This is a genomic window from Mycobacterium sp. NPDC003323 (assembly GCF_053589535.1).
On sequence record NZ_JBSFSB010000015.1, the window covers coordinates 1 to 111,912 of the forward strand.

The window sequence follows — 111,912 nt, forward strand, 5'->3', positions numbered from 1 at the left end:
CGATCACAAACAAAAGACACCAAAAACTGGCATCAAAAAAACAACCATCCCACGTGGCAGGAAGACGGGGAGTCCCCCACCAAGATGGCCAAAAAACAACAAACAAAAACCACCAAACACACTATTGAGTTCTCAAACAACAGACCAGATTGTGTAGAAGCTACCCGTTTCGGGGCAACCCTGCCAGCTTAAACTATCTCGTCCGGCGAGTCAAGCTTCTCTATCTCGCGTCTCCGCGGCGACTTCAAAAGATTAGAACTACGTGCCGTACGAAGTCAAATCCGCAGGTCAGCGGCTTGAAGTCGCAGCTCGGCCGACTCCGGCTAGCTTACCCGCTCGATGCCGGCACCGAGGCTGGCCAGGTTCTCGACGAACATCGGGTAGCCCCGGTCGATGTGGTAGACGTCGTGCACCTCGGTCTCGCCGTCGGCCACCAGGCCCGCGAGCACCAGGCCGGCGCCGGCCCGGATGTCCGACGCCCAGACCGGTGCACTCGACAGCTGCGGAATTCCGCGGACCACCGCATGGTGACCGTCGGTACGCGCGTCGGCACCCAGGCGGATCATCTCCTCGACGAACCGGAACCGTGCCTCGAAGACGTTCTCGGTGATCATCGACGTGCCGTCCGCGATACAGGCCAACCCGATCGCCATCGGTTGCAGGTCCGTCGGAAATCCGGGGAAGGGCAGCGTCGCGACGTTCACCGCTTTCGGACGTTCGTACTGGACCACCCGGAAACCGTTGTCGCTCTGCGTGACGGTCGCCCCGGCGTCGTGCAGCTTGTGCAAAACCAATTGCAGATGCGCTGGATCCACCCCGGTCACCGAGATGTCCCCGCGTGTCATCGCCGCGGCTATCCCCCAGGTCGCGGCGACGATGCGGTCACCGATCACCCGGTGCTCGGTGGGATACAGCCGATCCACCCCGGTGATCGTCAACGTCGACGAGCCCGCGCCCGAGACCTGGGCGCCCATCTCGTTGAGCATGGTGCAGATATCGGCGATATCGGGTTCGCGCGCCGCGTTGTGGATGGTGGTGACGCCCTCGGCGAGCACCGCGGCCATCAGGATGTTCTCGGTGGCCCCCACCGAGGGGAACTCCAACTGGATCTCGGCCCCGCGCAGATGATCGGCCTCGGCAACCACACATCCGTGCTCGATATTGCAGCGAGCGCCGAGCTGCCGTAGGCCCGCCTGGTGCATGTCCAACGGTCGCGAACCGATGGCGTCACCACCGGGTAGCGCGACCCGGGCACGCTTCCCGCGCCCGACCAGTGGTCCCAGGACGCAGACGGAGGCGCGGAACTGACGGACGGCCGCGAAGTCGGCGTCGTACTTGACCTCATCGGGCGAGGTGATCCGCACGGTGGAACCGTCCAGCTCGACCGTCGCTCCCAGTCCCCGCAGAACTTCCGCCATCAGGGGCACGTCGAGGATGTCGGGGCAGTTGGTGATCGTGCTCGTGCCCTCGGCCAGTAGTGCCGCCGCCATCAACTTGAGGACGCTGTTCTTGGCTCCCCCGACGGCGACTTCGCCCGATAACCGGCTTCCGCCCGTCACCACGAAACGATCGCTCACGCGGTCAGTCTAAGCAGTGACCGTCGCAGTTTCAGAACGGTGCGACCCCCGGGGTGCGCCCGCTGCGGACCCGATGACAGGTAGGTTTGGACCATGGCCGTGCACCTGACCCGCATATATACCCGGACCGGCGACGACGGCACGACCGGTCTGAGTGATTTCAGCCGCGTCTCCAAGAACGATGCCCGACTCGAGGCCTACGCCGACTGCGATGAGGCCAATGCCGCGATCGGTGTGGCGTTGTCGATGGGCGGGCCCGACGAACGCATCCGTCGGGTCTTGCTGCAGGTCCAGAACGATCTGTTCGACGCCGGGGCCGACCTGTCCACTCCGGTGGTGGACAACCCCGAGTATCCGCCCCTGCGGGTCCTGCAGAGCTATATCGACCGGCTCGAGGGTTGGTGCGACGAGTTCAACGAGGGTCTCCCGAAACTCGACTCGTTCATCCTGCCCGGCGGTACCCCGTTGTCGGCGCTGCTGCACGTGGCCCGGACGGTGACGCGGCGCGCCGAGCGCTCGGCCTGGCGTGCGGTCGACCAGCACGGGGAATCGGTCAACGTCCTGCCGGCCAAATACCTGAACCGGCTGTCGGATCTGTTGTTCATCCTGTCGCGGGTGGCCAACCCCGACGGTGATGTGAAGTGGCAACCGGGCGGCGAGCGCAGCTAAACCGAGCGCCGCCGGGCTCGATCCGACGGGCGCGACTCCAGCCACGAGGTGAACGCGGTCAGCGCTCCGCGATCCAGCGCCACCTCGAATCCCCGGTCGGCATCTCGCAGTTCGAGGATGGAGATCTCATCGGTCATGATGTCGAACTCGTCCCCGCGCGGGGAGCGGCGTGACAGCACTTCGAGGCCGCGCCGGCTGATCCGACGGTCTGGCCACCAGCGTGCGCTCGAGAGTCGGTAGAACTCGGCTTCGCTTTCGCCGTAGCGCAGCACGCCGTGGCGCCAGCCCTGACCACCCGCCGCCGGATAGTCACGCAGGATCGCCGCAGTGCCGCCCACCTGGCGCAACTTCCACAGCCGATAGCCCAGGGCGGCGACGGCAAGCAGCAAAACGCCGACGAGCGCGACCATGAACAACATGGACGCGCTCATCGGCGTTGCCTACTAGTCGATCTGCCCGACAGCCCGCAGCCGCGCACGGCCCCAGGCTGCGGTGGCCTCGTCGTCGGACTCGGAGTCCCGCTTGGCGGCGTCGGTGTCGATCTCCGACTCGAACTGAGCGTTCTCCACCAGCAGGCTGACCCCGCCCTCGGTCACCGACAGGAACCCGCCGTCGACCGCGATGCGCAGATCATCCTCACCCTCGCGCTCGACGCGCACCATGGCGTCGTCGACCAACTGGGCCACCAACGGAATGTGTCGCGGCAGGATGCCGATCTCACCCGCAGTGGTGCGGGTGAAGACGAACGTGGCCTTACCGGACCACAGCTTGCGCTCGACGGCGACGATCTCGACGTCCAGTTCAGCCATGCCACACCACCTTTCGCACTCGTACCGGCATCACAGCTTGGCGCCGAGCGATTCTGCCTTCTTCGCCAGGTCGTCCAGGCCACCGATGAGGAAGAACGCCTGCTCGGGCAGGTGGTCGAACTCTCCCTTGGCCAGCTTGTCGAAGGCCTCGATGGTCTCCTTGAGCGGCACGGTCGAACCGGGCTGGCCGGTGAACTGCTCGGCGGCCATCATGTTCTGGCTCAGGAAGCGCTCGATCTTGCGGGCGCGGTACACCAGCACCTTGTCCTCTTCGGACAGCTCGTCGATACCGAGGATGGCGATGATGTCCTGAAGATCCTTGTAGCGCTGCAGGATTCGGATGACTTCCTGGGCGACGCGGTAGTGCTCGTCGCCGACGACGCTGGGGTGCAGGATGGTCGAGGACGATGCCAGCGGATCCACCGCGGGGAAGATGCCCTTGGAGAACACCGCACGCGAGAGCTCGGTGGTGGCGTCCAAGTGGGCGAACGTGGTGGCCGGCGCCGGGTCGGTGTAGTCGTCGGCGGGCACGTACACGGCCTGCATCGAGGTGATCGAGCGACCACGGGTCGAGGTGATGCGCTCCTGCAGCTCACCCATCTCGTCGGCCAGCGTCGGCTGGTAACCCACGGCCGAAGGCATACGACCGAGCAGGGTCGAGACCTCGGAACCGGCCTGGGTGAATCGGAAGATGTTGTCGATGAACAGCAGCACGTCCTGGCCCTGCTCATCGCGGAAGAATTCCGCCATGGTCAGTGCCGACAGGGCGACACGCATACGGGTGCCGGGCGGCTCGTCCATCTGGCCGAACACCAGGGCGGTGTCCTTGAGCACGTTGGCGTCCGCGAGCTCGACCCACAGGTCGTTACCCTCACGGGTGCGCTCCCCCACGCCGGCGAACACCGAGGTGCCACCGAAGTTGCGGGCAATGCGGTTGATCATCTCCTGGATCAGAACGGTCTTGCCGACGCCGGCACCACCGAAAAGGGCGATCTTGCCACCACGCACGTACGGGGTGAGCAGGTCGACGACCTTCAGACCGGTCTCCAGCATCTCGGTGCGGGGCTCCAGGTCGGCGAAGGCCGGCGGCTTGCGGTGGATGGACCAGTGCTCGAAGTCCTTGCCGTAGCCGGGCTCGTCGAGGCAGTCACCGAGGGCGTTGAACACGTGGCCCTTGACGCCGTCACCGACGGGCACCGAGATGGAGGCGCCGGTGTCGGTGACGTCCTGGCCGCGGACCAGGCCGTCGGTGGGCTGCATGGAGATGCAGCGCACCAGGTTGTCGCCGAGGTGCTGGGCGACCTCCAGGGTCAGCGTCTTGGCCAGTGCGCCGAAGGTGATGTCGGCGTGCAGCGCGTTGAGCAGCTCGGGCACGGAGCCACGCGGGAACTCGACGTCGACCACGGGGCCCGTGATACGAACAACGCGACCCGTCGTGGTCTTGGTCTCTACGGTAGTCATATCTCTTCTTCGCTTTCGCTTTTACGTAGGCCTATTTGGCGTCGGCCAGCGCGTTGGCGCCGCCGACGATCTCGCTGATTTCCTGGGTGATCTGCGCCTGACGCTCGCGGTTGGCCGCCAGCGTGAGGGCCTTGATCAGATCGTCGGCGTTGTCGGTGGCCGACTTCATGGCGCGCCGGCGCGAAGCCGACTCCGAGGCGGCCGCCTCCAGCAGTGCGGCGTACACGCGGGTCGCGATGTAGCGCGGCAGCAGTGCGTCGAACAACGTCTCGGCGTTGGGCTCGAAGGAGAACAGCGTGCGCGGTCCGTCCTCGGGCTCGTCGTCACCCACGTATTCGACGACCATCGGGGCGACCCGCAGTGCCACCGCGGTCTGCGACAGCATCGAGCGGAATTCCGTCGACACGATGTGGATCTCGTCGACACCCAGGATGCCGTCGGCTCCGCCGTCGTCGCCGTCGTCGTCGGCTCCGGACATGAAGGACGTCACCAGCGTCTCGGCGATCTCCTTGGCGTTCTCGTACTCCGGCCGTTCGGAGAAGCCGGTCCACGATTCGACGACCTCGCGCCCGCGGAAGCTGTAGTAGCCCAAGGCCTTCCGGCCGACCACGTAGAGCACCGGGTCCTTGCCCTCGTCACGCAGCAGCGAGAACAGCTCCTCGGCGCGGCGCAGCACGTTGGCGTTGTACCCACCGCACAGACCGCGATCCGAGGACACCACCAGCACGGCGGCCCGCTTCGGGTTGTCCCGCGGGACGAGCAGCGGGTGATCCAGCGCGCTGGCGCCCGCCAGCTCGGTGAGCATGTTGGTGATCTCGGTGCTGTACGGCCGGGCCGCGTCGACCCGCGCCTGCGCCTTGGCGATCCGCGACGTGGCGATCAGCTCCTGGGCCTTGGTGATCTTCTTGATCGACCCGGCGGAGCGGATACGTCCGCGTAGCTCGCGCAGTGTGGCTGCCATTGGTTACCTAGGCCTTCTTGGGTGCAGGCTTACGGACCTTGACCGATTCCTTCTCCAGGTCCTCGGGATCCAGAGCTTCGGAGTCGGCCTCGTTGACGACGACGGAGCTGCCGTCGCTCGCCGAGAAGCCCTTCTTGAAGTCGTTGATGACGGTGACCAACTTCTCGGAGGCGTCGTCCGAGAGCTTCTTGCTCTCCCGGATGCCGTCGAGGATGTCGGAGTGGCTGGCCTTGACGTGCTCCAGCAGCTCGTCGACGAAGCGCTGGACGTCTTCGGCCGGAACCGAATCCAGGTGGCCCTGGGTTCCGAGGAAGATCGCCACCACCTGGTCTTCGACGGCCAGCGGGCTGTACTGGGGCTGCTTGAGCAGCTCGACCAGCCGCACACCGCGGTCCAGCTGCGCCTTCGAAGCCGCATCCAGGTCGGAGGCGAAGGCCGCGAAGGCCTCCAGCTCGCGGTACTGCGACAGGTCCAGACGCAGCGAGCCGGCGACCTCTTTCATGGCCTTGATCTGCGCGGCGCCACCGACACGGGACACCGACACACCGACGTTCACGGCCGGGCGCACACCCTGGTTGAACAGGTCGGACTCCAGGAAGCACTGGCCGTCGGTGATCGAGATGACGTTGGTCGGGATGAACGCCGAGATGTCGTTGGCCTTGGTCTCGATGATCGGCAGACCGGTCATCGAACCGCCACCGAGCTCGTCGGACAGCTTCGCGCAACGCTCCAGCAGACGCGAGTGCAGGTAGAAGACGTCACCGGGGAACGCCTCGCGGCCCGGCGGGCGACGCAGCAGCAGCGAGATCGCGCGGTAGGCGTCGGCCTGCTTGGTCAGGTCGTCGAACACGATCAGGACGTGCTTGCCGTCATACATCCAGTGCTGGCCGATGGCCGAACCGGTGTAGGGGGCCAGCCACTTGAAGCCGGCGGGATCCGACGCCGGGGCCGCGACGATGGTGGTGTACTCCATCGCGCCGCCCTCTTCGAGAGCGCGCTTCACGGACGCGATCGTGGTGCCCTTCTGGCCGATCGCGACGTACACGCAGCGCACCTGCTGCTGCGGGTCACCGGTCTCCCAGGCCTGACGCTGGTTCAGAATGGTGTCGACGCAGACCGCGGTCTTGCCGGTCTTGCGGTCGCCGATGATCAGCTGGCGCTGGCCGCGGCCGATCGGGGTCATGGCGTCGATGGCCTTGATACCGGTCTGCAGCGGCTCGCCGACGCCCTGACGCTGCACGACCGAGGGTGCCTGCAGTTCCAGTTCGCGACGGGTGTCCGAGGCGATGTCGCCCTGGCCGTCGATGGGCTGACCCAGCGGGTTGACCACGCGACCGAGGAAGGCATCGCCGACCGGCACCGAGAGGACCTCGCCGGTGCGCTTGACCTGCTGGCCCTCTTCGATCTTGTTGAACTCGCCCAGGATCACGGCGCCGACGCTGTGCTCGTCGAGGTTGAGCGCCACGCCCAGCACGCCGCCCTCGAATTCGAGCAGCTCCTGGGTCATGACCGAGGGCAGGCCCTCGACGTGGGCGATACCGTCACCGGCATCGACGACGGTGCCGATCTCTTCCCGCTCGGTCTCGGCGGAAAACGAGGATACGTAGTCCTCGATGGCACCTTCGATATCAGAAGCGGAGATTGTCAACTCTGCCATGGTTTTTCGTCTTCCTACCTTTGATCTGGGTGATAAGTCTTCTGGGTCAGTCCGGCAGCTGGGTCTGCGCGGCAGCCAAGCGGGACGCGATGGAACCGTCGATCACCTCGTCACCGACGGTGATCGACAGACCACCGAGCAGCGCCGGGTCGACATGCAGTTGCACGGACACCGGGTGCCCGTAGATGCGGGTCAGCACGGCGGTCAGCCGGTCGCGCTGGGCATCGGTCAGCTCGGCCGCGGCGCTGACGTGCGCGACGATCTCGCCGCGACGGGCGACCGCGAGCTCGGCGAGGTCGATGACCGCCACGTCGGCGCGCTCCCCGCGCAGCAGAGTGACCGTCTGGGCCAGCAGCGCGGCCGCGGTGCCGTTGTCCGCATCGCCGACCACCTTCTCCAGCAGGCCGATTCGGCCGGCGGAGTCGGTGGTGTAGTCGCTGAGCAGATTGGTCAGGCGCGGCTCGCTGTCCAGGACGCGGCCGAACCGGAACAGCTGATCCTCGACCTCGTCGACCTCGCCGGCGACATTGGCACGCTGCAGCAGCGCCAGCCGCGCGGCGTGCTCGATACCGTCGACCAGGTTCGCCTCGGTGGACCAGCGCTGCCCGACGGCAGTGCGCACCAGCTTCAGAGCCGGCTCGCCGATCTTGCCGGTCAGCAGCTTGTCGGCGAGCGCCACCTTGGCCGACGAGTTGTCGGTCGGCTCGGCGAGATGCTTGGCCAGTGCGGTCTCGGTGAGCAACAGCTTGGCCACCGCCGTCAGATCATCGGCCAGCTTCGTCAGGCCGTCGGCGTCCAAACCGCCTGCCGCCGAGTCGAACTCGGAGACCAGGGTGGCCAGCGCCTCCCGGCTTGCGGCCCGCAGACCCGCAGTCGCGCCGGTCTCGACGACGACCTCGGAGGGGGCCATCTGATCGAGATCGTCGAGGAAGCGGTCGACGGTCGCCGACCGGGCGGCCGGATCGGCCACGTGGGCGCGCACCAGTTCCTCGGCCTTGGTCACGGCCTCGGCACCGAGCCCGAGCCGCAGCTGGCGAACCAACTGCTGGCGGAGCAGGTGGACCTGCTGGCCGCCCTGGGCCTTGATGCGCTCGGCATCGACTCCGGCCTGCTCGGCCAGCTGCGCCTTGATCCGTTCCGAGTCCTGACGCGCCTCGTCGGTGACGTGGCTGGACTCGGCCTTCGCGTCGGCGAGTGCCTTGGCGTGCATGGCATCGGCATCAGCGAGCTTCTTTGCCGCCTCGGCACTTTCGGCCAGGGCGACGCGGATGGCCTCCTGCTGCTTGACCATCAACCCCTTGATCAGGGGCACCACCCATTTGACGAGGATGAACACGATGACGGCAAAGCCGATCAGCTGTCCGATGAATGTCGACATCTACCTATTTCCGTCCCGAATTCACGTCGACGCCGAGGATGCGGCTCGCCAGGGTGGCCGACAGGCCGTCCACCGACGAGGCCAACTCGGCTTGAGCCGCCGTTCCCTGCTGGGACAGCTTCTCGTTGGCCTGGCGTACCGTCTCGGCGACCTCACCGCTGGCCTCGGCCCGCTTGGCGTCGACGACCTGACGGCCCTCGTTGCGCGCCTCGTCCCGAAGCGCGGACGCCTCGGCACGAGCACCGGCCATGGCCTCGTCGTAGTCGGCCTGTGCGGCGGCCACCTGCTCGGCCGACTTGCGGTTGTCAGCGGCGGTCTTGGCCAGCATGGCCTCGCGCTCGGCAAGCACCTTGCTGACCGGCGGCACCACCCACTTCCAGATCACGCCGAGCGTGATCAGGAAGATGAGCAGCACTGCGAAGAAGGTGCCGTTGGGGATCAGGAAGTTACTGGTCCCCCCGCCCTCTTCGGCCGCGAGAATGGTCGTGGTCACTTCACCCATGTGGCGGGTTCTTAACCCTCGATGAGGCCGGGCGTGGCGAAGACGAACAGCGCCATGAAGGCCAGGTTGATGAAGTATGCGGCCTCGACCAGACCGACGGTGATGAAGAACGGCGTGAACAGCCGGCCCTGGGCCTCGGGCTGACGCGCGATGCCCGAGATCAGGGCGTTACCGGCGATACCGTCACCGATACCGGCGCCGATGGCACCGCCACCCATGATCAGACCGCCACCGATCAGCGCGCCAGCAGTGATGATGGCGTTGGGATCGAGTTCCATTACTTTCTTCCTCCTTGTAACTGGCGGCGGTGCCACCAGGACTGCTTCATACGGGTCGTGCAGGTTCTATGTCGTGCAGGTTCTAGTGCGCGTGCTCTTTGGAATCGTGATCGTCGTGAACTTCCATGGCCTGGCTGAAGTACAGGATGGTCAGCAGGCTGAAGATGAAGGCCTGGATCAGGCCGACGAACAGGTCGAACGTCTTCCAGATGGCGTTGGGCGCCCACTGGATGTACCAGGGGAACATGGCGATCAGGCCGACCAGGATGCCGCCGGCAAAGATGTTGCCGAAAAGTCGGAGTGCCAGCGAGATCGGCTTGGCGATCTCTTCGACGATGTTGATCGGCGCCAGGAAGGCGACGTGGCCCTTGACGACGGCCACCGGGTGACCGACGACGCCGCGGCGCCAGATGCCGGCCGCGTGGTAGCAGATGAAGACGAACAGGGCCAGTGCCAACACGAAGTTGATGTCCGAGGCGGGTGGCTTGTACAGCTCGGCGGCCGCACCGTCGGAACCGCCGTACTGCCACGGGAACACAGCCAGCCAGTTCGAGATCAGGATGAAGGCGAACAGCGCGACGGCCAGCGGCAGCACGAACGGCGCGATCTTCATGCCGATCGAGCCCTCGATCTGCTGGCGCATCTGGATGGTCAGGGCCTCCCAGAACAGCTGCACGCCACCGGGGACACCGGTCGAGGTGACCTTCGACTTCAGGTAGAACGCCAGCCCGATGATGATCAACGCCGTGATGGCGGTGGCCATGATGGTGTCGCCGTTGAAGGTCATGCCGAACAGTTCGAACACCATCACGTGGTGTCCGACGTGGATGGCGGTGCCACCCTCTTCGGCGGCGAGAATGGTCTCAGTCATGCCCGTCAGCTCAGCCCTTCGAATCCGATGCAGAGACGTCTTCGACGTCCAAACCGTTGGCGCGGATCTTCCGCAATACCGGGACGCTGGTGCTCATCACCAGCAACGCCTGGAAGATCGCCAGCCCGAACAGCACGGCGATACCGCCGTGTTCCTTGAAGAAGATTGCGACCGCCAGGGCGACTGCGGTGATGACCAACAGTCTCGTGGCGGAGTTTAGGGCCATCTTCTTCTTGAGTGGGTGGTCCTCCATCGTGATCGACTCGACCGCGCGGCGTACCAGCAGCGCGTTGAGCAAACCGAGGCCGAGGCCCACACCGAAGAAGACACCGAAGAAGATGTTGCCGACGAAACCCGAAGCGGTGATTGCCAGTGCGGTGAGCGCAACGATGACCACCAGGAGACGCACCGGCCGAAAAGCGACTGAGGGGAACACCAAGGGCGCATCGTGCGCTGGTGTCGTCACGTGGTTCACCTCAATCCCGCGGCGTCGAGGGTCGGTATCACTGAAAACTGCAAAGTTCCTGTGCGTGCCCGCCGAGAATATCGGAGGGCAGCGGGCGCGTTGAACTCACCCAAGGGGTAGCTCCCTTTGTCGGTCGTGTATCGGCGCCGATCGGTTGGTGGGACCGATGGGCCGGGCCGGCAACCCGCGAGGTTTTTCGGGTTATGACGCGAACGGTACCACAAGGTAGGAGGCACAAAAACAGGCCTACTACTTTTCGTCGTACAACCCGCTTCACGGACCTTCGACGGGCTCGGAACGCCCGCGCAGCAGCGGGATCAGCGTGACCACTCCGGCCACCACGATTGCGGCCAACATCACTGCGCCGGTGTGCCGCGGATCGAAGAAGATGGTGCTCGCCGCGCCCAGTGCGACGATGCCGACCCACATGTAGATCAACAGGACCACCCGCCGATGTGAATGGCCGATCTGCAGCAGCCGGTGGTGCAGATGCATCTTGTCGGGACTGAACGGACTCTTGCCGGCGCGGGTGCGGCGCACGATCGCGAGCAACATGTCCAGCGCCGGCACGAACATCACCGCGACCACCAACAGGAACGGGGACAGCAACGCGAAGACATCGCGCGCCCCGTAGGCGTTCTGCGAGATCGGGCCGGCCGCCGTCGTCGACGCCGCCGCGAGCATCAGACCGATGAGCATGGACCCGGAGTCGCCCATGAAGATCTTGGCGCGGTGGAAGTTGTGCGGCAGGAAGCCCAGACACGCGCCGGCCAGCACCACCGAGATCATCGCCGGCGGGTAGAACAACACGTCGCCGCCATGGTCGCGCAGCAGCCCCACCGAGAAGATGCAGATGGCCAGCGCGGTGATCAGTCCCAGTCCGGCGGCCAGCCCGTCGAGCCCGTCCACGAAGTTCATCGCGTTGACGATCGAGACGGTCAGCGCCAGCGTCAGCAGGATCGAGGTGACCTGGTCGAGCACGATGGTGCCGACCCCGCCGATCGGGATGTAGAGCACGCTCCAGGCCACCCCCATGGTCACCAGCACGCTGGCGGCGGTGATCTGGCCGGCGAATTTGGTCAGCGCATCCAGGCCCCAGCGGTCGTCGATCAGGCCGACCAGCATGATGAGCCCGCCGGCGACCACGACGGCGGGCATGCCGGTGGAGTAGACGAAACCGCGGTTGAGCGCAGGCAGCTGGGAGGCCAGCAGTACCGCGGCGACCACGCCGATGTACATCGCCAGCCCGCCCATCCGAGGGGTGGGCTGCACGTGCACGTCGCGCTGCCGCGGATAGGCGACCGCACCGACGCGGGTGGCCAGCACGCGGGCCCAGCCGGTTGCGAAGTACGTGATGATCGCGGCGGTCAACCCGACCAGCGCCAGCTCACGCAGCGGCACGCCGGCGCCGCGATCCGACAGGGCGAGCAGCCCGTCAGCCAGCTGAACCATCGGCGTCCTCGGGCGTGAGGTCGGCGGCGTCGACGCCGAGCACCCGGGCGATGTCGGCGATCGCGACCGGTCCCTCACGCAACACCCGGGGCGTGGCCTTGGAGACGTCGACGATGGTCGATGCGGCACCCTGCGGGGACGGCCCGGCGTCCAGATAGACCTCGACCCGGTCGCTGAGTTGGGCCTGCGCATCCGCGGCGGTGGTTGCCGCCGGGAAACCCGAGACGTTGGCGCTGGAAACCGCCATCGGCCCGACCTCGCGGAGCAGGTCGATGGCCACCGGATGCAGCGGCATGCGCAGCATCACCGTGCCGTTGGCGTCACCGAGATCCCATTGCAGCGACGGGGCGTGCCGCACGACCAGGCTGAGCGCACCGGGCCAGAACGCCTGGATCAGCTCGCGGGCCGCGGGCGGCACGGCGTACACCAGACCGTCGATCGTGTGCCAGGAACCGACGAGCACGCCGACGGGCATATCGCGACCGCGGTTCTTGGCCGCCAGCAGCGCGCCGACCGCCGCGTTGTCGAACGCGTCGGCACCGATCCCGTAGACCGTGTCGGTGGGCAGCACCACCAGTCGGCCACCCTTGACCGCACTGACCGCCGACGCCAATCCGGCGGCCCGCTGGTCGGGATCCGAGCAATCGAACAGAGCCATGTGTTCAGCTTCTCACCGCGGTGACGAATCGGGGACGGCCGGTCAGGTCCCGGCGCGCCGCGACGCCGGTGAACGAGCCCTGCCCGGCGAACAGCGCCGCGGTGGCATCCGATGTGGTGTCGTCGTGCTCCACGCCCACCTGCGCACCGGGTCGCAGCCACCGGGCGGCCAGCTCGACGATCGGCCCGATGACGGCCATCCCGTCCGGTCCGCCGAACAACGCCAGGTGCGGATCGTGTTCGGCGACTTCGGGTTCCAGCTCGGCCCCGTCGGGGATGTAGGGCGGATTGGCCACGATCAGGTCGACCGCGCCGTCGAGTTCGGGCAGCAGTGCGGGCGCGGTGACATCAGCATGCACCACCTCGACCGCTCCCCCGACGTTGGCACGCGCGTAGCGCAGCGCATCCTCGGACCGCTCCACGGCGAGGACGCGGGTATCGGGGCGGTGGGTCTTGAGCGCCGCCGCCAAGGCACCCGAGCCGGTACACAGATCGACGATGACGCCGCCGGCGGGGACCGGGACGGACTGGGCCCATTCCAGCAGCGCCTCGGTCTCCGGCCGCGGGATGAACACACCCGGGCCCACGGTCAGGGTGACCGGACCGAAGGCCGCGGTGCCGAGCAGATGCTGCAGCGGGATCCGACGGGCCCGGCGAGCGATCAGATCCCGGTAGCGGCCAGAAAAGTCGGGTCCGGGCTCGGCGAGTGCGAGCCGGACGCGGTCCACCCCCAGCACGTGGGCCGCCAGGTATTCGGCATCGGCGCGCGCGGAGTCGACACCGGCGTCGGCCAGCGCGGCGGCACCGTCGGAGATCGCCTGGCGCAGCGTGGGACTCACCCCTGCTGCTGGAGACGCGCCTGCTTGTCGGCGGCGGCCAGCGCGTCGAGCAACGCATCCATGTCGCCGTCGAGCACCTGGTCGAGGTTGTGCGACTTGAAGTTGATGCGGTGATCGGCGATGCGGTTCTCGGGGAAGTTGTAGGTGCGGATCCGCTCGCTGCGGTCGACGGTGCGGATCTGGCTGGCCCGGTCCGCCGACGCATCGGCGGAGGCCTGCTCCTCGGCCAGCGCCTGCAACCGCGCGGCGAGCACGACCATGGCGCGCGCCTTGTTCTGCAGCTGGCTGCGCTCGTTCTGGCAGGTGACGACGATGCCGGTGGGCAGGTGGGTGATGCGCACCGCCGAGTCGGTGGTGTTGACGCCCTGACCACCCTTGCCGGAGCTGCGGTAGACGTCGATGCGCAGATCGGATTCGTCGATCTGCACTTCTTCGACGTCTTCGGGCTCGGGGTAGACCAGCACTCCCGCGGCCGAGGTGTGCACGCGTCCCTGCGATTCGGTGACCGGCACGCGCTGCACCCGGTGCACGCCGCCCTCGAACTTCATGCGCGACCAGACGCCGTCGGCCGAGTCGCCCTTGCCGGCGATGGTGATGGTGGCGTCCTTGTAGCCGCCCAGGTCCGACCAGGTCTCGTCGAGAACGGTGACCGTCCAGCCGTGCCGTTCGGCGTAGCGGATGTACATGCGGGCCAGGTCGGCGGCGAACAGCGCCGACTCCTCGCCGCCCTCGCCGGATTTCACCTCCAGCACCACGTCATCGGCATCGTGCGGGTCACGCGGGGCCAGCAGATCGGTCAGTTTGGCGTCGAGCTCGGCGACGGTCGCCTCCAGGCCGGGCACCTCGGCGGCGAAGGCTTCGTCCTCGGCAGCCAGCTCACGGGCGGCCTCCAGATCGCCGCGGGCCGCCTCCAGCTTGCGGTAGGTCGTCACGATCGGCGAGACCTGCGCGAAGCGCCGGCCGACCTTGCGGGCGGCGCCGGCATCGGCGTGCAGCGCCGGGTCGGCGAGTTGGCGTTCGAGGTCGGTGTGCTCGGCGAGCAACGCCTCGATCATGGGCGCGGTGTCAGTCACCGGCGAACCTCCCTCCAAACGCAGATCGGCGCCCGGCCTGACACATGGACAGGAACGGGCGCCGATCGGACAACTAGTTGTCGGCAGCAGCCTTCGTGTTGCGCTTGCCGTAGCGCTTCTCGAAGCGGGCGACGCGGCCGCCGCTGTCGAGGATCTTCTGCTTGCCGGTGTAGAACGGGTGGCACTGCGAGCAGACCTCGACCACGATGTGGCCGCTGTCCTTGGTGCTGCGAGTGGTGAAGCTGTTACCGCAGCCGCAGACCACGGTGGTCTCTGCGTAATTGGGGTGGATACCCGATTTCATGGTTTTCCTCTTCAATCGTTGGCCGCCGGGTCGCCCGAGCCCAGACCTGGGAAGTCATCGAGCGTGAACCGGAACCGAGGGTCGACGGTCCATTATGCCAGGTCAACCGCCAAGTGCGAAAACGCGTGATGACGGGTGACTATTCCCCCGTCATCGACCGATGCCGGCCAGCGCCGCGGCGTCCCCGGACAACCCGGCCGCACCGGCCCGCCGACCTGCCAACACCAGCATGATGTCGCTCAGCGGGCCCTCGACAACGCGCCCCTGGCCCACCGCGAACGGCGCGTCGGTGGCGGTGAACGCGATACCGGCGAAGCGTTTGCGGGGATGGAACGGAAAGGTCATCGACCAGAGCCGTTCGGCCGCGACGACGGCGGCCTCGGTCGGCATGGGCCGCACGATGCCGAGCGGTCTGGCGATGTCCTGCCCGTGCACCAGCACGTCCATCAGCGGGTCGGCCACGACCGTGCCCGGCGGGCGTCGGCGCTGACCGACCATGGCCCGCAGCGCGGCGACGATCTCGTCGGCGGGCCGCGTGTCCTCCACGGCGATCCGCACCATCATCGCGTTGAACCGGAAGCCGGATCGCAGCGCCTCCCAGCCCATGCGCGCCCAGTGCGCACCGCCGTGGGTCAGATGCGCGGCGACGTCACGGACCGCCCAGTGTTCGCACAGCGACGGCGTGGCCCACTGCTGCGGGGTCAGCGTGTCCAGGAAGTCGGCCAGGTCGGCGCGCTGCTGGTCGATATGGCGCCAGATGTCCTCGTCCCGCACGACACTCCCCCAGTAATTTAGTCAGCCTTCCTGACGAAATATAGTCAGGACTCCGTACTAAAGTCAATGCCGTGGAGGAACCGAGCACCGCCGCGCTGATGTTCATCGCGCACCGCGCCGCCGAGTCCCGGCTGCACGAGGTGCTACACGCCGCGGGCTATGACGACCTGACCATGGCGCAGATGAAGATCGCGCAGCGGCTGAGCGCCGACGGCATCCGCCTGACCGACCTCGCCGAGCAGGCGCGGGTCACCAAGCAGACCGCCGGTGCGTTGGTCGATCAGCTCGAACGCGCCGGATACGTCGAGCGGATACCGGACCCCGCCGATGCCCGCGCCCGCCTGGTGACGCTCAGCGCGCGCGGCCGCCGTCTGTGCCGACTGGCCGCCACCGAACTGGCCCGGGTGGAATCACAGTGGCGGGAACATCTGGGCGACACGGAGTTCGGGCGACTGCGTCAGCTGCTGCTGCAGCTGCGTAAGATCACCGATCCGTACCGATGACCGCGTAGCACGAGCCGGTGCGTTCCCAGACACACCGACCCCGCGGTTGCGCGCCGAGCGCGATGAGCTCGCGTTTGAGGATCTTGTTGGTCGCCGTGCTGGGCAGATCGTCGGCGATCCACACATAGCGGGGCCGCGCCTTGGGCGACAGGTCGGCTTGGGCGGCCAGGAACTCCTCGAATCCCGCCGGGGTGAGTTCGGCGTCGTCCTGCAGCACCACCGCGGCCATCACCTGATCACCGACGTGCTCGTCGGGCACCGGGTAGACCGCCACCCGATTGATGACCGGAAGCCGCATGAGGATTCGTTCGATGGGCGCGGTGGTCAGGTTCTCGCCGTCGACGCGCATCCAGTCCGCGGTGCGGCCGGCCAGATAGATCCAGCCGTCGGCATCGCGGTAGGCCAGATCGCCGGACCAGTAGATGCCGCCTCGCAGCCGCTCGCCGGTGGCGGCGGGATCGTTGTAGTAGCCGCGGAACAGTCCGCTACCGCCTGCGTTCACCAGCTCACCGGTGGCGGCCTCGGCGTTGACCAGCTTGCCGTCGGCGTCGAACCGCGCGACGTCGCATTCCTGGCCGGTGTCCGGGTTGTAGATCGCCACGCCCGGGAAGCCCTGGCCGATCGAGCCGGGTGGGGTGTCCTCGGGCCGGGTGATGATGACGGCCGTCTCGGTGGAGCCGAAGCCGTCCCATACCGTGCAGCCGAAGCGGCGTCCGAACGCCTCGATATCGCGGTCGGCGGCCTCGTTGCCGAACGCGATGCGCAGCGGGTTGTCGGCGTCGTCGTGCTGCTCGGCGGTGGCCAGGATGTAGGCCAGCGGTTTGCCGACGTAGTTCATGTAGGTGGCGCCGTAGCGGCGGACATCGGGCAAGAACGACGAGGCGGAGAAGGCCGCGGGCGCCATCGCGGCACCGGCGCCCACCGCGACGCTCCACCCGGCATAGACGGCGTTGGAGTGGAACAGCGGCATGGCCAGATAGCAGGTGTCGGACGGCCCGAGTTCGTAGCGCTGCACCAGCGCGCTGCCGGCGAACAGCACCGTCGAGTGCGGCACCTCGACCGCCTTGGGTTCACCGCTGGTGCCCGAGGTGAAGATCATCATGAAGGTGTCATCGGGGGCGACCTCGCGGTGCGGCGTCAGCGCCGGCGCCTCGGCGAGGCGTTGCGCCCAGTGCGCGTCGGTCACATCGAAGACCGTCACGCCCGGCAGGTCGACGCCGTCGAGCAGGCTCCGGTGTTCGGCATCGGTGAGCAGGATCTGCGTGTCGACCTTGGCGATGTCGCGCGCGAGGGCCGGGCCGCGCCGCGTGGTGTTGACCCCGCACAGCACGTAGCCACCGAGCCCGGCGGCGGCCAGGGCGGTGAGCATGCGCGGTGTGTTGCCCAGCAGGACCGCGACGTGCAGCGGCCGGTCCGGGTCGGCGGCGGCGATGACGGCGGCCGCCTGACGCGTCGCGTGGTCGATGTGTTGGCGCCAGGTCGTGGTGGTGTCGCCGTACTTGACGGCGACGGTATCGCCGTCGGCTCTGGTGCGCAGCAGTTGCTGCAGTGTCTCGGCCATCCGCTGGGCACCTCCGTGGGGTGAACAGAATTTCAGAACTGTCTACCATCGTCGGCCTGCCCCGCGATACTGGTGGAGTCCTTGGCAGAATGCTGCACAACGTGTGCTGATCCCGCTGCCGATTTCGAGGAGTCCGCCCTTGCCGACCGCCACGGCCACCGTCCGCGACCGCTTGATCGATGCGGCGGAGGTATGCCTGCGGGCCAAGGGCATCCGGGCCACCACTGTGTCCGAGGTCGCCGAGACCGCCGGGGTGTCACGCGGTTGGCTGTATCGGCACTTCCCGGACAAGGTCACCCTGCTGGGTGCGGCGATCGTCCGCCTCAACGAGGTCTACTGGTCCGAGGCGCACGCGGTGCTCGCCCAGGTGCAGGGCCTGGATCAGCAGATCGTGGCCGGTATCCGGCACGGACGTACCGCCTACGACGATCCCGGCGCGCTGCTGATGAAGCTGCGGGTCGAAGAACCCGAGGAGTTCGCGGCGTGCGCCGGCGCCGGGGTCCAGGGCCTGGTGCCCGATCTGGCGAGTTTCTGGTCGCGGTATCTGGTGGCGGCGCGCGACCGCGGCGAGATCCATGCGGGAGTCTTCATCGACGAGGCGTCGGAATGGGTTGCCCGAGTGGTGATCTCGTTGGCCACCGTGCCCGGTGACACGCTCGACCCGACCGACCCGGCACAGCTGCTCACGCATGTCCGCCGGTACGTGTTGCCGGCCCTGAAGGCCGATCCGGCGGTCTAGCCTCCCGCGAGCAGACGCGAATGGCCCCACTTTCTCGACAAAGTGGGGCCATTCGCGTCTGCTCGCGCAGGGGTCAGTCGTTGTCCATGCCACCCGGGGTGGTCTTGGAGACCTGGACCAAGAACTCGTAATTGGTCTTGGTCTTGCGCAGCTGACTCATCAGCAGGTCGATCGCCTGATGGCTGTCCAGCCCGGACAGCACGCGACGCAGCTTGTGCACGATCGCGAACTCGTCGGCGCCGAGCAGCAGCTCGTCCTTGCGGGTGCCCGACGGGTTGACGTCGACGGCCGGGAACACGCGCCGCTCGGCGATCTTGCGATCGAGCTTCAGCTCGGCGTTACCGGTGCCCTTGAACTCCTCGAAGATGACGGTGTCACCGGTGGAGCCGGTCTCGACCATCGCGGTGGCGATGATGGTCAGCGAACCGCCGTGCTCGATGTTGCGGGCGGCGCCCAGGAACCGCTTCGGCGGGTACAGCGCGGTCGAGTCCACACCACCGGACAGGATGCGGCCCGACGCCGGCGAGGCGTTGTTGTAGGCGCGACCCAGTCGGGTGATCGAGTCGAGCAGGACGACGACGTCCTTGCCCTGCTCCACCAGGCGCTTGGCCCGCTCGATGGCCAGCTCGGCGGCCTGGGTGTGATCTGACGGCGGCCGGTCGAAGGTCGAGGCGATGACCTCACCCTTCACCGAGCGCTGCATGTCGGTGACCTCTTCGGGGCGCTCGTCGACGAGCACCACCATGAGGTGGCATTCCGGGTTGTTGCGGGTGATCGCGTTGGCGATGTCCTGCATGATCGTCGTCTTACCGGCCTTGGGCGGCGACACGATGAGCGCGCGCTGCCCCTTGCCGATCGGCATGATCAAGTCGATCACCCGGGTGGTCAGCCGCTCGGGGGTGGTCTCCAGGCGCAGCCGCTGGTTCGGGTACAGCGGGGTCAGCTTGCCGAAATCCGGCCGGTTCTTGGCCGCCTCGACCGGGCCACCGTTGACGGTGTCCAGGCGCACCAGCGGGTTGAACTTCTGCCGCGGGTTGTTGCCACCACCGCCTTCACCCTCGCGGGCGACGCGCACGGCGCCGGTGACGGCGTCACCGCGGCGCAGGCCGTTCTTGCGGACCATGTTCATCGACACGTAGACGTCGTTCGGCCCGGCCAGATAACCGGAGGTCCGGACGAAGGCGTAGTTGTCCAGCACGTCGAGGATGCCGGCCACCGGCTGCACGACATCGTCTTCGCGCAATTCGGTGTCGCGGTCGCCACCGCCGCCCTGGTTACCGTCACCGCCGCCGGAGCGCTCGCCGCGCCGCCTGCGGTCCCGGAAACGACGTCCGCGCCGGCCGCCGCGGCCCTCGTCATCGTCGTTGTTGGAATTGTTGTTCGCGTTACCACCACCGCCGCCGCTGTTGTTGGCGTTGCGGTTCTGGTTGCCGCCCTGCTGGTCGGCGTTGTCATTGCGGTTGTCGGAGCGGTTGCCGTGGCGGCCGCCGTCCTCGCCACCGGACTGGGTGTTCTCGGACTTGGCATTGTCGGCCTTGTCGGCGCCGGACCTGCCGCTGTCGGCGGCGTCGGCCTTGGCGTCGTCGCTCTTGGCGGTCTTGGCCTTGTCCGCGTCACCGTTGCCGCCCTGCTGGGCGTCGGGCGCACCGGACTGGCGAGCCGCGCCGCGACGCTCCCGACGCGGCGGATTCTGCTGCGGCGCGTCCTCGGCAGCCTGGTTCGACTGCTCGACGGGCGCGTCCAAGGTGGGCTGCTGCACCTTCTCGGTCTTCGCCGCGGGCGCGGACTTGGCCGCTGCGGCGCCGCCTCCCTCACCGCGGTGCTCCTTGATGGCGGCGATCAGATCGCTCTTGCGCATGCCGGAGGTGCCCTTGACACCTACTTCGGCGGCCAGTGCGCGCAGATCCGGAAGCAGCATCGACGTCAGCGAGCCGGAACGGCCACCGCGGGTGACGCCGGCGCTCGGCGCGGCATTGGCTGAATTCACAGCGTCCGTGGGCGCGGCCGTCTGGCCGCTGTCGGTTGCTGTGACGAGGTCCGTATCAGTCACGGATTTCCTTTCTTTCCCTCGCATGTGGCTTTCGCGCGAGGGGGTCCCCGAAGGTCATCTGCGCTCAGCCAAGCGGCCGGGCGCGTGGTTTCCCGCGACGCCACCGTCACCTGCGCAACGGTGATCGCCAGGGTCAGCCGCCGTGCGGCAGACCATCAGTCCACGAGTGAAACACGAGAAGATTGGGTAGTCGTCCTAGCGTCGGCGCAGGTAGACACGCTGCGATTACGGGACGGAAGCGAGAATAACCCGCATCACGCCCGGTTGCAAGAAGCGCCACGATTTGTGTGTTGATCCCGCCTCTTGTCCCGGTGCGTTACCGACCCGGCGACCCGGTGCTCCAGCGGACGCCTTCGCCGGCCCGCATCTCGGTCACGGTGAACCCGTTGGCGGCGCCGTAGGCCAACGCCTCCTCGGGTAGGTCACGACCGTCGGTCAATGCGATCACCGCAGGTCCGGCACCCGAGAGCACCGCTGCTATTCCACAACGCCGCAATACCGCCAGGTATTCCGCCGAACTGGGCATGGCCGGCGCCCGCTGCGCCTGGTGCAGCCGGTCCCCCGTCGCCTCCAGCAGCAGATCCGGCCGCTCGGTGAGCGCCACCACCAGCATCGCGGCGCGCGCCAAATTGAACCGCGCGTCGAGGTGGCTGACCTGCTCGGGCAGCAACCCACGAGTCGCCGCCGTCGAGGAACGCGTCTCGGGAACGGCCGGGAACAACCGGATGTCGCGGTGCAGTTGCAGGTGCGCGGCGTCGTACCGGGCCGGTTCGCTGCCGTCGACGGTCCAGGACACCACCGCGCCCCCGAGCACAGCAGCCGCCGCATTGTCAGGGTGCCCCTCGAACTCTGAGGACAGCTGCACCAGTTCGTCACGGGACAGCTCGGCCGAATCAACCTGGGCGGCAAACCCGTTGGCCACCGCGAGCCCGCCCACGACGGCCGCCGCCGAGGAACCCAGTCCGCGGGAGTGCGGAATAACGTTGCGGCAGTGCACCTTCAGGCCATCCGCGTGCAGACCTGCGGCGGTCAGACCCGTGCGGATCGCCCGCACCACCAGATGATCGGCATCAAGCGGAACCTGCCCTGCACCCTGGCCCTCGACAGTGACGGCCAACCCGGAATCCGCTGTCTCGACCTCGATTTCGTCGTACAGGCTCAACGCGAGGCCCAGACTGTCGAAACCCGGGCCCAGGTTGGCGCTGGACGCCGCGACGACGGCACCGGCCCGGAGTCCGGGCGGCAGGGTGTGGGTCACGTCGGATCGCCGCCCGTCAGCCCAGATCCAGCGCCGCGACCACGGCAGCAGGATCGACCGGGATCGGCGTGACGTCGGGCATGGTCTTCAGCGCGGTGTCGGGATCCTTGAGGCCGTTACCGGTGACGGTGCACACCACCGTCGATCCCGGCTTGACCCAACCGTCTTCTATCGACTTGAGCAGACCGGCGATGCTGGCCGCCGACGCGGGCTCGACGAACACGCCCTCGGCCGCGGCGACCAGGCGGTAGGCGGCCAGGATCTCCTCGTCGGTGGCGGCCAGGAAACGGCCGTCGGACTGCTGCTGCGCCTCGACCGCCGTGTTCCACGACGCCGGCGATCCGATGCGAATGGCGGTCGCGATGGTCTCCGGGTTGCTGACCGGCTGGCCGCTCACCAGCGGGGCCGCGCCGGCGGCCTGGGTGCCGAGCATGCGGGGCAGCCGATCCGAGATCCCGTCGCGGTGGTACTCGCGGTACCCGCGCCAGTAGGCGGTGATGTTGCCGGCATTGCCGACCGGCAGTGAATGCACATCCGGCGCGGTGCCCAACGCGTCGACGATCTCGAACGCCGCGGTCTTCTGGCCTTCGATGCGGACCGGGTTCACGGAGTTGACCAGCCCGATGGTCGGGTAATCGGCGGTCAGCTTGCGAGCCAGCTCGAGGCAGTCATCGAAGTTCCCCTCGACCTGAATGATCTTGGCGCCGTGCATGACTGCCTGGGCCAGCTTGCCCATGGCGATCTTGCCCTGCGGGATCAACACCGCGCACGTCATCCCGGCGACGGCCGCGTAGGCGGCCGCCGATGCCGAGGTGTTACCGGTGGAGGCGCACAGCACCGCCTGCTGACCGCGAGCCAGCGCGTCGGTGACCGCCATCGTCATACCGCGGTCCTTGAACGACCCGGTGGGATTGAGTCCCTCGACCTTGAGATGCACCGTGCAGCCGGTCTGTTCGGACAGCCGCTTGGCGTGGATCAGCGGGGTTCCGCCCTCCAGCAGGGTGATCGGGGTCCAGTGGTCCTCGATCGGGAGTCGATCGCGGTAGGCGGCGATCAGACCCGGCCACGGGGTGTGGACTGGAGCCTTGCTCACGATGTTGCACCTTCCATGCGAAGCACGCTGTTGATGGTCTGTACGGCGTCGAGCCCGGCCAGCGCCTCGACGGTCTCGGACAGCGCGGCGTCGGTGGCCTGGTGGGTGACCACGACGATCCGGGCGCCGCACGGCTCGCCCTCGTGATCAGTCATGCCCTCCTGGCGAACCTCGGCGATGCTGACCTCGTGCCGGCTGAATTCAGCTGCGACAGCGGACAATACGCCCGGCTGGTCCTTGACGTTCATGTTGACGTAGTACCGGGTCGGGATGGCACCGATGGAGGCGATGGGCAGCTTGGCGTACTTGGACTCACGCGGCCCGCGACCGCCCTGCACCCGGTTGCGCGCGGCCATCACGACATCGCCCATCACGGCCGAGGCGGTCGGCGCGCCACCGGCGCCCTGACCGTAGAACATCAACCGGCCGGCGGCCTCGGCCTCGACGACGACGGCGTTGAATGCACCGTTGACCGTGGCCAGCGGGTGGTCCATGGGAACCAGCGCCGGGTAGACCCGGGCCGAGACGCGTTGCTTGCCCTTGCCACTGGTGAGCCGTTCGCAGATGGCCAACAGCTTGATGTTGCAGCCCAGCGCCTTGGCCGACGCGAAATCCTCGGCGCTGACCTTGGTGATGCCCTCGCGGTAGACGTCGTCGGCGGTCACCCGGGTGTGGAAGGCGATGGAGGCCAGGATGGCGGCCTTGGCGGCGGCGTCATAGCCCTCGACGTCGGCGGTCGGGTCGGCCTCGGCGTAGCCCAGGGCGCTGGCATCGGCCAGGGCGCTCTCGTAGGACGCGCCGGTGTCGTTCATGGCCGACAGGATGTAGTTGGTGGTCCCGTTGACGATTCCGGCCACCCGCAGCACCGAGTCGCCGGCCAGCGACTGGGTCAGCGGGCGGATCACCGGGATCGCGCCGGCGACGGCGGCTTCGAAATACAGGTCCACGCGCGCCTTTTCGGCGGCCTGGGCCAGCTCGCCGGTCGACTGCGCCATCAGCGCCTTGTTGGCGGTGACGACCGACTTGCCCTTCTCCAGAGCGGCCATGATGGCCTTGCGCGCCGGTTCCACCGGACCCATCAACTCCACCACGATGTCGACGTCATCGCGGGCGACCAGCTTGTCGATATCGTCGGTCAGCAGGTCCACCGGTACGCCGCGGTCCTTGGCGACGCGGCGGACGCCGACACCGCGCAGTTGCAGCGGAGCACCGATGCGCGCCTCGAGGTCGGCCGCGCTCTCCTCGATGATGCGCACCACCTCGGTGCCGACATTGCCGAGTCCCAGAACGGCGATGCCGATCGGCTTCTCACTCATTGACCTACCTCCAAGCTCAGAAGATCCTCGACGGTTTCCCGGCGCAGGATCAGCCGTGCGCTTCCGTCCTTGACCGCGACCACCGCGGGGCGCCGCAACAGGTTGTACCGACTGCCCATCGAATAGCAGTACGCACCGGTGGCGGCGACGGCCAGTAGGTCGCCCGGGACCAGGTCCTCGGACACCCAGGTGTCACGGACGATGATGTCGCCACTCTCGCAGTGCTTTCCGACGATGCGGGCCAGCACGGCAGCGGCATCGCTGAGCCGCGACACCAGCCGGGCATCGTATTCGGCGTTGTAGAGGGCGGGCCGGATGTTGTCGCTCATGCCGCCGTCGACGCTGACATAGCGCCGGTGTGCGGTCGGGCTGACGGCGACGTCCTTGACCGTGCCGACCTCGTAGAGGGTGATGGTGCCCGGTCCGGCGATGGCGCGGCCGGGTTCGACCACCAGCGTCGGGGTGGGCAGGCCGACCGCGGCCGACTCGTTGGCCACGATTTTCTTGAGCTTGTCGGCCAGTTCCTGCATCGGCGGCGGGTTGTCGTGCGGAAGGTATGAGATCCCCAGGCCGCCGCCGAGATCGAGGATGTTCATCTGGGCGGTCTTCTCGACACCGAATTCGGCGACCACATCGCGCAGCAGACCGAGCAGGCGACGCGCGGCGATCTCGAATCCGGACACGTCGAAGATCTGCGAGCCGACGTGGCAGTGCAGGCCGACCAGGCGCAGGTGCTCGGTGGCGAAGACCCGACGCACCGCCTCCATCGCGGCACCGCTGGCCAGCGACAGCCCGAACTTCTGATCCTCGTGGGCAGTGGAGATGAACTCGTGGGTGTGGGCCTCCACCCCGGGCGTGACCCGCACCAGGACGTCCTGCACGACGCCGGCCGCACCGGCGATGGCCTCCAGGCGTTCGATCTCGATCTCGGAGTCGACGACGATATGGCCCACGCCGGCGTCGACCGCGGCGGTGAGCTCGTCGACGGATTTGTTGTTGCCGTGCACCGTGATTCGCTCGGCGGGGAAGTCGGCGTGCAGCGCCACGGCCAGTTCGCCACCGGTGGCCACGTCCAGCGACAGGCCCTCCTGATGCACCCAGCGGGCGATCTCGCTGCACAGGAACGCCTTCGACGCGTAGTGCACGTGCTCCCCGCCGCCGAAGGCCGCGGCGATCTCGCGGCAGCGCGAGCGGAAATCGTCCTCGTCGATGACGAACAGCGGGGTACCGAACTGCGCGGCCAGGTCGGCGACCGACACCCCGGCCACCGACACCATGCCGTCGTCGCCACGAGTCAGGTTCTGCGGCCACACATTCGGAGCCAACAACATGATCTCGTCGGCACTCTCGGGCTTGAGCGGCACACCGGTGCCGGGCTGCGCGCTCACATCCGCTCCGGGGCGCTGACGCCCAGTATCTGCAGACCGTTGGCGATGGTCTGGCGGGTGGCCTCACACAGTGCCAGCCGGGCCGCGTGCAGGTCGCCGGCGGCCTCGTCGCCCTGCGGCAACACCCGACAGGAGTCGTAGAACCGGTGGTAGTCACCGGCCAGGTCCTCCAAATAGCGGCACACCCGATGCGGTTCACGCAGCGAGGCAGCGGTTTTCAGGATCCGGCCGAACTCACCGAGGTTGCGCATCAGGGTGGCTTCGCGGTCGTGGGTCAGCAGATCCAGATGCGCGGTGTCGGCGGCCAGCCCCAGTTCGGCGGCGTTGCGGGCCAGCGCGGAGAGCCGAGCGTGCGCGTACTGCACGTAATACACCGGGTTCTCGTTGGACGCACTGGCCCACAGTCCCAGGTCGATATCGATCGGGCTGTTCACCGAGGACCGGATCAGCACGTACCGGGCGGCGTCCACGCCGATGGCGTCGACCAGGTCGTCGAGGGTGATGACGGTGCCGGCCCGCTTGCTCATCCGCACCGGCTGCCCGTCGCGGACCAGGTTGACCATCTGCCCGATGAGCACCTCGACGGTGTTCGGGTCGTCACCCAGCGCCGCGGCGGCCGCCTTGAGGCGGGCGATGTAGCCGTGGTGGTCGGCGCCGAGCATGTAGATGCACAGGTTGAAGCCGCGCTCGCGCTTGTCCAGGTAATAGGCCAGGTCACCGGCGATATAGGCCGGGTTGCCGTCGCTCTTGATGACCACCCGGTCCTTGTCATCACCGAACTCGGTGGTGCGCAACCAGGTTGCGCCGTCCTTTTCGTAGATGGCGCCGTTGTCGCGCAGCTTCTGGATGGCCTGCCCGACGCGGCCGGAGGTGTGCATCGAGTCTTCGTGGGTGTAGACGTCGAAGTCGGTGCCGAACTCGTGCAGAGACTTCTTGATGTGGTCGAACATCAGGTCCACGCCGATGGAGCGGAAGGTCTCCTGCTGTTGGTCGGCGGGCTGGCTCATCGCCTCGGGTGCCTTGGCGAGCACCGCGGCGGCGATGTCGTTGATGTACGTGCCGGCGTAGCCGTCCTCGGGGGCGGGCTCGCCCTTCGCGGCGGCGAGCAGAGACCGGGCGAACCGGTCGATCTGCGCACCGTGGTCGTTGAAGTAGTACTCGCGGGTGACCGCGGCGCCCTGGGTGCTCAGCAGCCGGCCCAACGCGTCACCGACGGCGGCCCAGCGGGTGCCGCCGATGTGGATGGGCCCGGTCGGGTTGGCCGAGACGAACTCGAGGTTGATGACCTGATCGGCCAGCTCGGTGGAGTTGCCGTAGCCGGTGCCGGCGGCCAGCACGTTGGTGACGACGACACCCTGCGCCGAGGCCTCGATGCGCAGGTTGACGAAACCGGGGCCGGCGATCTCGGCGGCGGCGATGCCCTCGGCGTCGGCCAGCGCGGCGGCCAGCCAGCCGGCCAGCTCGCGTGGGTTGACCCCGACCTTTTTGCCGAGTTGCAGCGCGATGTTGGTGGCGTAATCGCCGTGCTCGGGATTGCGCGGCCGCTCGACGGTGATGGTTTCGGGCAGCGCGCTGGTGTCGAGGCTGTGCTCGGCCAGGACCGCGGCGGCGGTGGCCTTGAGCAGGGCAGCCAGATCGGCAGGTGTCACGGGGGTCCATCCTATGGTCTGCCATGGTCGCAGCCCGAATCCATTCCGGTTCTCGGGTCCGGCCGTCGATGGGTTAGTCTGTCTGAGCCCAACGGCGCGAGTACCACGCGCCCCCGTAGCTCAGGGGATAGAGCGTCTGCCTCCGGAGCAGAAGGCCGCAGGTTCGAATCCTGCCGGGGGCACCCATCTCGCCGCAGGTCAGCGGACAATCCGTCGCCGATATCGGCCTGGGTACCGCGGCTACTGCAGCACCACCCGGTAACTCTGCGGCCAATCCTTTCCGCTGATCAGATATTCCGCGCCGCCGATGTGCGCGATACCGCTGACCACCTGTCTGCTGCTGTCGCGCTGACCGGAGTTCCACAGCCCCGATACGTCGGCGACCAGGTTGACGACCCCGGTGTTCGGGTCGATCCGCAGGAAGGTGTCATTCGGCCATCCCGCGGCCCACACCTGTCCGCCGACGCATTCGAGTTCATTCAGCCCGTTCACCGGTTGGCCGTCGCGGGTGACGCGGACGCTGCCGGTCTCGGTGAACGACGGATCGAAGAACCGCAGCCGGTCGGTGCCGTCGCTGACGATGAAGCGTCCCCCGTCGTGGCACAGACCCCACGCCTCACCCGGCAGCGGAATCTCACTGCGCACGGTCAGCGTCGCCTTGTCCCATTCGAGCACGACACCGTCGCGGTAGGTCAGCTGCCAGATGGTGTCCCCCACCACCGCGATGCCCTCGGACCAATAGTCAGCAGGCAACGGGGCGGCCCGCAGCACCACTCCGGTCACCGGATCGACCTGGCGCAGTTGGGATTTGCCCACCTCACCGGTCGCCTCGTACAGCGCCGGGCCATCGAACTCCAGCCCCTCGCTGTAGGCACCCGGATCGTGCGGCACGGACGACAGGACGGTCGGCACGATGACGGGCACCGGTTCGGCGCGGGCCGTCGGGGCGGTCATCACCGAACCCCCGATCAATGCGGACATCAGCACCGACGGGACAGCATTTCGCCTCATGGATCCGTTCTACCGGACGCAGGATCAGCTGTTATCGCGGATCGATGTTGCCGGATGGCTGTTCTCGCCATCGGCGGCGCCGCAGTGCCTTCACAACTATGCTCACTGCACATATCACGCAAGGATCGAGGTCGCTGTGCGCGGATGTCGACGGACCATCGGGCTGATCGCCACCGTGCTGCTGTTGGGGGCGGTGCCGACACCCTCGGCGGCCGCCGAACCGGATCTCACCGCCCGTCTGGACCGGGTGATCGCGGACAAGGTCGCCGAGATGGACGTGCCCGGCGCGCTGGTGTCCGTGGTGGTCCCCGGCAGCATCGACTATGAACGCGCCATCGGCGTCGCGGACACCGTCACCGGTGAGCCACTGACTCTGGACCATCACACCCGGATCGGCAGCGTCACCAAGACGTTCACCGGTACCGCGGTCCTGCAGCTGGTCGATCAGGGCCGTATCAGGTTGACCGATCCGATCAGCCGGTACGTCGACGGAGTGCCCAACGGGGACCGGATCACGCTGAACATGTTGGGCCGCATGCGCAGTGGGCTCTTCGATTACAGCGAGGACGAGCAGTGGGTCGACGAGTTCTTCGCCCAGGCTCCCACCGGGCCCGACGCGTTCGCCTACACACCCCGGCGGTTGCTCGCGGTCGCGTTCGCCCACCCGCCCAATTTCGCGCCGGACACCGACTATCAGTACAGCAACACCAACACCGTGTTGCTGGCGTTGGTGGTGGAGACCGTCACCGGCCTCCCATTCGGTGAATACCTGCAGCGGTTCATCTTTGCGCCGACCGGTTTATGGCGGACGTCCTATCCGGTCGACGGCGCACTGCCCGCACCGTTCGCGCACGGCTACATCTCCCCGCCCGGTGGCGGCGTTCAGGATGCGACGTTCTGGAATCCGTCCTGGGCCGACGCGGCGGGCAAGATCGTCTCGACGACCGCCGATCTACGGACGTGGGCCAAGTCGATGGGCACCGGCGCCCTGCTGCAGCCCGGCACCCAGGCCCGGCGTCTGGCCGACCCCACCATGGCCGCACCCGGCGCGGCGTACGGCTTTGCGATCTTCGACTCCCACGGCTGGATCGGCCATAACGGTGACATCCCCGGCTACACGACCGTGCTGGTCTACCTGCCCGCGCGCGATGCCACCCTGGCCGTCTCGGTGAACTCCGATGTGCCGGAAAACCATGCCGCGGGCCAGATCGCCACGGCGGTCACCGAGATCGTCACGCCGCAGAATCGCTACGATCTCGCAGGTACCTGACAGGATCGGGTGCCAAACTGAGGGCCGGTCACCGGTTCGCTGTGAACTGGTTGGGAAAGGCCCTCTCTCCCCGGCATCGGTTGCGGATCCGCCGTAGCGTCACCGCCATCAGACCCACCGGCTGCCTGATGAAGGGACATCGAAGATGAACGGCACCAACAGGATCACGGCTCTCGGCCTCGGATCGATGGCCGCCGTCGCGGCCTTCATGAGTTTGGGTAGCGGGCTGGCGAGCGCCGACGTCACCGAGGTCGCGCCGTCACCTCAGGTGACCAGCCGCCAGGCCATCCTGGTCGACGACAATGCGCTGCGCTCGGCCGACTACGGCGAGGCCCGCGGAGCGGGCGAGACACGTCTGGCCGACGCCGGCGAGATCGTCGCGCAGGGCGAGGTGCGCGACACCACCAAGGCCATCCCCGGCTCGAAGGCCGCACCGTTCAACCTCGAAGCCAACGGGTCGTTCGTGTTCGATCCGCCGATCTCGGACTGGTGATCGGGCGCCGGGCGGCCCCCGGAAGTCCACTTTGCGACACCTGCGGTTAATCATTGGGCAATTCGTCGCGAACTAACTCACAAATGTCCGACCCCTGAGGCAAGATTGACGTCGGCACCGGACCTGGTGCAGACAAGTGCTTCCCGGGGGTTGTGTCGCGTGAGTTCGATCATTTCTGGCCTTAGCTGTCACCATGTCAGCAACACGACGGACCGTTCCGTCGCAACCACGGCCGGGGGTGTCACCACCTACGCCAGATACGTCGGCCGGGTGGGGGCGCTGGCGCTGGCGCTGGGTGTGTTCGGCGCGATGGCCACCAATGGTGGCGTCGCGTGGGCCGATACCACGGGCACGTCGACGTCGAGTTCGTCGAGCAGCGATTCGTCCGGTGACGGCAGCTCCGGGTCGACCGCCGGATCCGGCACGCCGGGCACCGGCGCCGGGACGAGCACCCCGGGAGCCGTCGACGACGCCCCCGACTCGGACCAGGACGCCGACGACAGTGACGACGATGACGGCGACGGGGACGGGGACGGGGACGGCGGCGAGGATCCGGACACCGCACCCGCGGACGACACCGCCGACGATCTCGCCGGCGAGGACACCGAGACCGGCACGGAGACCGAACCCGGCGAGGACACCGAGACCGGCAGCGGGACCGGCCCGGACGGCACCGAAACCGAGACCGGCGATGGCACCGAGCCGACCGACCCCGCCGACACGGGCGAGCCGGTGATTCCCGCATCCGACACGACCGGGCGCAGCCAGGACACCTCCGAGATCACACCGGAGTCCGACACGCAGGAACAGGCACGCACCGAGCTGATGACGGCCGCCGCGATCACCCCGATGCACGCACCGTCGGCCGCCGCAGCACCGAACTCGTTGGCCGACTGGGGCAAAGCGATCGGCACGGCGCTGAACCTGCCGACCCCGCAACAGGTCATCCGGCCGATCCAGCGGGCCGTCGTCACCTGTACCTGCAACATCATCAACGGCGCGCTGGGCTTCCTGAACGGACTGGTTACCCCGGCCGCCACCACCGAGGCACCGGCCAACCCCATGCAGAACACCATCCTCTGGACGGTGCTGGGGTGGGCGCGCCGCCAGGTGGACTACGCCGTGGCGGCGTTCAACCGCTCCCTGCTCGGGCAGTGGGTGAACCAGGTGACCACCAACGCGACCCAGTGGGTCGCCGATATCGGCAATTCGCCGTGGGGCCGCAACATCTCGGCCCAGATCGGCGCCTTCCTGGCCGAATGTCAGGAACGGGTCGGCCTGCCCGAGGAGTTCGACCGCACCACGCTGATCTCCGGTCTGCAGGAGCCCACCGATTTCGAACTCATCACCCATGAGGGCGAAAACGGTGAGCAGCACATCCATCAGATCCTGATCACCGAGAAGGGCGGTGCGATCAAGCTCTACGACACGCACACCCAGTCGCTCACCACGCTGGCGAACCTGTCGGTGGTGACCGCCAACGGCGAGCGCGGTCTGATCGGTATCGAGGTGGACCCGAACTTCTTCGACAGCACCGCCGTCGGCTATCAGAAGATCTATGTGGCCTACACCAACGCCGAGAACTACGATCAGCTCTCCAGCTTCACCCTCAACGGGGCCACCCTGAGCGATGAGCAGATGCTGGTCGAATCGACGTTGCTGGCCAACGACTTCCACCACGGTGGCGAGCTCGAATTCGACCCGACCGGGCAGTACCTGTACTGGGCAGTGGGTAACAACACCCGGCCGAGTGAGAACTCGCAGGACCTGACCAATATCCACGGCAAGATCCTGCGCATCAACCGCGACGGTTCCGGGGTGGTCGACAACCCGTTCTACGTCGAAGGCGGTGACGAGAACACCAACCGCATCTATGCGCTGGGCCTACGCAACCCGTTCCGCTTCGGGGTCGATCCCGAGACCGGCGCGGTCCTGTCCGGTGATGTCGGTGAGGCCGATTGGGAAGAGCTCAACCTGATCAAGCCCGGCGCCAACTACGGCTGGCCGCTGACCGAGGGCGCCGAGGGCGGTGGCTTCGCCGACCCGATCTACGCCTACCCGCACGCGCAGGGCGCCGGTAACGGGTCCATCACCGCGGTCATGGTCTACGACGACGGATCGCCGGTGGCCGGTCAGAAGAAGGTCTGGGTCGCCGACTACTCGCTGGGCTGGATCCGTGAGCTCACCTTCGACGACGAGTACACCAGCCTCATCAGTGAACGCACCATCGACACCGGCGCGGGTTCGGTGGTGAAGCTGACCCAGGGTCCCGGCGGCGAGATCTACCAACTGAACATCTATCCCGGCTCGCTGCAGATCATCACCCCCTCGGGCGGCAACCGCTCGCCGGTGGCCGTGATCGACGCATCGGAGACCTCGGGTGCCGGCGACAGCCTGACCGTCGAGTTCGACGCCGGAAACTCCACCGACCCCGACGGTGACACGCTCACCTACTCGTGGAACTTCGGCAACGGCCAGACCTCCACATCGGCGGCCGAGACGGTGACCTTCACCAACACCGGCGAATACACCGCCTACACCGTCACACTGACCGTCACCGATGAGGGCGGCAAGCAGACCGTCACCTCGCAGCGCATCGTGGTCGGCAGCACGCCTCCGGTTGCCGATTTCGACGTCCCGGCCGGACAGGACTACATGTACAACGCCGGCGACACCGTGTCGTTCACCGCGACCGGTAGCGATCCGCAGGATGGCCCGCTCGCCGACAGCGCGTACTCCTGGAAGGTGGTCTTCCACCACGCCGATCACACCCACCCGTTCATCAACGAGGTGACCGGGCCGGAGCTGGCGTTCGACATTCCGCGCGATTTCCATCAGCTGTCCAACACCTGGTACAACGTCGTCCTCACGGTGACCGACAGCAGTGGCCTACAAACGGTGGTGCAGAAGGAGATTCACCCCAACCTGGTGACCCTCACCTTCGACTCGAACATTCCGGGCGGCCGATACACCCTGGACGGCATTCCGCACACCGGCCCCTACACCGAGCAGGCGGTCGTCGGCGTCGAGCGCACCCTGGGTGCGATCTCACCGCAGACCATCGATGGCCAGCAGTACGTGTTCGGCAGCTGGGAGCACGGCGGCACCGCCACCCAGATCATCACCGCACCGGGTACGGCCACCAGCTACACGATCAATTACGTTCCGGCACCGGCTGTTCTACCGGTCTAGGGACTCGACTCGACACGGCTGTGCACGCTGGGTGATTCTCAGCGTGCACAGCCGTTGTCGAGCACAGCCACAGGAATCGCGGTCTTTCTGGGGTTCTCCGGTCGGCTTCGTGCGAGGTCGTTGAAAATGGCGTTCTCGACGCGCGGCCCGGCGCCGGCCTCCGTACCGTCGCCACCATGCAATTGACCAAACACCTGTCCCGCACCGCGTTGGGCCTGCTGACCGCCGGTGCACTGATCAGTATCAGCAGTGCGGTGGCCGACGCCGATATCGCCGAACTGTCGCCGACCCCCGAAGTCACCATCGACACCCCGGCACACAAGGGCGACAACGCCGTCCGCGCCGCCCCCTACGGTGAGGTGCAGGCGCAGGGTGCCGTGCGCGACTGCAAGAAGGAGGTGGTGTGCGCGCAGGGCACGGTCAGCGACTCCGTCGAGGCGATCGTGGGGTCCAAGGCGGCGCCGTTCAACCTCGAATCCGACGGTGAATTCACCTTCGATCCGCCCATCGGGGACTGGACTCCCCTGGCACCCTGAGACGGGTGGGCCGGGGTCACAGTTCGGCGATGACCTCGGCGACGCGGTGCACCTGCTCGATGTCATCGGATGTCGGGATCAGATGCACCTCGTCGGTACCGATCTCGGCGAACCGGCGCAGCGTCTGCAGTAGTTCGTCCTGGCTGCCCGACCACCCCGTGGTCGGCGCGATGGCATCGACGAACTCGGCCGGGATCCAGTTCATATAGCGCAGCAGGTGCCGGTGCACCTGCGCGCGGGCGGGCTCGGGCTCCCCGATCGCGAACCAGAAAGACGTCGCCAGATGGGGTTTGGGTTTTCCCGCCTCGGCCCACGCCGCGCGGGCCACGTCATAGAGCGCGTTCTGCTTGTCGACGTCGAGATCCAGGGTGGTGCCGGCCAGCCCGGCGGCCCATGGGGCCGCGCTGCGCACCGTCTTGGGCCCGATCGTGCCGACCATGAGTTCGGGGCCGCCCGGCTGTACCGGCGGCGGGCCGACGGGCAGGACCGAGTCGGTGACCTTCTCCCCCGCCCACACCCGTTTCATCACCGCGACCCGTTCGGCCATGCCCCGCATCGTCTGGGTCGCCGGGTCCGCGCCGGCGGCGTGATAGTCCTCGTGCCGGCCACCGACGCCCAAGCCCACCGTCAGTCGTCCGCCGCTGATCAGATCACCGGTGGCCAGTGCCTTGGCCAGCGCCACCGGATTGTGAAGTTGCGGCACCACCACCGTGGTCACCAGCCGCACCCGATCGGTCCAGGCGGCGAGCGCACCGAGCAGGGTCATCGAATCCGGGTTGTCGAACGCGACGCGCTCACCCCAGCACAGCGACGAGAACGGCCCCTCGTCGATGACCTCTGCCCAGGTCCTCAAGGTTTTCGCATCCAGGTCCGGCTCCATGACCGGCATCGTCATTCCGACTCGCACGTCGGCGATTCTGGCATGCGCTGCCCACGCCCGGCAGCCGAAACCGGGGGTTAACCCCCACCAGGCTCGCGGGGAAACGCGGTGTCCTGTGCCCGGCGAAGTCCATAGGTTGGTGGCATGGTCGCAATCACGTCCGATCCACCGGTCCCCGCCGCGCCCGAACAGCCGGCGCGCCGCCGCATCGATCACCTCGGCATCGTGCCCACGGCATCGATGATCACCGGCGGCGTCCTGGCCGTGGTGTGGTTCTGGATTCCACTGTCCATCATCATCATCGGGGTGTCGTCGATCTTCTCGATCGTCGGCTTCCTGCTCGCCGGAGTGGTGTTCGTCTATCTGATGCGCGGCGTCGAGTGGGTGGAGCGGGTGCGCAGCGAGGCCGTGTTCGGGATGCAGATCCCGGTACCGCCGCGGCCGCGGTCCCACTACACCGGCTTCCAGGGCTGGGCCCACCAGCTGTGGCTGGACATCAGCGGCACCCGGTTCTGGAAAGCGACCGCGCAGCACTTCCTGCGGATGATCTACGACGGGTTGGTGACGGGGCTGGCCATCGCGCTGGTGGTCTTCGCGTTCCTCGGCCCGGCCGCCGCCTCGGCGATCCAGCGCAGTGACGATGAAGCCGGGCTGCGCTTCATCTCCCCCGCCCTGACCTGGGTGCTGGCGCTGCTGGGTCTGGCGGTCGCCATCGCCATCCTGGTGTTCGCTCCGGCGCTGGACGCCAGGATCGACCGCTGGCTGCTCGCCGCGTCCCCGACCGCAGCGCTCAAGCACGAGGTCAACGCGTTGTCGCAGGCGCGGGAGGGCGCTCTGACCTCTGCACAGACCGAACGGCACCGGATCGAACGCGATCTGCACGACAGCGTGCAACCGCGGCTGGTGTCGCTGGCCATGACGATCGGGTTGGCACAGACCAAACTCGACAACGATCTGCCCGCTGCGGGCAAGCTGATCTCCGAGGCACACACCGAGGCGATGAGCGCCCTGGCCGAGTTGCGCAACGTGGTCCGCGGTATCGCCCCGACCATCCTGTCCGACCGCGGCCTGGATGCCGCGTTGTCCTCCGTGGTGCAGCGTTCCGAGAATTCCGGTGTGCCGACGACATTGGACATATATCTGCCGGGCCGGTTACCCGCCGAGGTGGAGGCGTGTGCCTACTTCGTGGTCGCCGAGGCGTTGACCAATATCGCCAAGCATGCCGGCGCCGGCCAGGCGGTGGTGACCGTCCGCGTCGACGAGGCATCGAATGCCTTGTACGTCACGGTGTTCGACGACGGTCGCGGCGGCGCCTATATCGGCACGGACGAGGACGCCACGGGTCTGCGCGGCCTCGCCGAACGGGTTCGAGCCGCGCGCGGCACGTTCGATGTGTCCAGCCCGGCGACCGGCCCCACCATCGTGACGGCGGTGCTGCCATGCGCATCGTGATCGCCGAGGACTCCGCGCTGTTGCGGGCCGGGATCGAGCGCATCCTGGCCGATGCCGGTCATGAGATCGTCGCGGGCGTTCCCGACGCCACCGAATTGCTGCGCATCGTCAACGAGCATCGACCCGAACTGGCCATCCTGGACGTGCGGATGCCACCGACGTTCACCGACGAGGGGATCCGGGCCGCCGCGCTGCTGCGCTCCCAGAACCCGGACTCGCCGGTGCTGGTGCTGTCGCACTATGTCGAGGAGCGCTACGCGGCCGATCTCATCGCCTCGGACACCAAGGGATTCGGTTACCTGCTCAAGGATCGGGTGGCCGATGTGCCCGCCTTCCTGGACGCGGTGCAGGTCGTCGGCTCGGGCGGCACGGTGCTCGACCCGGAGGTGGTGTCCCAGATCCTGGTGCGCTCGCGGCGCCGCGCCGCGCTGGACGCGTTGACCACCCGCGAACGCGACGTGCTGCAACTCATGGCCGAGGGCAAGACGAATTCGGCAATCGCCGCGGCCTTGCACATCTCGGTCGGATCGGCGGAAAAGCACATCGCGTCGATCTTCACCAAGCTGAACCTGGCCCCCGATGACAGCGAGAACCGGCGGGTGCTCGCCGTGCTGCGCTTCCTGGAATCCTGATCCGCTCCCCGACCCGAGAGGGACCCTCGTGACCACCACCTTGACCGACCCCCTTCCGCCCGCCGGCCCGCCGCGGCTCTCCCCGGGCGGGCGCACCGCGCTGCGCGCCGCGCTGGTGATCGCGGCCGTCGCCATCCTCGTGATCACCCTGGCGCTGCTGACCGCGGCCGTGGTGGGCCTGAGCGCCTTCCGGCTGGTCGCCGATCGACAGCCGTTACCGGCCAACATGCGCGTGTTGACGGTGGACACCGCCGCGTCGCCGATGGCGGTGCGAATCGTGGCCGACCGCAACGCCACCGAGCCACGTGTCGATGTGCGGATGGTGACCAGCGACCGCCGCGAGCGCGAGGAGTTGACGGTCACCAACGACGCCAACGGCACGCTGTTGCGGGTCGAGGGCCAGTCGGGTTTCCTGGCCTTCGGCGACCCGGGCGAGGTCACCGTCACCGTGCCACCGGAACTGGGCAGGCAGTTGTCGGTGACGGTGCGGCAGGACACCGGCGTGCTGATCGCCGAGGCGGATCTCGATCAACTCACCGCGTCCAGTAGCGACGGCGCGGTGGTACTGCGGGGAACCGTGCGCCGCGTGGAGGTACACGGCCGCGACAGCGATATCCATACCCGACAACCCATCTCGGTCGGTGAGTCGTTCGTCGCCGAGACCCGGGACGGTGACGTGCAGGTGCGCTTCACCGATGCGCCGCCGCGCATCGAGGCCACCACGCGCGACGGTGACGTATCCATCGCGTTGCCCACTCCCGGGCCCTATCTGGTGCACGCGCAGTCCGGAGACGGCACGGTCCGGGTGCGGGTGCCCGAGACCACCGACGCGGCCGAGGCGGCCGCCGAGGTCACCGCGAACACGCGCAACGGCGAGGTCTCGGTGGAGACGAACCGATCCATCGGCCGCTGATGCAGTGGTGCGGATCAGCCGTGACCGCGCTGTGCTTCCTGGCTGAGGTAGGCCCCGGCCAGTTCGGCCACATGGTCGGGCAGCTCGCCCGCCGCGACATCGGCCAGGCTGGTTTCCTCCAGCACCGACCGCATGCTGGCCCGCAGCGCCCGCCACACATCGGTCAGCGCCGCTGTCGGGCCGGAATACGGCAGGTCGCCCAGGCCGATATCGCGAACGCTGGCCAGCGGTCCGTCGATGCACCGCAACACGTCGGCGATGCTGATCTCGGCCGCCGGACGCGCCAGTTCGTAGCCGCCGTCGCGTCCGCGATGGCTGCGCACCAGTCGGTCGGTGCGCAGGTCGGACAAGATATCGACCAGGAACTGGGCGGGAATGCCCTGCGCCTTGGCCAGGTCATCGGTTTTCACCAGGCCACCGGCCTGCGCGGTGGCGAGCTGGATCATGGCGCGGACGCCGTACTCCGCCTTCGCCGACATCCGCATAGCGCGAATTCTGCCATTGTCCGTGTTCGTTACGGCGCCGCGCCGACCGCGTCGGCCCAGATCTGCTCGGCGTCGACGTCGTAGCGCTGATCACGCACGGCCTGCTGCACGAGCAGGCGGCCCGTCGAGGTGAGGTGCGCGCGCATCGCGTTCACGGCATCGGAGGCCCGGTGACCGATGATGGCGTCGACGACCGGCCGATGCTCGGCGTCGATATCGCCAAGTCCCCGTTCGGTGGTGGCGCCGAGCAGCCGCGTCGATTCCCGCAATGATCCGACGATGACGCGCGCACGGGCATTTCCGGCCGCGCCGAGGATGTCATCGTGCAGCAGTAGATCCTGCTGCGCGAACTCCCGGGCGTCACCGGTCGCCGCGGCGGCCTGCAGCACCCTCATCCGATCCCGCAGGGCGGCGGCCAACTCGGCATCGCAGATGCGTGCCGCCCGTCGCACCGCGGGAAGCTCCAGCGCCAGGCGTATCGCGAAGATGTCGGCGATCTCCCGCGGATCGGGCAAGCGGATGCGGAACCCCTGGCGGGCCTCGAACCGGATGAGGCCGATCTCCTCCAGGCGCAGCAGCGCGTCGCGCACCGGGGTCCGCGAAATGCCCAGGGCCGCGGCGAGTTGATAGACCGAGTACTTCACTCCGGGTTGCATCACCCCGGCATCCAGCGCCGCACGCACGGCCTCCATGACCTGTTCGGCCCGCCTGCCGTCGGCGGCCGGCAGCGGCGTCAGCCGCAGCTGACCGTCCTGTACCGCACTCTCGGCCATGGGGCGCACTCTAACAATTCCGGCCACTGCGTAGCATGCTAGAGTTCGTAGCATGCTACGTGCGGAGACGTTGCGGGCCGTGCTGCGGTCCGCGGGCATCGGCGACGTCCGGGTGGACACCACCTCACGGGCCGCATACTCCTCGGATGCCTCGCTCTACCGCGTCACGCCGCAGGCGGTGGTGTTCCCGGCCCACGCCGACGAGGTCGCCGCGGTGCTGTCGGTATGCCGTGGTGAGGGCATCCCCCTCACAGCTCGTGGCGGCGGCACCTCGATCGCCGGGAACGCGGTCGGCCCCGGTGTCGTGCTGGACTTCAGCCGGTACATGAACAAGGTCCTCTCGGTCGACCCCGAAACCCGCACCGCCGTGGTCCAACCCGGCACCGTGCAGGCCGTTCTGCAAAAGGCCGCCCTGCCGCACCGGCTGCGGTTCGGCCCGGATCCGTCCAGTCACACCCGCTGCACCATCGGCGGGATGATCGGCAACAACGCCTGCGGGTCACGCGCGTTGGGCTACGGCCGCACCTCGGACAACATTGCGGCGTTGCGGGCGCTGACCGCGTCCGGGGACGATTTGAGCCTCGGCCGCGATGGCGCGCCGTCGCGACTGCTGGACGACTTGGCGGCGGTGACCCGGGCCGGGCTCGGAACCATCCGCACCCAGTTCGGCCGCTTCGGGCGCCAGGTATCTGGCTACGCGCTGGAAAACCTGCTGCCCGAGAACAACTTCGACGTGACCCGACTGATGGCCGGCAGCGAGGGCACGCTGGCGGTGCTGACCGAGGCGACGGTGCGACTGGTCAACGAGCCACCGCACCGCATGCTGGTGGTGCTGGGGTACCCGGACATCGTGGCCGCCGGTGACGCCACGCCTGCGATTCTGGAGCACAGGCCGACCGCCTGCGAGGGAATAGACTCGCGCATCGTCGACGTCGTGCGGGAACGCAAGGGCAGCAATGCCGTTCCACCGCTGCCCGACGGTGCCGCGTGGGTGTTCGTCGAGGTCATCGCGGATTCGCCGGCCGAGGTCAGGCACCGCGCGGCCCGGGTCGGGTCGACCTGCGCGGCAATGGATTACCTGATCGTCGAGGATCCGGTGCGCGCCGCGTCGCTGTGGCGTATCCGGGAGGACGGTGCCGGCCTGTCCGCGCGCAGCGTGCGGGACCGGCCCGCGCACGCCGGCTGGGAGGACGCCGCCGTCCCACCGGAGCGGCTGGGCGACTATCTGCGCGACTTCGACGCCCTGATGGCCGATTTCGACGTGACCGGGATGCCGTACGGGCATTTCGGGGACGGTTGTATGCACGTGCGCATCGACCTTCCGCTGGACCGCCCCGGCGGCACCGCCGTGTTCCGTGAGTTCCTCTTCGCCGCAGCCCAATTGGTCGCCGGATACGGCGGGTCACTGTCCGGCGAGCACGGTGACGGGCGGGCCCGCTCGGAGCTGCTGCCTTTGATGTACTCCCCCGAGGCGCTCGCGCTGCAGGCGGCGGTGAAGCGCACCTTCGACCCGGACAATCTGCTCAATCCCGGCGTGCTGGTGGACCCGGCGCCGTTGGACGCCGACCTGCGGATCCCCGCCGCCCCGGTGCTGCGGCGCAACCTCGCGCTGGCCTACCGGCATGACGGCGGGGACTTCACCCAGGCCGTGCACCGGTGCACGGGAGTCGGCCGGTGCCGCGCCGACAACACCACCGCCGGAGGCGTGATGTGCCCGTCGTACCTGGCGACCCGTGAGGAGAAGGATTCCACCCGCGGCCGAGCCCGGGTGCTGCAGGAGATGATCAACGGCACCGAGGTGCGCGGCGGGTGGCGCGCACCGGAGGTGCACGAGGCACTGGATCTGTGCCTGTCCTGCAAGGGGTGCGCCTCCGACTGCCCGACCGGTGTGGACATGGCGTCCTACAAGGCCGAGGTGCTGCACCAGAGCTTCAAGGGACGGCTGCGGCCGGCCTCGCACTATTCGCTGGGCTGGTTGCCGCGCTGGGCCAGGATGGCCCGGGTCGCCCCCGGTGTCGTCAACGCTGCCACCCGACTGGCCGGATCGGCGGGCCTGGCGGCCGCGGGTGTCGACCGACGCCGGCACGTTCCGGCGTTCGCGCGCCAGACATTCCGATCCTGGTTCGCGCGCAACGTCCCCGCCGACGGCCCCGGCGATGAGGTCGTGCTGTTCGTGGACTCGTTCACCGATCACTTCACACCAGAAATCGGGATGGCGACCGTGGCCGTCCTGCAGGACGCCGGCTTCGCACCGCGGTTGACCCGCAAGCCGCAGTGTTGCGGTCTGACCTGGATCTCGACCGGACAGCTCGACGCGGCGCGGCGCATCCTCGGCCGCACGGTGGCGGCACTGCAACCGTTCGCCGAACGGGGCGTGCCCATCGTGGGCATGGAGCCGTCGTGCACGGCCGTGTTGCGTTCGGACGCCGCCGAACTCATCGGACCCACCGCTGCGACGGTCAGCACGGTGACGCAGACGCTGGCCGAACTGCTCACCGCACGCGATTGGACGCCACCGCAGCTGCGAGGTCAGAAGGTGGTGGCCCAGCCCCACTGCCATCACCACTCGGTGATGGGGTGGAGTCCCGATGCCGCGCTGCTGGCCGCTGCCGGTGCCGAGGTGACGAGGCTCGGCGGATGTTGCGGGCTGGCAGGCAATTTCGGTGTCGAGAAGGGGCACTACGAGGTGTCGGTCGCCGTCGCCGAACAACAGCTGCTGCCTGCGGTGCGCGCCGCGGATTCGGCGACGGCGGTGCTGGCCGACGGATACTCCTGCCGTACCCAGCTCGACGACCTGTCCGACCGGCACGGAATTCATCTGGCACAGTTGTTGGCGGCCCGATTGCCGAACGCGATGTCACGCTGACATTGCGTCAGCTTCCCAGCGGCGGCGCGGTGTTCTTCAGCGGTCCGGTCATCGACTGCACCGAGGTGGGCTGTGCGATCCCGGGATCGCAGTCCGGTGCGCGCCGCGGTTGGCCGTAGGTGGTGCTCAGCGGTATCACCCCGGCCCAGACTCCGGCGGCGATGTCCTCCTCCAGATCCTCGGGCCAGTCGTCGCTGACCTTCACCGACCAGTTGTCGGCGCTGATGGGTAGCCGCAGCGCCAGGCTCGCCGCGAGCTCGCGCCGGGTACTGGCGCGCAACTCGGCGACCCTGCCCGGGATGAAGGCATCCGTCAGCGCCTCCAGGTAGCGGATCTTGTCGGCCTCGGCCACCTGCTCGAAGCTGCCGTACAGCGATGCGCTGCGGTAGTGGAAGGAAGATTCGAAGCCGCTGCGCGCCACCACGACCCCGTCCAGCGTCGTCACCGAGACGGCGGCCGGTACCCCGTCGGCCAACGCCCGCAGCCACGGCGATCCGGTGGATCCGTGGATCACCAGATCATCGCCGAGTCGGGCGAACCCGATCGGGAAGGCGACCGGGTGGCCGTCGCGGATCAGGGCCACCGTCGCCAACGGGGTGCTGTCGAGCAGCGCGTCGAGATCGTCCCGGGCGGTGCGCTGTTTCTCGCGCAGTCGGGTGACCTGGGTGGAGGGTCGTTCAGTGTTCACGATGACAGCTTGGCCGATCCGGCCTCACTTCGCCCGCGAATATTCAACGCGTCGGCGACCATCCGATAGGCGCGAAAGGCAGCATCGTCGTACACCTGCAGCAGAACCTCGGGCATGGCCGGGTGCGGCGCCGAGTTCTCGCCGATCAGATGGATCTGAACATGATCGGCACCGGCATCGAGGTGGGCACGGATACCCGCGGCCACCGCCGCGGGTGTGCCGTGCACGGCGAGCGCGTCGATCAGCCGATCGCTTCCCTCACCCGCGAGATCATCCTCGTCGAACCCCAACCGGCGCAGGTTGTTCCGATAGTTGACCAATCCGAGATAGGGGTGCCTGATTCGCGGCCGGGCCAGCGCACGGGCACGTTGGGCGTCGGGTTCGAACACCACCTTCTGCTCGGGTGCCAACAGTTTGCCCGGCCCGAGCGCCGCCCGCGCCCGTCGGGTGTGCTCGGGGTTGACCAGGTAGGGCACCGCCGCGCGGGTACGCCGGCGCGCCACCTCGAGCATCTTGGGTCCGAGCGCGGCGAGCGCCCGGTGTTCCACCGGTAGCCCGTGGACGTCGAGTTCGTCCAGGAAGGCGTGCAGCGCGGCCATCGGCGTGGCGTAACCGGATGTCTGCTCGGGATGCCCGACACCCAGGCCGATCAGCAACCGGCCGGGGAACCGCTGCTCGATGCGCCGATAGGAGTCGGCAAGGCTCGCCGCGTCGCCACGGTAGATGTTGTAGATGCTGGTGCCGACGACCAGGGCGTTGGTTGCCGTCAACAAATCGTCGATACCGGCGAGATCGGGCTCGGGCCCGCCCAGCCACAGCGCCGTGAAACCGAGGCTCTCGATCTCGCTCGCCATCGCCGGTGTCGTGGCGTATGCCGGTTGCCATACCCCGAACGTTCCGAGTTCCATTGCGCACCTCCACCTCGCCGAGTGTTACGACGCCATGGTGCGCAGAATTTTTTGGACCAGCAAGTCCATTCAGCGGGCTGCGGTCAACTCGCTGTCGGACCACCGCGCGGCGGAGGCATGACCGAGCAGCAGCTTGCCGTAGAACACCGGCGCAAACCAGGGAGCGGCGCTCGACGGCCCCAACGCCCGGTCGAGCACCACACCACCAGCGGTGGTGACCACACCCAGCAGCCGGCGCCGGCGCGGTAGGCAACGGATGAGCACGGTCGCCGCCATCAGGTAGCCGTAGTGTGCGCCCGCCCAGACCGCCCCGCCGTCGCGGTCGTTGCGGTCCAGCCATGCGATGGCCGCCGGGTGCAGATGCGCGGCGGCGAATTTCACGTGGTCGCGGTTCGTCTGCCCCGGCCGCTCATACCAGCGGGCGCATGCCCGGGTGTTGTTGGCCCACAACCCGCCCCACAGGTCTCCGGCCAGTCCATCGACGACCAGCTCTTCGGCGGTGCTCAGGTCGTGGCGGGAGACTAGGTGCGCGGCGAGCGCACCGAGGGCGGCCAGTGTGAGGGTGATGGTGTTGTCGGTGCGGGTCGCCTCACGCCCGACGAAGTCATACCACTGTCTGCGTATCCGGCCCACGCGTGCCATTGTGCCGACATCGGTGGCTGCGCTGCCACACTGTCGGTATGGCCGACACCCCGCCACCACGCACCGGAGCCGGCGAAGTCGACACGCTGCGCGGCTTCCTCGACTATCTGCGGACATCGATCGCGTCGAAGGTCGAGGGTGCACCCGAACCGCAGGTCCGCATCGCTCAAGTTCCCTCGGGTACCAACCTGCTCGGCCTGCTCAACCATGTCACCTGGGTGGAGCGCTGGATCTTTCTCGGGGACAAGGTTTCCGATTGGGGTGCGACGTTTCGCGCCGCCGAACACGACACCGTCGCCGAGGTTGTCGCGCGCTATCGGGAAGCGGTCACCGCGGCCAACGCGGTCCTGGACCGATGCACCGACCTCGCCGATCCGGTGCCCGGTAGGGATTCCCCCAGCGTCCGGTGGGCGCTGACCCACATGATCGAGGAGACCGGCCGCCATGCCGGGCACGCCGACATCCTGCGCGAACTGATCGATGGCAGCACGGGGCGTTGACGACAGATCCGCGCCCACCGATGGCCACCGCCCGGTAACCCAGGTGCCGTAGCATCACGGTGTTTGCATTCACAAGCGCGGGAAGTAACGCCCTCTCAGCCCCGGGTCACCGTCAGCACCGCGTCGGCCAGCTCCGGGCGACACACGATCAGATCCGGCAGCAGCACATCGTCCTGGTTGTAGATCAGTGGTGATCCGTCGATGCGCGACGTGAACAACCCTGCGGCACGGGCCACCGCAACCGGTGCGGCCGAATCCCATTCGTACTGCCCGCCGGCGTGCACGTAGACATCGGAGATCCCCTGCACCACGGAGGCGACCTTGGCGCCGGCCGAGCCCATCTCCACCAGCGTGCCGCCGAGCGCATCGCGCACCGCCAGCGCCACCGCAGGCGGCCGGGTGCGCGACACCACGACGCGCGGGGCCGTCGGCGCAGCGGGCGGAGCGGCGACCGTCGGGGTCGCCAGCGTGACCCCCTGCGCCGGAAGCGCGACGGCACCGGCCACCAGTTCGTCGCATTCCCACAGTGCGACGTGCACAGCCCAGTCCTGGCGCCCGAGCTCGGAGAACTCCCGGGTCCCGTCGAGCGGGTCGACGATCCACACGCGCTGCGCGTTCAACCGAGCCTTGTCATCGGCGCCCTCTTCGGAGAGCACGGCGTCCGCCGGCCGTTCGGCTGCCAACGCGGCCATCAGGAAATCGTGAGACCGCTTGTCGCCTGCGGCCTTTCGGTCCGAGGCATCGGCGTCAGCGAACTCGGTGCGCACGCCGAGCAGCAGTTCGCCGGCCTCGGTGGCCAGCCGGGCCGCCAGCTCGTGATCGCTCATGAACGCGTGCTCAGCAGGTCGACCACCTGTTGGGCCAGCTCCTCGGGCGACTGATCCGGGGTCAACCGCAGATCCGGATTCTTCGGGCGCTGATACGGGCTGTCGATCCCGGTGAAGTGGGTGATCTCACCGCGCCGGGCCTTGGCGTACAGTCCCTTGGGATCACGACGTTCGCAGTCCTCCAACGGGGTGTCGCAGAACACCTCGAAGAAATCGAATCCCTGCTCGGCGTGCACCTTCCGAGCCAAAGCGCGGTGGGCCTCCAGCGGGCTGATCGCCGGCACCAGCACGATCTGCCCGGAATCGGCCAGCAGCGTCGCGATATGCGCGAGCCGGCGCAGGTTCTCGGCGCGGTCGTCCATCGAGAAGCCGAGGTCGGCGTTCAGCCCGTGCCGCAGATTATCGCCGTCCAGGACATAGGCCGGCCGGCCCGCCGCCAGCAGCTTCTGCTCGACGAGCATTGCCACCGAAGACTTTCCGGATCCGGACAGGCCCGTGAACCAGACCGTGGATCCCTTCGACAGCCGGTCGGCGGCGGTGACCAGGTTCTGGTGGCGCACCGCATTCGGGCTGGCGGCCCGGTTGGCCGCCGGTTCGGTATCGCGCACCATGCCCGCGGCGACGGTGCCGTTGGTGTCCGGATCGATCAGGATGAACGACCCGGTCGCCGGGTTGCGCGAGTACTCGTCGAGCAGCAGCGGCACCTGGGTACGCAGCGTGACGCGGCCGAGTTCGTTGAGTTTCAACGCCGTTGCGCTCTTGTCGCGGTGCAGCGTGTTGACATCGAGTCGGTAATCCAGGGACGACACCCGGGCCCGGGTGGTGCGGGTGGTGTGCTTGATGACGTAGTCGCGGCCGGGTTCCAGCGCCGACCCGTCGGCCATCCAGCACACGGTGGCGTCGAAATCCTGGGTGGCGTGCGGCTGGTTGTTGGTCCGGGCCAGCATGTCACCGCGGGAGATGTCGATATCGTCGGCCAGGCTGATCGACACCGCCATCGGCGGGAACGCCTCCTCGACGGGACCCGTGGGTCCGTCGATCGAGGTGATGGTGCTGGTCTTACCGGTCGGCAGGACCACGATCTCGTCACCGGGGCGAAGCACACCACTGGCCACGGTGCCCGCGTAGCTGCGGTGATCGGCATGCTCACGGGTCTGCGGCCGGATCACATACTGCACCGGGAAGCGGACGTCGACCAGGTTGCGGTCGCCGGCGATGTAGACCTCTTCGAGGTGGTTCAGCAGCGACGGGCCCTCGTACCAGGGGCTGGCATCGGACTTGCTCACCACGTTGTCACCGTTGAGAGCCGACAGCGGGATGCTGGTCACGTCATGCACGTCGAGGCGGGCCGCGAATTCGTGGAAGTCCTCGCGAATCTGGTTGAAGCGGGCCTCATCCCAGTCCACGAGATCCATCTTGTTGACCGCCAGCACGATGTGCTGAACGCCCAGCAACGAGGCCAGGAAGGCGTGCCGACGGGACTGCTCGAGCAGACCGTGACGGGCGTCGACGAGCACGATGGCCAGCTGCGCGGTCGAGGTGCCGGTGACCATGTTGCGGGTGTACTGCACGTGCCCCGGTGTGTCGGCGATGATGAATTTGCGCTTGGCCGTGGCGAAGTAGCGGTAGGCCACATCGATGGTGATGCCCTGCTCACGCTCGGCGCGCAGGCCGTCGGTCACCAGGGCCAGGTCGGTGTAGTCGTTACCGCGCTCCTTGGAGGTGCGCTCGACCGCGGCCAGCTGGTCCTCCATGACGGCCTTGGAGTCGTACAGCAGGCGACCGATCAGGGTGGACTTGCCGTCGTCGACCGAACCGGCGGTGGCGATTCTCAGCAGCGTTGCCATGTCAGAAGTAGCCTTCCCGCTTGCGGTCTTCCATGCCGGCCTCGGAGATCCGGTCATCGGCGCGGGTTGCGCCACGTTCGGTCAGCCGCGATACCGCGGTCTCGGCGATCACCTCGGCGACGGTGGCCGCCTCCGACTCGACACAACCGGTGCAGGTGACATCGCCGACGGTGCGGAACCGCACGGTCTTCTCGATGATCGGCTCGTCAGCGCGCGGCTTCAGGAACTCGTGCACCGCCAGCAGCATGCCGTCGCGCTCGAACACCTGGCGCTGGTGCGCGTAGTAGATCGACGGCAGCTGGATCTCCTCGGCGCCGATATAGGACCAGATGTCGAACTCGGTCCAGTTGGACAGCGGGAAGGCGCGGATGTGCTCACCCTTGCGATGCCGGCCGTTGTAGAGGTTCCACAGCTCGGGTCGCTGCGCCTTGGGGTCCCACTGGCCGAACTCGTCGCGGAACGAGAACACCCGCTCCTTGGCGCGGGCCTTCTCCTCGTCGCGGCGAGCGCCACCGAAGGCGGCGTCGAACTTGTTCTCCCGCAGGCCGCGCAACAGCGTGACCGTCTGCAGCGGATTACGGGACGGCCCGTTGTCCACGACGCGCCCGGCGTCGATATCGTCCTGCACGCTCGCGACCACCAACCGCAGCCCATGCCGGGCGACCAGCTCATCCCGGGTGGCGATCACCTCTTCGAAGTTGTGGCCGGTGTCGACGTGCATGACCGGGAACGGCAGCCGGCCCGGCGCGAAGGCCTTGATCGCCAGGTGCAGCATGACGATGGAGTCCTTGCCGCCGGAGAACAACAGCACCGGCTTCTCGAACTCGGCCGCGACCTCGCGGATGATGTGGATGGCCTCGGCCTCCAGCGAGCGCAAGTGGCTCAGCTCGTAGCGGGCGGCCGCGGGGTCGAGATCAGCAGTGGCGGTCATGCCATCTCCATAAAGTTGGTAGATATGACCAGAATTGCAATCATGGTTGGGTATTAAACGCCGTGCGGCGCGGACTGTCAACGCCGAACCGCCGCCGATTTGCGCACCGTTTGTCACGGTCAGCGGGACAAACGGTGCGCAGATCACCGACGGCCGGTCACGTGTGCGCCGGCCGAGCGGGGCAGCCGCACCGACTCGATGAGCGTGATCGCCAGCAGTGCCCCGAGCATCAGGAACGTCACCGGGTAGGACGCGAGCATGCTGACCAGCAGCGCGGCCACCGCGATGCCCAGGCCGGCCGCGAGTTCCTGCACCGAGGCGTTCAGGGTGTTGGCGTGGGTCAGGTCGTCGCCGTCCACATCGGAGAAGGCCAGGCTGTTGTAGGCGGTGAACCCGATCGAGCGCAGCGCGCCGCTGACATACAGCACAGCGGCGATGACGGCCGTCGGCATCCCTGGCTGCACCAGCGCCAGCACGGCGAAACAGACCACCGACGCCACGCCGTTGACGATCAGCACCGTGCGGATTCCGAACCGCCGCATCAGCGGTGTGGTGGCCGGTTTGATGGTCAGGTTGCCGATGAACAACGCCGACACCATCAGGCCCGCCTGAAAAGGCGTCCACCCGAATTCGAGCACGAACAGCAGCGGCAACAGGAACGGCACCGCGGTGATGACCATCCGGTACAGCGATCCGGCGGTGACCGTGATGCGCAGCGTGCGCACCCGCAACACGGGCAGCTCGACCAGGGGCGCCGGTGCGCGCAGCAGATGCCGCACCGCCGATGTCAGCAGCACCACCGCACCCACACCGCACGCGCCGACAAGCCACCAGTCTGTGCCGCTGACGCGGATGCTCTCCAACGCGATCAGTGCCGCGGCGATACCGCTACCGAGCAGCACGAGGCCCAGCCAATCCAGCTTGCGCGCCGACGGTGTGGGACCGCCTCGCACCAGTCTGAGCGCCAGCGCGAATCCGAGGATCCCGAGCGGGATGTTGACGATGAAGATCCACCGCCAACTGCCGACGGTCGCGATGGCGCCCCCGAGCACCGGGGCCAGCACCGGCGCGGCCAGTGCCGGCCAGGTGAGCAGGGCGATGGCCCGCACGAGGTCGGATTTCGCGCTGTTGCGCAGCACCGCCAGCCGCCCGACCGGGACCATCATCGCGCCGCCGATGCCCTGCACGATCCGCATCGCCACCAGCATCGGCAACGAGGCGCTCAGTGCACACCCGACGGAGGCGAGCGTGAACACGACGATGGCCGCGAGGAACACCCGCCGGATGCCGAACCGGTCGGCCAGCCAGCCGGTGGCCGGAATCAGCACCGCCACCGTCACCAGGTAGGCCGAGATGGCGATGTTGACGTCGACGGCGTCGACACCCAACGACGCGGCGATCAGCGGGATGGCCGGCGCGATGATGGTGGCGTCGAGGATCTCCATGAAGAACGCGCCGGCCACCAGCAGGGCCATGCCACGCGGGAACGGCGTCGGGTTCGCGGGCGCTGACACCGCCAGAAATCTAGCTGATGAATGGCGGCGTGCCAGGTTTGAGCGCCGGACCCCCTTCTGCGCGAACAGACGCAAACTCACCCTTTTGCGGCCGAAAATGGGCAGGTTTGCGTCTGCTCGCCGAGGAAGGCGCCCCCGACGGATCAGGGTTGCAGGTCGTACACCTTCGCCCCACCCACGTCGGTCGCCGTGAAGTGCTGCTGTACCCACTCGGTGATCTGGGTGCCCTCGCCGTCCCGCTCGCGTCCGGGCGGCCCGAAGCGCTCGCCGGCGATGAAGTAACGCACCTGCCCGTCGGCCACGTACTGCTGGAACTGCTCCAGGGTCGGTGCGTTGTCCCCTCCGGTGAACCCGCCGATCGCCATGATCGACGCCCCGGTCCGCAGCTCCAGCTCACCGGCCAGCATCGAGCCGACCGTCGCTGCCGCCCAACGGTTGTCGAGTCCGGTGACCAGCTGAGCCAGCGCTGCGTCATCGACGCGGCCGCCCGGTCCCCCCGGCGGCCCGAAACGGTGCTGCTGGGCCGGACCCGACGTGGCCATCGGGCCTCCGCTACCGCCGTCGGCGACGGTCGCCACCGCCCATGCGGCGCTACCGCCCGCCCCGGCCAGCAGTGCGGCAGCGATCACCACCACGGTGAGGGACCGGCCCAATCTGTGCACGCCGCCGGCGAGGACCACCGCGACCGCGACGGACGCGATGAGCACCGTCCAGCGCACCGTGGGCCACCAGTCCGCCTGCCGCGACAACAGCGCGAACGCCCATCCGCCCGTACCCGCAAGCCCGAGCGCCAAAGCCAGGCGTGCGGCGAGATGTGCCCGCCGCTGCCACAGCTGGGTGACCGAGATCCCGACCAGCGCAGCGATCGCCGGGGCCAACGCCACGGTGTAGTAAGGGTGGATGGTGCCGTCCATGAAGCTGAACACCGCACCGGTGGCCAGCAGCCAACCGCCCCACAGCACCGCCGCGGCGCGCACCGGGTCGGTCCGCACCGCGCGCCGGGTCAGCCACAGCACGGACACCAGCCCGAGCAGGGCCAGGGGCAGCAGCCAAGATGCCTCGGCACCCATCGAGGCGCCGAAGAGCCGGCCGAAGCCCGGGTCGCCGCCGAAGAACAGGTTCGGCGCGCCACCGGGTCCGCCCGGCCCGCCGCCGCCACCGGGTTGGCCCTGACCGACGATGCGGTCGATACCGTTGTAGCCGAATGCCAACTGCAGCAGGCTGTTATCGGTCGATCCGCCGATATAGGGCCGGGAGTGCGCCGGCCAGATGCTGACCAGCGCGATGTACCAGCCCGCCGAGAAAACCATGGCGGCCAGTCCGACGAGCAGCGATCCGACACGCTTCCAGAAGGAGGTCGGCGCGGCGATCAGGAAGACCAGGCCGAGCGCGGGCACCACCAGGAACGCCTGCAGCATCTTGGTCAGGAAGGCGAACCCGATCGCGGCACCGGCCAGGGCCATCCAACGCGTGCTGCCGTGTTCGATGGCCCGCAGCGTGCAGTACGCGGCCAGAACCAACAGCAGCACCAGCAGCGCGTCGGGGTTGTTGTAGCGGAACATCGCCACCGCCACCGGGGTGATCGCCAGCGCGGCCCCGGCGATCAGGCCGGCCGCGGGTCCGCCGGAACGGCGCACGGCGGCATAGAGCACCGCGACGGCCGCCACGCCCATCAGCGCCTGCGGCAGCAGCATGGTGAACTCGCTGAACCCGAAGAGCCTGCCGGACAGAGCCATCGCCCACAGGGCGGCCGGCGGCTTGTCCACGGTGATGGCGTTACCGGCGTCCAACGAGCCGAACAGCCAGGCCTTCGGATCCTGGGTGCCGGCCTGCGCCGCGGCGGCGTAATAACTGTTGCCCCAGCCGTTGGAGCCCAGACCCCACAGGTAGAGCAGCGCGGTGCCGGCCAGCAGGGCCAGCAGTCCCGGGCGCTCCCATCGCGCCCGCGGGATCTCCGGTCCGGTGGCGGTGTTCGGCTTCTCAGCGATCATTGTCATGGCAGTCCTCAACTCGTGGATTCTCAGCGGCGGGGGTGAAAGACCCAGCCGCGCAACAGGACGAAGCGGGCAGCGGTGGCCACCAGGTTGGCGATCACCAGCACGGCGGTCTCCACCGCCTGGCCGGGATGTTCGGCGATGGCGTGCAGTCCGGCCAGCGAACCGCTGGTGATGGCCAGCGCGATACCGAAGACGGTCAGGCCCTCCACATGATGCCGGGCAAGTTCATTCGATCCGCGGACCCCGAAGGTGAAGCGTCGGTTGGCCGCGGTATTGCCGATCGCGGTGATCAGCAGCGCCGACAGATTGGCCAGTTGCGCGCCCAGCAGTGAGTGCAATGCCAGGAACAGCACCAGATAGGCGGCAGTGGAGAGCACTCCGACCCCGGCGAACCGCACCACCTGCCGCAGCAGCGAACCCGGTGCGGCGGCACGCTGCGAACCGAGTTGTGCGGCAATGGAATGGATCGGTATGGTGCCGCCGGCGAAACCGCGCAGCAGCCGGCCGATACCGAGCAGATCGGCCTTCGCGGTGGCCACGATGTCGACACGACTGTCGGGATCGTCGACCCAGTCCACCGGCACCTCGTGAATGCGTAATCCGCTGCGCTCGGCGAGCACCAGCAGCTCGGTGTCGAAGAACCAGCCGGTGTCGGTCACATACGGCAGCAATTCGCGGGCGACATCGGCGCGGATGGCCTTGAACCCGCACTGGGCGTCCGAGAACCGGGCGTGCAGTGTCGATTTGAGGATCAGGTTGTAGCAGCGTGAGATGAACTCGCGCTTGGCCCCGCGCACCACCCGCGAGCTGCGGGCGAGTCGCGTGCCGATGGCCAGGTCGGAATGCCCGGAGATCAGCGGAGCGATCAGCGGCGCCAAAGCCGCCAGATCGGTCGACAGGTCGACATCCATGTAGGCCAGCACCGGCGCGTCCGACAGCGACCACACGTGGTGCAGCGCCCTGCCGCGGCCCTTCTCGTCGAGCCGGACGACCCGGACACCGGGAAGATCGGCGGCCAGGTCGGCCGCGATGCGCGGGGTGCCGTCGGTACTGGCGTTGTCGGCGATGGTGATCCGCACCGCGAAGGTGAAGCTCTCCTGCAGATGACGGTGCAACCGGCGCACCGAGTTCTTCAGCGCGGCCTGCTCGTTGTACACCGGAACCACGATGTCGACCACGGGGGTGTCGGCGGCGCGGGCTTCCAGGACGGCGTTGGGACGCGCAGCGAAGGCGGTGTCTGTCATGCCTCCATCGTCGAAGCGCAGCGTGTGCTGTCCGTGGGTCCGACCTGTGCGCACGCTATGACTCCGTCAGGTCGTAGATCACGGTGGCCCCGACGGTGATCGGCGGGTAGTTGGCCTGCACCCATGCGGCGATGTCGGCGGCGTCGTGGCTGCCGGCGTGGTCACCGCGACCACCCATGATGTGCGCGTCGATGAAGTAGTGGATCCGCCCCTCGGCCACAAGGCGGGTGAACTCCTCCAGGGTCGGCGCGGGATCGGTGCCGTTGAAACCACCCACCGCCATCACCGGGACATCGGCGGCCAGCTGATATCCGGCTGCGTTGTTGGAGCCCACCACGGCTGCCGGCCAGGTGTAGTCGGCCGAATCGTCGACCAGCAGCGCGATCAGATCGGCGGTCGGCTCCGGGGCGTCGAGCAACCCACCCCCGAACGACGGTGGACCGCCGCGGCCGGGACCGCCGTCGCGGGGGCCGCCCGGTGGCGGACCCGGGAATGCGCCGCCGAACGGCGGACCGGAATGGGCGGGACCCACCGACGGGATCGCCCCGGTATGCGGTGTGGCCGCGGTGGCCACCGAGTAGGCGACGGGCCCGGCGAACGCGCACACCAGGGCCAGCACGGCGGCCACCCGGGCGAGGGTTTGCGCCACCAGCAGCACCGCCGCCAGCGCGCCGGCCACCACGATCACCCAGCGCAGCCACGGCAACCAGTCCGGCCGTCTCGCCAGCAGGACGAAGGCCAGGCCGGCCGTCGCCGACACGATGATGGCCAGCACCAGCGCGCACCACTGCGCGGTGCGGTGGCGCCACAGCAGGTCCGCCCCGATCGCCGCACACGCCGCGACCGCCGGTGCCAGCGCGACGGTGTAGTACGAGTGCACGATGCCGTTGGCGAAACTGAACACCGCGGCCGTCACGACCAGCCAGCCGCCCCACAGGATCAGCGCCGTCCGCGCCGGGTCGGCGCGGTCGGCGCGGCCGCGGATCACGAAACCGGCGGCCGCCCCGATCAGCGCCGCGGGCAGCAGCCAGGCGATCTCGGCGCCCATACCGGTCCCGAACAACCGGTCCCAGCCGGCGTCGAAGTTGAGATTGCCCAACCCGCCGGCCTGCGCCCCGGTCAGCCTGCTCACCCCGTTGTATCCGAGGGCGAGCTCGACGATGCTGTTGTGTTGGGAGCCACCGATATACGGCCGGTCGGTGGCGGGCCACACTTCGACCAGCACCAGGTACCAGCCGCCGGACACCACCAGCGCGGCCAGCCCACCGGCCAACCGCAGCAGCCGAGCCCGCAGCGGGGTCGCCGCTCCAAGCAGGTAGGCCGCGGCAAAGGCCGGTAGCACGAGGAACGCCTGCAGCATCTTGGCCAGGAAGGCGAACCCGCCCAACACGCCGGCCGCCGCCAACCACCATCGGCCGGCGTCGGGTTCGCAAGCCCGCTGCACGCAGTAGGCCGCAGCGATCAGCAACAGCACCAGCAGGGCGTCGGGGTTGTTGAACCGGAACATCAGGGTGGCCACCGGGGTGAGCGCCAGGGTGGTACCGGCCAGCAGGGCTGCGGCCGGGCCGGTCACCCGACGGACCGATGCATACAACAGCGCCACCGCGGCGACACCCATCACCGCCTGCGGCACCAGCACCGACCACGAAGAGAACCCGAACGCCCGCGCCGACAGGCCCATCACCCACAGCGCAGCGGGCGTCTTGTCGACGGTGATGGCGTTCGCCGCGTCGCTGGAACCGAACAACAGCGCCGTCCAGTCCTGGCTGCCGGCCTGCACGGCCGCGGAGTAGAAGCTGTTGGCCCACCCGCTGGCCGACAAGTTCCACAGGTACAGCACACCGGTGCCCACCAGCAGGGCGGCGAGGGCGAGGCGTTCACGGACGGTCCGGGCAGCAGTCACCTCCGCCATGCTGACCGGCAGCGCTACGCGGCCCATTTGACCGCGCTGTGCGTCAGCTGTGCATCGGGAGGGTGATCACGAAGCGGGTGTCGCCTGGCGCACTGTGCAACTCGATGCGCCCGCGATGCGCTTTGACCACCGCGGCCACGATCGCCAGTCCGAGACCGGTGCTGCCACCGCGCCGGGACCGCGACGAGTCGCCACGGGCGAAGCGTTCGAAGACCTCGGGCTGCAGCGCAGCCGGGATCCCCGGACCGTCATCGGTCACCGTGAGCACCACCTGCCCGTCACCGGCGAGCGTGACCGACGTGGTGACGGTGGTCCCGGACGGGGTGTGCACCCGCGCGTTGGTCAGCAGGTTCGTCAGAACCTGGTGCAACCGCGCCCGGTCGCCCATTATCGGCACCGGTTCGTCGGGCAGCTCCAACGTCCATTCGTGATCGGGCCCGGCGGCATGAGCATCGCTGACGGCGTCCAGCACCACCTGCGCCAGGTCCACCGGCGCGCGCTCCAGCGGCCGGCCCTCGTCCAGCCGGGCGAGCAGCAGCATGTCCTCGACCAGCATTGTCAGCCGCACGGTCTCGGACTCGACGCGGCTCATCGCGTGCGCGACGTCCTCGGGCAGCTGCGCGCGTTTTCGTTGGGCCAGCTCGGTATATCCGCGGATCGCCGCGAGCGGGGTACGCAGCTCGTGACTGGCGTCGGAGACGAACTGACGCACCCGGGTCTCGCTGTTGTGTCGGGCGGTCAGTGCCCCCGAGATGCGGTCCAGCATCCGGTTCAGCGCCGAACCGAGTTGTCCGACCTCGGTGTGCGCGCCGACCGGGTCGACCGGCACGATCGGCGTGGGCAAGCGGACCTCGCCACGGTCGAGTTCCAGGTCGGCGACGTCGCGAGCGGCCGCGGAAACCCTTGCCAGCGGCGCCAATTGACGACGGATGATCCAGCTTCCGACGATGGTCGCGGCGATCAGTGCCACCGCCGAGACCACACAGAACATCAGCAGCACCCACAGCAGGGTGTCGTCGACGACGGCGGTGGGCAGGCCCACCACGATGGTTTGCGGACCCGGGCGCAGCGGCATCGCCACAACCCGGTAGGAGCCCAGGCCGTCGAGGCGCAGCGTGACGGGTCGACGATCCGCGGGGATCTGGGTCAGCTGCGCCGTTGCGGCGGTGCTGATTTCGGCGGTGGCGCCTTCGGAGGTGATGAGGCCGGCATCGACCCGCCCGGCGGGGCCGACGACCGCGCCGACCGTCTGGATGGCCTGGCCGGGTGCATTGAGAAAGCCCGGCCCCGGACCGGTTTCCGGATTGAACCGGAAACGCACCGGCGGGCCAGGGACCGCCGGCGCGGGAACCATCGGCGGTCCGGGCTCAAGACGTCCGTGCCGTGGCCCGGGCAGCAGCATCGGCGGCGGGAGCGCCATGATGCCCGCCGAACGCTGGGCGGCCTCCTCGACCTGGCTGTCCAGCTGGTTCATCAGAAACCGTTGCAGCGCAAGTTCGCTGGCCACCCCGATGGTGACACACACGATGGCCAGCAGGGTGACGACACTGATCAGCAGACGCGTGCCCAGCGACCAGGCACGCGGGGTGAAGACGCGATTCATCGGGGCGGGCGCAGGACGTACCCTGCACCGCGCAAGGTGTGGATCATCGGTTCGCGCCCGCTGTCGATCTTTTTGCGCAGGTAGGACACGTACAGCTCCACGATGTTGGACCGGCCGCCGAAGTCGTAACTCCACACCCGGTCCAAGATCTGGGCCTTGCTCAGCACCCGTTTGGCATTGCGCATCATGAAGCGCAGCAGCTCGAACTCAGTGGCGGTCAACGAGATCGGATCACCGGCGCGGGTGACTTCGTGGCTGTCCTCATCCAGTACCAGGTCCCCCACCACGATCTGGGCGTCGCTGGTGTCGTTGGCCACGCCGGTCCGGCGCAGCAGCGCGCGCAGCCGAAGCACGACTTCCTCGATGCTGAACGGCTTGGTGACATAGTCGTCACCGCCGGCGGTCAAGCCCGCGATCCGATCCTCGACCGAATCCTTGGCGGTCAGCAGCAGCAGCGGCAAGCCCGGTTGGAGCTCACGCAGCCGCCGCAACACGTCCAGACCGCTCATGTCGGGCAGCATGACGTCGAGCACCACGACGTCCGGTGGGTTGTCGCGCGCGAGTTCGATGGCTCCGGTGCCGTCGCCCGCGGTGGCGATGTCCCACCCCTCGTATCGCAGGGCCATCGACACCAGTTCGGCGAGCACCGGCTCGTCATCGACAACCAACACCCGGATCGGTTTCCCGTCGGCTCTGCGCATCACTGCGCGCACCGGAACGTCGTGGGCCGATCCGCCGGCTGAGGTGGACATGCCTTCCATTATTCGCGCCCCGGTGGGCGCAGCATGTGCTGTTCCTGTGAGCCGGCTATGAGTGTGGCTACTCGCCGGACTCCTCGGTCTCGGCCTCGGTCGTCGTCGTGGTCACGGGCGCGGGCGCATCGTATTGCTCGGACGGCAGAGTCGGCTCCGGCAATGCGGGATCCGCGATCGCAGTGCTGTTGGCAACAGTCAGACCGGCCATTCCCATCACGGCACCGATCCCCGCGCTGGCAAAGATCAGCTTCAGTTTGTTCGATGTCATGGCCCGTTGATTACCCGCAGCGTCGAGTGCAAAACCTCGGCCGGGCCGCACAACCAACCTGACGGGACACGTCCCCAGCAGCGAAGGACCAGGTGGATCGGTCGTCCGGCACGCCCGGGACCTGCACAAACACGGCTCACCTGGGTTGATCTCCTACCCTGTTCCGCATGCAGCCCCGCGGCGGACCCATCGCATGACCCGCTTCCTGACGCGACGGCTGCTCAACTATGTCGTCCTGCTGGCGCTGGCATCCTTTCTCACGTTCACGCTCACCTCGCTGACGTTCTCACCGCTGGACAGCCTGCTGGAGCGCAACCCTCGTCCGCCGCAGGCCGTCATCGACGCCAAGGCCGCCGAACTCAACCTCGACGAGCCGATCCCCATCCGCTACGCCGACTGGGTCTCCGGGGCGGTGCGCGGGGACTTCGGCACCACGGTCACCGGTCAGCCCGTCAGCGACGAACTGTGGCGGCGCATCGGGGTGAGCCTGCGACTGGTGTTGATCGGATCGGTGATCGGCACCGTGATCGGTGTCGTGGTGGGCGCCTGGGGCGCCATCCGGCAATACCGGTTCTCCGACCGCGCCATCACGCTGGCCTCGCTGCTGATCCTCAGCGCCCCCACGTTCGTCGTCGCCAACCTGCTGATCCTCGGCGCACTGAAGGTGAACTCGATCCTCGGTGTGCAATTGTTCGAGTACACGGGCGAAACGTCGCCGGATGCGGTGGGCGGGTTCTGGAACCAGCTCGTCGACCGGATGCAGCATCTGGTGCTACCGACCTTCACCCTCGCGCTCGCCGCGATCGCCGGTTTCAGCCGCTATCAGCGCAACGCCATGCTCGATGTGCTGGGGCAGGATTTCATCCGCACCGCGCGCGCCAAGGGTCTGACCCGGCGGCAGGCGCTGTTCAAACACGGGCTGCGCACCGCGCTGATCCCGATGGCCACCCTGTTCGCCTACAGCGTCGGTGGACTGTTCACCGGCGCGGTGTTCGTCGAGAAGATCTTCGGCTGGCACGGTATGGGCGAGTGGGTGGTCCAGGGCATCAACACCCAGGACACCAACATCGTGGTGGCCATCACGGTCTTCACCGGGGTGACGATCCTGCTCGCCGGCCTGCTGTCGGACATCATCTACGCCGCCCTGGACCCCCGGGTGCGTGTCTCGTGACCGACACCGAGTACCGATTCGTCTCCCGGCGCACGCTGGTGCTGCGCCGGTTCCTGCGCAACCGGCCGGCGGTGATCGCGCTGGTGGTGCTGGCGCTGCTGTTCATCAGCTGCTGGGCGCTGCCCCCGCTGCTGCCGTACTCACACACCGACCTGGACTACTACGCGCTGCAGCAGCCACCGACCACCGCACATTGGTTCGGCACCAACGCCATCGGTCAGGACCTACTCGCACAGACCCTGCGCGGGATGCAGAAATCGCTGCTGATCGGGGTCGCCGTCGCATTCATCTCCACCATCATCGCCGCGACCGTCGGCGCCATCGCCGGGTACTTCGGCGGCTGGCGCGACCGAACGCTGATGTGGATCGTCGACCTGCTGCTGGTGGTTCCCAGCTTCCTGCTAATCGCGATCGTCACACCCCGCATCAGAGAGTCCGGCGGCAGCGTGCTGTGGTTGATCGTGCTGCTGTCGGCGTTCAGTTGGATGATCAGCTCACGCATCGTGCGTGGCATGACGATGAGCCTGCGGGAACGGGAATTCGTTTCCGCGGCAAGCTATATGGGTGTGTCGAACCGGCGCATCATCGTCCGGCACATCGTGCCGAACGTGGCGTCCATCCTGATCATCGACACCGCGTTGAATGTCGGGCTGGCCATCCTGGCCGAAACCGGGTTGAGCTTCCTGGGATTCGGCGTGCAACCGCCGGATGTGTCGCTGGGCACGCTGATCGCCGACGGCACCCGCTCGGTGACGACGTTCCCGTGGGTGTTCCTGTTCCCCGCCGGCATCCTGGTGCTGATCGTGTTGTGTGCCAACCTGGTCGGCGACGGTCTGCGTGACGCGCTCGACCCTGCGGCGCGCCCCGCCCGTCGGAAGGCACGCTCATGACGCTGCTGCAGGTTCGCGATCTGCGCGTCGACTTCCCCGGCGAGACCGAAACCGTCGCGGCGGTACGGGGTCTGGATTACCACGTCGACGCCGGTGAGGTCGTTGCGCTGGTCGGCGAATCCGGTGCCGGCAAATCCGCGGGTGCCATGGCCGTGATCGGGCTGCTCCCCGAATTCGCCGAGGTGTCCGGTTCGGTGCGCCTCGGCGGTGACGAGTTGATCGGACTGCCCGATGCCCAGATGTCGCGCATCCGGGGGGCGCGGATCGGCACCGTCTTCCAGGACCCGATGTCGGCGCTGACGCCGGTGTACACCGTGGGCGACCAGATTGCCGAAGCCATCCGGATCCACCACCGCGATGTCGGCGCCCGGCAGGCACGCAGCCGCGCGGTCGAACTGCTCGAGCTCGTCGGCATCAACCAACCCGAGCGACGCGCCCGGGCCTTCCCGCACGAACTGTCCGGCGGCGAACGGCAACGCGTGGTCATCGCGATCGCCATCGCCAACGATCCCGACCTGTTGATCTGTGATGAGCCCACCACAGCGCTGGACGTCACGGTGCAGGCCCAGATCCTCGACGTGTTGCGCACCGCACGCGATGCCACCGGCGCCGGAGTGCTGATCATCACCCACGATCTGGGGGTGGTCGCCGAATTCGCCGACCGTGCGCTGGTGATGTACGCCGGCCGGGCGGTGGAGACCGCACCGGTAGCCGAGCTGTACCGCAATCGTCGGATGCCCTACACCGCAGGGCTTCTCGGGTCGGTACCGCGGTTGGACGCGCCGCGCGGTGAACGCCTGGTCCCGATCCCGGGTGCTCCCCCGTCGTTGTCCGCGTTGCCGCCCGGATGCCCGTTCACCCCGCGCTGCCCGCTGGCCATCGACGCCTGCAGCACCGCCGAACCCGAACTCGTCGGCGTCGGCCCGGCCCATCAGGTGGCCTGTATCAGGCATGAGCAGGTGGCCGGGCGCAGCGCCGCGGACATCTACGCGGTGTCGACCGCCCCAGTGTCCGAACCGGTCGCCGACGACGGCGAGATCGTCGTGTCGGTCCGCGATCTGAGCAAGACCTACACGCTGACCAAGGGGGTCGTGTTCCGGCGCCGCATCGGTTCGGTCCAAGCGGTCGACGGTATCGGTTTCGACCTGCACCAGGGCCGGACACTGGGCATCGTCGGCGAATCCGGCTCCGGCAAGTCCACCACACTGCACCAGATCCTCGACCTCACCGCACCGGAGTCGGGCCGCATCGAAGTCCTGGGTACCGATGTCGCCACCCTGGACCGGGCGGGCAGACGCGCCCTGCGCGGCGACCTGCAGGTGGTCTTCCAGGATCCGGTGGCCTCCCTGGATCCGCGCCTTCCGGTGTTCGACGTCTTGGCAGAACCCCTGCGCGCCAACGGGTTCAGCCGTGCCGACAACGAGGCGCGGGTGGCCGAGCTGCTGGGCCTGGTCGGCCTGCGCCGCGAGGACGGCGGCCGCTACCCCGCGGAATTCTCCGGCGGTCAGAAGCAACGCATCGGCATCGCCCGGGCGCTGGCCCTGCAGCCGAAGATCCTGGCGCTGGACGAGCCGGTGTCCGCGCTGGACGTCTCGATCCAGGCCGGCATCATCAACCTGTTGTTGGACCTGCAGGAGCGCCTCGGGCTGGCCTATCTGTTCGTCTCACACGATCTGTCGGTGGTGCGCCACCTTGCCCACCGGGTGGCCGTGATGCACCAGGGCAGCATCGTCGAGCAGGGCGACAGCGAGCAGGTGTTCGAGCATCCGCAACACGAGTACACGCGTCGTCTGCTCTCGGCGGTCCCCCGCCCCGCGCCCCGACCCGGTTAGAGTCAGATCGCATGAGTGCGATTTCGCGTCTGCTCGCCGTCGCGTCGGTGACGGTGCTGGCCCTGACCGGTTGTTCGTCCCCGGATACCTCGGTGCCCTCGGCCGGTGGCAACGCCGAGATCGGCGCCACCGCCGACATCAATCCGCAGGACCCGTCGACCCTGCAGCAGGGCGGCAACCTGCGCCTGGCGCTGACCGGCTTCCCGCCCAACTTCAACTATCTGCACGTCGACGGCAACCTCGGCGAACTCGGCCGGATGCTGCGGGCGACCCTGCCGCGCGCCTTCGTCATCGAACCCGACGGTGAGATGTCGGTCAACAACGACTACTTCACCGATGTCGAGCTCACCAGCACCGACCCGCAGGTGGTGACCTACACCATCAATCCCGCGGCGGTCTGGTCGGACGGCTCCCCGATCACCTGGGAGGACATGGCCGCCCAGATCAACGCGACCAGCGGCAAGGACAAGCGCTTCCTGTTCGCCTCCCCCAACGGCAGCGAGCGCGTCGCCTCGGTCACCAGGGGCGTCGACGACCGGCAGGCCGTCATCACCTTCGACCGGCACTTCGCCGACTGGCGGGGCATGTTCGCGGGCAACGCCATGCTCGCCCCCAAGGCGGTGACCTCCGACCCGGAGGCGTTCAACCGGGGATTCCTCAACGGTCCGTCGGTGTCGGCCGGGCCGTTCATGATCAGCACCGTCGACCGCGCGGCGCAGCGGATCGTGCTGACCCGCAACCCGAAATGGTGGGGTACGCCACCGCTGCTGGATTCGATCACCTACACCGTGCTCGACGATGCCGCCGTCATCCCGGCCTTGCAGAACAACGCGCTCGACGCGGCGGGTCTGGCCTCGCTGGATGATCTGGAGAATGCCCGGCGCACTCCGGGTGTCAGCATCCGTCGCGCGCCGGCGCCCAACTGGTATCACCTCACCATCAACGGCAACGAGGGCGCCATCCTGTCCGATCCGGGTCTGCGCTCGGCCATCGCCAAGGGGCTGGACCGCCAAGCCATCGCCGCCGTCACCCAGCGCGGACTGGCTGACAACCCGGCCGCGCTGAACAACCACATCTACCTGGCCGGCCAGGAGGGCTACCAGGACAACAGCATCGGCTTCGACCCCGAGGCCGCCAAGGCCGATCTCGATGCGCTGGGCTGGACGCTCAACGGTCAGTTCCGCGAGAAGGACGGTCGGCAACTCAAAATCCGCAACATCTTCTACGACGGGCAGAGCACCCGGGCCGTCGCCCAGATCGCGCAGAATCAGCTGGCGCAGATCGGCGTCAACCTCGAATTGGTCCCCGCCGCCGGTGGCGCCCTGTTCCCCGATTTCGTGACGATCGGTAACTTCGACATGGCCCAGTTCGCCTGGGGTGGCGATGCTTTCCCGTTGGCCAGCCTGACCCAGATCTATGCCGCCCAGGGTGAGAGCAACTACGGCAAGATCGGCAGCGCCGAGATCGACGCCAAGATCGAGGAGGTCCTGGCCGAACTCGACCCGGCCAAGGCCCGCGAGCTGGCCAACGAGCTGGACAAGATGATCTGGGCCGAAGGCCACAGCCTGCCGCTGTTCCAGGCGCCGGGCAACGTCGCCATCCGCAGCAATCTGGCGAACTACGGTCCGACCGGCATCGGCGATATCAACTATTCGACGATCGGCTTCATGAAGTAGCCAGCCGCGGCACCCCGTCGGGCACGACGGCCTCGGCCTTGGCGGCCAGTTCGACGCTGCGCACCAGCAGCCGCACCGTCAGGTTGGCCGGTAATTGGTCCAGTTCGGCTGCGTGGGAAGCCAGTTGCGCGATCCGCCCGTCACTGACGGCCCGGCAGACCTGCAGCGCGGCGTGCTCGCGGGTGTCCAGGATGCTGTGACCGGCGGTCGGGAAGTCGACCAGGGTGGCCTGCGGGATCAGCTCGGCGATCCGCCGGGCCACCGTCGGCGGGGTGGTCAGATCACGACCGCCGGACAGCACCGCGGTCGGCCAGCCGAATCGCGGCGTCTGCACCGCCAGGTCATAGGGTTCGGCGACGAATTCGACGTCGCCGAGCGCGATCTCACGCAGCGCGACCGCCGGGTCCAGGGGTCCACCGTCGGGTATCGCGCCGTAGTTCAGCTCGCGATAGGCGATCCGCTCGACCAGGTCGGGCTCGTGGTGGAAGGCAGTCTCGCGTTCCAGCAGCAGCCGGGTCCCCAGCCCGACGGCGGCCCACAGCCAGTCATGGCCCGCCAGTAGCAGATCGAGCTGTCGGCGCAGCACCTCGGGGCCGGCCAGTTCGTAGAGCCCGACCGCGCGCAGCACGGCCGTCGGACCGAAGGTCCCGCGCGCCACCAGTTCGCGCACCTTGGCGGCCAGGTCGACGGTGCCCGGCTCGCCGTCCCACAGCACCCGCCGGATGTGCGTGCGCGAATCGGCGATGTCATCGGCCGACAGAATTGGTGAGTCCAGCACCATGCTGCGGACCCGACCGGGATGTCGGACCCCGACCCCGGCCGCCAGGTAGGTGCCGTACGAGGTGCCGTAGATGTGGGCGGACTCGACACCGGCGTCGTCGAGCACCGCGGCGATATCGTCGACCACCGCGTCGACGGTCATGGCCTCGGGTGGCAGGTCGTGTCCGTGGTCGTCCTGTCGAGACAGGCCGACACCGCGGTGTTCGACCATGATGACGTCCAGGCCGGCTGACGCGGCGTGCCGGCGGAAGGCGCGGTACAGCGCCACCGACGCCGCGCCGGGACCACCGGGGATGACCACAATGGGATGGCTGGATTTGCGGCCCGACCGCACGTAGTGGACGTCGAACTGGGCGGCGTCGTCGGTGCCGATCGGGCGCCGCACCGGGCGCACACCGGGAAGCGCGGCCAGCCGGTCGTGGGCGCGGCGACGCCTGGTCGTGGTCATCACCGTCCATTCTGCCGCGCCGGTCACCGTCCTGTGTGGCCGTGTTCTCAGGATCGTGGTGATCGCAAGCAGTGTGGGTGCCCGGTGCGCTCGGTTGTACTGATCGCCATGACGACGATCGAGAACACCCATCGCATCCTGCCCGAGTCCCCCGAATGGAAGGACCTGCTGAGCAACATCGGGGCCGGTGCGCGGGACCGGGATCGCAACGACGAGAATCCGTTCGATCAGGTTGCGGCGCTGAAGCAAGCCGGGTTCGGCACCCTTCGGCTGCCCGCCGAACGTGGGGGCGCAGGCCTGACTGTGCCACAGCTCTTTTCGGCCGTCATCGACGTGGCCCAGGCCGACCCGATCGTGGCCCACATCTTCCGTGCGCACTTCTGGTTCGTCGAGGAGCGGCTGCGATCCGGACCGGACAGCTGGCTGGATCGGGTGGCCGCAGGCAAGATCTTCGGCAACGCGTTCAGCGAGAAGGGCAGCAATGCCGTCGGCAGCCTGGTGTTCAACACTCGGCTGCTGCCCGCCACCGACGGCGGGTTCCGCCTCGACGGTGAGAAGTACTACAGCACCGGAACCCTGTTCGCCGATTATCTGACGGCCACCGCCACCACCGATCACGATTCGGTGGCCACCGTTGTCGTACCGACCGACCGCGCCGGGGTTGCGATCATCGATGACTGGGACGGCTTCGGTCAGCGTCGCACCGGCACGGGTACCACCACGTTCACCGGTGTGGCGGTGTCGGCGGACGAGGTGCTCGCCGACACGCCGTACGACGCCGCGCCGGCACCGACCGTGCAGTATGCGTCGCTGCAGCTCTACATCCACGCCGTGGTCGCCGGTGTGCTGGCCGACGTCGTCGAGGACGGGGTGGCGCTGCTGCGCTCCCGGCAACGCAGCTTCAGCCACGCATTGGCCGACAACCCCGCCGATGATCCGCTGCTGCAACGGCAACTCGGTGAGCTGGCCGCCACCGCGTATATCGCGCGGACCGCGGTTCTGGATGCCGCCGAGGCGATCGGCGCGGCAACCGATTCCGAGGTCGACGGAGTGCCGGATGCCGACCTGGCCGCCGAGGCCCAGCTCAAGGTCGCGAAGGTCAAGGTGCATCTGGACGATATCGCGCCGACCGCCGCCACCCGGCTCCTGGAACTCGGCGGGGCCAGTGCCGCCAGCCGCCAGCGCAACCTGGACCGGCATTGGCGCAACATCCGCACCATCACCTTGCACAACCCCGTCGGCCTGAAGGCCCGGGTGATCGGGCAGCACCTGCTGCACGGCACCCCGATCCCCGCCAACGCCTACTTCTGACATCTGTGCGATTTGTGCCCGAGAAAGGTCCATGACATGCCCAAGCAACTGCACCTCGGCGGATTCCAGATCGCCTCCCAGGTCACCCACTCGCACGCGGCCTGGCGCCACCCCGGGAGCGATACCGGATTCACCACCCCGGAGTACTACCACCGCATCGGCCGCATCCTGGAACGCGGCAAGTTCGATTTCGTGTTCTTCGCCGACCTGCTCGCCGCGCCGGCCCAGTACGGCCGCGATATCACCGAACCTCTGCGCCGTGGCACCCAGGCCACCGCCACCCTGGATCCCTCGATCGTGGCCGCCAGCATCGGCGCGGTGACCTCGAAGCTGGGTGTGGCGATCACCAAGTCCGCGACCTTCTTTCACCCCTATGAGCTGGCGCGCATCTTCGCCAGCCTCGACCACATCACCCGGGGGCGGGTGGCGTGGAACATCGTCACCTCGCTGACGGCCAGTGAGGCGCAGAACTTCGGCCAGGACACCCATCTGGATCACGAGTTCCGATACGAGCGAGCCGACGAATTCCTACGCACCACACTGGAACTGTGGTCGTCATGGGACGCCGATGCGGTGGTGCTGGACAAGGACAGCGGAGTGTTCGCCGATCCGGACAAGATCCGCCGGGTCGAGCACGACGGGAAGTTCTTCCGCACCCGGGGTCCGCTCAACGTGCCGCGCTCTCCGCAGGGCCGGCCGGTCCTGATCCAGGCCGGGTCGTCGAATACCGGCCGCGATTTCGCCGCACGGTGGGCCGAGGCCATCTTCGAGATCGACCCGACACCCGAGGGGCGGCGCGCCTACTATGACGACATCAAGTCGCGGGCAGACAATTTCGGCCGCAATCCGGACGGGGTGCTGATCTTCCCGGCGTTCATCCCGTTCATCGGCGAGACCGAGTCGATCGCCCGTGAGAAGCAGGCCTTCCACAATGAGCTCGCCGACCCGATCTCCGGGTTGATCACGCTCAGCGTGCACACCGATCACGACTTCTCCCGATACGACCTCGACGCGCCGGTGCAAGAGGTACAGGTGACCGGCACACAGGGCCTGTTCGACACCGCGCGGCGGGTGGCCAACCGGGACAACCTGACGCTGCGCGATATCGGTAAGTGGTACGCCCAGGGTGTGCTGCTGCCGCAGTTCGTCGGCACGGCCGCGCAGGTCGCCGATCAAATCGAGGAGTCGTTCCGCGGCGGCGAGGCGGACGGATTCATGGTCTCGGCGGCCCAAAGCCCAGGGACCTTCAACGATTTCGTGGACTACGTGGTGCCGGAGCTGCAGCGGCGAGGGTTGTTCCGCACCGAGTACAGCGGCAACACGCTGCGTGATCACCTCGGCCTCAGCGCGCTACCCGCCCCGGCGATCGCCGAGGCCGTCGCCTAGCGCACAAGGCCTAGGCGGTCAGCTCGATCAATTGGGCGCCACCGATCCCGGCGTAGCGGTCCGGACTGCACGTCAACACGATCACCTGACCGTCACCGCCGACGGAGTCGAACACCTCGGCCATCCGGGTCAGCCGGTCGGGATCGGTGAACCCCAGCGCATCGTCGATGACGACGGGCACCGTGTCCTCCTTGGCCACCAGGGAGGCACACGCCAGTCGCGCGACGATGCCGATCTGCTCCTTGGCACCGCCGGAGAGCGACTCGTAGCCGACGGTGGTGCCGTCGAGGGTGCGACTTCGGATGGTGAGGTCGGTGTCGATGTCGACCTCGAAATCCACGCCGAACACGATGCGGCCCAACCGTTCGATCTCACTGCGGAACGGTTCGACATACCGCAGGCGCGCCGATTCGCGATGGCGCAACATGACCGTGCGCAGCATGGCGGCCGCCCGGGCGCGGCGGCCGACCCGCAGATACTCGCCGTGGGCGTGCTCGCGTTCGGCTTCGGCGTCATCCAGTGCGCCCCGGCGCCCCTCGCTGCCGTACAGCTTGAGGGCGGCGGACACCTCGGTCAGTGCCATCGCGGCGGCATCCCGTTCGGCGTGCAGTCGCTGCACCGCGGTGGTGGCGGCCGCGAGTTCGGCCTGCACCGCGTCGGGATGGGCGGCGGCCAATTCGGCGTCGAGACGAGTCAATTCGGCCGATGCCCGGGCGAGGCGTTCGGCGTCGGCTTCGACCTGCAGGCTCAGCTGGTCATCGGCGGCCACCAGCCGGGCCGCGGCCAGCCGGTGCGTCGCGGCATCGTGTTCGGACTGCGCGGCCTCCAGCTTCTCGCGCAGCACCCCGGCCGCGACCGCGGCGTCGTTGCACTTGGCGGTGGCCGCGGCGGCCACCTTGCGCAGCGTATCGGCCTGTTCGGTGGCCGCGGTGTGGGCGGCGACGGCCTGCGCCAGCGCGGTCCGCGCCGCGCCGGTGTCCCCGGTGACCACGGCCTGATCGGCGGTCAGCTCGACGTGGCGGGCGCGCAGCTGCGCCGCGGTTTCGGCGCCGGTGATCGCGGCGACGGTCGCCCGGAGGGTGTCGCGCGCGGTGCACAGTTCCCGACGGCGGGTGTCGAGTGCGTGCGCAGCCTCCACATCGGCCACCGCGGCCTGTGCGAGCACCTGGGCCAGGTCGTGTTGGGCGGCTTCGAGTTCGGCATGGGTCTGCAGCGCGTCGACACCCGGCACCACCCGAGCGCGCAGCACACCGGGCACCTCGACCGCGGTGGGTTCGGCGACGGAGATCGCCCAGTCCTGGCCGGCGCTCAGGTCGGTGGTGGTGTCGGCGGACCGCAGCTGGATATCGGCGAGCGCGACGAGTTCCATTCTGGCCGAGGCCAGTTCGGCACGGCCGGCGGCACGCTCGACCGATCTGGACGCCGCGTCGATCTGCTTGAGCAGCGCGTCGGTCATCGGGTTGGCGGCCAGCTCACGTTCGATGTCGGCGAGTTCGGCGGACGCGGCATCGAGCTTGGCGATATGCGCCGTCAGCCGCGCGGCCTCGTCGCGCGCGACCAGTGCGGCGACCTCCGCGCGCGCGGACTCGACGGCCGCGGCTGCGGCCGTCGCGGTCACCAGAGCCTGCTCGGCATCGGACTCGGCGGCTTCGACCACCTTGCGGGCAAGCCCGTGCGCCCGCGCGGATTCGGCGGCGATCGTCACGAGTTCGGCGACAGCCGTTGACCTTTCGTCGGCCGCGATGCGCAGTCTGCGCCGCTCGGTGACCGCGGCGAGCGCGGCGGTGTGCGTGGCGGCAGCGGCCTCGGCGACCACCTTCGCGGTGTCGCGTGCACGGGCCAGCTCATCGACCACGGCCGCGGCCTCTTCGGCGGTTGTGCAGCGCGCCTCGGCGGCCTGTACCTGTTCGGCCAGCATGGACAGCTGACCGGTCAACGCGGCATGCCGCGCGATGGCCTGCTCGACCTGCTGCAGCGCTGCGGTGCGCTCGGTGACCGACTCATCGGCCGCCCGCAGTCGGGCGCCGGCGGCCGCCCAGATACCGGTGGGGCGGCCGGTTGCGGTGAAATAGCTGAGGTATTCGCGCTCGATCTTGTCGATGAGCAGCGGGTCGGTATCACCGCAGTCCGGGGCACCGTCCGAGGAGCCGGCCGCGACATCGAGGGCCCGCGACAGGGCATCGCAGCCGGACAGGTCGACCGGGGCGGTGGCCGAGGACTGCAGCACACGCTGCGCCTGCCACAGCGCGGTGTCGACGGTCTCGTCGAGGATGGCCAGCACCCGGTCGTGGGCCTCGTCGCCGGTGAGCTGGCGCCGGGCCGGCGCGAGTTCGGTCAACGCGGTTTCGGCCCGCTTGTGGAAGCGCTTGCGGTAGATGAACCGATAGGGGCCCGTGGAGATTTCGGCGAGTACCTCCGCGCCGACATCGGCGTGGGTCGGCTTGACCGCCTTGACCTCCTTCTTCGAGGAACGGTCCTTGACGGTCAGCAGCAGGTCGAGCGCCTCGATCATCGAGGACTTGCCGATCTCGTTGGCGCCGCTGATGACCACGACACCCCGCTCGGGGAACTCGATTTCGCGGTGGGCCACGCCGCGATAGTTGGTGAGGACCAACCGGTGCAGTTTCATGCCACACTCCCCTCCGGATGAGCGGCGGTCAGCCGCAACAGCAGTGCGAGTGCGGACCGGGCGTCATCGGCGTCGTCGCCCTCGGCACGTGCGGCGTCGACCAGTTCCTGCACGGCGTTGGTGGCAAAACCGCCGATCGGCAGGTCGTCGAACTCTCCGTCGGCCGGTAGCACCGCGATGTCGCAGTGCCGATCCCAGGTGCGCAGCGAGGCGAACAGCCGGGCGTAGCGGTCCAGGCAGGCATCGAGTTTCGCCTTGTCCCCGACGGTCAACGATCCGGTGAGCACCATCCGCACGACGGTGCGCTCCTTGTCGGACAGCTGGTCGAGGTTGATGTCCAGACCGGCGATATCGCGGTCGTCGTCGACTTCGTGGCGCAGCGTCACGAACCGCCACTTGCCCACCCGACGGGCGGTGACCTGCACCGGGTGCGCCGGATCGGCCTCATCGACATCGACGACCAGCACGTGCCCGGGGTCGGTCTCGATATCGTCGTAGTTGGTGACCTCGGGTGAGCCCGAGTACCAGACCCGGCCGGTGGCACCGACCTGTGTGCGGGAGTGCTTGTCCCCCAACGCCACATAGTGCACCGCACCGGCGCGCAGCGCCTCCTCCACACCGGCCAGCCGGATCAACGACGGTTTCGACGGATCGGGGTCCAGCACGTCCACACCGCCATGGGCGACGACCACCCGCACCGTCCCGTCGGCCGGGACTCCGGCGATCACCGCGCCCGCCAGATCGGTGGTGGGCGCCTTGGAACGCCAAGGCGCGGCGAGGATCTGCACCCCGGGACGCACCTCGAAGGCACCGTCGCGGTCGAGCACCGTGACATTGTCGGGACGCTCGGCCAGGAACAGCGCGCTGGTGTACACCGATCCGGCGTCGAGCTGATCGTGATTGCCGGGCAGCAGATAGACCGGCACCTCGATGGCCCGCATCGCCTCCAGCGCCAGGCTCACCTCACGCGGGGACAACTGGTTGTCCTCGAAGACGTCACCGGCGACCACCACGAACTCGGCACCGACCTCGGCCGCCAGCGCGCCGAGCCCGGCAACGGCCTCCCGGCGGGCGGCCGCATAGCGCGATTGTGCTTCTCCGCCACCGGCACTGAGGAAGTGCCGCGTCATCCCGAGCTGCCAGTCCGCGGTGTGCAGGAAGCGCATCGGTGCACTCCTTTCCGAGGTCGTCGATCACTGCTTGAGCGAGTCTAGGTCGGGTGTCCGACAAGTCCCGGGACCTGCGTCGGCATGGCCTAACCTCAAGTGGATGAGAACCCTGTTGCTGCTGCGCCACGCCAAGTCGGACTATCCGTCCGGGGTCTCAGACCACGACCGTCCGCTCGCGCCGCGCGGTATCCGGGAGGCCGCGCTGGCCGGCGACTGGTTGCGCGCGCACGCACCGGGGATCGACGCGGTGCTGTGCTCGACGGCGACCCGTACCCGGCTGACTCTGGAGCGCACCGGGATCGACGCGCCGGTACGTTTCGTCGACCGGATCTACGACGCCACCCCGGGCATCGTGCTGTCGGAGATCAACGGAGTCTCCGATGATGTGCAGACGCTGCTGGTGATCGGTCACGAGCCGGTGATGTCGGGACTGACGCTCGGGCTGGCCGGTCCCGACAGCGATGCCGATGCGGTGGCCGAGGTCGAGTCGAAGTTTCCGACCTCGGCGATGGCGCTGTTACGGGTGCCCGGCTCGTGGCGGGATCTGCAGCTGCGCGGCGCGCAGCTGGCCGATTTCCACGTGCCGCGCTGAACCGGCCGCTACGAGTTGGTGGCCAGGGTCAGTTCCATCAACTTGATCGCCATCCCGCAGGCATCGATCCCGGGTGCCTGCGGATTCACCCACCAGCCCACGACACCGCTGGCATCGCTGGCGACACCGCAGGCGTTGTTGTCGTTGGGGTTGCGCATGACGATCGACTGGACGCCGGCGATCCGGCGCTCCTCGACGGGGAACTGCAGCTCCTCGGCGACCTGTCGCTCGTAGTCCAGGCTGCCCAGCTCGAACCAGAACCGGGTGATGTCCACCAACCCGTTCGGGTTGGCGGCCTGCCAGCGGCACACCGCGCCGACGAACGTGCTCTGGATGTCCAACGGGTCGGCGCCGACCGTCTCGGCGAGGATGTCGTCGGTCAGGACATCACATTCCTTGAGCAGGTTCGGGTAGGTGCGTTCGGAGTCGTTGTTGCGCGGCCCGGCGCCGGAGGACTTGATGGCGGTGCCGTCGACCGCGCGCGAGCAGCCCTGCACGCCGAGCACCATCATCAGCGCCGCCAACAGGGCGAACGCGACGGTCAGGGTTCGTTTCATACGATTCATCGCTCCGCATTCACGATCGACTGGCGGGTCAGCTCCTTGGCGACCTCACAGGCGTCCGGGAACGGCTTCTGGGTGTAACTGACCGACCATTCGATGAAGTCGTCACCGAAGCCGATGCCGACCTCGCAGAGATTCTGACCGAGCACCAGATCCTCGCCGATACCGATGAAGCCGTCGTGGCCCTCGATGCTGATGTCCTCGACGCTGGCCCGGGACAGCTCCATGGTCTTACGTTCGCGTCCCATCGGGCTTCCGCGGAAATGGGTGAACGAGAAGTGCGGGCCGACGATGCCACCGCCGGCGAGCCACTGGCAGCCCACCGAGGTGCGGGCCGTGTTGACCAGACCGCGCACCTGTGTCAGCTGCGCGACGGTTTCATCGCTCACGCCGCCGCATTCGGGGAAGACGGGCCCGTGCTGGGCCTCGGGCGCGGACTGGGTGCTCGGCGGCACCGAGGGTGAGCCGGGGCTCTCGGATTCGGAACATGCGACGAGGACGGGCAGCACCGCAGTGGCGGCAACCAGCATCTTCGCCGCGCAGCTGAGTCGGCCTCGAGATGCACGGGGGCCGCATCGGTTGGTCACGACATGCACTGTAGCGGCCACCCGGGCCTACCCCGTTGACATACGGACTGACCTGCCGTTACGTGTCTCGCCGGTCACCGGCCGCGATGCCGCAGTGTGCAACAGTAGCCAGATGCTGCTGGCCCTGGTTCGTCGCCACGTGCAGCCCTACCGCGGGCTGCTCGCCGTCGTCGCGGCGCTGCAGGTGGTCAGCACGTTGGCGTCGCTGTATCTGCCGACGGTCAACGCCGCCATCATCGATGAGGGCGTCGCCGAGGGTGACACCGCGCGGATCGTCCACCTCGGTCTGGTGATGCTGGGCGTGACGGCGTTGCAGGTGGCCTGCGCGGTGGGCGCGGTGTTCTTCGGGTCCCGCGCCGCGATCGGGTTCGGCCGCGATCTGCGCGCCAAGATCTTCGGCCATGTCCTGGGCTTCTCGGCGGCCGAGACCGCCCGGTTCGGCGCGCCCACACTGCTGACCCGCACCACCAATGACGTCCAGCAGATCCAGCTGCTGGTGCAGATGACGGCCACCATGCTGATCACCGCGCCGATCATGGGGGTCGGGGGTATCGCCATGGCGATCCATCAGGACGCCGGGCTGTCCTGGCTGCTGCTGATCAGTGTGCCGGTGCTGGCGCTGGCGAACTGGTGGGTGGTGTCCAAGCTGCTGCCGATCTTTCGCACCATGCAGGGATTGATCGACAACATCAACCGGGTGATGCGCGAGCAGCTCGCCGGGATCCGGGTGGTGCGCGCGTTCGCCCGCGAGCCGCTGGAACGACACCGGTTCGCCGAGGCCAACGGGGCGCTGGCCGACACCGCCCTGACCGCCGGGCGGTGGCAGGCGTTGATGCTGCCGGCCACGACGCTGGTGATCAACGTCTCCAGCGTCGCGCTCATCTGGTTCGGCGGGCAGCGCATCGACGCCGGGCAGATGCAGGTGGGTTCGCTGATCGCGTTCCTGGCCTATTTCATGCAGATCCTGATGGCGGTGCTGATGGCGACCCTGCTGCTGGTGCTGCTGCCGCGGGCCGCGGCGTGCGCGGAACGGATCACCGAGGTGCTGGCCACCGAGCCCCAGATCACCAGCCCCGCCGAGCCGGTGGCCGCACCGGTGGTGCGCGGCCGGGTCGAGCTCCACGCCGCCACATTCAGCTATCCGGGCGCGGATCGTCCGGTGGTGCACGGTGTTTCGCTGACCGCCCGGCCGGGCACCGTCACCGCGATCGTGGGCAGCACCGGATCGGGTAAGTCGACGTTGTTGGCGCTGATCAGCCGGCTCTACGACGTCACGGGCGGGGCGGTGCGCCTGGACGGTGTCGACGTCCGTGACTACGACACCGAAGACCTCTGGGCGGCAATCGGTCTGGTCCCGCAGCGGGGCTATCTGTTCTCCGGCACGGTCGCGGACAACCTGCGCTACGGCAAGGCCGATGCCGACGAGGCCGAGATGTGGGCGGCGTTGCGGGTGGCCGCCGCCGACGATTTCGTGCGCGCGCATCCGGATGGTCTGCAGATGCGGGTGGCCCAGGCCGGGATCAATTTCTCCGGCGGGCAGCGGCAGCGGCTGGCCATCGCCCGTGCCGTCATCCGCCGACCGGCGGTGTACCTGTTCGATGACGCCTTCTCGGCGTTGGACACCCGCACCGACGCGCGGGTGCGAGAGGCGCTGCGCGCGGTGGCCGCCGAGGCCACGGTCGTCATCGTCTCGCAGCGCATCGCCACGGTGGCCCAGGCAGATCAGGTGATCGTCGTGGACGACGGCCTGGTCGTGGGCGCGGGCACCCACGAGTCGCTGCTGCGGAACTGCCCCACGTATGCCGAGTTCGTGGACTCCCAGACGGTGGGTATCTCGTGAGCCGGCCGATGCGCGGTATGGAACCCCCGACAGTACGGTCGCGCGATTTCACCGGTTCGGCCCTGCGGCTGCTGAAAAGGCTGATCCCGCAACGCGGCCTGACGGTCGTGGTGATCAGCCTGGCGATGGGCGGTATCGCGATCGGCGTCATCGGTCCGCGCATCCTCGGTCATGCCACCGATCTGTTGTTCAACGGTGTGATCGGCCGGGAACTGCCCGCCGGCCTGACCAGGGAGCAGGCGATCGTGTCCGCCCGGGCGCGCGGTGACGACAGCCTGGCCGATCTGGTGTCCGGCATGGACGTGGTGCCCGGTCAAGGGGTGGACTTCGGCGCCGTCGCTCGGACGCTGCTGTTGGCGTTGGGACTGTATCTTGTTGCCGCCCTGTTGGTGTGGTTGCAGGCCCGGATCCTGAACGTGGTGATCCAGCGGACCATGATGGCGATGCGCAGCGAGATCCAGCAGAAGGTGCACCGCCTGCCGCTGTCGTATGTGGACGGCCGCCAGCGCGGCGAATTGCTCAGCCGGGTCACCAACGATGTCGACAATGTGCAATCCACGCTCGGGATGGCGATCAGCCAATTGCTCACCTCGGTGATCACCGTCGTGGCGGTGCTGGTGATGATGCTGACGATCTCGCCGCTGCTGGCCCTCATCACCGTGCTGACGGTTCCGCTGTCGCTGCTGGCGACGCGGGCCATCACCCGCCGTTCGGCAACGTTGTTCGCCGAGCAGTGGGCCAACACCGGTCGGCTCAACGCCCACATCGAGGAGACCTACAGCGGTTTCACGGTGGTGAAGACCTACGGGCACCGCGCCGCCGCCGCCGAACAGTTCGACCGGCTCAACGCCGACGTGCACCGCACCAGTTTGGGAGCGCAGTTCCTGTCCGGGCTGGTCGGGCCGGCGACCACCTTCATCGGCAACCTCAGTTATGTGGCGGTCGCGGTGGTCGGCGGGATCCAGGTCGCCACCGGCCAGATCACGCTGGGCAGTATCCAGGCCTTCATCCAGTACGTGCGGCAGTTCAACCAGCCGCTGACCCAGGTGGCGGCCATGTACAACGCCCTGCAGTCCGGTATCGCCAGCGCAGAACGCATCTTCGAGTTGCTCGACGCGCCCGAGGAGTCGGCGGACCCACCGCCCGTTGCGCGCCCGGCCGGGCCCGGCCGAGTGCAGTTCGAGGGGGTGTCCTTCGGGTACCGGCCCGATACCCGCGTCATCGACGATCTGTCCCTCACGGCCGCGCCGGGGTCGACGGTCGCGATCGTCGGGCCCACCGGGGCGGGCAAGACCACGCTGGTGAATCTGCTGATGCGGTTCTACGAGGTCGACTCCGGGCGCATCACCATCGACGGCGTCGACATCGCCGCGATACCGCGCGCCGAACTGCGGTCGCGCATCGGCATGGTGTTGCAGGACACCTGGCTGTTCGGCGGCACCATCTACGACAACATCGCCTATGGGCGGCCCGATGCGTCCGAAAATGAGGTACACGCGGCGGCACGCGCGGCCTACGTCGACCGGTTCGTGCAGACGCTGCCGCTGGGCTATCAGACCCGCGTCGGTGACGATGGCGGGGCCATCAGCGCCGGCGAGAAGCAGCTGATCACCATCGCCCGCGCGGTTCTGGCCCGCCCGCAATTGCTGATCCTCGACGAGGCCACCAGTTCGGTGGATACCCGCACCGAACTGCTGATCCAGCAGGCGATGGCCGAATTACGCAGAGATCGAACGAGTTTCATCATCGCCCACCGGCTGTCCACCATCCGCGACGCCGATCAGATCCTGGTGCTGGAAGCCGGACGCATCGTAGAGCGCGGCACCCATGCCGAACTGTTGGCGCGGCACGGCGAGTACTGGTCGATGGCCCGCTCCTGACGGTTCTGCATCCGGATCAAGCGGTCTGCTCAATCGGATTCCGCGGACAGCACCGGAACCCGCTGGGCAGTATGGGGTTATGGCCGAGACCGTGCACACGTTCTGCCGGTACTGCCTGGCCTCCTGCGGTGTCGAGGTCACCGTCGAGGACAACCGTGTCCGCAAGATCGCGGCCGACAAGCAGAACCCGCACAGCTGGCACGACTTCTGCGCCAAGGGCCGGACCGCGGCCGAGGTCGTCGAGCATCCGCGGCGGATCCTGACCCCGATGCGCCGGGTGGGTGAGCGCTACGTACCGGCCTCCTGGGAGGAGGCGATCACCGATATCGCCGGGCGGATGAACCGATTGATCGATGCCGACGGTCCCGACGCGATCGGCGCCTACTACGGCAATCCGGCCGGGTACTCGGCGTCCAATCTCGTGTTCATGAACGGCTGGCTGGACGCGATCGGCACGCGCAATCGGTATGCCGTCGGATCGGTGGACCAGAACGCCGTCCACGTGGTGGCCGAGGCCATGTACGGCTCGGCGCTCATGGTGCCGGTCTCCGATGTCGACAACTGTGACTTCTTCCTGCTGGTGGGCGCGAATCCCGCGGTGAGTGCCTGGAACTGGCTCGAATCGGTGCCCGGCGGCTGGCGTCGGGCATTGGAGCGGCAACGCGGCGGCGCGCGCATCGTGGTGGTCGATCCGGTGCGCACCGAATCGGCCGACAAGGCCGACGTTCACGTTCCGGTGCGCCCGGGCCAGGACTGGGCCTTGCTGCTCGCGATGGCCAAGGTGATCCTCGACGAGGGCTTGGAACACCGCGCCGATTGCACGGGTCTGGCGGCGGGGATGACGGAGCTGTACAACCTCGTGGCCGCCGCCGACATCGACGACCTGGCCGGCCGCTGCGAGGTGTCACCGCAGCAAATCGAGTCGCTGGCCCGGGAATTCGCCGGATCGGCCGGTGCCATGGTGATCACCCGCACCGGGGTCTCGCTGCAGCAGGCCGGCACCGTCGCCGAATGGTTGGGACATGTGCTCAACGTGATCACCGGACGGATGGATCGACCGGGCGGACGGCGCTTCGAACGCGGCTATGTCGACACGCTGCGGTTGGCGGGTCTGGCCGAGACCCCACCGCATCGCAGCCGCGTCGCCGGACGTGATCTGGTCGCCGGTGCGCATGCGCTGGCCGAGTTACCGGATGAGATCACCACACCCGGGCCGGGCCGGATCCGCGCGCTGCTGGTCAATTCGGGCAATCCCGTGATATCCGGTCCCGACGGCGCGAGATTGGATGCGGCACTGGCCGATCTGGATCTGCTGGTGGTCATCGACTTCGTGCAGCGCGAAAGCCACCGGCACGCGCACTGGTTGCTGCCGGCGGTGCACTGGCTGGAGCGCGATGATCTGCTGGCGCTGACCAGCGGTATGCGCGATGAACCCTTCGTCCAGTACGGTCGGCGCGCCGTCGATCCACCCGAGCAGACCCGCGAGGAGTGGCAGATCTTCGTCGATCTGGCGTCGGCGATGAAGCGGCCACTGTTCGGTATCCGCGGGCTCAATGGGTTCATCGGCCTCAGCCGGCGTCTGGCCGATCGGACGGGCCGGCCCGAATTGTCGTTCAGTCCGCGTTGGCTGAATCGGCTGATGATCCTGTCGGCACGAAAGGTCAACGGCCGCAAGTTGCGTTGGCGGGATGTGCGCGACAGTCGGCACGGTCTGGTGTTGGGCCCGCCGGAATTCGGGCATTTCCGGGATGCGCTGCGGACACCGGACAAGCGGGTCCGGGTGGCGCCGCCGCAGTTCGTCGCGCGCACCCGCGAACTCCTGGCCGCACCGGCGCCCGCGCCGGCGGCCGATTACCCGCTGCTGCTGGGTAATCGACGTAACCGGCATGCCATGAACTCCTGGCTCAACGAGTTGCCCGGGCTGCATCCCGCAGGCAAGCGCAATGTGCTGTTCGTGCATCCCGAGGACGCGGCACGGCTGGGGATCGCCGACGGTGACCGGGTGCGGGTGTCCTCCCCTGTCGGGTCGGTGGAGGTGGACGCCGCTTTGTCGGACCGGCCGCGCCGCGGCCTGGTGATACTCGAACACGGATGGGGATCGAGGGTTTTCGATCCGCACGGCGGTGCCGGACCGACAGCCTATGGGGTGAACCGCAATCTCCTGGTCGACGGCTCGGCGCTCGATCCGCTGTCCCAGACCTCGGCGCTGGGCGGTGCCCATGTCCGCGTCGAGCCGGCTCCCCGGGCGACGTCGGTTGTCGGTGAACGGGTTTCGCGCAAGGATCGGTAGTAGCGGCGCCTCAGAGGCCGGGTCCCTGGGTGCGCAGGTCGTCGACGGCGGTCATGGCCTCGCGCAGCCTGCTCAGCCACTCGTCGGCGTGTTCGCCGACCAGTTTCACCGACCATGCCAACGCATCCGAGCGGGATCGTGCGACGCCGGCGTCGACCAGCGTGTCGAGCACCTGCCGCTCGGGCTGGCGCAGCCTGGTCATCACCGGCACCGCGATATGGGTGAACAGGGTGCGTTCACCGCCGGCCTGCACGCCCCAGGACACCTTGCGGCCGAACCGCTCCTGCGCCTCCTCCGCGATCCGGATGCGCTCACCCCGGGTTTCCTCGCGGAACTTGGCCACCCGACCGGAACGGCGCGAACTGGTCTCCCCCTCAGTGTCGGGCAGCGTCCCGATCACCGTGATCTCCTCGCGGTCCACCACGACCCGCGGGTCGCCGGCGAACCACCCGTCGGGCATCCGCCCGGCGAACCATTCGGCGGCCTCATCGGCGGGCCGCGCGCAGTGCTGCTGTCCCATGATTACATGATTACACCGTTACAGGTTGGGTGGGGGCGGCTTTCGCCGACGGCGTAGACACCGCCGACGCGGACTCAGATGTGCGGGCTCAGAGCTTGGCGCGCAGCACCAGGCCGCCGCCGAGGACCAGGGCCACCAACAACAGCGCCCCCCAGCCCGCACCGGCCAACCACCAGACCGCGATCAGCCCGATGATCGCCGGCGATGCCAGGAACAGCACCATGCCCGGATGTTGTCTGAGCACCGCCAACGCGCTCCTGGCGCGCACTCGATCGATCTCGTCACCTGCCATACACCCAAGGATGCCAGCCTGAAGTGATTTGATACTGCTCGAACAGACCGAACGTGAGGAGTGCACGGTGAGTGGTCAGTGGTTGCGCGATCCCGAGGGACGCTATGAGTACCGCTGGTATGACGGACAGCACTGGACCGACCAGGTTTCTCATCAAGGTCAGGTGTTCGCCTCTCCACTCGGTCCGCCGCCGGGCGCCGCAGCGGGCCGGCAGCCCGAGGCACAGGCCGCCGGCGAGCCGCAGGACGGTCACGGCCAACCGCAGGGTGACGGTTTCGCCGGGATCAGCGGTGATCTGATCGACGGGCGCTTCAGCGAGAAGGAGTCCAAGGCGATCGCCCTGCAGAACGAGCGGTTGCTGCGGGTCCGCCTGGGCGAGCCGTTCATGGCGCGCCAGGGCTCGATGGTGGCCTACCAGGGCAACGTGGACTTCGCGTTCGAGGGCGGCGGCGCCGGCAAGTTCCTGAAGAAGGCGCTGACCGGCGAGGGGCTGCCGTTGATGCGCGTGCAGGGCCAGGGCGATGTGTTCCTGGCCGAACAGGCCAATTACGTGCATCTGCTGCAACTGACCAACTCCGGCTTGTCCATCAGCGGCAAGAACGTGCTGGCCTTCTCGGCGAGCCTGGACTGGAACATCGAGCGGGTCAAGGGCGGAAGCATCGCCACCGGCGGCCTGTTCAACACCACCCTGCGCGGCAGCGGCTGGGTCGCGCTGACCACCGACGGCCCGCCGGTGGTGCTCAACGCCGCCGAGGCCCCGACCTTCGCCGACACCAATGCGGTGGTGGCGTGGTCGGCGAATCTGCAGACCCAGCTCAAGACCAGCTTCAAGGCGGGCGCCCTGATCGGACGCGGGTCCGGCGAGGCGCTGCAGGTCGCCTTCCACGGCCAGGGGTTCGTGATCGTGCAGCCCTCGGAGGGCATCACGATCCCCGTGCAGTAACTACAGGGAGTCCAGGATCGACGTCATCTCGTCGATCTCCTTCTGCTGGCTGTCGATGATGGCGCGGGCCATCTCGACTGCCGGCGGGTACTGACCGCCGTCGATCTCGCCCTGGGCCATGGTGATCGCGCCCTCGTGATGCCCGATCATCTGCTGCAGGAACAGCCTGGTCGCTTCGGGGCCCGGTGCCGCACGCAGTTTCTCGATATCGGCGGGGGCGACCATGCCGTCCATCGAGCCGTGGTCCATATCCGGCATCGGCGGATTGCCCCATTCGGTCAGCCAGCTCTGCATCTGTTCGATCTCGGGCGCCTGCGCCGCGCGGATCTGCTCGGCCAGCGGGATGACGCGGGGGTCGACACCGTCCTTGCCGAGCAGGATGTCGACCATCTCCACCGCCTGACTGTGGTGCGGGATCATGTGCTGCGCGAACATCACATCCTCGGCGTTGTGCGCCTGAGTGCCCTGCTCGGCCGGTCCGGGGCTGTCGCCGCTGCCGGTGTGGCTGGTGCCGTGGCCCGAGTGGTCCTGCGCCGCGGGTTCGGCCTGCTCCGGCTCGCTCGAACAGCCCGCCAGCAGCAGCACCGCGGCCGCACCCGTCGCGATCGCCATCGCCGATTTCCTCATTGTGTTCCTCCTCGCATCGCGTGAACGTTTACCCATACCCCCTACCGGTATATCATGGCGGTATGAACATCGTCCTCCAAGTACAAGGTATGAGTTGCGGGCACTGCGTGAAGGCGATCACCGCCGCGGTGAGCCCGCTGGCCGGCGTGACCTCCGTGGATGTCGACCTGGCCGCGGGGCGGGTCACGGTCGTCGGCGACGCCGACGTCGCGGCCGTCACGGCCGCCATCGAAGAGGCCGGTTACGACGCGAGTCCCGTCGTCACGGTTTGAAGCACGCCACCAGCATGTTTGGAAGGCAGACCCTGAGTCCGCGCAGCCGAGCGATCGTGAGGATCGCAGCGAGGCACAAGCGAGGACCGGAGCGATTGGGAGGCAAGCCATGAATCCGCGCAGCCGAGCGATCGTGAGGATCGCAGCGAGGCACGAGCGAGGACCGGAGCGATTGGGAGGCAAGCCATGAAGCCGCGCAGCCGAGCGATCGTGAGGATCGCAGCGAGGCACGAGCGAGGACCGGAGCGATTGGGAGGCAGGCCATGAATCCGCGCACCACCACCAGCACCCTCACCCTCGACGTCGGCGGCATGACGTGTGCGTCGTGCGCTGCCCGCATCGAGAAGCGGCTCAACCGCATCGACGGCGTCGAGGCGAGCGTCAACTTCGCCACCGAACAGGCGCGGGTCGCGTTCCCCGACACCGTCACCCCCGAGGAGTTGGTGGCCGCGGTCGAGGCGACCGGTTACACGGCCGCACTGCCCACCTCCGAGCAGGACCAGACCGAAGAGGCCGACGAGCCCGACGAGTCGGCGCCGTGGCGGCAGCGGTTGCTCATCTCGGCGGCACTGTCGATCCCGGTGGTCGCGCTGTCGATGATCCCGGTGCTGCAGTTCGACAACTGGCAATGGCTGACGCTGACGTTGGCCTCGCCGGTGGTGGTGTGGGGTGCGTGGCCGTTCCACCGTGCGGCGTGGACCAACCTGCGCCACGGCGCGGCGACCATGGACACGTTGATCTCGGTGGGCGTGATCGCGGCCTACGCGTGGTCGCTGTGGGCACTGTTCTTCACCCATGCCGGCATGCCCGGCATGAAGATGCCGTTCGAATTCATCTCGCGCAGCGGTGACCCGCACCTCTATCTGGAGGTGGCCGCGGCCGTCACCACCTTCCTGCTCGCCGGACGCTATTTCGAGGCGCGCGCCAAACGGCAGTCCGGGGCGGCGCTGCGCGCCCTGCTGCACATGGGCGCCAAGGATGTTGCGGTGCTGCGCTTCGGGGCGGGCGAAGCGACGGGGCAAGGCACAGTCAGCGAAATCCGCGTCCCCATCGCACAACTGGCCGTCGGCGACACCTTCGTGGTGCGCCCGGGCGAGAAGGTGGCGACCGATGGTGTGGTCACCGCGGGAGCTTCGGCCGTCGACGCGTCGATGCTCACCGGAGAATCGGTACCGGTCGAGGTCGCCGAGGGCGACACCGTGGTGGGCGCAACGGTGAACATCAGCGGGCGCCTGGAGGTCCGTGCCACGCACGTCGGTGCGGACACCCAGTTGGCGCAGATGGCCCGGCTGGTCAGCGACGCGCAGAGCGGTAAGGCCGACGTGCAGCGGCTGGCCGATCGGGTGTCGGCGGTGTTCGTGCCGATCGTGCTGGTGCTCTCGCTGCTGACGCTGGCGGGTTGGTTGGTGTTCGGCGCCTCGGCATCGGCGGCGTTCACCGCCGCGGTCGCCGTGCTGATCATCGCCTGCCCATGCGCACTGGGCCTGGCCACGCCGACCGCGCTGCTGGTGGGCACGGGTCGTGGTGCGCAACTGGGCATCCTGATCAAGGGCCCCCAGGTGCTGGAGTCCACCCGTCGCGTCGACACCGTCGTGCTGGACAAAACCGGGACGGTGACGACCGGCAAGATGTCGGTGGTCGACGTCCACGTCGCCGAGGGTGAAACGGTGGACGACATCATTCGCCTCGCCGGTGCGCTGGAGCACGGCTCCGAACACCCGATCGCCCGCGCCATCGCCGGATACGCTGCCCAGCGCGGCCCGCTGCCCGCCGTCGACGGGTTCGCGAACCACGGCGGACTCGGCGTCACCGGCGTCGTCGAGGAACGCGCCCTGGCCGCCGGACGGGCCAACTGGCTACGTCAGGATTGGTCGCTGGACATACCGCAGGCTCTGGTGCAGATCGCCGATGACGCCGCCGGACAGGGACACACCCCCATCTGGTTCGCCGCCGACGGCCGCGTCGCCGCCGTCATCGTCGTCGCCGACACCATCAAGGAGTCCGCCGCCGAGGCGATCACCGGCTTCCGCGAGCTCGGGCTGACACCGGTACTGCTGACCGGGGACAACCGGCGCGCCGCCGAATCGGTTGCCGCACAACTGGGCATCGACCGGGTGGTCGCCGAGGTGCTGCCGGCGGGCAAGGTCGACGAGATCAAGGCGCTGCAGGCCGACGGCAAGGTGGTCGCCATGGTCGGCGACGGCGTCAACGACGCGCCCGCGCTGGCTCAGGCCGACCTGGGACTGGCGATGGGCACGGGCACCGATGTCGCCATCGAGGCCTCCGATCTGACGCTGGTGCGCGGTGACCTGCGCGCCGCCGTCGACGCCATCCGGCTGTCCCGCGCCACGCTGGGCACGATCAAGGGAAATCTGTTCTGGGCCTTCGCCTACAACGTCGCCGCTTTGCCGTTGGCCGCCGCCGGGTTGCTCAACCCGCTGATCGCGGGAGCCGCGATGGCGTTCAGTTCGGTGTTCGTGGTGACCAACAGCCTGCGACTGCGCCGGTTCTCGGCCGGCTGACGCGAGGGGTGGTCAGGCCGACACGTAGCGGGCTCGGAACACCTTCACGTCGTCCTTGATGCCCTTGAGCCGTTTGGCGCCAGCGAAGGACCATTCGATACCGGCGTCATCGCCGATGGCCTCGCGCACCGCCTCGGTCACCAGGACGGCGCCGGGCCGGGCCGCCCCGGTGACCCGACTGGCCAGATTGACCGGGCTGCCGAACCAGTCACCACTGCGGTTGACCGCCATCCCGGACGCCAGACCCACACGCAGGCGCGGGAATTCGTCGTCGGCACTGGCGGCCTCCAGTAGCGCCAGCATGGCCGTCAGCAGCGCCGGCGGTTCCGGGCTCACCAGCATCACGGCGTCCCCGATCGACTTGATGAATCGCACCGGCGGCGCGACCACGTCATGGGTGGCCTCGACCAGACGGTTCGCCAGCCCCTCCAGCTCCTCGGGCGGCACCGCCTCGCCCAGTTTGGTGAATCCGACCAGATCCGCGAAGGCGATGGTCACCTCCCGCGCACCCGGCAGCGGTCGGCCCTCGGCCCGCTCCCCCGCGGTCACCGCGTCGGTCTCCATGGTGCGGCGCAACTCCAACCGCAGCATGTCCTCGATCAGCGGCCCGAGCAGCGGGTTGACCTGGCGCAGTAGCGCTTCGGAGGCGACGGCGACATCGAGCTCGCTGACACCGGGCGCCATCACCGCCGACATCGAGGTGAACCGCATCGCCTCGGCGGTCTTGGACAATCCGTCCGCCAGCGCCCGGACGACCAACACAATGTTGTCCTCGTCGATACCCATGTCGACGAACTGCCGTGCATACCTGGCGATCTCACCGTCCACCCGCAGATGTGCCGGCTCGTCCGGGTTGTCCACTCGCGGCAGGCCGAGCGCGCGCTGGATGCGCTGCAGCAGTTCCAGGTCGATCCCGGTGCTCTCGCTGATCTCACGCGCCGACACGAAGTCGCCGTCGTCGCCGAGGATCCGCCGCGACGCGAGCAGCACCGGCGCATCGGCATCCCGGATCTGCTCGACGGTCACACCCTGGTCCAGCAACCACGGGATCAGTTCGGCCCGGTCGGCGCGGGCCTTACCCGTCAGCCCGTCGAGCAGGCCCGAGGCCTCGATGTCGAAGTCGCTCCCCACCGGGCCAACCTATACCGGCGGCCAGGCATCATCGGACCGGTGAGCGAATCACTGCACGGACTGCCGCCGATCGTCGGCGCCCGGCCCACCGTGCTGGTGCTGGGCAACATGCCCAGCGTCCTGTCGCTCGCGCACGGTGAGTACTACGGCAATCCCCGCAACGCCTTCTGGCGGATCTGCGCGGACATCCACGGATTCGACCCCGAGGCCGCCTATCCGCTGCGGGTGGCCGCCCTGACCGGACACGGAGTCGCGGTGTGGGACGTGCTGCGATCCTGCCGCCGCATCGGCAGCCTCGACTCGGCGGTGCAGCGCGACAGCATGGTGGCCAACGACATCGGCGCCTTCGTGGCCGACCATCCCACCATCGGCCTGCTGGTGTTCAACGGCGGCGCGGCGCTGCGCAACTATCGCCGCCTGATCCCCGAGCCACCGGACCTGCCCGTCGCGCAACTGCCCTCGACCAGCCCGGCACACACCATGGCCTATGCCGAGAAGCTGGACCGTTGGCGCGCGGCGCACCGGCTACGGTGACTCCATGTCCTGCGTGTTCTGCGCCATCGTCGCCGGTGCGGCTCCGGCCGTCCGCATCCAGGAGGATGACGCGTTGCTGGCGATCCTCGACATCCGGCCGTTCACCCGTGGTCACACCCTGGTGATCCCCAAGAAGCACAGCGTCGACCTGACCGACACCCCGGCCGACACCGTCGCAGCGATGGCCGCCCTCGGGCAGCGCATCGCGCGGGCGGCGCGCACCTCGGGACTGCACGCCGACGGCAACAACATCGCCATCAACGACGGCAAGGCGGCCTTTCAGAGCGTGTTCCACATCCACCTGCACGTGGTGCCGCGGCGCGACGGCGACAAGCTGTCCTTCGCCAAGGGAATGCTGGTGCGCCGCGACCCCGACCGCGAGGAATCCGGCCGGCTGCTGCGGGCGGCACTGGCACAACTGGACGCCGCCGAGCAGGATTGAGGCCATGAGCATGCCCCCATGGGAGCGATACATCGGACTGCCGCTGCTGATGCTGCACGACAAGCTCTACAAGGCGACCGACGGCAGGATCGGGCACACCATCCCGTTCGGCCCGCCGGCGCTGCTGCTGCACACCGTCGGCGCCAAGACCGGACTGGCGCGCGCCAATTCGCTGACCTACGCCCGCGACGGCGACGATTACCTGGTGGTGGCGTCCAAGGGCGGTGAGCCCAAGGCACCGGGCTGGTATCACAACCTGAAGGCCAACCCGCAGGTAGAGATCAACGTCGGACCCAAGCGCATCCCGGTGACCGCGCGCGCGGTGTTCCCCGGCGAGCCGGACTTCGACCGGTTGTGGCGCATCGTCAACGACATGCGCGGGAACAAGGATCGCTATATCGGCTACCAGAAGCGGACGTCGCGGCCGATCCCGGTGATCGTGCTGAGCCCTTAGAGCAGCGCCTTCAGAGCAGCGTCTTCGCCAACAGCTCGAGGGTCCGCTCGCGGGCCGGGGCGGCGTCGGGGTCGGTACCGCGGAACGCCGACGCGACGGGGTTGACCATCACCTCGTCGACGTCGAATTCGGCCGCCAGATCCCGGATCTGATCGGCGGCCTCGGCCGCGTCACCGACCACGGTGCGGGCCAGCGAGGAGTCGACGATCAGCTGCTCCTGCGCCGAGAGCTGGGCGGCTTCGGCATCTTCGACCAAATCCAGCGGGCCCAGCGGCCGGCCGGTGCGCAGCCGGGCCATCATCTGCAGGTTGGGCAGCAGCAGCCGGCGCGCCTCCTCGGAGCTGTCGGCCACCGAGGCGTTGACGGTCAGGAAGGTCCGCGGCTCGGAAAGTTCTGCGCTGGGCCGGAACTCGGCGCGGTAGGTCGCCAGCGCCTCGGCGGTGCCGTGGCCGGAGAAGTGATTGGCGAACACGTAGGGCAGGCCCTTGGCGGCGGCCAGGTGCGCGGAGTACATCGAGGATCCCAGCAGCCACAGCGTGCACTCCCCGACCGCGGCCGGGGTGGCCTTGAGGGTGTAGTCCTGCTGGGCCAGCATGCCGCGCGACAGCCCGACGCGGGCTCCGCCGGTGCTCATCAGGGCGGCCACGTGGTCGAGATATTCGGGGAAGCGTTCGATGTCCTCATCGTTGTGCGCGCGGGCACCGCGCAACGCCATCGAGGTCACCGGGTCCGAGCCCGGTGCCCGTCCGATGCCGAGGTCGACCCGACCGGGCGCCATCGCCTCCAGCAGCGCGAACTGTTCGGCGACGGCCAGCGGCGCGTGGTTGGGCAGCATCACCCCACCCGAACCCAGCCGCACCCGGGCGGTCCGGGTGGCCAGATAGGCCAGCAGCACCGGCGGGCTGGTCGCCGCGACGGCGGGCATGTTGTGGTGCTCGGCCACCCAGTACCGGGTGAACCCCGTCCGGTCGGCGACCTGGGCGACCTCGACGGTCGCCGCCACCGCGTCCGCGGTGCTCTGATCGGTACGGACAGGAACCAGGTCCAGGACAGAAAGGCGCATCAACAGGTCAACGCCGCGCGCGGCCGGTTTCGTTCCCGCCGACCCCGGCGATGTGCGCCGCACCGGTGAAGACGTCGTCGAGCATCGCCGGGGTGAGCCGACCGGTGAACATGTTCTGCTGGCTGGGGTGATAGCAGCCCAGCAGCACCGCGCCCGAGTTCAGCCGCACCTGCGCGCCGTGCCCGAAGAACGGCTTGGGCTGCCCGGTCAGATCATCGGCCAGCATGCCGAGCGCCACCTGCCAGGCGAACCCGCCCAGCGCCACCACGACCCGCACATGGCGCGCGATCAGCCGCCATTCGGCCCGCAACCACGGTGCGCAGGTCTCCCGCTCGGCCGGCGTCGGCTTGTTCGCCGGCGGCGCGCACCGCACCGGCGAGACGATCCGCACCTCGCGGGTGCTCAGTCCGTCGGCGGCGTCGACGCTGACCGCCGAGCTGACCAGCCCGGCCCGGTACAGCGCGGCGAACAGCTGATCACCGGACCGGTCACCGGTGAAGATGCGGCCGGTGCGGTTGGCGCCGTGCGCGGCCGGCGCCAACCCGACGATCACCACGCGCGGGCGGCGGGCGCCCCAGCCCGGAACCGGCCGGCCCCAATACGGTTGCGCGGCGAACGCGCGCCGCTTGGTCGCCGCGACCTCCTCGCGCCAGTCGACCAGCCGCGGGCATGCCCGGCACACGCTCACCGCGGCGTCCAGCTCGCGCACCGACTCCGCACCGGCGGCCAACTCCGTGACATCGTCGGCGTCGTGGGCCACCGGGGTCACCGCACGTGCCGGATCACCGGGCCAGCCGGTGCCGGGCGGCACCGGCGAACCGAACAGCCGGCCGGTGCGGGGATGGGGTTGGCGCTCTGCCGCGGGCACCAATCCATCCTGCACCGGCCGTCAAAAATCGATCGCTGCGCCGCCGAGCCCGCTGCTAGATTCGCCGCGATAGCCATGAACACCTCAAGCCGCGGGCCGGCGTACCTGATCCTCTTCGCGGCCCTGATGGCCGGTGCCGGCAACGGCATCTCCATGGTGGCGTTCCCCTGGCTGGTGCTGCAGCGCAACGGGTCGGCTTGGGAGGCCTCGCTGGTCGCAATGGCCGGCACGCTGCCGTTGCTGGCCTCGACCGTGATCGCCGGCGCCGCCGTGGACTACCTCGGCCGCCGCCGGGTGTCGATGATCTCCGATCTGCTGTCGGGATTGTCGGTGGCCGCCGTCCCGGTGATCGCGTTGCTGTTCGGCGTCGACGCCGTCAACGTGGCCGTGCTCGCCACGCTCGCTGCGCTCGGGGCGGCGTTCGACCCGGCGGGGATGACGGCGCGCGAGACGATGCTGCCCGAAGCCGCCGCGCGGGCCCGCTGGACGCTGGATCACGCCAACAGCGTGTACGAGGCGGTGTTCAACCTTGCCTACATCGTGGGTCCGGGTATCGGCGGCATGCTCATCGCGACGATCGGCGGAGTCGAGACGATGTGGGTGACCGCGGCCGCGTTCGGCTGTTCGATCCTCGCCATCTCGGTGCTGCGCCTGGAAGGCGCGGGCGCGCCGGACCGGTCCGAGCTGCCCGACCGGGTTTGGGCCGGCGTCGTGGAGGGCCTGTCCTTCGTCTGGAACCTGAAGGTGCTGCGCACCCTGGCGCTGATCGACCTTACGGTGACCGGGCTGTACATGCCGATGGAAGCGGTGCTGTTCCCCAAGTACTTCACCGACCGCAACGAGCCGGCGCAGCTCGGCTGGGTGTTGATGGCGTTGTCGATCGGCGGGTTGGTCGGCGCGCTGAGCTATGCGGTGCTGTCGAAGTACATGAAGCGACGCACCACCATGTTGATCGCGGTCATCACGCTGGGTGTTGCGATGACGATCATCGCGTTCCTGCCGCCGCTACCGCTGATCCTCGGACTGTCGGCCGTCGTCGGTTTCGTCTACGGCCCGATCCAGCCCATCTACAACTACGTCATGCAGACCAACGCCCCACCGCATCTGCGCGGCCGGGTGGTCGGGGTGATGGGGTCACTGGCGTATGCGGCCGGCCCGCTGGGATTGCTGCTGGCGGGTCCGCTTGCCGACTCGGCGGGACTGCACACCACATTCCTGGCGCTGTCGGTGCCGATGCTGCTGATGGGTCTGGTGGCCGTCGGGCTGCCCTCGTTGCGCGCCCTGGACCGCGAACCCCACTCCGGTCGGTAGTCGGCCATCCGGCCGAAACCTGGCGTTTGGCCTGCATATCGATGTTCGGGCTCCTACGCTTTGCGCGTGCGGTTGAGGTGGCCACTGGTCGGGCGGGCGGCGGAGATACCGAGGATCCGCAACGCCGTGACGGCACCGGATCTGCGCGGTGCCGTGGTGTCCGGCCCGGCGGGTATCGGCAAGAGCAGGGCGGTGCGCGAAGCCCTGCACGGTGGCCGCCCGCACTGGGTCGTCGGCACCACCGCGGCCCGGCAGCTGCCGCTGGGTGCGTTCGCGGCGTGGGCGTCCGATCCCGACGGTGACCGCCTGCAGCTGGTGCGCGGTGTCATCGACGCCGTCACCGCCACCCCGACCGGGGCACCGGCGCTGATCGTGGTCGACGATGCCCACTTGCTCGACGATCTGTCCGCATTCGTGCTGCACCAGATCGCCCAGCGCGGATCCGGCCGGGTGGTGCTGACGGTCCGCGACGGTGAGCCGGTGCCCGACTCCGTGCGGGAGATCTGGAAGGATCATCCCTTCGATCGTCTCCAGTTGCGGGCACTCGACCAGCGGGAGAACACCGAGCTGCTCGGTGCCGCGCTGGGTGGTCCGATCGATTCCGCTGCCGCACAGCGATTTTGGGACCTCACCCGCGGAAACGCGTTGTACCTGCGCAATATCGTCGAACAGGAACTCGCCGACGGCCGCCTGGAACTGCGCGACGGCCGGTGGCAGTGGCTCGGACAACCGGTGTTGCCGACCGGACTGGTCGAACTGATCGAGTCCCGCTTCCGCGATCTCACCCCCGCCGTCGGCGAGGTGATCGACGCGCTGGCGGTCGCCGAACCGCTGGAACTGTCGATCCTGCAGAGCATCACGTCGAGCGACGCGGTCGAGGAAGCCAACGTGCGTGAGCTGGTGGTGTTGCAGGACACCGCCGATGGCGTGCAGGCGAGGGTGGCGCACCCGCTCTACGGCGAACTGCGCCGGGCCCGCACCCCGGTGGCGACGCTGCGCCGGTTGCGTGGCCTGATCGCCACCGAACTGGCGGCGGGCAGTCGAGCCGATGATCTGCGAGTGGCGGTGCGTCGCGCCACCTTGAGCGTGGACTCCGACCTGCCTGCGGATCCGGCTCTGTTGCTGACCGCCACCCGCGGCGCGATCCGGCTGGCCGACCTGACATTGGCCGAACGGTTGGCGCGGGTGGCCGAGCAGAACGGCGCCGGACCGGAGGCCGCTTATCTACGGGCCCATGCGCTGTCCTGGCTGTTCTGCGGGCAGGAGGCCGAGGATGTGCTGGCCGAGGTCGACACCACCGGCCTTCCCGATACCGAGCGGGCGCGGTTCGCGCACCTGCGCGCCTCCAACCTGTTGTGGGCACTGCAGCGGCCGGCCGAGGCCAAGGCGCACGTCGATGCGGTGGCGGCGACGCTGAACGCCGAGGGACGAGCCTGGCTGAACGCCTTCCTGACGACGTACTGGTTCGCCATGGACGACCCCGCCGAGGCCGAGACCATCGCCCGATCGCTGGACCTGGCGGCCCTTCCGGATGTCGTCGGGGCCGAGACCGCGTGGGCACTGGCCACCGTCGCCGCCGAGGCCGGGCGCACCGACACGGCGCTGGATTTCGTCGAATCCGGCCTGCGGACGTCCACGCACTCGTTCGACACCCCGCACATTCGTTTCAACCTCGCCGATTCGGAGGTCACCGCACTGGCCCTGGCGGGTCGTATCGCCGACGCCGCGCAGGTCGCCGAGCGCGTGCAACTTGAGGCCGTCGACCTGCCGGGCGTCGCGCACTCGCTGGGCCCCGCGATCGCCGCACGCGCGGCACTGGCCGGCGGCCGACTCGACACCGCCGGTTCGCTTTTCGAACAGATCTCGGCCGTGATGGCCGGTCATGCCACCGGCTGGGGCTACCGGTACAGCGTCGCGTGGGCCACCACCATGGCCATGCGCGGCGCGGGTGACGAGGCCGCGGCGATCCTGGACCGGCTGGACGCACTGCAGCGGCCGTTCCGGTCCCTGGACCATGAGCGCAGCGTGAGCCGGGCCTGGGTGTCGGCCGCCCAGGGCGCGGTCAACGAGGCCATCGGGATCCTGAATAACACCGCCGCGACAGCCGCACGGAAGGGACAGTTCGGCGTCGAGGTGCTGTGCCGCCAGATCGCCACCCAGTTCGGCGACCGCACGCACGCCGACCGGCTGGTGGAACTCACCCGACTGGTCGACGGACCGCGCGCGGGTCTGGCGGTGCGCTTCGCGGAGGCACTGCGAGCCGGCGATGCCGTTCGATTGAGCTCGCTGGCGGACGAATTCGAGAAGATGGGCGACACCGTGGCGGCCGCTGACGCCGCCGCGCACGCCGCCATCATCCACCGCACCGCGAACCGGCGCGGTTCCTTCCTGAGCTGCGCGGGCCGCGCCGAGGCGTTGGCATCCGAATCCGGGGTCCGCACACCGGCGCTGGACCAGGTCAAGGAGCCGATCGTGCTGACCGCGCGGGAACGCGAGGTCGTGTCCGTGCTGGCCGGCACCATGCCGCTGCCCAGCAACCGCGACATCGCCGATCGACTGACGCTGTCCGTGCGCACCGTGGAGGGCCACATCCTGCGGGCGATGGCCAAGACCGGCACCACGACGCGCACGGAGTTGGCAGAACTGTTCAGCCGGCGCCGACCCTAGACTTGCCGTCGTGAGTGCTGTGCTGGACGACCTGATCTGCGCGTTGCCCGAGGGCACCGTCGTGACCGATCCCGATATCGTGGCCTCCTACCGTCAGGACCGCGCCGCCGATCCGGATGCCGGTACCGCGATGGCGGTGCTGCGGCCACGATGCACCGAGGAGGTGCAGACCATCGTGCGGTGGGCCGCCGGCCACGGTGTCGCGGTCATCCCGCGCGGCGCCGGCACCGGGCTGTCCGGTGGCGCGACCGCCCAGGACGGCAGCGTGGTGTTGTCCACCGAGCGCATGCGCGATATCACCGTCGACACCGCCACCCGTACCGCCGTCGCCCAGCCGGGACTGCTCAACGCCGAGGTCAAGAAGGTCGTCGCCGAGCACGGCCTGTGGTACCCGCCGGACCCGTCCTCGTTCGAAATCTGCACCATCGGCGGCAACATCGCCACCAACGCCGGCGGGCTGTGCTGCGTCAAATACGGCGTCACCACCGACTACGTGCTGGGTCTGCAGGTGGTGCTGGCCGACGGTACCGCGGTGCGCTTGGGCGGTCCCCGCCTGAAAGACGTTGCCGGGCTGAGTCTGACGAAGCTGTTCGTGGGCAGTGAGGGCACCCTCGGCATCATCACCGAGGTGACGTTGCGGCTGCTGCCGCCACAGCACACGCCGTGCACCGTGGTGGCCACCTTCGCCTCGGTGGAAGCGGCCGCCGATGCCGTGGTCACCATCACCGGCAAGATCCGACCGTCCATGCTGGAGTTCATGGATGCCGCGGCGATCAACGCCGTGGAGGACAAACTCAAGATGGGCCTGGACCGCGATGCCGCCGCCATGATGGTGGCCGCCTCCGACGATCGCGGTCCGGCCGGCGCCGACGATGCCGAGTTCATGGCCAGGGTGTTCACCGAAGCCGGTGCGACGGAGGTGTTCTCGACATCGGATCCGGCCGAGGGTGAGGCCTTCGTGGTGGCCCGCCGCTATGCCATCCCGGCGGTGGAGGCCAAGGGCTCGCTGCTGCTGGAAGACGTCGGGGTCCCCCTGCCCGCGCTGTCACATCTGGTGGCCGGTATCGAGAAGATCGCCGCGCACCACGACCTGTTGATCTCGGTGATCGCGCACGCCGGGGACGGCAACACCCACCCGCTGATCGTCTTCGACCCCGCCGATGCCGACATGGCTCGCCGCGCCGAGGTGGCGTTCGGGGAGATCATGGATCTGGCGGTGTCGCTGGGTGGCACCATCACCGGCGAGCACGGCGTCGGGAGGCTCAAGAAGCCCTGGCTGGCAGGCTATCTCGGTCCGGAAGCGATGGAGTTGAACCGCCGGATCAAGAACGCACTCGACCCGGCGGGGATACTGAACCCGGGGGCCGGTCTCTAGGCCGGTGTGTAACCGACGGCGGCCTTGACCTCGAGATACTCGTGGAAGCCGAAATCGCCCCACTCGCGACCGTTCCCGCTGGACTTGTACCCACCGAACGGCGCGTTGATGTCGAAGGCGTGGTTGATCGCCACCGACCCCGCGCGGATCCCGCGGGCCACCGCGCGCGCGGCCTCGATATCGGCGGCCCAGACGTACCCGGCCAGCCCGTAATCGGTGTCGTTGGCGATCTGCACCGCCTGATCGAGATCGTCGTAGCCGATGATGCACAGCACGGGACCGAAGATCTCCTCGCGGGCGATCTCCATGTCATTGGACACCCGGGCGAAGACGGTGGGTTTGACGTAGTAGCCCGTGTCCAGCCCGTCGGGACGCCCGATGCCGCCGACCACGAGTTCGGCACCCGCGTCGATGCCCTTCTGGATGAGTCCCTGGATCTTGTCGAACTGCACCTTGGAGGCGACCGGGCCGATCGCGTTCTCGTCGTCGAGATCACCGACGGTGACCGAGGCGCCGACCTCGCGGGCGATCGCGATGGCCTCGTCCATCCGTGAGTTCGGCACCAGCATCCGGGACGGCGCATTGCAGCTCTGCCCGCTGTTGAGCATCATCGCCGAGACGCCGGCCCCCACCCCGGTGGCGAAGGACTCGTCGTCGAGCACGATATTGGGGCTCTTGCCGCCGAGTTCCTGGCTGACCCGCTTCACGCCGGGCGCCGCGTTGCGGGCGACCTCGATGCCGGCGCGGGTCGAACCGGTGAAGGACACCATGTCGATACCGGGATGACTGGAGATCGCCGCGCCGACACCCGGGCCGTCGCCGTAGACCAGGTTGTACACACCGGCGGGAACCCCTGCGGCTTGGACGATTTCGGTGAAGATCTGCGCCGAGTAGGGCGCCACCTCCGACGGTTTGAGCACCATGGTGCACCCCGCGGCCAGCGCCGGGTACACCTTGGCCGCGATCTGGTTGAGCGGCCAGTTCCACGGTGTGATGAGTCCGCAGACACCGATGGGCTCCTTGATCACCCGGGTGGATCCGCGGTCGATCTCGAACTCGAAGTTCGTCAGCGCCTCGATGGCCGCGGCCAGATGACCCAGACCCAGGTTCACCTGCAGACCGCCGGCCAGCCCGGGCGGGGCGCCCATCTCCTCGCCGACGGCATCGGCGAGGTCGGGCATGCGCTTCTGGTACTCGGCGAGGATGGCGCCGAGCACGGCCAGGCGCTCCTGTTTGCCGGTCTGCGACCAGGTGTCGAAGGCCCGGCGCGCCGCCGCCACCGCCTTGTCGACGTCGGCGGCCGACCCGAGGGCGATCCGGCCCGACATCTGCTCGGTGCGCGGGTTGTCGACGTCGAGGGTCGCCGGCGTGACCGGGTCGACCCACTGGCCGTCGATGAAGAACTGAAGGTATTCACGCATGGGACGAACCTTCCCTGTCGCCGCAATGACCGGTTGGCGACATTATGGCGACCCGGATGTCGCATACAAGTCGCAATCGGGCAGTCTGCGCGCCGGCAAGCGCGCATGTCAGGACGATGTAGCCCAGCCTGCCTGATGCGGAGGTCGCGTTCCGCTCGCGTCCGGCCGCCCGCGAGAGACCGTGTCCGCACGCTGACACGCCGCGGCCGCGGGCACTTCGGGGACGCTCGCGCTCACTGCGAGCGCCGTCAGGCCGGGTTGGCGGCGATCTGCCAGTCCGCCGCGGAGCTCTGCTGCTGCCAGAACTGGGCGAAACGCCCGCCGGCCGCCAGCAGTTCGTCGATGGTGCCGTCCTCGACGATGCGCCCACCGTCGACGAACAGCACCCGGTCGGCCCGTCGGATACTGGCCAGCCGGTGTGCGACGATCACGCGGGTGCGGGGCCGGACGTCGGCGGTCAACGCGTCGACCACGGCCGCCTCGTTCTCGGTGTCCAGCGCACTGGTGGCCTCGTCGACCAGCAGCACGGGGGCGGGTTTGACCAGCGCCCTGGCGATGCTGACGCGTTGACGTTCACCACCGGACAGCGCCGAGCCGGCCTCCCCGACCGAGGTCTGCGCACCATCGGGCAATCTGGCGGCCAGCTCATCGACACGCGCCAGTCGGATTGCCGCGGCAAGGGTTTGGCTGTCCGCGCCGGGATCACCGACCAGGATGTTGTCGCGCAGCGACCCGTCGAACAGGTACGGATGTTGGAAGACCATGCTGACCGCCGCGCGCCGGGCCGCGGGGTCCAGGCCGGCCACGTCGACACCGTCGACGAACACCTGCCCGGCCACCGGTTGGTGCAGACCCGCGATGAGGGCCAGGATCGTGCTCTTACCCGACCCCGACGGGCCGACAATGGCCGTCGTGGTGCCGGGTTCCAGCGCGAAGCTGATGTCGTGCAGCACCGGCTCGCCGCCGTAATCGAAGCGCACACCGGCGAATTCGATACGCGGCGCGGCGTCGCCGGGCAACGTCGCGGCACCGGCGTCCTGCACGGGCGCATCGAGCACCTGCTGGATCCGCCCGAGCGTCGCCCGCGTCGATTCCAACGCACCGGATAGCTCGCTGAGGATGGTGAACGGCTCCAGGTACCGCGCGATCACGACGATCAACGCTACGGCCTCGGGCACGGCGAGATCACCCCGCATTGTCAACAGCGTTGTCGCGGCGGCGAAGACGATGAGCGCCAGTTGGCTGGCCAGGCTGAACAGCAGCTGACCGGGCACCTGCATGGTCAGCAGTCGCAGGCCGGCACCGTGCTGGGCCTGCAGTGCCGTACCCACCATGCTGCGGGCCGGTTCGACACGCCGGGCCGCGCGCAGCGCCTGCTGGGTGCGGGCGAACTCGATGATGCGTTCGGTGAAGGCGGTATTGGCCTCCCCGGCCACCCGGTCCGCGGTCCGGGTCAGCCGCCCGGACAACCACAGCGCACCGAGCAGTACCGCGACACCGGCCAGGGCAGCGAGCCCCAGCGGTACCGAGATCGCAAGCAGGGCAATCGAGATCGCCGCGGGCAGCAGGATGGCGCCGATCAGCGGGGTGAGCAGGTTGACCACCAAGCCGACCAGTTCCGGCCCGGTCGCCGCGATGGCCTGCCGGGTGGTGGCGGTGTTGTCGTGGGACAGCCAGTCCAACTTGATGTTCGGCAACCGGTCGGCCATATCGTGCTGGGTGCTGTCGAGCACCGCGAAACCGATGTCGAATCCCAATGTGGCGGTCATCGTGTCGACGACCCAGCCGGTGACGGTCGCCGCGGTCAACCATCCCAGCCACACCCAGGCGTCGGCCGGTTGTTCGCTGAACAACGCGGCCACCAGCGGAACCAGCAGCACCACCGCAACCGCGCGCAGTAGCACCGAGAAGACGGTCAGCACGGTGTAGAGACCGACCTTGCCGCGTCGGTCGTCCGGAATGAGAGCGAGCAGCGTGCGGATCATCGAGCGACCTCCTGGCCGGCGGCGACGGGGCGACCGGATTCCCACAGCGCCCGGTAGCGTCCGTTCGCGGCGAGCAACTGATCGTGGGTTCCGATCTCGGCGATCTCGCCGTCGTCGAGCACGACGATCTGGTCGGCGTGGGTGATGGTGTGCAGCCGGTGCGCGATGACCAGCACGGTGCGCTCCCGCGTCAACCGGTTCAGTGCCTGCTGGACAAGGTATTCGGACTCGGGATCGGCGAAGGCGGTGGCCTCGTCGAGGATCAGCACCGGGGTGTCGGCCAGGATCGCCCGGGCGATCGTCAGACGCTGCCGTTCACCGCCGGACAATCCGACCCCTGCCCCGAGCACGGTGTCGTAGCCGTCGGGCATGCGTTGGATGCGGTCGTGGATCTGCGCGTCGCCGGCGGCGGCCGTCACCCGTTCGGCTGCGGCGTCCGGATCGGCCAGCGCGATGTTCTCGGCCACGGTGCCGTGCACCAATTGGGTGTCCTGCAGCACGAAGCCGATGCGCCGGTACAGCTCGTCGGCCAGCAGCGTGCGGATATCGTCACCGCCGATGCTGATGGCGCCCTGCTGCACATCGTGGAACCGCGCCAGCAGCGCGGCCAGCGTGGACTTTCCCGACCCCGACGGACCGACCAGCGCGGTCACGGTGCCGGGCTTCAGCGTCAGGGAGACGTCCTTGATGACGGGCACCTCCGGCCGGTAGCCGAAGGTGACGCGGTCGAAAACGACCGCTTCCTCGGCGCCGGTGCCGCCTGCGGGATCGCCGTCACGGACGGCGAGTTCGGCCTCGTCGAGCACGCTCTGCACCCGGCGGGCGGCCAGCATGCCGCCCTGGATGCCGGCCAGCCCGTAGCCGATGCCCAGCAGTCGGGCGCCGAAGGTGGTGCCCAGCAACAGGAATGGCAGCAGATCGACGGGGTCGAGTCCGCCGCCGACGACCAGCGGGGTACCGACGGCGACGATGAGCCACAGGAAGGTCGTCGGCCGGGTCACCAGATCCATCAGGGTCTTCTTGCCCACGAACGGGCGCTGCCAGTCGACCAGGAATCCGATGTAGTCGTCGAGGCGGTTGCGGAAGCTGGACGATGCGGCGCCGCCGAATATGCGCACCACCGGTTGGCCCTCCAGGTAGGCGCCGGCCTCCCCGCTCATCCGTTCGGCCCACTTCGGGGCCTGGGTGATCTTGTTGCCGGACTGGATGGTCATGACCGACATCAGCACCAGATAGACCAGCACCGGACCGAACAACACCAACGCGATACGCCAGTCGACGATGAACAGGTACACCAGCACCGCGACCGGTGCGATCACTGCGGCCACCGCGTCCGGGATGGCGTGGGTGATCAGGTAGTGCAGCGACAGGGTGTCGTCGGACACCAGTTGTTTGATCGATCCGGATCCGCGGGCGGTGAACCAGCCCAACGGCAGCCGGGACAATTTGGTGAGCAACCGGCCGCGCAGGTCACGAGCGAACGCGGCGTCCACGCGGTGCAACCACAGCGCCAGCGCGGCAGTCAGGAAGGTACCGGTGCCCAACAGCGCGACGGCGGCAATACCCAAGTCCCACAATCGGTCCGATTCCGCCCCGGCGAGCAGCAGGCGGGCGAGTTCGACCAGCAGCACGAACGGTGCCAGTTCGACCAGGGTGATCAGCGCCTGTAGGACGCCGGAGATGATGAGCTTGCGCTTCAGCGGCGCCAGCAGGCGACCGGCGGCCTGGGCGCGCCAGGTACCCGTCGGTGCCGGCTGGGCCGCAATCGGTGCAGTCGGTGCGGGGGCCGGCACCGGCGCGGCGGTCTTGTCGTCACCACGCTTGCTGCCCATGGCCCGGCCCTCGGTCCAGTAGGCCTGGGCGTGGATCTCCTGCTTTGGGAAACCGAACTCGTCTCGCAACCGGGTCCGCAGCGTCTTGAGCGCACCGGCCTCGGGCCCGGCCCAGACATACCAGTTGGACCAGTCGCGACTTTCGATGGCCGCCGCCAGCGACGCGGCGTCGGCACGCGGCACGCGATGCACCGTCAGCCGTGGATGTTCGGCCAGCGGGATCAGCAGATCGTCGTCATGGTGCTGCTCGAGGTAGGCCTCGATGGGGATGTCGTGCGGGACGGCGCCGATGATGCCGTTGATCGCGGGCTGGGAAGCGGCGTCACCGATGAGCAGGTAGCCGGCCGGCCGGTCCACCGGGTCCTCGGCGACCGAGAATCCCTTGGATCCCATCACCATCGCGGCGATGGTGGTGCCGGGCCGGACGTCGGCCGCCCATGTCGAGGCGGGGCCGGCCGGTTCGTGCAGCACCACGTCGATGGCGAAACGGCCGGTGGCCGGGTCGGCCTCGGAGATGGTGTAGGCGCGCTGGAACTCGGTGTCGGTGCCGTCGGGGTCGGGGAACCAGAAGCGCAGCCAGGAGGTCGGTTCGGCGGCGGAATCCTCGAACACCGTCGGTGAGACCATCCGGATCCGCAGGCAGTGCGGGGCCAGCCATTCGGTGCCCAGCACGGTGACCTCGTGATCGCGCGCGCCGAAGCCGCGCATCATCACACCCTGCAACCCACGTGCCATCGGGTGATCTCCTCCCCCGGGCACTGCGGTCGGCGCCCGTGCAAGCAAGGCTAGCCTTACTCGCCCGTCGATCTGGGCGCACCTCCGCCCGGGCGCCGTCAGCCGCAGGTGTACAGCTCGGGGCGGCGCAGGCGCAGGTAGTCGACGTAGCCGCCGAGCGCACTGTGCAGTGGCAGGTCGACGGTGAGCACCTCGGGTGCGCGGCCGGCTTCGGCCAGCACGTGACCATCGGGGTCGACGGCGCGGCTGCCGCCGTGGAACTGGTGCGGATGCTCGGCGCCGCTGCGGTTGGCGTAGATCAGCGGGCGTCTGTTCTCCAGCGCACGGGATTGAGCGGCGATGAGGTGATCGTTGTAGAGCGGGTCCATGTTCGCCGCGATGGAGACCAGCACGTCGGCCCCGGCATCGGCGAGGGTGCGGGCCACCTCGGGGAACTCCATGTCGAAACAGATCATCAGGCCGAGTTTCACGTCGCCGACGGTGGCCAGAACCAGTCGGTCACCGGTGGCGAAGGCGTCGGCCTCGGCGTCGAACAGGTGTGTCTTGCGGTAGTTGGCGACGACGGCCCCGGTGGCGTCGATGACCACCATCGAGTTGTACGGCCGGTCGGGGCCGGGCTCGACGTATCCACCGATGAACGCCGTGGCGGCGCGCGCGCAGCTCGCCGCGATCTCGGCGAAGGCCTGCTCGGGAGGTGCGGCCAATTCGTCGAGGGCCTCGATCTGATACCCGGTGAGGGCGAGCTCCGGAACCACCACGAGGTCGACATCGGAGTGCGCGGCGACGAGCGCGCTCAGCTGGGCGCTGTTGTGCGCGACATCGCGTGAGACGACATCGAGTTGGGCGATGGCGACGCGGACACTATCCCGGCTGGTGGACATGTTTCCATTCTGCAAGACCGTGTCGGCGCAACCTTCCTCCCGCGGTCACCGCGCCCGGTTAGTCTGCGCCGAGGCGGTATGGGAGGACGGACGGATGGCGACAGGGATGACGAGCCGGCGACCGGGGTTTCTCGCGCCGCTTGCGGTGGTGTTGGGCATCGGCGCCGCGGTCGCCGGCGCCGGGGTGGCCCACGCGGACCCCGGCGCCGACACCGGCGGCGCGACCACGACATCGCAGTCCGCCGGCAGCAGCGCTGCCGATGATCCCTCGGCGACTCGGCCGTCACCGGACGACGCGAAGCACGACGAGAAGGCCGACGACGCACCACGGGACCGCACGGCACGCACCACCGCCGACCGGGACGACACCGGCCCGGCGCTGCAGCGACGCACCGAACCACGCCGCGCGGCGGCGCCGTCGGCCGGTGTGCGATCGGGACCGCAACCGAGCAGGTCGGTCGCCACGCTGGAAGCGCCGACCACACCGGAGCCACCCGCCGCGCAGCCGGCCGCGGCGCCGACCACACCGTCACCGGCCGATCAGGCCGCCACGCCGTACGGCGAGATCGGCAAGTGGATGCTGCGGTGGGGTGGGCAGATCGCGAACTGGGGCGGCAAGAAGTACGGCGGCAAGACGCTGCTGGAGTCGGTCAACGTCATCATCGTCGACCCGAACTCGAGCACGCGGTCGCAGGCGGGCAACCGGCTGAACCAGGCGATGTTCCGGTCCGGGTTCCCGGCGCAGCCGCTGCACAGTTTCGGGTTCCGGGGCCGCATCGACGATGTGACCTACGGGCAGCGGCCCAAGGGGTTGTTGTTGAGCTACTCCAATGACTTCTTCCTACGCCAGAACGATCACGGCCGGATCTTCGGGCCGGACCCGATCGAGACCGAGACGGGATTCGTCTGGAGCGGCGCGTTCAGCACCGAGAAGGTGGGCTTCACCGGATGGCTGCCCGGGCACGTCTACGTCTCGTCGAACCGGGCGCGCGAGTCGCTGGCGACCGCACTCATCAACAGCGGGCAGGCCACCTTCGGCGGCATGGTCGAGCTGGACAACGCCTACCACACCGCCACCACGACCACCGGCGACCACGACGGCATGGCCGTGGTGTTGGTGCTGACCGGGATCGGCGGCCCGCCGCGGCGGGAGATGCTGGTCAACGTCCCGGGTGAGGCGACGTCGGGGCCGATGTCGTCCAGCCGGTCCTGTTCGGTGGTCGCGTCGGCCGGCCTGGCTCCGACGCAATGTCGGTCTGACAGCGCCGTTGTTCCCATATACGCACGACGGAGCTGACAGCCCGACATTGCAAACGGCGACCCTTGACACCGTGAGCGATCTGTCGTAGGCATAAGACATGACAGTCCGAATGTCTCATGGAGCGTCGGCGGTATTCCGGCTCGGCTCTGCCGACACCTGGCCCGACCCGTGGCCGATGTACCGCGCCCTGCGTGACCACGATCCGGTGCACCACGTCATCACCGAGACCCCGGGTCAGGACTACTACGTGATGTCCCGGCACGCCGACATCTGGGCCGCCGCGCGCGATCACCGCACCTACTCGTCCGCGCAGGGATTGACGGTGAACTACGGCGAGCTGGAGATGATCGGGCTCACCGACAACCCGCCCATGGTCATGCAGGACCCGCCGGTGCACACCGAGTTTCGCAAGCTGGTGTCACGCGGATTCACGCCGCGCCAGGTCGAGGCCGTCGAGCCCAAGGTCCGCGAGTTCGTCATCGAGCGCATCGAGCGGTTGCGCGCCGCCGGCGGCGGTGACATCGTCGCCGAGCTGTTCAAACCGTTGCCGTCCATGGTCGTGGCGCACTATCTCGGCGTGCCCGAGGAGGATCGCGGCCAGTTCGATGGCTGGACCGACGCGATCGTCGCGGCCAACACCGCCGACGGCGGGATCGGCGGCGCACTGGAGACGCTCGGCGACGCACTCGGCGGGATGATGGCGTACTTCACCGCGCTGATCGAGAGGCGCCGCACCGAACCCGAGGATGACACGGTGTCACATCTGGTGGCCGCCGGCGTCGGCGCGGACGGCGATATCGCCGGCGTGCTGGCGATCCTGGCGTTCACCTTCACCATGGTCACCGGTGGAAACGACACCACCACCGGGATGCTGGGCGGCTCGGTGCAACTGCTGCACCGCCATCCCGACCAGCGCCGGTTGCTCGCCGAGAGTCCCGATCTGATCCCGGATTCGGTCGACGAGTTCCTGCGGCTGACCTCACCGGTACAGGGGCTGGCCCGCACCACCACCTGTGCTGCGACGGTGGGTGACACCACCATTCCCGCGGGCCGGAAGGTGTTGTTGCTCTACGGTTCCGGTAACCGTGACGAACGCCAGTACGGGCCGGACGCCGCCGAACTCGACATCCGGCGCAAGCCGCGCAACATCCTGACCTTCAGCCACGGCGCGCACCACTGCCTGGGCGCGGCGGCGGCACGGATGCAGTCGCGGGTCGCGCTGGAGGAACTGCTGTCCCGGATACCGGATTTCGCGGTCGACCTGGACAACGTGGTGTGGGCCGGCGGCAGCTATGTCAGACGGCCGCTGTCGGTACCGTTTACAGTGCTCTGATGGGTGATTGGCTGGCCGACCGGCGCTCCGAGGCGGCCGCCGAACGCATTCTGGACGCGGCGGAGGACCTGTTCACCCGGCATGACGCCGCCGCGGTCGGGATGAACGAGATCGCTCGTGCCGCAGGGTGTTCGCGTGCCACGCTGTACCGGTACTTCGAGAACCGGGATGTGCTCTACACCGCCTACGTTCACCGCGAGACGCACCGGCTGTTCGCCGAGATCGGTGAACACCTCACCGCGGTGCCCGACGGGCACGAACGGCTGGTTCAGGGCGCGCTGCTGGCATTGCGGCGGGTTCGCCAAACCCCGGCGCTGGCATCGTGGTTCGCCACTTCGGCCCGCCCGATCGGTGGTGAGATGGCCGAACGCTCCGAGGTGATCCGTGCCCTGGCCGAGGGGTTTCTGGTCTCGATGGGCGATGACCGGCCCGGCGTCACGCTGCGTGCGCGATGGCTGGTGCGCGTGCTGATCTCGCTGCTGCAGTTTCCCGGGGCCGATGACGCCGACGAGCGCGCCATGCTGGAGACGTTCGTGGCGCCGACCGTCGGCCGGTTCGTCAGGCAGCCCAGTACGCCCGCGCCTTGACCGCCTTGCGCGGGATCTTGTAGTCGTCGCGCAGGATCTTGGCCACCGCGCGGGTGGTGCGGTTGTCACAGGCCACCCAGCCGAAGTGCTCGGGCGCGTCGAAGGCGGCGTCGGCGACGGCTTGCACCAGCGCCGCCCCGCCGTCGTGGCGGTCCACCCAGGTGACATCGGGACGGCCGGTGGGAATTTCGCGGTCGTCATCGTGCGCGGACTCCAGGAAGATCTGTGCGGGTGCGTCGCCGATGGCCTGCAGCAGCGAGTTGATCGCCGGCAGCGACGCGGTGTCGCCGACGATGACATAACCCGCGGGTGCCGGTTCGGGGATCGAGAAGTCGCTGCCCAGCACCGTCACCTCCAGGGTGTCACCCGGTTGGGCGTTGCGGGCCCAGCGGGTGGCAACGCCGTCGTGCATGGCGAAATCGATGTCCACCGTGCCGGTTTCGGGATCCGGGTTGACCAGCGTATAGCCACGCTGATGAGAACGCGGACCGTCGGGGAACCAGCCCCGCACCCACATCGTCGGGTGGATGGACTGCTCGGTGAGCAGGTCGGCGGCGGTGAAATGCAGTCTCAGGAAGTTCGCGGTGATCTCGGTGCGTCCGGTGACGGTCAGTTCGTAATCTCCGCCCCGCCACAGCTTGACCAACACGCCTTCGATACCGCGCGACGGCTTCAGATCGATCATGAGCCCTCCTGAGTCTATGCCCAGGTTAGCCTACCCTAAGTTCGACTCGCGCGGTCGCGCACCCTGGTCAGCCGGTGCAGCACCCACGACAGCGGAATGGTGACCGCCATGGTGCCGAAGAACAGTGCCCACATCGAGCCGGTGTAGATCGGGAAGCGCAGGATCTCCACCATCACCAGCTCCATCAGGATCAGGTGGATCAGAAAGATCTCATAGGAGATCTCGCCCAGGAACACCATCGGCCGGCTCGCCATCGCCCGGTAGTACCAGCCGCGGCTGCCGGCGTCACCCGGCAGCGCCAGCGGTGCGACCACCAGCGTCGCGATGACCATGTAGAACACCGTCTTGATCACCGCCTCGCCGAGCTGGGCCGGGGACGTCGTGGGCGCACCCGCCAACGGTGTGGCGGCGATCAGGTAGCAGACCAGGGCCAGCGGCAGGCACACCAGGGCGTACGCGCGTGCACCGGTGGATTCCAGTACCGCCAACAACATTCCGCCGACGAACCAGGCCAGATACGTGGGCAACCACAGCGGGGCACCGTCGGGCAGCCAATCGGTGCTGTGCACCAACCACAGCCAGGCCGGGCTGATCGCGAAAAGCGCTCCCAGCCCGGCGATCAACACCACGGGCTGCCACCGGCGGCGGCACAGCACCACCAGCAGCAGCCAGGCCAGGAATGGCAGCACCAGATAGAACGCCACCTCGACGGCCAGGCTCCACATCTGCGTCATGCCTTGATGCAGATAGGAATACAGGTAGTTGTCGGTGTAGATCTGGGTCAGCGTCAGGTTGCGCAGCAGGCCTTCCCAGGTGTGTCCCGGATTCGGTCCGGCCTCGCGGAAGTGATACACCGCGTACGCGGCGAACACGGTGACGACATAGGCCGGCATGATCCGACGAACCCGGTGCCAGGCGTAGCGGCGCACCGACGGTCCCGGCAAGCCTGCTGCCGACGCGCGCACCCACGGCCGGAACAACAGGAAACCCGACAGCACGAAGAAGATCGGCACCCCGACCTCGGCGCGGGACAGGAACGAGCCGAGGTAGCCCTGGGGATACTTGCCGGTGGTGTAGGCGGCGTGGGTCAGCACCACCAGCAGCGCCGCGACGGCGCGGACGCCGGTGAGCGCAGCGACCCGGCCGGTGGCGGAGACGGACTCCAGACCGCCCAGGGCTTCGCGCTGCGACGTCACGAGTCCTTGCGCCGCGGTTTCTGGCCGCCGCGGTCGGGTTGCAGATTGATCAGCACACCCTGGATCCGGGTGTTCTCCAGCTTCTTGTAGACCTCGCGCGGCAACTTGGCCGGCAACTCCACCAACGAATGGTCGACGCGGATGGCGATGTGCCCGAAATCGCTACGGTGCAAGCCACCCTCGTTGGCGATGGCACCGACGATGGCCCCGGGCGCCACCTTGTGCCGCTTGCCGACCGCGATGCGGTAGGTCGCCAGATCGCTTCGGGTGCTGTGCTTCTTGCGCGGACGGTCCTCGCGACCGCGATCGTCACGGTCAGGGCGATCCTTGCGTTCCTTGCGCTTCTCCGGCGGCGGTTCGGTCATCAGGAACTCTTCGCCGTTACGGGACTGCACGGCCAACGCGGCGGCGATATCGGCCAGCGGCACGTTGTGGTCGCGTTCGTAGTCCTCGATGAGGCGGCGGAACAGGTCGGTGCCGGGGGTGTTGAGGGCCGCGCTGATCGAGTCGCGGAACTTCTCGACCCGCTGGGCGTTGACATCGTCGACCGACGGCAACTGGATCTCGACGAGCTTCTGCCGGGTGACCCGCTCGATCGAGCCGAGCAGATGACGCTCCCGCGGCGTGACGAACAGCAGCGCGGTGCCCGAGCGTCCCGCGCGACCGGTGCGCCCGATGCGGTGCACATAGGACTCCGGGTCGTGCGGGATGTCGAAGTTCACCACGTGCGAGATGCGTTCGACGTCCAGACCGCGGGCGGCGACATCGGTGGCGACCAGGATGTCGATCGACCCGTCCTTGAGCGCGGCGATGGTGCGTTCGCGCACCGCCTGCGGGATGTCACCGTTGATGGCGGCGGCGGCGAACCCGCGCGACCGCAGCTTCTCGGCGACCTCCTCGGTGGCCTGCTTGGTGCGGACGAACACGATCATCGCGTCGCCCTCTTCGACCTCGAGCAGGCGGGTCAGCGCATCCATCTTGCGGGGATAGGACACCTGCAGATAGCGCTGGGTGATGTTCTCGGCGGTCTGGGTCTTGGACTTGACCGTCACCTCGACCGGGTCGTGCAGGTACTTGGCGGTGATCTTCTTGATCGCCGGGGGCATGGTCGCAGAGAACAGCGCGACCTGCTTGTACTCGGGGGTGTCGGCCAGGATGCGTTCGACATCCTCGGCGAAGCCCATCTGCAGCATCTCGTCGGCTTCGTCGAGCACCAGGTAGTCCAGGTGCGAGAGGTTCAGGCTGCCCTTCTCCAGGTGGTCGATGACACGCCCGGGTGTGCCCACGACAACCTGGGCCCCGCGTTTGAGGCCGGCCAGCTGCGGACCGTAGGACGACCCGCCGTAGACGGGCAGCACGTTGACCGACAGATGTGCGCCGTAGCGACCGAAGGCCTCGGCGACCTGCAGCGCGAGCTCGCGCGTCGGCGCCAGGACCAGGGCCTGGGTGTTGCGGCTGGCGGGGTCGATCTTGGACAGGATCGGGATGGCGAACGCGGCCGTCTTACCGGTTCCGGTCTGGGCGAGGCCGACGACATCGGAGCCCGCCAGCATGGGCGGGATGGTCGCCGCCTGGATCGCCGATGGCGACTCATAGCCGACGTCGGTCACCGCCTGCAGCACCGAGGGGTGAATCTGCAGGTCAGCGAAGGTCAGTTCGGCGGCGGGGCTGGGTTCATCGGGCGACGTCATTTCACCTGCAGTCTAGAGTGTGCGCGTCGCCACCCCGGACCGGACGGGCCGCACCGGTACGGTGCGGTGTTGTGAGGTCGACGGCCAACGGTGCACTGATGCTGGCAGCCGCCGTCGTGCTGACGGCATGTGGATCGAGCGATTCGACGGTGTCCAAGACACCGGACGCGCCGGTTCCGGCGCCGGCGACGTCGACCGTCGTCGTGCCGCCCCCGCCGCCACCGGAGCCCGTCCCGGCCGTCGACCCGTGCGCGGTGAACCTCGCCGCGCCCGAGGTGATCCGGGCGGTGTCCGAACTTCCCCGCGACCCGCGCAGCAACCAGCCGTGGAGCCCGGAACCGTTGGCGGGCAACTACAACGAGTGCGCACAGCTGTCGGCGGTCATCGTCAAGGCCAACACCAACGCCGAGAACGCCAACACCCGCGCGGTGATGTTCCACCTCGGCAAGTTCATCCCCACCGGCGTGCCCGACACCTACGGTTTCAACGATGTGGACACCGCCGCCAGCACCGGCGACACGGTCGCGCTGGTGTACACCGGCGGCGTGCCCGGCCTGGACAGCGTGGTCCGCTTCCGCTGGAACGGTGCCGGCGTCGAACTGATCGGCAACACCGGCTGACGTTCGCGGTCGCCGAGACTGACGTTTTGGTGTGATCCACTCGCACAAATTCACCCGTGTGTTCGTTTGGGCGTGGTGTCGGTGCTCTCCCCTAGCCTGGAGCCGTGTTCGCCACTGACGGTCGTGTGATCTACAGCGCCTCCGACCTCGCGGCGGCCGCCCGGTGCGAATACGCCCTGCTGCGCTCCTTCGACGCCCACCTGGGCCGCGGCCCGAAGCTCACCGGTGACGACGAACTGCTGGCCCGCACCTCCGAACTCGGTGACGACCACGAGCAGCGCCACCTCGACCAGTTGCGCGAGGATGTCGAGGTCACCGTGATCGGCCGGCCCCGCTACACCGTCGCCGGGCTGACCGCGGCCGCCGCGCAGACCATGGATGCCATCGAACGGCGCGCCCCGGCGATCTACCAGGCCGCCATGTTCGACGGCAGGTTCGCCGGTTTCGCCGACTTCCTGACCTTCGACGGTCAGCGCTACCGGCTGCGCGACACCAAACTGGCCCGCTCGGTCAAGGTGGAGGCGCTGCTGCAGCTGGCCGCCTACGCCGACACGCTGGCGGCCGCGGGCGTGCCGGTGGCCGACGAGATCGAGCTGCTGCTCGGCGACGGCGCGGTGGCGACCTACCGCGTCGACGAACTGCTGCCGGTGTACCGGCCGCGCCGCGCCGCGCTGGAACGGCTGCTCGACGACCATCTGGCCGGCGGTGAACCGGTGTCCTGGGCCGACTCGGACGTGCGGGCCTGTTTCCGGTGCCCGGAGTGCAGCGAGAAGGTCCGCGACAGCGACGACCTGCTGTTGGTCGCCGGGATGCGGGTCAGCCAGCGGGCCCGGCTGCTGGACGCCGGTATCGGCACCGTGCACCAACTCGCCGCCCACGACGGGCCGGTGCCCGAGCTGTCGCGGCGCACCGTCACCGCTCTGGCCGCGCAGGCCCGGCTGCAGATCGCCGACCGCGAGGACGGTAAGCCGCCCTACGAGATCGTCGACCCGCAGCCGCTGATGGTGCTGCCCGACGCCGACAAGGGTGACCTGTTCTTCGACTTCGAGGGTGACCCGCTGTGGACGCGCAACGGCACCGAGTGGGGCCTGGAGTACCTGTGGGGCGTGCTGACCGTCAACGACGAGTTCACGCCCTACTGGGCGCACGACCGGTCCAGCGAGAAGCGGGCGCTGCAGGACTTCCTGGCGATGGTGCGCAAGCGCCGCAGGCGCTACCCCGACATGCACATCTACCACTACGCGGCCTACGAGAAGAGCACCCTGCTGCGTCTGGCCGGCCGCTACGGCGTCGGCGAGGACGATGTCGACGATCTGCTGCGCAACGGCGTGCTGGTGGACCTGTACCCGTTGGTGCGCAAGAGCATCCGCGTCGGCACCGAGAGTTACAGCATCAAGTACCTGGAGCCGCTGTACATGGGCAACGAGTTGCGCGACGGTGAGGTCACCACCGCCACCGACTCGATCACCCAGTACGCCAGGTACTGTGCGCTGTCCGAACAGGGCCGCCACGAGGACGCCGAGGTGGTGCTCAAGCAGATCGAGGACTACAACCGCTACGACTGCCGGTCGACGCGGCGGTTGCGGGACTGGCTGGTGGCCCGCGCCATCGAATCCGCGGTGCCCCCGCGCGGTCCGCAACGGGTGCGCGACGCCGCCGCCCAGTTGACCGTCGACGTCGCCGACGACACCGAGCGCAAGCTGATGAAGTTCGCCGGGGACGGCACCGAGGTGCGCTCGGCCGAACAGACCGCGGTGGCCATGGTGTCGGCCGCCCGCGGTTATCACAAGCGAGAGGCAAAACCGTTCTGGTGGGCGCATTTCGACCGCGTCAACAATCCCGTCGACGAATGGTCGGACAACGGCGGGGTGTTCATCGCCGAATCGGCCGAGATCGTCAACGACTGGCACACCCCGCCCAAGGCGCGCAAACCACAGCGCCATGTGCTGCTGACCGGTGAGTTGGCCAATGGTGAACTCGCCCATGACATGTACGCGCTCTACGATCCGCCCGCGCCGGTCGGCCTCGCCGACGACCCGGACCGCCGCGCCTTCGGGTCGGTGGCCGTCCTGGAATGCGACGATCCCGAGGTGCCCGGACAGGTCCTGATCTGCGAGCGCCAACCCAAGGACGGCGACGTCTTCGCGCAGGTCCCCTTCGCGCTGACCCCGGGCCCGCCGATCAACACCAAACCGCTGCAGGAATCCATCGCCGCCACCGCCGCACTCGTCGCCGCCGGGCTGCCCAACCTGCCCGCCGACGCCGTCACCGACATCCTGCTGCGCCGGGCACCGCGCGGCCGCACCGGCGCCGCCCTGCCCCGCAGCGGCGTGATCGTCGACGACATCGCCGCCGCCCTGCTGGATCTGGACTCCTCCTATCTGGCGGTGCACGGACCGCCGGGCACCGGTAAGACCTACACCTCGGCGGCCGTCATCGCCCGACTGGTCAACGAGCACCGCTGGCGCATCGGCGTCGTCGCGCAATCGCATGCCGTGGTCGAGAACCTGCTCGGCGGGGTGATCGACGCCGGGGTGCACGCCGACCGGGTCGGCAAGAAAAAGAGTCCCGACCGGCGGTGGCGCGACGTCGGCGAAAAGGACTATCCGGCGTTCATCGCCGACACCGACGGCTGCGTGATCGGCGGCACCGCCTGGGATTTCGCGAACCCGACCCGGGTGCCGCGGGGCGCGCTGGACCTGCTGGTCATCGAGGAGGCCGGCCAGTACAGCCTGGCCAACACCATCGCCGTCGCATCGGCGGGCCGCAGTCTGCTGTTGCTCGGCGATCCGCAGCAGCTGCCCCAGGTCAGCCAGGGCACCCACCCCGAGCCGGTCGACGGATCGGCTCTCGGTTGGCTCGTCGACGGGCACGCCACCCTGCCCGAGGAGCGCGGCTACTTCCTGGACCGGTCCTACCGGATGCATCCCGATGTGTGCCGCCCGGTGTCCCGGCTGTCCTACGAGGGCCGGCTGCGGTCACAGGCGCAGGTCAGCGCCGCCCGCCGGCTCGAAGGCGTCGCAGCCGGGGTGCGGGTGCTGCCCGTCGAGCACACCGGTAATTCCACCGACAGTCCCGAGGAGGCCGACGCCATCGTCGCCGAGATCAACGCCCGCCTCGGTGGCGCATGGACCGACGAGGACGGCACCGTCGCCCTGGATCAGCGGCACGTGCTGGTGGTGACGCCCTACAACGCGCAGGTGGTCACCCTGCGCCGCGCGCTGGATGCCGCCGGACTCGACGAGGTCGAGGTCGGCACCGTCGACAAGTTCCAGGGCAGGCAGGCCCCGCTGGTCTACATCTCGATGACGGCATCCTCGGCCGATGACGTGCCGCGCGGAGTGTCGTTCCTGCTCAACAGGAATCGTCTCAACGTCGCCATCAGCCGCGCGAAATACGCCGCGGTGATCGTGCGGTCGGCCGCGCTGACCGACTACCTGCCGACGACCCCGGCCGGACTGGTCGAACTCGGCGCGTTCTTGGCGTTGACCGCGCCGGAGCATCGGTGAGCACCGAGCGGTGGAACCACAACATCCACTACCACCGCGTCATCCTCGACGCCGTCCCGGCCGGTGCCCGCACGGCGCTGGACGTCGGCACCGGTAACGGACTGCTGGCGGCCGACCTGCACCGGCACATCGCCGATGTGACGGCCATCGACACCGACGCCGCGGTGCTCGCCTCGGCACGCACGGAGGATCCGGGCGTCACCTGGGTCGCCGGTGACGTGATGAGCCACCCCTTCGCGCCGGGGTCGTTCGATGTCGTGGCCTCGGTGGCGACCATCCACCATCTGCCCGGCCTGCACCGCGCGCTGATGCGGCTGGCCGATCTGACCGCGCCCGGCGGGGTGCTGGCCGCCGTGGGGCTGGCCAGGAGTACCCGGCCGATCGACGGGCTCTATGACGTCGCCGGCATGGTCGAGCACCGTCGGTACACCCGTCGACTCGGCTTCTGGGAGCATTCGGCGCCGATGGTCTGGCCGCCGCCGCACAGCTACGCCCAGGTCCGGCGCACGGCGCGCGTCGCGCTTCCCGGTGTCCGCTGGACCCGGCTACCGATGTGGCGTTACGCGCTGGTGTGGCACAAACCTCTGCGCCCCTAGGAGACTGCTGAATTAAGGGTGTTTGGGGCGGGGTGCCTCAGAGCGCTCTGTGGCGCGTGAGTGTAAGTCAGACCCTGAGGTCGACAGATTC

At 68.5% G+C, this 111,912-nt stretch carries 97 protein-coding genes and 1 tRNA gene; 39 read left to right on the forward strand and 59 right to left on the reverse strand.

The features are described from left to right. Positions 1–192, forward strand: a 192-nt coding sequence (locus tag ACWDUN_RS24245) for a hypothetical protein (RefSeq protein WP_449932637.1), incomplete at its 5' end; no start/stop codon positions are given. Positions 193–323: 131 nt separating this feature from the next. Here the strand turns inward: ACWDUN_RS24245 and murA are convergent. After that, positions 324–1,577 (reverse strand): UDP-N-acetylglucosamine 1-carboxyvinyltransferase, encoded by a 1,254-nt coding sequence (murA, locus tag ACWDUN_RS24250; protein WP_449932638.1) that lies wholly within the window; start codon positions 1,575–1,577, stop codon positions 324–326. Positions 1,578–1,670: 93 nt separating this feature from the next. On the opposite strand from murA, the gene ACWDUN_RS24255 reads away from it, so the two are divergent. Next, positions 1,671–2,246 carry a cob(I)yrinic acid a,c-diamide adenosyltransferase gene (locus tag ACWDUN_RS24255; RefSeq protein ID WP_449932640.1) on the forward strand — a complete coding sequence of 192 codons (576 nt, stop codon included), beginning with the start codon at positions 1,671–1,673 and terminating at the stop codon, positions 2,244–2,246. Here ACWDUN_RS24255 and ACWDUN_RS24260 read toward each other — a convergent pair. The 16 genes from ACWDUN_RS24260 to ACWDUN_RS24335 all read right to left on the reverse strand — a co-directional run bounded on the left by ACWDUN_RS24260 (position 2,243) and on the right by ACWDUN_RS24335 (position 15,728). Further along, entirely contained in the window at positions 2,243–2,677 is a 435-nt protein-coding gene (locus tag ACWDUN_RS24260; RefSeq protein ID WP_449932642.1) for a DUF2550 domain-containing protein, read from the reverse strand. The two genes, ACWDUN_RS24255 and ACWDUN_RS24260, sit on opposite strands and share 4 nt — an antisense overlap. A gap of 12 nt (positions 2,678–2,689) precedes the next feature. Beyond that, on the reverse strand, positions 2,690–3,055 hold the full coding sequence (locus tag ACWDUN_RS24265) for a F0F1 ATP synthase subunit epsilon (RefSeq protein ID WP_449932644.1): 366 nt from the start codon (positions 3,053–3,055) through the stop codon (positions 2,690–2,692). A 30-nt stretch (positions 3,056–3,085) separates the two neighbouring features. Then, on the reverse strand, positions 3,086–4,516 hold the full coding sequence (atpD, locus tag ACWDUN_RS24270; RefSeq protein ID WP_449932646.1) for a F0F1 ATP synthase subunit beta: 1,431 nt from the start codon (positions 4,514–4,516) through the stop codon (positions 3,086–3,088). Between the two features lie 31 nt (positions 4,517–4,547). Then, positions 4,548–5,477 (reverse strand): F0F1 ATP synthase subunit gamma, encoded by a 930-nt coding sequence (locus tag ACWDUN_RS24275; protein WP_449932647.1) that lies wholly within the window; start codon positions 5,475–5,477, stop codon positions 4,548–4,550. A 7-nt stretch (positions 5,478–5,484) separates the two neighbouring features. Then, entirely contained in the window at positions 5,485–7,134 is a 1,650-nt protein-coding gene (atpA, locus tag ACWDUN_RS24280; protein WP_449932649.1) for a F0F1 ATP synthase subunit alpha, read from the reverse strand. Between the two features lie 46 nt (positions 7,135–7,180). Continuing rightward, the gene (locus ACWDUN_RS24285; RefSeq protein WP_449932651.1) at positions 7,181–8,512 is read right to left on the reverse strand and encodes a F0F1 ATP synthase subunit B/delta; all 1,332 of its coding nucleotides are present in this window, start codon (positions 8,510–8,512) and stop codon (positions 7,181–7,183) included. A 4-nt stretch (positions 8,513–8,516) separates the two neighbouring features. Next, complete coding sequence (locus ACWDUN_RS24290) at positions 8,517–9,014, reverse strand: F0F1 ATP synthase subunit B (protein ID WP_449932652.1); 498 nt, start codon at positions 9,012–9,014, stop codon at positions 8,517–8,519. 11 nt (positions 9,015–9,025) lie between these two features. After that, entirely contained in the window at positions 9,026–9,292 is a 267-nt protein-coding gene (locus ACWDUN_RS24295) for a F0F1 ATP synthase subunit C (RefSeq protein ID WP_083060960.1), read from the reverse strand. Positions 9,293–9,374: 82 nt separating this feature from the next. Then, a complete protein-coding gene (gene atpB, locus ACWDUN_RS24300) occupies positions 9,375–10,163 on the reverse strand; it encodes a F0F1 ATP synthase subunit A (RefSeq protein ID WP_449932653.1) in 789 nt (262 codons plus the stop codon). 10 nt (positions 10,164–10,173) lie between these two features. After that, positions 10,174–10,629 carry an ATP synthase subunit I gene (locus ACWDUN_RS24305; protein WP_449932655.1) on the reverse strand — a complete coding sequence of 152 codons (456 nt, stop codon included), beginning with the start codon at positions 10,627–10,629 and terminating at the stop codon, positions 10,174–10,176. Positions 10,630–10,902: 273 nt separating this feature from the next. Then, a complete protein-coding gene (locus ACWDUN_RS24310; RefSeq protein ID WP_449932657.1) occupies positions 10,903–12,081 on the reverse strand; it encodes a glycosyltransferase family 4 protein in 1,179 nt (392 codons plus the stop codon). Then, positions 12,065–12,739, reverse strand: coding sequence for an L-threonylcarbamoyladenylate synthase (locus ACWDUN_RS24315; RefSeq protein ID WP_449932658.1), 675 nt, complete (start codon positions 12,737–12,739; stop codon positions 12,065–12,067). Before ACWDUN_RS24315 ends, ACWDUN_RS24310 begins: the two co-directional genes overlap by 17 nt. Positions 12,740–12,743: 4 nt before the next feature. After that, positions 12,744–13,577: a peptide chain release factor N(5)-glutamine methyltransferase gene (gene prmC / locus ACWDUN_RS24320; RefSeq protein ID WP_449932660.1), complete on the reverse strand. Its 834-nt coding sequence runs from the start codon at positions 13,575–13,577 to the stop codon at positions 12,744–12,746. Next, positions 13,574–14,632, reverse strand: a complete 1,059-nt coding sequence (gene prfA, locus ACWDUN_RS24325) for a peptide chain release factor 1 (protein WP_449932781.1) — start codon at positions 14,630–14,632, stop codon at positions 13,574–13,576. The genes prmC and prfA overlap by 4 nt, the downstream gene beginning before the upstream one ends. 91 nt (positions 14,633–14,723) lie before the next feature. Beyond that, positions 14,724–14,954 (reverse strand): 50S ribosomal protein L31, encoded by a 231-nt coding sequence (gene rpmE, locus ACWDUN_RS24330; protein WP_083060954.1) that lies wholly within the window; start codon positions 14,952–14,954, stop codon positions 14,724–14,726. 150 nt (positions 14,955–15,104) lie between these two features. Further along, positions 15,105–15,728 carry a maleylpyruvate isomerase family mycothiol-dependent enzyme gene (locus ACWDUN_RS24335; protein WP_449932662.1) on the reverse strand — a complete coding sequence of 208 codons (624 nt, stop codon included), beginning with the start codon at positions 15,726–15,728 and terminating at the stop codon, positions 15,105–15,107. Between the two features lie 98 nt (positions 15,729–15,826). Between ACWDUN_RS24335 and ACWDUN_RS24340 the strand changes: the two genes are divergently transcribed. After that, entirely contained in the window at positions 15,827–16,231 is a 405-nt protein-coding gene (locus ACWDUN_RS24340; RefSeq protein ID WP_449932783.1) for a MarR family winged helix-turn-helix transcriptional regulator, read from the forward strand. Here the strand turns inward: ACWDUN_RS24340 and fadD1 are convergent. Further along, positions 16,212–17,792, reverse strand: coding sequence for a fatty-acid--CoA ligase FadD1 (gene fadD1 / locus ACWDUN_RS24345; RefSeq protein ID WP_449932664.1), 1,581 nt, complete (start codon positions 17,790–17,792; stop codon positions 16,212–16,214). The two genes, ACWDUN_RS24340 and fadD1, sit on opposite strands and share 20 nt — an antisense overlap. A gap of 139 nt (positions 17,793–17,931) precedes the next feature. Between fadD1 and ACWDUN_RS24350 the strand changes: the two genes are divergently transcribed. Then, a complete protein-coding gene (locus ACWDUN_RS24350) occupies positions 17,932–18,531 on the forward strand; it encodes a TetR/AcrR family transcriptional regulator (RefSeq protein WP_449932666.1) in 600 nt (199 codons plus the stop codon). A gap of 73 nt (positions 18,532–18,604) precedes the next feature. Here ACWDUN_RS24350 and rho read toward each other — a convergent pair whose 3' ends face one another. The 6 genes from rho to argS all read right to left on the reverse strand — a co-directional run bounded on the left by rho (position 18,605) and on the right by argS (position 27,285). Then, entirely contained in the window at positions 18,605–20,581 is a 1,977-nt protein-coding gene (gene rho, locus ACWDUN_RS24355) for a transcription termination factor Rho (RefSeq protein ID WP_449932668.1), read from the reverse strand. 316 nt (positions 20,582–20,897) lie between these two features. After that, positions 20,898–21,839 (reverse strand): homoserine kinase, encoded by a 942-nt coding sequence (gene thrB / locus ACWDUN_RS24360; protein ID WP_449932670.1) that lies wholly within the window; start codon positions 21,837–21,839, stop codon positions 20,898–20,900. Positions 21,840–21,855: 16 nt separating this feature from the next. Beyond that, a complete protein-coding gene (gene thrC, locus ACWDUN_RS24365) occupies positions 21,856–22,932 on the reverse strand; it encodes a threonine synthase (RefSeq protein ID WP_449932672.1) in 1,077 nt (358 codons plus the stop codon). Continuing rightward, positions 22,929–24,248 (reverse strand): homoserine dehydrogenase, encoded by a 1,320-nt coding sequence (locus tag ACWDUN_RS24370; RefSeq protein WP_449932674.1) that lies wholly within the window; start codon positions 24,246–24,248, stop codon positions 22,929–22,931. Before ACWDUN_RS24370 ends, thrC begins: the two co-directional genes overlap by 4 nt. Then, positions 24,245–25,579, reverse strand: coding sequence for a diaminopimelate decarboxylase (gene lysA / locus ACWDUN_RS24375; protein WP_449932784.1), 1,335 nt, complete (start codon positions 25,577–25,579; stop codon positions 24,245–24,247). The genes ACWDUN_RS24370 and lysA overlap by 4 nt, the downstream gene beginning before the upstream one ends. 53 nt (positions 25,580–25,632) lie before the next feature. Continuing rightward, positions 25,633–27,285, reverse strand: a complete 1,653-nt coding sequence (gene argS, locus ACWDUN_RS24380) for an arginine--tRNA ligase (protein ID WP_449932676.1) — start codon at positions 27,283–27,285, stop codon at positions 25,633–25,635. Between the two features lie 109 nt (positions 27,286–27,394). Here argS and ACWDUN_RS24385 point away from each other — a divergent pair. Beyond that, positions 27,395–27,467 (forward strand) — tRNA-Arg (locus tag ACWDUN_RS24385). Between the two features lie 58 nt (positions 27,468–27,525). On the opposite strand, the gene ACWDUN_RS24390 is transcribed toward ACWDUN_RS24385, so the two are convergent. After that, positions 27,526–28,296, reverse strand: coding sequence for a glutaminyl-peptide cyclotransferase (locus ACWDUN_RS24390; protein WP_449932678.1), 771 nt, complete (start codon positions 28,294–28,296; stop codon positions 27,526–27,528). A gap of 136 nt (positions 28,297–28,432) precedes the next feature. On the opposite strand from ACWDUN_RS24390, the gene ACWDUN_RS24395 reads away from it, so the two are divergent. The 4 genes from ACWDUN_RS24395 to ACWDUN_RS24410 all read left to right on the forward strand — a co-directional run bounded on the left by ACWDUN_RS24395 (position 28,433) and on the right by ACWDUN_RS24410 (position 33,787). Continuing rightward, positions 28,433–29,566 carry a serine hydrolase domain-containing protein gene (locus tag ACWDUN_RS24395; protein WP_449932680.1) on the forward strand — a complete coding sequence of 378 codons (1,134 nt, stop codon included), beginning with the start codon at positions 28,433–28,435 and terminating at the stop codon, positions 29,564–29,566. Positions 29,567–29,711: 145 nt separating this feature from the next. Beyond that, positions 29,712–30,059, forward strand: a complete 348-nt coding sequence (locus ACWDUN_RS24400) for a hypothetical protein (RefSeq protein WP_449932682.1) — start codon at positions 29,712–29,714, stop codon at positions 30,057–30,059. A gap of 270 nt (positions 30,060–30,329) precedes the next feature. Further along, positions 30,330–33,251, forward strand: coding sequence for a PQQ-dependent sugar dehydrogenase (locus ACWDUN_RS24405; RefSeq protein ID WP_449932683.1), 2,922 nt, complete (start codon positions 30,330–30,332; stop codon positions 33,249–33,251). Positions 33,252–33,427: 176 nt separating this feature from the next. Continuing rightward, positions 33,428–33,787 carry a hypothetical protein gene (locus ACWDUN_RS24410; RefSeq protein WP_449932685.1) on the forward strand — a complete coding sequence of 120 codons (360 nt, stop codon included), beginning with the start codon at positions 33,428–33,430 and terminating at the stop codon, positions 33,785–33,787. A 16-nt stretch (positions 33,788–33,803) separates the two neighbouring features. On the opposite strand, the gene ACWDUN_RS24415 is transcribed toward ACWDUN_RS24410, so the two are convergent. Further along, positions 33,804–34,682, reverse strand: a complete 879-nt coding sequence (locus ACWDUN_RS24415) for an LLM class flavin-dependent oxidoreductase (protein ID WP_449932786.1) — start codon at positions 34,680–34,682, stop codon at positions 33,804–33,806. 129 nt (positions 34,683–34,811) lie between these two features. Between ACWDUN_RS24415 and ACWDUN_RS24420 the strand changes: the two genes are divergently transcribed. The 3 genes from ACWDUN_RS24420 to ACWDUN_RS24430 are packed head-to-tail and all read left to right on the forward strand — an operon-like array spanning position 34,812 to position 37,664. After that, positions 34,812–36,119, forward strand: a complete 1,308-nt coding sequence (locus ACWDUN_RS24420) for a sensor histidine kinase (RefSeq protein WP_449932686.1) — start codon at positions 34,812–34,814, stop codon at positions 36,117–36,119. Then, positions 36,107–36,751, forward strand: a complete 645-nt coding sequence (locus ACWDUN_RS24425) for a response regulator transcription factor (RefSeq protein WP_449932688.1) — start codon at positions 36,107–36,109, stop codon at positions 36,749–36,751. The genes ACWDUN_RS24420 and ACWDUN_RS24425 overlap by 13 nt, the downstream gene beginning before the upstream one ends. Before the next feature lie 28 nt (positions 36,752–36,779). After that, positions 36,780–37,664, forward strand: a complete 885-nt coding sequence (locus ACWDUN_RS24430; protein ID WP_449932690.1) for a DUF4097 family beta strand repeat-containing protein — start codon at positions 36,780–36,782, stop codon at positions 37,662–37,664. A gap of 14 nt (positions 37,665–37,678) precedes the next feature. On the opposite strand, the gene ACWDUN_RS24435 is transcribed toward ACWDUN_RS24430, so the two are convergent. Further along, positions 37,679–38,149 (reverse strand): Rrf2 family transcriptional regulator, encoded by a 471-nt coding sequence (locus ACWDUN_RS24435; protein WP_449932692.1) that lies wholly within the window; start codon positions 38,147–38,149, stop codon positions 37,679–37,681. Positions 38,150–38,178: 29 nt separating this feature from the next. Next, positions 38,179–38,922: a GntR family transcriptional regulator gene (locus tag ACWDUN_RS24440; protein ID WP_449932693.1), complete on the reverse strand. Its 744-nt coding sequence runs from the start codon at positions 38,920–38,922 to the stop codon at positions 38,179–38,181. A gap of 52 nt (positions 38,923–38,974) precedes the next feature. On the opposite strand from ACWDUN_RS24440, the gene ACWDUN_RS24445 reads away from it, so the two are divergent. Further along, complete coding sequence (locus ACWDUN_RS24445; RefSeq protein WP_449932695.1) at positions 38,975–41,788, forward strand: FAD-binding and (Fe-S)-binding domain-containing protein; 2,814 nt, start codon at positions 38,975–38,977, stop codon at positions 41,786–41,788. A 7-nt stretch (positions 41,789–41,795) separates the two neighbouring features. Here the strand turns inward: ACWDUN_RS24445 and ACWDUN_RS24450 are convergent, their stop codons facing one another. The 3 genes from ACWDUN_RS24450 to ACWDUN_RS24460 all read right to left on the reverse strand — a co-directional run bounded on the left by ACWDUN_RS24450 (position 41,796) and on the right by ACWDUN_RS24460 (position 44,017). Next, positions 41,796–42,479, reverse strand: a complete 684-nt coding sequence (locus tag ACWDUN_RS24450) for a pyridoxamine 5'-phosphate oxidase family protein (protein WP_449932788.1) — start codon at positions 42,477–42,479, stop codon at positions 41,796–41,798. Then, a complete protein-coding gene (locus ACWDUN_RS24455; protein ID WP_449932696.1) occupies positions 42,473–43,384 on the reverse strand; it encodes a TIGR03620 family F420-dependent LLM class oxidoreductase in 912 nt (303 codons plus the stop codon). Before ACWDUN_RS24455 ends, ACWDUN_RS24450 begins: the two co-directional genes overlap by 7 nt. A 69-nt stretch (positions 43,385–43,453) precedes the next feature. Next, positions 43,454–44,017, reverse strand: coding sequence for a hypothetical protein (locus ACWDUN_RS24460; protein ID WP_449932698.1), 564 nt, complete (start codon positions 44,015–44,017; stop codon positions 43,454–43,456). A 47-nt stretch (positions 44,018–44,064) separates the two neighbouring features. On the opposite strand from ACWDUN_RS24460, the gene ACWDUN_RS24465 reads away from it, so the two are divergent. After that, on the forward strand, positions 44,065–44,526 hold the full coding sequence (locus tag ACWDUN_RS24465; RefSeq protein WP_449932699.1) for a DinB family protein: 462 nt from the start codon (positions 44,065–44,067) through the stop codon (positions 44,524–44,526). A 95-nt stretch (positions 44,527–44,621) separates the two neighbouring features. Here the strand turns inward: ACWDUN_RS24465 and ACWDUN_RS24470 are convergent, their stop codons facing one another. The 10 genes from ACWDUN_RS24470 to ACWDUN_RS24515 form a co-directional block, all read right to left on the reverse strand. Further along, positions 44,622–45,353 (reverse strand): 3'(2'),5'-bisphosphate nucleotidase CysQ, encoded by a 732-nt coding sequence (locus tag ACWDUN_RS24470; RefSeq protein WP_449932701.1) that lies wholly within the window; start codon positions 45,351–45,353, stop codon positions 44,622–44,624. Continuing rightward, positions 45,350–47,200, reverse strand: a complete 1,851-nt coding sequence (gene cysN, locus ACWDUN_RS24475; protein WP_449932703.1) for a sulfate adenylyltransferase subunit CysN — start codon at positions 47,198–47,200, stop codon at positions 45,350–45,352. The genes ACWDUN_RS24470 and cysN overlap by 4 nt, the downstream gene beginning before the upstream one ends. A gap of 1 nt (position 47,201) precedes the next feature. Next, complete coding sequence (gene cysD, locus ACWDUN_RS24480) at positions 47,202–48,131, reverse strand: sulfate adenylyltransferase subunit CysD (protein WP_449932705.1); 930 nt, start codon at positions 48,129–48,131, stop codon at positions 47,202–47,204. Between the two features lie 143 nt (positions 48,132–48,274). Continuing rightward, complete coding sequence (locus ACWDUN_RS24485) at positions 48,275–49,606, reverse strand: MFS transporter (protein ID WP_449932790.1); 1,332 nt, start codon at positions 49,604–49,606, stop codon at positions 48,275–48,277. Between the two features lie 182 nt (positions 49,607–49,788). Next, the gene (locus ACWDUN_RS24490) at positions 49,789–51,642 is read right to left on the reverse strand and encodes an ArnT family glycosyltransferase (RefSeq protein WP_449932707.1); all 1,854 of its coding nucleotides are present in this window, start codon (positions 51,640–51,642) and stop codon (positions 49,789–49,791) included. Between the two features lie 23 nt (positions 51,643–51,665). Next, entirely contained in the window at positions 51,666–52,886 is a 1,221-nt protein-coding gene (locus ACWDUN_RS24495) for a glycosyltransferase (protein ID WP_449932708.1), read from the reverse strand. Positions 52,887–52,941: 55 nt separating this feature from the next. Then, a complete protein-coding gene (locus tag ACWDUN_RS24500; protein ID WP_449932792.1) occupies positions 52,942–54,798 on the reverse strand; it encodes a glycosyltransferase family 39 protein in 1,857 nt (618 codons plus the stop codon). Between the two features lie 43 nt (positions 54,799–54,841). After that, a complete protein-coding gene (locus ACWDUN_RS24505; protein ID WP_449932709.1) occupies positions 54,842–56,401 on the reverse strand; it encodes a sensor histidine kinase in 1,560 nt (519 codons plus the stop codon). Beyond that, on the reverse strand, positions 56,398–57,102 hold the full coding sequence (locus ACWDUN_RS24510; RefSeq protein WP_449932794.1) for a response regulator transcription factor: 705 nt from the start codon (positions 57,100–57,102) through the stop codon (positions 56,398–56,400). The genes ACWDUN_RS24505 and ACWDUN_RS24510 overlap by 4 nt, the downstream gene beginning before the upstream one ends. Before the next feature lie 118 nt (positions 57,103–57,220). Further along, positions 57,221–57,424, reverse strand: a complete 204-nt coding sequence (locus ACWDUN_RS24515; RefSeq protein ID WP_449932711.1) for a hypothetical protein — start codon at positions 57,422–57,424, stop codon at positions 57,221–57,223. Positions 57,425–57,617: 193 nt separating this feature from the next. Between ACWDUN_RS24515 and ACWDUN_RS24520 the strand changes: the two genes are divergently transcribed. Genes ACWDUN_RS24520 through ACWDUN_RS24535 form a run of 4 tightly spaced genes read left to right on the forward strand, consistent with a single transcriptional unit; the run spans position 57,618 to position 62,993 of the window. Next, positions 57,618–58,595, forward strand: coding sequence for an ABC transporter permease (locus ACWDUN_RS24520; protein WP_449932713.1), 978 nt, complete (start codon positions 57,618–57,620; stop codon positions 58,593–58,595). Continuing rightward, positions 58,592–59,485 (forward strand): ABC transporter permease, encoded by an 894-nt coding sequence (locus ACWDUN_RS24525; protein WP_449932715.1) that lies wholly within the window; start codon positions 58,592–58,594, stop codon positions 59,483–59,485. The genes ACWDUN_RS24520 and ACWDUN_RS24525 overlap by 4 nt, the downstream gene beginning before the upstream one ends. Further along, positions 59,482–61,317, forward strand: a complete 1,836-nt coding sequence (locus tag ACWDUN_RS24530) for an ABC transporter ATP-binding protein (RefSeq protein ID WP_449932716.1) — start codon at positions 59,482–59,484, stop codon at positions 61,315–61,317. The genes ACWDUN_RS24525 and ACWDUN_RS24530 overlap by 4 nt, the downstream gene beginning before the upstream one ends. 11 nt (positions 61,318–61,328) lie before the next feature. Continuing rightward, positions 61,329–62,993 (forward strand): ABC transporter family substrate-binding protein, encoded by a 1,665-nt coding sequence (locus ACWDUN_RS24535; RefSeq protein WP_449932718.1) that lies wholly within the window; start codon positions 61,329–61,331, stop codon positions 62,991–62,993. On the opposite strand, the gene ACWDUN_RS24540 is transcribed toward ACWDUN_RS24535, so the two are convergent. Next, positions 62,983–64,221, reverse strand: coding sequence for an alpha/beta fold hydrolase (locus ACWDUN_RS24540; RefSeq protein ID WP_449932720.1), 1,239 nt, complete (start codon positions 64,219–64,221; stop codon positions 62,983–62,985). The two genes, ACWDUN_RS24535 and ACWDUN_RS24540, sit on opposite strands and share 11 nt — an antisense overlap. A 108-nt stretch (positions 64,222–64,329) precedes the next feature. On the opposite strand from ACWDUN_RS24540, the gene ACWDUN_RS24545 reads away from it, so the two are divergent. Both ACWDUN_RS24545 and ACWDUN_RS24550 read left to right on the forward strand, forming a co-directional pair. After that, positions 64,330–65,532: an acyl-CoA dehydrogenase family protein gene (locus tag ACWDUN_RS24545; RefSeq protein ID WP_449932722.1), complete on the forward strand. Its 1,203-nt coding sequence runs from the start codon at positions 64,330–64,332 to the stop codon at positions 65,530–65,532. Positions 65,533–65,568: 36 nt separating this feature from the next. After that, positions 65,569–66,918, forward strand: a complete 1,350-nt coding sequence (locus ACWDUN_RS24550; RefSeq protein WP_449932723.1) for an LLM class flavin-dependent oxidoreductase — start codon at positions 65,569–65,571, stop codon at positions 66,916–66,918. 10 nt (positions 66,919–66,928) lie between these two features. On the opposite strand, the gene ACWDUN_RS24555 is transcribed toward ACWDUN_RS24550, so the two are convergent. After that, positions 66,929–69,547, reverse strand: a complete 2,619-nt coding sequence (locus ACWDUN_RS24555) for an AAA family ATPase (protein WP_449932725.1) — start codon at positions 69,545–69,547, stop codon at positions 66,929–66,931. Then, the gene (locus ACWDUN_RS24560; RefSeq protein ID WP_449932727.1) at positions 69,544–70,713 is read right to left on the reverse strand and encodes a metallophosphoesterase family protein; all 1,170 of its coding nucleotides are present in this window, start codon (positions 70,711–70,713) and stop codon (positions 69,544–69,546) included. The genes ACWDUN_RS24555 and ACWDUN_RS24560 overlap by 4 nt, the downstream gene beginning before the upstream one ends. Positions 70,714–70,816: 103 nt before the next feature. Between ACWDUN_RS24560 and ACWDUN_RS24565 the strand changes: the two genes are divergently transcribed. Next, a complete protein-coding gene (locus ACWDUN_RS24565) occupies positions 70,817–71,308 on the forward strand; it encodes a SixA phosphatase family protein (protein WP_449932728.1) in 492 nt (163 codons plus the stop codon). Between the two features lie 8 nt (positions 71,309–71,316). On the opposite strand, the gene ACWDUN_RS24570 is transcribed toward ACWDUN_RS24565, so the two are convergent. Continuing rightward, positions 71,317–71,865 (reverse strand): DUF3558 domain-containing protein, encoded by a 549-nt coding sequence (locus tag ACWDUN_RS24570; protein WP_449932729.1) that lies wholly within the window; start codon positions 71,863–71,865, stop codon positions 71,317–71,319. 5 nt (positions 71,866–71,870) lie between these two features. Next, positions 71,871–72,401: a DUF3558 domain-containing protein gene (locus tag ACWDUN_RS24575; RefSeq protein ID WP_449932795.1), complete on the reverse strand. Its 531-nt coding sequence runs from the start codon at positions 72,399–72,401 to the stop codon at positions 71,871–71,873. Between the two features lie 169 nt (positions 72,402–72,570). Here ACWDUN_RS24575 and ACWDUN_RS24580 point away from each other — a divergent pair, with 169 nt between their 5' ends. The 3 genes from ACWDUN_RS24580 to ACWDUN_RS24590 all read left to right on the forward strand — a co-directional run bounded on the left by ACWDUN_RS24580 (position 72,571) and on the right by ACWDUN_RS24590 (position 78,468). Then, entirely contained in the window at positions 72,571–74,298 is a 1,728-nt protein-coding gene (locus ACWDUN_RS24580; protein ID WP_449932731.1) for an ABC transporter ATP-binding protein, read from the forward strand. Positions 74,299–74,315: 17 nt separating this feature from the next. After that, positions 74,316–76,178 carry an ABC transporter ATP-binding protein gene (locus tag ACWDUN_RS24585; RefSeq protein WP_449932797.1) on the forward strand — a complete coding sequence of 621 codons (1,863 nt, stop codon included), beginning with the start codon at positions 74,316–74,318 and terminating at the stop codon, positions 76,176–76,178. Between the two features lie 79 nt (positions 76,179–76,257). Further along, complete coding sequence (locus ACWDUN_RS24590; protein WP_449932733.1) at positions 76,258–78,468, forward strand: molybdopterin-containing oxidoreductase family protein; 2,211 nt, start codon at positions 76,258–76,260, stop codon at positions 78,466–78,468. 10 nt (positions 78,469–78,478) lie between these two features. Here the strand turns inward: ACWDUN_RS24590 and ACWDUN_RS24595 are convergent, their stop codons facing one another. After that, positions 78,479–78,988, reverse strand: coding sequence for a hypothetical protein (locus tag ACWDUN_RS24595; RefSeq protein WP_449932735.1), 510 nt, complete (start codon positions 78,986–78,988; stop codon positions 78,479–78,481). Positions 78,989–79,076: 88 nt separating this feature from the next. Then, positions 79,077–79,280: a hypothetical protein gene (locus tag ACWDUN_RS24600; RefSeq protein WP_449932737.1), complete on the reverse strand. Its 204-nt coding sequence runs from the start codon at positions 79,278–79,280 to the stop codon at positions 79,077–79,079. A gap of 67 nt (positions 79,281–79,347) precedes the next feature. Between ACWDUN_RS24600 and ACWDUN_RS24605 the strand changes: the two genes are divergently transcribed. Then, positions 79,348–80,223 (forward strand): AIM24 family protein, encoded by an 876-nt coding sequence (locus tag ACWDUN_RS24605; protein ID WP_449932739.1) that lies wholly within the window; start codon positions 79,348–79,350, stop codon positions 80,221–80,223. Here the strand turns inward: ACWDUN_RS24605 and ACWDUN_RS24610 are convergent, their stop codons facing one another. Next, entirely contained in the window at positions 80,224–80,850 is a 627-nt protein-coding gene (locus ACWDUN_RS24610) for a DUF305 domain-containing protein (protein ID WP_449932740.1), read from the reverse strand. It abuts the gene before it with no gap. Positions 80,851–80,912: 62 nt separating this feature from the next. Between ACWDUN_RS24610 and ACWDUN_RS24615 the strand changes: the two genes are divergently transcribed. Both ACWDUN_RS24615 and ACWDUN_RS24620 read left to right on the forward strand, forming a co-directional pair. Next, positions 80,913–81,122 carry a cation transporter gene (locus ACWDUN_RS24615; protein ID WP_449932741.1) on the forward strand — a complete coding sequence of 70 codons (210 nt, stop codon included), beginning with the start codon at positions 80,913–80,915 and terminating at the stop codon, positions 81,120–81,122. Positions 81,123–81,385: 263 nt separating this feature from the next. Continuing rightward, positions 81,386–83,644, forward strand: a complete 2,259-nt coding sequence (locus ACWDUN_RS24620; protein ID WP_449932742.1) for a heavy metal translocating P-type ATPase — start codon at positions 81,386–81,388, stop codon at positions 83,642–83,644. Positions 83,645–83,656: 12 nt separating this feature from the next. On the opposite strand, the gene ACWDUN_RS24625 is transcribed toward ACWDUN_RS24620, so the two are convergent. Further along, positions 83,657–84,775 (reverse strand): adenylate cyclase regulatory domain-containing protein, encoded by a 1,119-nt coding sequence (locus ACWDUN_RS24625; protein WP_449932744.1) that lies wholly within the window; start codon positions 84,773–84,775, stop codon positions 83,657–83,659. A 39-nt stretch (positions 84,776–84,814) separates the two neighbouring features. Between ACWDUN_RS24625 and ACWDUN_RS24630 the strand changes: the two genes are divergently transcribed. From ACWDUN_RS24630 to ACWDUN_RS24640, 3 genes are read left to right on the forward strand one after another with little or no spacing between them, the layout of a single operon-like run. After that, a complete protein-coding gene (locus ACWDUN_RS24630; protein ID WP_449932746.1) occupies positions 84,815–85,309 on the forward strand; it encodes a DNA-deoxyinosine glycosylase in 495 nt (164 codons plus the stop codon). Between the two features lie 4 nt (positions 85,310–85,313). Next, complete coding sequence (locus ACWDUN_RS24635) at positions 85,314–85,751, forward strand: HIT family protein (protein ID WP_449932748.1); 438 nt, start codon at positions 85,314–85,316, stop codon at positions 85,749–85,751. Between the two features lie 4 nt (positions 85,752–85,755). Then, complete coding sequence (locus ACWDUN_RS24640) at positions 85,756–86,205, forward strand: nitroreductase family deazaflavin-dependent oxidoreductase (RefSeq protein ID WP_449932750.1); 450 nt, start codon at positions 85,756–85,758, stop codon at positions 86,203–86,205. Between the two features lie 10 nt (positions 86,206–86,215). Here the strand turns inward: ACWDUN_RS24640 and ACWDUN_RS24645 are convergent, their stop codons facing one another. Together ACWDUN_RS24645 and ACWDUN_RS24650 are read right to left on the reverse strand one after the other, a co-directional pair. Continuing rightward, the gene (locus tag ACWDUN_RS24645; RefSeq protein WP_449932751.1) at positions 86,216–87,268 is read right to left on the reverse strand and encodes an LLM class flavin-dependent oxidoreductase; all 1,053 of its coding nucleotides are present in this window, start codon (positions 87,266–87,268) and stop codon (positions 86,216–86,218) included. Positions 87,269–87,275: 7 nt separating this feature from the next. Further along, positions 87,276–88,136, reverse strand: coding sequence for a uracil-DNA glycosylase (locus tag ACWDUN_RS24650; protein ID WP_449932753.1), 861 nt, complete (start codon positions 88,134–88,136; stop codon positions 87,276–87,278). A gap of 75 nt (positions 88,137–88,211) precedes the next feature. Here ACWDUN_RS24650 and ACWDUN_RS24655 point away from each other — a divergent pair, with 75 nt between their 5' ends. From ACWDUN_RS24655 to ACWDUN_RS24665, 3 genes are all read left to right on the forward strand, one after another. Beyond that, positions 88,212–89,447, forward strand: coding sequence for an MFS transporter (locus ACWDUN_RS24655; protein WP_449932754.1), 1,236 nt, complete (start codon positions 88,212–88,214; stop codon positions 89,445–89,447). A 66-nt stretch (positions 89,448–89,513) separates the two neighbouring features. Continuing rightward, entirely contained in the window at positions 89,514–92,114 is a 2,601-nt protein-coding gene (locus ACWDUN_RS24660; RefSeq protein ID WP_449932756.1) for an AAA family ATPase, read from the forward strand. Between the two features lie 10 nt (positions 92,115–92,124). Beyond that, positions 92,125–93,489 (forward strand): FAD-binding oxidoreductase, encoded by a 1,365-nt coding sequence (locus ACWDUN_RS24665; protein ID WP_449932758.1) that lies wholly within the window; start codon positions 92,125–92,127, stop codon positions 93,487–93,489. Here ACWDUN_RS24665 and ACWDUN_RS24670 read toward each other — a convergent pair. The 4 genes from ACWDUN_RS24670 to ACWDUN_RS24685 all read right to left on the reverse strand — a co-directional run bounded on the left by ACWDUN_RS24670 (position 93,486) and on the right by ACWDUN_RS24685 (position 100,343). Further along, positions 93,486–94,910, reverse strand: a complete 1,425-nt coding sequence (locus ACWDUN_RS24670) for an aldehyde dehydrogenase family protein (protein WP_449932759.1) — start codon at positions 94,908–94,910, stop codon at positions 93,486–93,488. The genes ACWDUN_RS24665 and ACWDUN_RS24670 overlap by 4 nt on opposite strands. Positions 94,911–95,158: 248 nt before the next feature. Further along, positions 95,159–96,895, reverse strand: a complete 1,737-nt coding sequence (locus ACWDUN_RS24675) for an ABC transporter ATP-binding protein (RefSeq protein ID WP_449932760.1) — start codon at positions 96,893–96,895, stop codon at positions 95,159–95,161. Further along, the gene (locus ACWDUN_RS24680; protein ID WP_449932762.1) at positions 96,892–99,462 is read right to left on the reverse strand and encodes an ABC transporter ATP-binding protein/permease; all 2,571 of its coding nucleotides are present in this window, start codon (positions 99,460–99,462) and stop codon (positions 96,892–96,894) included. Before ACWDUN_RS24680 ends, ACWDUN_RS24675 begins: the two co-directional genes overlap by 4 nt. 98 nt (positions 99,463–99,560) lie before the next feature. Continuing rightward, entirely contained in the window at positions 99,561–100,343 is a 783-nt protein-coding gene (locus tag ACWDUN_RS24685; RefSeq protein ID WP_449932764.1) for a carbon-nitrogen hydrolase family protein, read from the reverse strand. 106 nt (positions 100,344–100,449) lie between these two features. Here ACWDUN_RS24685 and ACWDUN_RS24690 point away from each other — a divergent pair, with 106 nt between their 5' ends. The 3 genes from ACWDUN_RS24690 to ACWDUN_RS24700 all read left to right on the forward strand — a co-directional run bounded on the left by ACWDUN_RS24690 (position 100,450) and on the right by ACWDUN_RS24700 (position 103,524). Then, positions 100,450–101,640 (forward strand): hypothetical protein, encoded by a 1,191-nt coding sequence (locus tag ACWDUN_RS24690; RefSeq protein ID WP_449932766.1) that lies wholly within the window; start codon positions 100,450–100,452, stop codon positions 101,638–101,640. Positions 101,641–101,701: 61 nt separating this feature from the next. Further along, the gene (locus ACWDUN_RS24695; RefSeq protein ID WP_449932768.1) at positions 101,702–102,937 is read left to right on the forward strand and encodes a cytochrome P450; all 1,236 of its coding nucleotides are present in this window, start codon (positions 101,702–101,704) and stop codon (positions 102,935–102,937) included. After that, positions 102,937–103,524, forward strand: coding sequence for a TetR/AcrR family transcriptional regulator (locus ACWDUN_RS24700; protein ID WP_449932770.1), 588 nt, complete (start codon positions 102,937–102,939; stop codon positions 103,522–103,524). Before ACWDUN_RS24695 ends, ACWDUN_RS24700 begins: the two co-directional genes overlap by 1 nt. Here the strand turns inward: ACWDUN_RS24700 and ACWDUN_RS24705 are convergent. Genes ACWDUN_RS24705 through ACWDUN_RS24715 form a run of 3 tightly spaced genes read right to left on the reverse strand, consistent with a single transcriptional unit; the run spans position 103,496 to position 107,096 of the window. Then, positions 103,496–104,209 carry a siderophore-interacting protein gene (locus ACWDUN_RS24705; protein ID WP_449932772.1) on the reverse strand — a complete coding sequence of 238 codons (714 nt, stop codon included), beginning with the start codon at positions 104,207–104,209 and terminating at the stop codon, positions 103,496–103,498. The two genes, ACWDUN_RS24700 and ACWDUN_RS24705, sit on opposite strands and share 29 nt — an antisense overlap. 35 nt (positions 104,210–104,244) lie before the next feature. After that, the gene (locus ACWDUN_RS24710) at positions 104,245–105,405 is read right to left on the reverse strand and encodes an acyltransferase family protein (protein WP_449932774.1); all 1,161 of its coding nucleotides are present in this window, start codon (positions 105,403–105,405) and stop codon (positions 104,245–104,247) included. Continuing rightward, the gene (locus tag ACWDUN_RS24715; protein ID WP_449932776.1) at positions 105,402–107,096 is read right to left on the reverse strand and encodes a DEAD/DEAH box helicase; all 1,695 of its coding nucleotides are present in this window, start codon (positions 107,094–107,096) and stop codon (positions 105,402–105,404) included. The genes ACWDUN_RS24710 and ACWDUN_RS24715 overlap by 4 nt, the downstream gene beginning before the upstream one ends. A 5-nt stretch (positions 107,097–107,101) precedes the next feature. Between ACWDUN_RS24715 and ACWDUN_RS24720 the strand changes: the two genes are divergently transcribed. From ACWDUN_RS24720 to ACWDUN_RS24730, 3 genes are all read left to right on the forward strand, one after another. Continuing rightward, the gene (locus tag ACWDUN_RS24720; protein ID WP_449932798.1) at positions 107,102–107,716 is read left to right on the forward strand and encodes an LppP/LprE family lipoprotein; all 615 of its coding nucleotides are present in this window, start codon (positions 107,102–107,104) and stop codon (positions 107,714–107,716) included. A gap of 104 nt (positions 107,717–107,820) precedes the next feature. Then, the gene (locus tag ACWDUN_RS24725; RefSeq protein ID WP_449932778.1) at positions 107,821–111,225 is read left to right on the forward strand and encodes a TM0106 family RecB-like putative nuclease; all 3,405 of its coding nucleotides are present in this window, start codon (positions 107,821–107,823) and stop codon (positions 111,223–111,225) included. Next, positions 111,222–111,821 carry a class I SAM-dependent methyltransferase gene (locus ACWDUN_RS24730; RefSeq protein ID WP_449932779.1) on the forward strand — a complete coding sequence of 200 codons (600 nt, stop codon included), beginning with the start codon at positions 111,222–111,224 and terminating at the stop codon, positions 111,819–111,821. Before ACWDUN_RS24725 ends, ACWDUN_RS24730 begins: the two co-directional genes overlap by 4 nt. The last annotated feature ends 91 nt before the right edge of the window (positions 111,822–111,912 follow it).

Coding starts and splice junctions, on each gene's coding strand:
- ACWDUN_RS24400 (WP_449932682.1), top strand. CDS start 29,712: ATGAACGGCACCAACAGGATCACGGCTCTCGGCCTCGGATCGATGGCC.
- ACWDUN_RS24595 (WP_449932735.1), bottom strand. CDS start 78,988: ATGGGACAGCAGCACTGCGCGCGGCCCGCCGATGAGGCCGCCGAATGG.
- ACWDUN_RS24535 (WP_449932718.1), top strand. CDS start 61,329: ATGAGTGCGATTTCGCGTCTGCTCGCCGTCGCGTCGGTGACGGTGCTG.
- ACWDUN_RS24435 (WP_449932692.1), bottom strand. CDS start 38,149: ATGCGGATGTCGGCGAAGGCGGAGTACGGCGTCCGCGCCATGATCCAG.
- ACWDUN_RS24575 (WP_449932795.1), bottom strand. CDS start 72,401: ATGCTGGTTGCCGCCACTGCGGTGCTGCCCGTCCTCGTCGCATGTTCC.
- ACWDUN_RS24500 (WP_449932792.1), bottom strand. CDS start 54,798: ATGGCGGAGGTGACTGCTGCCCGGACCGTCCGTGAACGCCTCGCCCTC.
- ACWDUN_RS24670 (WP_449932759.1), bottom strand. CDS start 94,910: ATGCGTGAATACCTTCAGTTCTTCATCGACGGCCAGTGGGTCGACCCG.
- ACWDUN_RS24645 (WP_449932751.1), bottom strand. CDS start 87,268: ATGCGCCTTTCTGTCCTGGACCTGGTTCCTGTCCGTACCGATCAGAGC.
- ACWDUN_RS24260 (WP_449932642.1), bottom strand. CDS start 2,677: ATGAGCGCGTCCATGTTGTTCATGGTCGCGCTCGTCGGCGTTTTGCTG.
- ACWDUN_RS24620 (WP_449932742.1), top strand. CDS start 81,386: ATGAATCCGCGCACCACCACCAGCACCCTCACCCTCGACGTCGGCGGC.
- ACWDUN_RS24550 (WP_449932723.1), top strand. CDS start 65,569: ATGCCCAAGCAACTGCACCTCGGCGGATTCCAGATCGCCTCCCAGGTC.
- ACWDUN_RS24315 (WP_449932658.1), bottom strand. CDS start 12,739: ATGGCTCTGTTCGATTGCTCGGATCCCGACCAGCGGGCCGCCGGATTG.
- ACWDUN_RS24600 (WP_449932737.1), bottom strand. CDS start 79,280: ATGGCAGGTGACGAGATCGATCGAGTGCGCGCCAGGAGCGCGTTGGCG.
- atpA (WP_449932649.1), bottom strand. CDS start 7,134: ATGGCAGAGTTGACAATCTCCGCTTCTGATATCGAAGGTGCCATCGAG.
- atpB (WP_449932653.1), bottom strand. CDS start 10,163: ATGACTGAGACCATTCTCGCCGCCGAAGAGGGTGGCACCGCCATCCAC.
- ACWDUN_RS24655 (WP_449932754.1), top strand. CDS start 88,212: ATGAACACCTCAAGCCGCGGGCCGGCGTACCTGATCCTCTTCGCGGCC.
- ACWDUN_RS24590 (WP_449932733.1), top strand. CDS start 76,258: ATGGCCGAGACCGTGCACACGTTCTGCCGGTACTGCCTGGCCTCCTGC.
- ACWDUN_RS24470 (WP_449932701.1), bottom strand. CDS start 45,353: ATGAGCGATCACGAGCTGGCGGCCCGGCTGGCCACCGAGGCCGGCGAA.
- ACWDUN_RS24705 (WP_449932772.1), bottom strand. CDS start 104,209: ATGATCGATCTGAAGCCGTCGCGCGGTATCGAAGGCGTGTTGGTCAAG.
- ACWDUN_RS24425 (WP_449932688.1), top strand. CDS start 36,107: ATGCGCATCGTGATCGCCGAGGACTCCGCGCTGTTGCGGGCCGGGATC.
- ACWDUN_RS24585 (WP_449932797.1), top strand. CDS start 74,316: ATGGAACCCCCGACAGTACGGTCGCGCGATTTCACCGGTTCGGCCCTG.
- cysD (WP_449932705.1), bottom strand. CDS start 48,131: ATGACCGCCACTGCTGATCTCGACCCCGCGGCCGCCCGCTACGAGCTG.
- ACWDUN_RS24290 (WP_449932652.1), bottom strand. CDS start 9,014: ATGGGTGAAGTGACCACGACCATTCTCGCGGCCGAAGAGGGCGGGGGG.
- ACWDUN_RS24615 (WP_449932741.1), top strand. CDS start 80,913: ATGAACATCGTCCTCCAAGTACAAGGTATGAGTTGCGGGCACTGCGTG.
- ACWDUN_RS24715 (WP_449932776.1), bottom strand. CDS start 107,096: ATGACGTCGCCCGATGAACCCAGCCCCGCCGCCGAACTGACCTTCGCT.
- ACWDUN_RS24685 (WP_449932764.1), bottom strand. CDS start 100,343: ATGTCCACCAGCCGGGATAGTGTCCGCGTCGCCATCGCCCAACTCGAT.
- ACWDUN_RS24560 (WP_449932727.1), bottom strand. CDS start 70,713: ATGCGCTTCCTGCACACCGCGGACTGGCAGCTCGGGATGACGCGGCAC.
- ACWDUN_RS24465 (WP_449932699.1), top strand. CDS start 44,065: ATGGCCGACACCCCGCCACCACGCACCGGAGCCGGCGAAGTCGACACG.
- ACWDUN_RS24540 (WP_449932720.1), bottom strand. CDS start 64,221: ATGACCACGACCAGGCGTCGCCGCGCCCACGACCGGCTGGCCGCGCTT.
- cysN (WP_449932703.1), bottom strand. CDS start 47,200: ATGGCAACGCTGCTGAGAATCGCCACCGCCGGTTCGGTCGACGACGGC.
- ACWDUN_RS24495 (WP_449932708.1), bottom strand. CDS start 52,886: ATGACAGACACCGCCTTCGCTGCGCGTCCCAACGCCGTCCTGGAAGCC.
- ACWDUN_RS24490 (WP_449932707.1), bottom strand. CDS start 51,642: ATGACAATGATCGCTGAGAAGCCGAACACCGCCACCGGACCGGAGATC.
- ACWDUN_RS24520 (WP_449932713.1), top strand. CDS start 57,618: ATGACCCGCTTCCTGACGCGACGGCTGCTCAACTATGTCGTCCTGCTG.
- ACWDUN_RS24570 (WP_449932729.1), bottom strand. CDS start 71,865: ATGAAACGAACCCTGACCGTCGCGTTCGCCCTGTTGGCGGCGCTGATG.
- prfA (WP_449932781.1), bottom strand. CDS start 14,632: ATGATCGAGGCGTTGCTCGCCGAGCACACCGACCTCGAACGCCAACTC.
- ACWDUN_RS24455 (WP_449932696.1), bottom strand. CDS start 43,384: ATGGAACTCGGAACGTTCGGGGTATGGCAACCGGCATACGCCACGACA.
- rpmE (WP_083060954.1), bottom strand. CDS start 14,954: ATGAAATCGGGTATCCACCCCAATTACGCAGAGACCACCGTGGTCTGC.
- ACWDUN_RS24565 (WP_449932728.1), top strand. CDS start 70,817: ATGAGAACCCTGTTGCTGCTGCGCCACGCCAAGTCGGACTATCCGTCC.
- ACWDUN_RS24675 (WP_449932760.1), bottom strand. CDS start 96,895: ATGATCCGCACGCTGCTCGCTCTCATTCCGGACGACCGACGCGGCAAG.
- ACWDUN_RS24370 (WP_449932674.1), bottom strand. CDS start 24,248: ATGAGTGAGAAGCCGATCGGCATCGCCGTTCTGGGACTCGGCAATGTC.
- ACWDUN_RS24340 (WP_449932783.1), top strand. CDS start 15,827: ATGTTCATCGCGCACCGCGCCGCCGAGTCCCGGCTGCACGAGGTGCTA.
- ACWDUN_RS24485 (WP_449932790.1), bottom strand. CDS start 49,606: ATGGCCCTGCTGGTGGCCGGCGCGTTCTTCATGGAGATCCTCGACGCC.
- ACWDUN_RS24255 (WP_449932640.1), top strand. CDS start 1,671: ATGGCCGTGCACCTGACCCGCATATATACCCGGACCGGCGACGACGGC.
- ACWDUN_RS24505 (WP_449932709.1), bottom strand. CDS start 56,401: ATGAATCGCGTCTTCACCCCGCGTGCCTGGTCGCTGGGCACGCGTCTG.
- ACWDUN_RS24265 (WP_449932644.1), bottom strand. CDS start 3,055: ATGGCTGAACTGGACGTCGAGATCGTCGCCGTCGAGCGCAAGCTGTGG.
- ACWDUN_RS24410 (WP_449932685.1), top strand. CDS start 33,428: ATGCAATTGACCAAACACCTGTCCCGCACCGCGTTGGGCCTGCTGACC.
- ACWDUN_RS24310 (WP_449932657.1), bottom strand. CDS start 12,081: ATGGTTCAGCTGGCTGACGGGCTGCTCGCCCTGTCGGATCGCGGCGCC.
- ACWDUN_RS24420 (WP_449932686.1), top strand. CDS start 34,812: ATGGTCGCAATCACGTCCGATCCACCGGTCCCCGCCGCGCCCGAACAG.
- ACWDUN_RS24295 (WP_083060960.1), bottom strand. CDS start 9,292: ATGGAACTCGATCCCAACGCCATCATCACTGCTGGCGCGCTGATCGGT.
- ACWDUN_RS24545 (WP_449932722.1), top strand. CDS start 64,330: ATGACGACGATCGAGAACACCCATCGCATCCTGCCCGAGTCCCCCGAA.
- ACWDUN_RS24275 (WP_449932647.1), bottom strand. CDS start 5,477: ATGGCAGCCACACTGCGCGAGCTACGCGGACGTATCCGCTCCGCCGGG.
- lysA (WP_449932784.1), bottom strand. CDS start 25,579: ATGTTGTTGGCTCCGAATGTGTGGCCGCAGAACCTGACTCGTGGCGAC.
- ACWDUN_RS24610 (WP_449932740.1), bottom strand. CDS start 80,850: ATGAGGAAATCGGCGATGGCGATCGCGACGGGTGCGGCCGCGGTGCTG.
- ACWDUN_RS24700 (WP_449932770.1), top strand. CDS start 102,937: ATGGGTGATTGGCTGGCCGACCGGCGCTCCGAGGCGGCCGCCGAACGC.
- ACWDUN_RS24580 (WP_449932731.1), top strand. CDS start 72,571: ATGCTGCTGGCCCTGGTTCGTCGCCACGTGCAGCCCTACCGCGGGCTG.
- ACWDUN_RS24415 (WP_449932786.1), bottom strand. CDS start 34,682: ATGACGATGCCGGTCATGGAGCCGGACCTGGATGCGAAAACCTTGAGG.
- ACWDUN_RS24285 (WP_449932651.1), bottom strand. CDS start 8,512: ATGTCGACATTCATCGGACAGCTGATCGGCTTTGCCGTCATCGTGTTC.
- ACWDUN_RS24695 (WP_449932768.1), top strand. CDS start 101,702: ATGACAGTCCGAATGTCTCATGGAGCGTCGGCGGTATTCCGGCTCGGC.
- ACWDUN_RS24555 (WP_449932725.1), bottom strand. CDS start 69,547: ATGAAACTGCACCGGTTGGTCCTCACCAACTATCGCGGCGTGGCCCAC.
- ACWDUN_RS24680 (WP_449932762.1), bottom strand. CDS start 99,462: ATGGCACGTGGGTTGCAGGGTGTGATGATGCGCGGCTTCGGCGCGCGC.
- ACWDUN_RS24640 (WP_449932750.1), top strand. CDS start 85,756: ATGAGCATGCCCCCATGGGAGCGATACATCGGACTGCCGCTGCTGATG.
- ACWDUN_RS24635 (WP_449932748.1), top strand. CDS start 85,314: ATGTCCTGCGTGTTCTGCGCCATCGTCGCCGGTGCGGCTCCGGCCGTC.
- ACWDUN_RS24440 (WP_449932693.1), bottom strand. CDS start 38,922: ATGGCCGAGAGTGCGGTACAGGACGGTCAGCTGCGGCTGACGCCGCTG.
- ACWDUN_RS24515 (WP_449932711.1), bottom strand. CDS start 57,424: ATGACATCGAACAAACTGAAGCTGATCTTTGCCAGCGCGGGGATCGGT.
- fadD1 (WP_449932664.1), bottom strand. CDS start 17,792: ATGGCCGAGACACTGCAGCAACTGCTGCGCACCAGAGCCGACGGCGAT.
- ACWDUN_RS24445 (WP_449932695.1), top strand. CDS start 38,975: ATGCTACGTGCGGAGACGTTGCGGGCCGTGCTGCGGTCCGCGGGCATC.
- ACWDUN_RS24390 (WP_449932678.1), bottom strand. CDS start 28,296: ATGAGGCGAAATGCTGTCCCGTCGGTGCTGATGTCCGCATTGATCGGG.
- ACWDUN_RS24510 (WP_449932794.1), bottom strand. CDS start 57,102: ATGCGCAGAGCCGACGGGAAACCGATCCGGGTGTTGGTTGTCGATGAC.
- ACWDUN_RS24530 (WP_449932716.1), top strand. CDS start 59,482: ATGACGCTGCTGCAGGTTCGCGATCTGCGCGTCGACTTCCCCGGCGAG.
- ACWDUN_RS24690 (WP_449932766.1), top strand. CDS start 100,450: ATGACGAGCCGGCGACCGGGGTTTCTCGCGCCGCTTGCGGTGGTGTTG.
- atpD (WP_449932646.1), bottom strand. CDS start 4,516: ATGACTACCGTAGAGACCAAGACCACGACGGGTCGCGTTGTTCGTATC.